The sequence below is a fragment of the Aliidiomarina sp. B3213 genome (assembly GCF_003290085.1).
In the GTDB taxonomy this organism is placed as follows: Bacteria; Pseudomonadota; Gammaproteobacteria; order Enterobacterales; family Alteromonadaceae; genus Aliidiomarina.
The window spans coordinates 688,162-803,504 of the sequence record NZ_QMKJ01000002.1 but is presented as its reverse complement, the minus strand read 5'-3'; the positions used below and the strand labels follow the sequence as shown (position 1 = coordinate 803,504).

Genomic DNA, 115,343 nt, shown 5'->3' with positions numbered 1-115,343 from the left:
AAGAACCGCTGAAAGAAGCCAATGGCGGTAACTTGCCACAAGTTATGACTTTCCAAAACTATGCTAACTTGCTGCTCGAGCAAGAGCGCTTTGATGAGTCTGTTAAGGTATGTGAGCAAGCACTTGAATTTGGTTTAGACGATAAAACGCAAACTGGCTTTGAAGGTCGTATTAAGCGTATTCGTTCTAAACAGAAGAAGGCTGGTTAATCATGTGATGCGCTAGTGCCGTGAAGCGCTGGCGCAATTCATGTTTTAAGTCTTTATCTTCTACTTGCTCGTCTAGCACTTGATACATGCAATGCAGCCATTGGTCGCGCATTTTCGTGTCGATGGCAAAAGGCATATGCCTAGCGCGTAGCCTAGGATGCCCATACTTTTCTTCGTAGTAACGCGGCCCGCCTAACCAACCACATAAAAATTCGAAAAACTTCTGTCGAATAGCGTCCATAGGTTGTGGATGTATCGCTAGTAGTTCACCTGCGGCCGGATCTGTGCTCATAATGTCGTAAAATCGTTCTGCCATATTGCGAACGGCGTTTTCACCACCCAGCTGTTCGAAAGGTGACGCAGGTAATTTTTGTTCACGTTTAAAGAATCGAGACCACATTATGAAATTTGCCGTTTTTGGAGAACCTATTCAACACAGTTTGTCGCCGCAAATTCATCAGCAGTTTGGGCTACAAGCAGGGTTGAAGCTAGAGTATTTGCGTATTCTAACACCTCCAAAAGACCTGAAGAAACGATTCTATGAGTTTGTAGAGCAGGGAGGTTCAGGCGCGAACTTTACGTTACCGCTGAAAGAGTTAGCCACCGACTTAGCCGACCAGGTTGAAGATGTTTCCTTGCAAACGGGGGCTACTAACACGCTGGTTCAGCGCGGAACACAATGGGTTGCTACCAATACCGACGGTTTAGGGCTGGTTTCTGACTTATTACGAAAGTTTGGCAGCCTACAAGATAAAAAAATTCTTATGCTAGGCGCTGGAGGTGCTGCTCGAGGTGTTTTGCCTGCACTTTTAGCGCAAAACCCGCGAACGTTACACATTGCCAACCGAACGCCTGAACGTGCGGAAAGGCTTGTGAACGACGCTTTTCGATTCCATCAAGAAGCACCCTTGTCTGCGGGAGCACTTACGCTTATGCCCGACCCTGACTTTGACCTTATTATTAACGCTACGTCGAGCGGCCTAGACCAAGAAAAGCCAAAAATTAAAGAGTCTTTGCTGAAATCAAAACCGTTTTGTTACGACATGGTCTATGGTGATAAACAAACTCCGTTTTTGGAGTGGGCAAGTGGCAGAAACTGCGAGGTTGCAGACGGTTTGGGTATGTTAGTTGGGCAAGCTGCAGAAAGCTTTCGACGTTGGACCGGTGTAATGCCCGATGTGGGTACAGTTATCCTACGTGTCCGTAAGCAATTAAGCCAAGTGTAGTGCAGGAAGGGCCGATAATATGAATGCGGATCAAGTCTCGATACTGGTAGTTCTTGCGCTAACAGTAGTGATGTTTATTTGGGGCAAATGGCGTCACGACGTAGTTGCTGTGCTGTCTCTTTCGGCGTGTACCTTGCTTGGTTTAATTCCAGACACTCAAGTTTTTATAGGATTTAGTCATCCAGCTGTTGTTACGGTGGCTTGTGTTCTTGTTATGAGCTACAGCTTGCAAAGTACTGGGGCTATAGACGTAGTGGCGAATAAACTAAGCCCGAAAACCGGTTCACCGACACGAACTATTGCGTCACTAACATTGCTAGCTGCAATTATGTCTGCGTTTATGAACAATGTAGGCGCAATGGCCTTGCTTATGCCCGTTGCTATTCAATTGGCAACTCGGCTAGGCATGGCTCCGGGACAAGTGCTTATGCCCGTGTCCTTTGGTGCAATTCTTGGCGGAATGACCACGTTAATTGGTACACCACCTAATCTTATTGTTGCTGGTTTCCGTGCCGAAGTTGCCGACAAAGGTTTTGGCATGTTTTCGTTCACTCCGGTTGGGGCTTCTATTGCTGTTGTGGGCGTTATTTTCCTTGCCGCTATTGGGTGGCGGTTTGTGCCTGTGCGCCAACGAAGTGACGCCGACAGTTTCGACACGGGTAAGTATTTAACAGAAGTAAGGGTTGTTTCCGGCGGTAAAGCAGAAGGCATGACCGTGTGGGAATTAGATAAAGCATTAGACAGTAGCGATGGGCAGCTGCTAGGTATGGTGCGTGACGGGGAAAAGGTGTTCACCCCACATTGGAATAAGAAACTGAAAGCTGGCGACCTTATGATTATAGAGGCCGAGCCAGAAAAATTAAGCCAGATGCTTTCCGCGTTAGGCCTACGGTTACTTGAAAATGTGAAACCGGACAGAAAAGGCAATGAAGCAACAGATTTAGGGGAAGTGCAAAGCTTAAAAGCAGAGCAAGAAGCACCAGAAGGGCTTGATGAAAGCGAACAGGAAGTGACTTCGGAGGTGGCGAAGCTGGATGTAAGCCCGGTTCATGCGATACATAAGACAGGCTTTGAAGATCATCAAGAACCAGAGCCAATAAAAAAAGCGGCATCCAAATGGTTTGATCGTAGGGTTACGGTTACCAGTGAGCGCACGCTGCGTGGGTTAAAAGTGGGCATGCGAGACCAAAACGCACCCCAACTGAATACCGAGCCACGAGGCTCAGACAGCTCCGAAATTGTGTTGGTGGAAATGGTGGTGTTGCCGAACGCTAGAATAATCCATAACACCGCTCAAGAACTGCAATTAAGAAGCCGCTATAACCTCAACTTACTCGCAATTTCTAGGCAAGGTAAGCAAACCGTAGAGCGCCTACGTAGAACGCGTATTGCTGCGGGTGACGTTATTTTATTGCAGGGCGACCCTGAACGGTTAGCTACATTTGCTTCCAGTTTTGGCTGTGTACCACTAGCCGAGCGAACTATTCGGGTTCCGAGTCGGAAACGAGCGGTGCTTGCCAGTGTCATAATGCTATTGGCGATCATGGGAGCTGCATTAGGCATTATGCCTGCTGCTCTGTCTTTCGGTGGCGGTGTCGCGGCAATTATGGCGTTTCGCTTATTACCGTTACGCCAGGTGTATGAAAGTATCGACTGGTCGGTGGTTATATTACTAGCGGCACTTATTCCGGTTGCCGGCGCTATGCAAAGTACAGGGGCCGCGGACTGGCTCGCGAACAATATGCTGACCTACATTGCGCAGGGGCATGCGCTAATTGCCTTGGGACTATTGTTAATTCTTGCTATGACGCTGTCGGACTTTATGAATAACGCAGCCACCGCGGCCGTAATGTGCCCAGTTGCATTAAGTGCTGCAGGACAACTTGGGGTTAACCCAGACGCATTCTTAATGGCTGTTGCGGTGGGTGCAAGCTGTGCCTTTTTAACGCCTATTGGGCATCAAAATAACACTTTAATTTTAGGGCCTGGTGGTTTCCGCTTCGGAGATTATTGGCGTTTAGGGTTACCACTAGAATTGTTAGTGGTTTTGTTATCGCTTATATTATTGCCTATTGTTTGGCCACTAACATAATAATAAGGACGCTACTGTGGAAAACCAAAGCGAACCGTCTGGCATACTCAATGGCAAAAAGAGAGCGCGAACGGCGAAAGAGAAAGACTTACGCCGAGAAAGCTTGCTTGACGCTGCGCTGGAATTGCTGCTTGAGTCTAACGGGCAATTGCCCACAATTAATGCCATAGCTAGCCGAGCAGGTGTCGCCAAGGGAACCGCGTACTTATACTTCAAAACCAAAGAAGCTATTTATATGGCGTTGCTTGAATATCAATTGCACGACTGGCTCAACGAGATTCGCCATCAACTGCGCTTTGTGCGAAACGACATTGTAGACGGAGTTGTTGAGGCCATTATGAGTTTCAAAACAAAGCAGCCAAACCTTTGGACACTCGCCGCTTTAGGTCATCAACAACTTGAGCCAAATATTGATAAAAAAGCGCTGCTCAACCACAAAACAAAGCTTGCGCAAGATTATCGTGCGACCGCTAGAAATATAGTGCAAACCGCTCAATTGACTGAAAGTGCAGTGGACGAAGCGCAGCGCACATTAATTCAAACTTATGCTTATTTGTTAGGTTGCTGGCAGATAAGCCACCCGCCAGTATCTATAAAGTCGCTTCTCAAAGGCCCTGGGTTAAGTGCGTTGCAACCTGACTTTTCGGTGATGGCGCAGCAGGGTGTTCAACAAATTTGGAGTGGCTTTTTCGAGAGCTTTAGCGAACAGCCTGAAAAAAGCAGCGTACTTGGGCGTTGGTTTAAGAAATAACTTTCACATCGGAAATATGTAAAACAAAAAGGACGAATCATGAAGAAGATTATTTTGGCTGTTGTCATAGTTGCCGCCGTTTGGTTTTTCGGAATCTGGCAGGCAGGGCGCACCGCTATGGGCGTGTTAGAGGAGCAAACAGCACTCGTAAGTGAAGCTACCTCAGGTTTATATGGTGCAGAAATTGAATGGATTCACAAAGGATGGAACTCCGCGCAAGGGGTCATCATTTTTAATATCCCTGATGAAGCTATTCATATTTCACAACCCTTCACCATGGAACATGGCTTTTTTCACTCAACTTATCGTGGGGTGTTGGACGTTCAAACCGAGGATTACAACCTTGCTGACTTCTATGGTGAGGACGGCATTGTAACCACAGGTAGTTTCAGCCTAGGAGGCTTTGCTCTTTCGGTGGATGTCGCGGAGCTGAACTTCACAGAAAACGATGTCACTATCGCTCATGCTCCATTTTCTATCAACGTTTTCGGTGAGGAATCAATCCAACATGTTGATAGCGACATTGAAGGTCTGTCTATCACCTCGTCTTCTATGGGGGAAGTCATGTTTTTTGACGGGATGGAGATGCTTGTAGCGATGGATTACGACAGGAATAATCGTATCACCCATCAAGATGCTTCATTTACGTTGGCGCGAGCAGGTTTGAATTTCGGTGGTCAAAGCGCTTCGATTGAGGGTGTCGAAATTCGTAGCGATTTTAAGCAACAGGGCAGTGGATTTACAGCAGGCCTTACACAAAGTATCGCCTCACTTAATTTCCAAGGATATGACGTTACGGCTCTAATTGAGGCTGAATATGAAGGCGGTGATTTTGAGGCTTATTGGGAATCTTATGAACGGTTCAAAGAGAAAATGAATACTGCGGATTTCCAACAAATGGAAAAAGATAAAAATATGGACGCCATGATGGACGAAATGATGTCGATTTATATGGACGTGGCTTCATCGATGATGACTCCAGAGGCAAAGCTGAATGTTAGTGTGGAAGTTTCAGACAACCCTTGGATAGGTATGGTGGATGTCGCTTTAAATTACACAGGCCCGAACAGAAGCATCGCGTCTATGGAGCTAGAAGAATTGCTTAAATGGGCATTTGACGGAAATCTTGAAGGATCAATTTCGGGGTTACCTCATCAGGCTCAACGCATGATGAATCAACAGTTTGGATTGCGTGCTGATGCTTATCCATGGTCTGTCCTTTACACGCGTATCGACGGATTAAAGATCGATAACCAATTAATCGTGCCGCCTGAAGCAATTCCTACACCACAATAGGTTAGTAATTATCTATATAACCTGATCTGTAAGGGGTTTTTCTGGGCTCAGAAAAACCCATTCTTAAAACCCCAAAAAAAAGATCAAAAAATTGTTAAAAAAGATCAGATTAGGACTAGACGAGAACTCGAATTGTGATAATCTGTACGACCGGTTGACGTCCTGCCCAGGACAAAACAGAGAGCTCTGCAAGTAGAGTTTCCACAGCCGAAGAAAAATAAAAAATAGAATAGAAAGTTGTCAGGGTATTTCAGTAATTTCCCCGTTTCTCAATCACTTAGAAGTATGATGCTGTCGCTAGCGGAGATCTAGCACACGGCAGGTGAGATCGTTCGTACACAGACTTATCCACAGGTTTTCCCTCGTTACTTTATTCAGAAATCAGCCTTTGCCATGAAACATATAGAGCAGTACAGATAGTGAATTGGCTCGGTCTATGGCATTCTATATCTCACACTAAACGGCTATGCAAAACACGAGCATTATGAGCGAAATTCCAGCAAAACCCTTTATTCTTGTCGACGGTTCTTCGTACCTTTTCCGCGCGTACCATGCGCCACCTCATCTTACGAATAAAGAAGGCGAACCTACTGGGGCTATCTACGGTGTGGTGAACATGCTGCGTAGTCTTATTAAGCAGTATCAGCCTAGCCACATGGCCGTTGTTTTTGATGCGAAGGGTAAGACTTTCCGCAACGACATGTATGAGGAATATAAAGCGCACCGTCCGCCGATGCCCGACGATCTGCGTGTTCAAATTGAGCCGCTTCATCAAATTGTCGCCGCAATGGGTTTACCATTAGTGGTGATCGAAGGCGTAGAAGCTGACGATGTGATTGGCACTTTAGCCGTGCAGGCTGAGCAAGAAGGTCGCCACACGCTGATTAGTACTGGCGACAAAGATATGGCGCAGTTAGTTACGGACAAAGTAACCTTAATTAACACCATGAATAACTCGATTTTAACGCCAGAGAAAGTACCGGAAAAATTTGGAGTGAATGCCGACCAAATTATCGACTTTTTGGCGTTAATGGGCGACAGCGTAGACAACATTCCAGGCTTGCCAGGAGTTGGCGAAAAGACAGCTCAGAAGCTTCTGCAAGGCGTTGGTAGCATCGACAACCTATTAGCCGACCCTGATCAAGTAACTAGTTTAAGTTTCCGAGGCGCGAAAACATTACCGCAAAAAATTCGCGACAATGTAGACCAACTTAAACTTTCAAAAGACCTTGCCACTATTAAGCTCGACGTTGAAATGGAGCTGGCGCCCGAACAACTTACTGTGAGTGAACCTGACAAAGAACAACTTGTTGCTCTATATAACCGCTGTTCATTTCGTAGATGGCTCGGTGAATTGTTGGAAGACGGTGAGCAAGCGCCGGAATTACAAGCCGATGCAAAAGAGGGCGAAAATAGCGAGTCTACTGCCGTAAAAATAGATCGTGAAGCGTATGAAGTGGTGACAGAGCAGTCGGAATTAGACAAATGGATTGAAAAGCTAAAGCAGGCTGATTACTACTCATTTGATACCGAAACAACGAGCCTGAATTATATGGAGGCTGAGTTAGTTGGATTGTCGTTTGCTGTCGCGCCGGGTGAGGCATGCTACATTCCAGTTGCACACCAAGACTTGAGCGGTCCGCAGCAATTACCACGCGATAAAGTGTTAGAAGCGCTGAAGCCCATTTTTGAGGACACCGCGGTAAAGAAAATTGCCCAGAATTTAAAATACGATTTACACGTACTGCGAAATTACGACATTCGCGTTCGGGGTATTTTAAACGACACAATGCTCGCTTCTTATGTGTTGAATAGCGTGAGTTCACGCCATGACATGGACACGCTGAGCCTTCAATATTTAGGTCATAAGCCGATTAGTTACGAGCAGGTTGCAGGAAAAGGTGCGAAACAAAAACGTTTCGACGAAGTGCCCATTGAAACTGCAGCACCGTATGCAGCAGAAGATGCAGACGTAACCCTTCGTTTGCACGAAGTGTTGTGGCCTCGCGTAGCTGAGCATGAAGGGCTTAAGCGAGTGCTTTCGGAATTGGAACTGCAGATATTACCAATTCTTGCCATGATGGAACGCAGAGGTGTTTTAGTTAATTCCGAACGTTTAGGAAAACAAAGTAAAGAAATAGAAGAAAAGCTGAAGAATATTGAAAAGGAAGCGTTCGAAATTGCGGGCGAACCTTTCAATTTGAACTCGACAAAACAATTACAAGCAATTTTGTTTGACCAACTCGGTTTGCCGGTGAAAAAGAAAACGCCAAAGGGCGCGCCTTCAACCGCCGAAGAGGTTTTACAAGAGCTTGCGTTGGACTACCCGTTACCGGATCTCATTCTACAACACCGTGGCATGAGTAAGTTGAAGTCGACTTACACCGACAAATTACCACGCATGGTGAATGGTAAAACGGGTCGCATTCATACGTCATATCATCAAGCGGTAACCGCGACGGGGCGCTTATCGTCTACAGATCCGAATCTGCAGAATATTCCAATTCGCAACGCAGAAGGCCGTAGGGTTCGCCAAGCCTTTGTAGCGCCAGAAGGTTACAAAATAGTGGCTATCGACTACAGCCAGATAGAGCTGCGGATTATGGCGCACTTATCTCAGTCTGAAGGATTGTTAGAAGCTTTTGCCAAAGGACGCGACATTCATGCCGCTACTGCCGCTGAAGTATTTGGCGTACCGCTAGAGAATGTAGATAGCGAACAGCGCCGCAGAGCAAAAGCCGTAAATTTTGGCTTAATTTACGGTATGTCTGCATTTGGTTTAGCCAGACAATTAGGTATTGGTCAAAAAGATGCACAAAGCTACATGGACATATACTTTGAACGTTTCCCTGGCGTGTTGGACTATATGGAGCGCACACGCAAGCAGGCAGCTGAACAAGGATATGTAGAAACACTTTTCGGCCGCCGCTTGTACTTGCCAGACATTAAAGCTCAAAATGTGCCACGTAGAAAAGCCGCAGAACGCGCGGCGATTAACGCGCCGATGCAGGGCTCTGCCGCAGATATCATGAAAAAAGCAATGATCGACGTAAGTGAGTGGTTACTTAATGAACCAGCCCCTGGTGAAGTTTATATGACCATGCAGGTTCACGATGAATTGGTCTTTGAAATTCGCGAAGACTGCCTAGACACGCATATTGCTTCGCTTAGCAAACTTATGGAGAACGCCGTAAAACTCGACGTTCCGTTAATTGCTGAAGCTGGTGTTGGAGAAAACTGGGACGAAGCTCACTAGCGCGTTTATTGCGGAGGCGGTGTTCTTGGCTTCTTATTGGCAAGCCAGACGCCGCCAAGTATTAACGCCATGCCGCTTACCTGCCATATACCAATAACTTCACCGTCGAGTAGCCCCAAAAATACCGCAACCACAGGTATAAGATAGGTAACTGAACTTGCGAATACCGTGCTTGCGATTTGTACCAAGTGATTAAACAAAATCAGCGCCAGTGCAGTACCTACCACGCCTAGTACAATAAGTGAGACTAAAGACCACCACGCAGTCGCTGAGTCAAGGCGGCTCACGACTTCTGCAGGCCCCAACAAATATAACGTGGCGATGGGTAATACCATGAGTAAACTTACGCCGGTAATAGTGAGAGGGCTCTGGTCGGGTAAATACTCTTTAATGAGGTTGGTGTTAATGCCATAGCAAATGGTTGCGATAACCACGAAAAGCGCATGAGCATTTAAATTGAAGGAGCCTGTGGCGTTCATAAGAATCAGTATGAGTGTGCCTACAAAGCCGATAGCGAGGCCTATCCCAGTTGTTGCGGTAATTTTCTGATGAAAAATTACAGCGCCAATAATCAGCACGAATAATGGTGTAAGTGCATTGAGCGAGCCGGTAACGCCGCTGTCTACGTTCGTTTGCGCTAATGCAAATAAGAACGCGGGGATCATAGAGCCTGTTAAACCGACCGACAGAATAACGGGCCACTGTTTTTTCTTAACACGTTTTAACCGCACTATGGCAAAAGGCGCAAGCGCTAGTGCCGCGCTGGCTAGGCGAATAGCGGCAACCTCTAGTGGAGGAAAAGTAACGAGCCCTTTTTTTATCAGAAAGAAACTACTTCCCCACACTAATGCGAGGAAAAATAGTTTTAGCCAAGTGGTAAGCGGGTAGTGCTCATGCATCAGTATTGCCTGAGAACCAGCCCATTAAAATGTCTTCGAGCTCTTGTAGCCCGGTTTTTTTCAGGGTAGACAAACACATCACCGAAACGTCACCACCGAACGCGGGTAGAGCTTCCTGTACTTTCATTAAGGTTTGCTTTTTTGCCCCACTTTTTAGCTTGTCGGCTTTTGTGAGTACTGCAAGAACTGGAATATTGCTTTCTACGGCCCAGAAAATCAGGTTTTGGTCGACTTCTTTAAGCGGATGGCGAATGTCCATGAGTACAACTAGGCCTTTTAGACATTTACGGGCTTGTAGATATTCTGACAACGACTTTTGCCAAGCTTCCTTCATGGCAATAGGCACTTTGGCGAAGCCATAACCTGGTAAATCAATTAGACGGTTAGTTTCGTCGAGCGAAAAAACGTTAATCTGTTGAGTTCGACCCGGAGTTTTACTGGTTCTAGCCAAGTTCTTTTGCTTGGTTAGCGCATTGATTGCACTAGACTTGCCAGCATTAGAGCGACCGGCGAACGCTATTTCCATACCTTCGTCGTCTGGAAGGAACTTTATATTTGGGGCACTGGTAAGAAAACGTGCGTTTTGAAAATTTATTTCTGACATACAGTAGCCCTTTTGAGCATTAAAAAATGCGAAATGAGGCTCTATTATGACGGATATCTTATGCCCATCCAACACCTTGTGTTGAATCAGGCGTTTCATATAGCGTAGATTCGTGTAAAATAACGCCGATAGATGGAAAAGCAATTTGATGTGTCGGGGATTCCCGTTCAAATGCAGAGAAGAGAGATCATGAAAAAACTCGCAATTTTATGTGGAATGTTTCTTTTCGCGGGCAGTGCAGTAGCAGCTGGAGACGCGAAACCTGAAGAAGGAATGGTTGGAAATCCAGAAGCTGGACAAGAGAAAGCACAAGTTTGTGCGGCTTGTCATGGCCCTGACGGAAATAGCCCGACAGGCGGCTTCCCAATTATTGCTGGTCAACATGAGCGTTATATTGTTAAACAGCTTATGGACTACAAACTTGGTGCGGAAACCAATGGTGAGCAAGGTCGTTTGAACATGATTATGGCTGGTCAAGTTGCAAACTTGAGCGAGCAAGACATGTATGACCTAGCAGCGTATTTTGCTTCGCAAGAAAACGAAGTAGGTGCGGCTCCTGAAGAAGTGGTTGAGCCGGGTATGGCGTTGTTTATGGGTGGTGATGCAGAGCGCGGAATCACAGCATGTGCAGCGTGCCACGGTCCAAGCGGTTTAGGTGTAGGGCAAGCAGGTTTTCCATTGTTAAGTGGTCAACATCCAGAATACACTCAGTTGCAACTAGAGCAATTCCGTAGCGGTGAACGTGCAAACGACCCGAACGGCATGATGCGTAGCGTAGCTGGCAAGCTTACAGACGAAGACATCGAATTACTTTCTCAATACATTCGTGGTCTTTATTAAGCTCTGTTTGGTTGCATAGCAGCAAAGAGTTTAAAAAGCTTCATAAAAAAGGTTCGCACTTGCGAACCTTTTTTGTGCCTGATTGCTAGCTCACCCAGCTTAGCTATTCAGCGTGCGCTCAATGTATTCACGAATTTGAGCTTCCAGTGTTTCTAGTGGAATACTTCCGTTTTTTAACACTTCGTAGTGAAAGTCGCGAATATCGAACTTGTCACCTAACGCTTCTTCAGCTTCGGCTCTTAAACGCTTAATGGTTAGCTCTCCGAGTTTGTAAGACAGCGCTTGAGCAGGCCAGCTAATGTAACGGTCGATCTCTGTATTTACGTTATGCATGGAAAGCGCAGAGTTGCTTGCGAGGAACTGTACCGCGCGGTCGCGTGACCAACCCATGGCATGCATTCCAGTGTCTACGACCAAGCGTACTGCTCGCCACATCTCATAGCTTAAGCGGCCGAAATCTTCATAAGGTGTGAGGTAATAACCGCCTTCTACACCTAAGTACTCTGCGTACAAACCCCAACCTTCACCAAAAGCTGAAATATAAGTTGAGCGTCTGTAGTCGGGCACATTCTCTAGCTCTTGCGCGAGCGCAATTTGTAAATGGTGACCAGGAACAGCTTCGTGCAATGTTAACGAAGGCAACACATAAAGCGGTCTGCGATCCAAGGCATACGTGTTAACCCAATAATAGCCGGGTGCCGCGTCTGTTGATGAACCTGAATATCGTCCTGTTGTATAGGTTGGCGCGATTTCAGCGGGAACAGCTTCTACACCGTAAGGCTTTCTGGGTAAGAAGCGGAAGAAACGCGGTAGCATAGCGTCTGCTCGCTTTGACATATAGGCCGCTTCTTTCAGCAGGTCTAGCTCCGTTTCGGCGTAAAACTGCGGATCGCTGCGTAAGTAGTCGATAAAGTCTTGGAATGAGCCTTCAAATTCTAATTCGGCAATAATGTCTTCCATTTCCGCACGAATTCTAGCGACTTCCTGCAAACCAATCTCGTGGATTTCTTCTGCCGTTAGGTCAGTAGTGGTGTAGTGCTTAATACGGTTGGCGTAAAACTCTCCACCGTTTGGTAAATTCGTTGCTGCGATGTCTTCGCGCGCATTTGGAATGTACTCGTTCACCATAAAGTCGTGATAACCCAAATAAGCTGGGTTAACTTCCATGCTAATCACCGACTGAGCTTCTAACGAAAGATTGCGAAAGTCAGCTGCCGATAATTGTGATTCAGCACGCTCAATGGGCCGGTAGAAAGTGCTTTCTGTAGGGTCGTTTTTCACATAGGCACGGATACTGTCTGGCATGCCATAAAGTACTACTGCGGGTTGAGTAATACCGGCAGCCATACCCGCTCGCATGTCGGCAATGTATTGGTCGAATGCAGTAGGTATTTGTCGTAATCGCGACAAATAATTTTCTGCGTCTTCCATATTGCGAATATTCACGCCGCTCGCAACATAGCTTAAACGATTATGAGGGCCAGACTCGTTGGTCAGAGGGGTGTAGTGCATGTTGTATTCGTACTCAGAAATCTGATTTTTGAGTGCGTACATAATCATGTCACGGTTAATTTGGTTTTCCGCACTAAGCTGATTCTCGTCAATAGCTTCAAGCTGTTGGTAGAACGCTATACGTGCTTGGTAGCGAGCCTCTAATGCTTCAGGTGACATATCCATTAGCTGTCCGGCTTGCTCTGGGCTGCCGTTGCGCGCTGCATAACCAGGATACTGCATACGATTATATTCCCAAGCTTCATTCGCTAGCTCAGTAAACGCGGTGTTTGCGTTTTCCGGCTGCGCAGCTTGCTGTGTAGTTGTACATGCGCTTAACAGGAGTGTACCTGCTAACGCGAGCGCATAGGTGGAGGCTCTCATAGTGGGTTCCTTTTATTATTGTCGTAACTTCATTGTAAAGTGAATTGCTGAGATTGACTAATGTAGAGGGTTTAGGCAGGATTTATAATAAATGTTATAGCCAATAGACTCTAAATATTCATGTAGTTGTCATAAAAAATCGATTTTTTGTTAAAAAACGCTTGCACTCTTCGATCAGATTGGTAATCTAAGTCCCGAAGTTGCTCGGTACAGAGCCTTATGGACAGGGTTGAAGTGTGTTTTCTAAGTGGGCAACGAATCGTCAACAACGTTAAAAAAAATGAAAATAATAAATGACGTTGAAGACGCGCTGTAATAAACCAACTTGGTGTTGTGCGGTAAGCCCCCTAAAATTTAGGTTAAACAACAACCAACATGGTGAGAGCAAAAAATACGGGAAGAATAATAATGCCAGGAGGCATTTAAATAATAACAATAAGAAAGACGACTCCAAATCTCCGCCGAGAATAAGGAGCTGCTAGACAGCTGAGAAAAAGAGGCGAGAGATTATAAAGCGCTAAGCGTGGGAGCCAAGAATAATAATTATAAAAAGCTATAAGCGACAACCTGTTCAATCGTTTTGATTGCACAAATTCCAGGGGCGATGATTTCATCGCCTTTTTTATATCTGCAATTCCTCTACAGCTCGCCCGAAATAAGATATGATCTAAATAGACATACGCGGACTACTCTCGTATGGAATCCTAGTTTGATGATTCAGGTTTAGATACATGACACGTAGAAAAAAGACACGTAAAACAGGTCCACTCGCCGCTCGTTCGCAACCCAAAATGGAACGCCAACGAGAAGAAGGCAAGCGCGGTAAAGAGCCAGCGCGCACAAAAGGCAAACCTGCAGGCCAACGTCACACTTTGGATGTAAAAGAAAACAGCAAGGCGGGCAAAGGCCACGGCACGAACTCTAAAGCTCAGGAGGATCCTCGAAAAGGTAGTAAGCGGCCTGTCGAGCTTGTGAAACCTGTGCGTAAAACTGCGGAACAGGTTGAAGATGTAACACCTGCAAATCCGCAGGAAGCATTAGAATTCGAATTTGAAGCGCTTGAGAATGACCCTGTATTACAAGAGTTGCTTGACCAAATAGACGAAGGTGAGCAGCTAAGTGCTGAAGACCAGCAGTTTGTAGACGAGCAAATGACAAGGTATCAAGAGCTAGTAGAGCTGCTTGGCATTGAAGACAACGAATTAGACGAGGACGATGCATGATTTGGTGGATTCTCGGTGCGCTAGGCGTAGCTATCATTTTAGCGTTAAGTGTATATGCGGGTATGTTGCTGTCGCAGTTAAGTAAGCAGCGCAAGGAAAACCAAGCCGGCGAGAACAAGCGTGTTGCGTATATTCATGAAAGTATTCTGACGATCGCAAAAGCCATGCAACAAGGACAATGTGATTTGTCGGAAGGAAGTATTCGTATTTCGGTATTGCTTGATAACTTACCAGAAGCCGGTTCAACGAATTTCGACACTCGTTTTCCTGCAATTCATGAGATGTATGAAAAAATTAAGCACATGCCTACGCACGGTGCTAGAAAGGAATACCCTAAGAAAGAAATTCGTAAACTAGACCGGGAACGTGAAGCCCTAGAAGTGGAAATGGAAACCACTATTCAAGCTGACGTTACTGAAGTGATTGCCTTTATTCAGTCGAAACAATAAGTATTCTTCGCTAGATAAACTAGCTTTAGAAAACAAAAACGCCGCATAACCTGAGAGTCATGCGGCGTTTTTTATGCTTTCAACGGATTATTGGCGATAAACTTCGCCATTTTTCATAATGAACGAAATATTTTGCAGCAACTCAATGTTGCTCAATGGGTTGCCTTCTACCGCAACGATATCTGCGAATTTTCCTTCCTCGATGGTTCCTAAATTCTCTGACTGACCTAGGAGTTGAGAGGCAGAGCTTGTTGCAGCACGAATGGCTTCAATTGCGGGCATACCGGCTTCAACCATATATTGGAATTCACGTGCGTTTTCGCCGTGGTCAAACACACCTGCGTCGGTGCCATAAGCAATACGAACGCCAGCTTCATAAGCGCGACCAAACGTACTTTGAATTAAAGGACCAATAGCTCTCGCCTTGGGGCGTACTTGTTCAGGGAAAAAGCCCTCTATTTCAGCCCTTTCAGCAACCGACTTACCGGCAGTAATGGTGGGTACATACCAAGTGCCGTGTTCACGCATCGCTGCAAAAACTTCTTCGTCCATGTAAGTGCCATGCTCTATTGAGTCCACACCGGCTCGAATGGCACGTAACATACCCTCTTTACCATGGGCATGAACGGCTACACGCATGCCGTAGTCACGAGCCGTTTCTACAATAGCTTCCAGCTCGTCCATCATAAACTGTGGATTGTCGCCACTTGCCGCTAAGCTTAATACGCCGCCAGTCGCGGTGATTTTAATTAAGTCTGAGCCTTCTTGGTAACGGGCTCGAACCGCTTGGCGTGCTTCTAACGGACCATTGGCAACACCCTCTGCTGGCGTTGGAGTGTCGACTAAGCCGTCACGAAAGCCATTCGAAGGGTCTGCATGGCCACCTGTGGTTGCAATGGACTTACCGGCGGTGAAAATGCGAGGTCCCTCAATGATGCCACGGTTAATGGCGTCGCGAAGCGCGATACTTGCAGCAAAACTGTCCCCTAAATCGCGGACAGTAGTGAAGCCAGCGTTTAAGGTCCGCTCTGCATATTGCACAGACTGCAAGGCAACGTCGGTGGCATTTTGGGTAAAACGGTTCATGTAAGAGCCGGGACCTAACTGACTAGTTAGATGAGTGTGCATGTCGATAAAGCCTGGCATGACAGTCGAATTTTTTAGGTCAATTACAGTTTCATTGCCTCTCGCCCGTTGAAATCCAGACTCAACGCCCACAATTCTATTACCTTGAATACGAATAGTGACGTCTTCTTGCGGCCTGCTCTCTGTGCCGTCAATAAGCACGCCAGCGTGAATAAGCGTGACTGCTTCACTTTGCGCAAATGCAACTTGCGGTAAAACAAGTGCGGCTAGCGCACCTAAGATTAAGATGAAATTTCGGACCACGGTAACCTCCTCAGGTTAAACTAAGCTTCACCGAGAAATACGTTCATCGTTATACTAGGCTTATAGCCCGTTGCACTGCAACGACAATTAACTGGAAAAAGGAACACTTCGTCATGCTTTTTCGGGGCATTAGAGAAGATATAGCAAGTGTTTACAAACGAGACCCTGCGGCACGTCACTTTTTTGAAGTGTTGACGAACTACCCAGGGCTGCATGCAATTTGGGTTCATAGATTCAGCCACGTGCTTTGGAAGTGGAAGCTGAAATGGCTCGCTCGTTTTGTGTCTACCTTGGCTCGCTGGTTTACCGGAGTAGAGATACATCCTGGGGCTAAGCTAGGGCGTAGATTTTTTATCGACCATGGTATGGGCGTAGTGATTGGCGAAACCGCAGAAATAGGTGACGATTGTACGATTTACCACGGTGTAACACTGGGCGGAACAAGTTGGAAAGCAGGAAAACGACATCCAACGTTACAAGACGGTGTAGTCATCGGAGCAGGCGCAAAGGTGCTGGGTCCTATTATTGTGCATAAAAATGGACGTATTGGTTCTAACGCTGTTGTTGTGAAAGACGTGCCAGAAGGGGCTACCGTTGTGGGTATTCCTGGGCGTGTGGTGAGCTCACCTGCCGATAAAGACGCAAGAGAAAAGCGCAAGGAAATTGCGGAAAAATATGGGTTCGACGCGTACGCTGTGTCGGCGGATAACCCTGACCCTGTAGCAACAGCCATTGGCCGCATGCTTGACCATGTTCACCTTATGGACGAGCGCGTCAGCGAAATATGTTGTGCGGTAAACAAGCTTGGTGGTGACGTTTGCTCTGAAATTCCGCCCATAGAAGTTGAAGACGAAGACTTTGTAAAAGCCGAAAAGCAAGCGGCGAAGTCTAGAGAAAAAGCAATGGACAAGTTTGACCCACAAATTTAGGAATGTAGGCATGTCGGTATATCAAGACAACTCGGAAAGTATTGGCAACACACCGCTGGTTAAATTAAACCGTGTGGTAGAAGGTAATGTATATCTCAAAATGGAAAGCCGTAACCCTTCTGGAAGCGTGAAGTGTCGGTTGGGTGCAAACTTGATATGGGATGCTGAGAAGAAAGGCATTTTAACGGCAGGTAAAGAACTCGTAGAAGCAACCTCTGGAAATACCGGTATTGCTTTGGCTTACGTAGCAGCTGCACGGGGCTACGGTATTACCCTTACCATGCCGCGCTCAATGAGCTTAGAGCGCAGAAAGCTTCTTAAAGCATTGGGTGCAAAGCTGGAACTTACGCCAGCAGAACTGGGTATGAAAGGCGCTATTCAGCGGGCTGAAGAGCTTGCAGAAAATGAACCTGAAAAATATGTTTTATTACGCCAGTTCGACAACCCAGCGAACCCAGAGATCCATGTAAAAACCACGGGTCCTGAAATCGAAAAATCGCTAGGAAAGTTGCCCGACGTTTTCGTTGCGGGTGTAGGAACAGGTGGAACCATCACCGGTGTTGCTACGTATTTTAATACCGAGAAGGGCGGAAATGTTGAGATTATTGCTGTGGAGCCGGAGTCGTCACCTGTGATCACTCAAACTATGGCAGGCGTTGAGCTTACACCTGCACCGCACAAAATTCAGGGCATTGGCGCTGGCTTCGTGCCGAAAAACCTCGATATCTCGTTGGTGAACCAGGCGCTTACGGTGAGCAATGAAGATGCTATGGCAATGGCGCATAGGCTCATGCGAGAAGAAGGTATATTGGCAGGGATTTCAACCGGCGCGGCAGTTTCTGCAATTGCAGACTTGTTGCAAAATAATCCAGAATATAAAGACAAAACCATTGTGGCGATATTACCAAGCTCGGCAGAGCGCTATTTAAGCACTCCGTTGTTTGAGAATGTGTTTAGCGAGCAAGAATTGAACCCATAAATACCGGTAATCGCAGATTTTTCGTCATTGATATGCTAATTTAATTTTTTATAAACACAGGTAGAGGACTATCGACAGCATGGCCCTTTTAGTGATTGTTTTTTTACCCATTTTATTGGCATGGGTGCCTCGATTGACGGAGCGATTCGGTCGCAATTTTAATTTAATTGTGACCCTTATTCCGCCGTTGATCGCTGTCGGCTTGGCTTTCTCGTTTCTACCGTCCGTACTCCAAGGGCAAACTCAAGAAGTTATTCTCCCTTGGCTCCCCAGCATGGGGCTCAACCTCGAGTTCCGAATTGATGCGCTTAGCCTTATGTTTGCGCTTCTTATTTTGTGTATCGGACTGTTCGTGGTTTGGTACGCCAGGTTTTATCTCAGCGAAAAAGACAGCCTAGGTAAGCTTTACACCTTATTGCTGATGTTTATGACCGCAATGCTGGGTATTGTGCTGTCTAACAATGTGCTTTTACTTTTCGTATTCTGGGAACTGACCAGTATTACCTCGTTTTTATTGATTGGTTATTGGCAAGACAATTCAGACGCACGAAAAGGCGCAAGAATGGCGCTTGCTGTAACTGGCGGTGGTGGTTTAGCACTGCTAGCAGGGGTTATCCTATTAGGTGAAATCGCTGGCAGCTACACGCTGACAGACATTTTTGCCATGCATGAGGTGATTATCGCTCACGAGCTGTATCCAGTGATGCTTGTGCTTATCCTGCTCGGAGCCTTTACTAAATCAGCGCAGTTCCCATTTCATTTTTGGTTGCCGCACGCTATGGCAGCGCCTACGCCTGTTTCCGCATACCTGCACAGCGCAACCATGGTAAAAGCGGGTATTTTCTTGCTTGCAAGACTACACCCGGCAATAGCAGGCACAGACTTATGGGTGTTGATTGTGACCTCCACAGGTTTGATAACCATGGTGTTTGCAGCCGCAATGGCGATGTTTAAGCACGACTTAAAGGGGTTGCTTGCATACTCCACCGTCAGCCATTTGGGTTTAATTACGTTGTTATTTGGTATCAGCACCGAAGTCGCAGTGCTTGCCGGTATTTTCCATATTCTTAACCATGCTGCATTTAAGGCAACATTGTTCATGTCTGCGGGCATTGTGGACCACGAAACGGGCACGCGCGATTTACGCGTCTTACAAGGCATGTATAAGTTTATGCCTATCACCGGTATTTTATCGATATTGGCCGGTGCCGCGATGGCCGGGGTTCCGCTGTTTAATGGTTTCTTAAGTAAGGAAATGATGCTGAAGTCGGTACTTCATGTACCTCAGTTTGGCAGTTTTGGCTGGTTGCTACCCGTAATCGCTACGTTTGCTGCCTTATTCTCGGTTTACTATTCAACGCGTTTTGTATTGAATGTGTTTTTCACCGGTGAAGCAAAGAAAACGCCTAAACCGCCTCACGAGCCACCAAAACTCATGTTGCTGCCTATGTTCATTATGGTCGCCATTTGTGTGGTTGTGGGTATCGCCCCACACCTTGCAGATGCGTTCGTGAATACGGTAGGCAGCGCGGTTTTAGGTTACGCCCAAGAGCCTTACCATATCGCAATTTGGCATGGCTTTAATGCGCCATTACTGATGAGCGTGATTGCTTTAGTCGGTGGTTTATTGCTGTATACCCAGAAAGGAAAATTACTAGCTTGGTATAAAAAGCGTAAGCCTTTTAATGAGCTTCATATATTTGAAGGCACTGTAACGCGCATTATGTCGGAGTTTACCCAGCTGGTTACCCGTGTGGAAAATGGCTCGTTACAGCGTTACTTTGCCATAGCCATTGTCATGTTAGTGGCCATGATCGTCTATGCGCTGCTGCCGATAAGCTCACTTTCCGGTTCCGTCGCAATTACAGAGCTCGACATTGTTGCTGCGGTTGCGTCGGTGGTGCTTATTATTGCGGCTTTCGGAACAGTGCTTATTCACCATAACCGATTTGGTGGTTTACTTATTTTAAGTGTAGCCGGACTTATGGTGTCTATACTGTTCGCTCGCTTCTCGGCCCCAGACCTTGCAATGACACAGCTTTCAGTAGAGGTTGTTACTATTATTCTGCTGATGCTGGCGCTCTATTTCTTGCCGCAGCAAACCCCTAACGAGTCTTCTCAAAAACGGGTTTGGCGCGACGCCAGCATTTCTGGTTTGGCGGGTATTGGTATTGGCGTGTTAGCGTACGGTATTCTTACGCGCCCGATAGACTCTATCTCTAACTTCTACCTAGAAAACGCAAAACCAGAAGGCGGCGGTTACAACGTTGTAAACGTGATTCTGGTCGACTTCCGTGGTTTCGACACATTTGGCGAAATTATTGTGTTGGCCATCGCTGGCTTAGGCATCGCGACCTTGCTCAGAAACCTATATTTGCCATTGCCGCTTACTGATAAAGAAGGTAGACCTTGGGACCCAGTGCGACATCCTCCTCTACTGTCAATGATGGCGCGCATGATTTTGCCACTGGCACTGATGGTTTCCGTGTTTATCTTCTTGCGTGGACACAACGCGCCAGGCGGTGGCTTTATTGCCGGTCTAATTACCAGTATTGCCCTCATTTTGCAGTACGTGGCCAGTGGTGTCGGGTTTATACGGGAACGCATTCAGTTTAATTATCCGAATTGGATAGCTGCAGGTGTGCTCATAGCGGCAATTACCGGAGTTGGAAGTTGGTTCTTAGGATACCCATTCCTAACTTCTACCTATACCTACATTGAGTGGCCTATTGTTGGGAAGTTTGAAATATCTTCTGCGTTACCGTTCGACTTAGGCGTGTATTTAACCGTGGTTGCAACAACATTGCTGATTTTGGCGTATATCGGCAAGCTCACCACCACAGCTCGCGTTGACGATTAAGGAGTAAGTATGGAAATTTTGATCGCCATTGTTATTGCTGTGCTTACCGGAACAGGGCTGTATTTAATTCTACGGTCGCGTACGTTCCCGGTAGTAATGGGCCTCACTTTGCTGACATACGCCGTAAACTTGTTTCTATTCACAATGGGGCGCATTCAATATAATTCGCCGCCAGTTGTGAATGCTTCGGATACCTATACCGATCCATTGCCTCAGGCGTTAGTACTCACCGCAATTGTTATTGGTTTTGCGATGACTGCGTTTGTCGTAGTACTGGCGCTTCGAGCTCGCGCAGACTTAGGCAACGACCATGTAGATGGTAAAGACTCGGTAGACGACGTAAAGGAGGCTAATCGGTGAGTCATTTAGTGATAACACCTATATTGCTTCCTGCATTAACCGCCATTTTATTGGTGTTTTTAGCGCGTAGCAGTTTGAAAATAACGCGTGGCATTAGCCTGATTTCAGCATTGGCTCTGTTGTACTTTAGCTTCAGCTTAGTACAGCAGTCTGCAGGCGGAGTAATAGAAGTTTACTCGCTGAGTAACTGGGAAATTCCGTTCGGCATTATTCTAGTCGCCGATAGGCTAAGCAGCCTAATGGTCTTGCTCAATGCCATGTTAGTGGTTGCAGCCGTTATTTATTGCTTCCGTGGAAATGACGAGCGTGCCGACAACTTACAAGCGTTGATTCAGTTCTTGGTCATGGGGGTCAACGGCGCCTTCCTCACTGGAGATTTATTTAACCTATTCGTATTTTTCGAAGTGATGCTTATAGCGTCCTATGCTCTATTGCTGCACGGTGGCGGCAAAGACCGTGCGAAAGCTGGACTGCATTATGTTTTACTTAACCTCGTCGGCTCCAGTTTATTCATCTTGGGTGTGGGTATTGTGTATGGCTTGGTCGGTACGCTGAATATGGCTCATTTAGCCGAGCGTATGACAAGCTTACCGCCTGAGAATACGGCAATTTTGTCTGCTGCTGCGCTTATACTGCTCATGGTATTCGGCCTTAAGTCTGCAATGCTACCGCTGTATTTCTGGCTTCCAAAAGCCTACTCGAGTGTAAGTGCTCCGGTAGCTGTGCTGTTTGCCATTATGACCAAGGTCGGCATTTATTCTATTGTTCGTGTTCACGGAATGATCTTTTTGCCATCGGCCGTGGGTGAAACGGTGCTACAGTGGCTATGGCCAATTGCGATTGCGACTATGGCTGCCGGTGCGATAGGTGTACTGGGCGCACGAAAATTCAGAATTCAAATTGCCTATACCATTATTGTGTCGGTGGGCACGATGTTGGGTGCAATAGCTATTCACAACGAAGCCTCTATGCAGGCGTTGTTCTATTACATGCTGCACTCAACGTGGATAACTGCATTACTGTTTTTACTCGCCGACGTAATTGCTACTCAGCGCGGTAGTATGCAAGACAGTATTGTCCGCGGCCCACAAATGAAGCGTTACCGTAGCGTAGGTATTGTATTTGTTATTGCGCTCATCGCGCTTATTGGTATGCCTCCCCTGAGCGGTTTCTTTGGTAAAGTGTTGCTATTAAGTTCGGTAGACGGTGGCGCAGCCCAAGTTTGGTATTGGTCTGCCATTTTGCTGGCAAGTTTAGCTACGCTAATCGCGACAGTTCGTACGGGTAGTACTTTTTTCTGGCGCGTAAATGAGCCGAAAAATAGCGCACCAGCTATTCCGAAAAGTGCGTGGTTAAGCTTAGTTATGCTAATTGGTTTAATGCTTTCACTAGTCGTTTTGGCCGAACCTATCTTGCAATATATGAAAGGTTTGGGTGAGCAGCTTATGGATACGCAGCTCTATTACAACGCGGTATTTGGGTTTGAGGTGGTACCGTCATGAGCCATAAAAAACGTATTATTCCGCATCCGGTATTAAGCTTACTCATGCTGATCACCTGGATGGTGCTGAACAGCTTTTCTCCGGGGCACTTTTTACTAGGTACCTTTCTGGCGCTTCTTATTCCTTACTTAGTGCAAGACTTCTGGCCCAATGCTGTAAAGGTGCATAAACCGCTACACCTTATTTGGTATATCATCAAAGTAACAGGCGACATTATGGTGGCGAACTTTGTGGTAGCGAAGCAAATTTTAGGGCCAAGCGACAAGCTTAATGCAGCGTTTTTCGATATTCCGTTAGAAATAGAAAACGATTTCACTATTTCAGTGTTAGCGGGAACCATTTCACTTACACCTGGCACCGTTTCCGCAGACTTAAGTCCAGATCGTAAACGGCTAATTGTGCATGCGTTAAACGTGAACGATATAGAAGCGGAAATTAATTTGATTAAACAACGCTACGAGCAGCCACTGAAGGAGATTTTCGAATGTTACCCACAGTGATAACTATATGTATCGTTGCGCTTAGTATCGCCTTGTTGTTGAACCTTTATCGGTTGGCGAAAGGGCCTACATTGCCAGACCGCATCCTCGCCCTAGACACTATGTACATCAACACAATTGCTTTAATTGTATTGCTCGGCATTATGCAGTCGTCGCTTATATTTTTTGAATCCGCCATGCTTATTGCCATGATGGGCTTTGTCGGTACAGTGGCGGTGTCGAAGTATATTCTTCGTGGCGACATCATTGAATAATTCAGGACAAAGGAAAGCTTATGCCACTATGGGTTGAAGTTACAGTTTCGGTTTTTCTTCTGTTCGGCGCTTTTTTCGCGTTAGTCGGCTCTATTGGCCTGGCAAAATTGCCAGACTTTTTCCGCCGTTTACATGGTCCAACGAAGGCTACAACTCTTGGTGTTGGCGGTATGATCTTAGGGTCTATGCTGTATTTCACGCAAATGGAGCACCAATTTCAGTTTCAAGAGTTGCTCATCACTTTGTTTTTGTTCATTACCGCACCCGCTAGTGCTCACATTGTTGCCAAAGCAGCCTTGCACTTGAAAGTTCAGCATAAGGCCAAACATACAGAACAACAGCCTGAAGAAGAGCAAGACAAAGAGGCTGACTCCTAATTCGTTGTAAGAGAAATCATTCATGAATGAAAGAACAGAGCGAGCCGCTGCCGGTTGGCAAGCGCGGTTGTTAGAGCTGCGTGCCAATAAAATATTTGAAACAGTCGTTATTTCTATCATTGTTCTGTCGGCCCTTATGGTCGGCGCTAAAACTTACGATGAAGTAAGTCGTTTCGACAGTGCTCTGAATATTCTCGATTGGGCAGTCACGCTGTTCTTCTTGTTCGAGATTACCATTCGTATTATGGCTGAGCGTCGATTTATCGACTTCTTCAAGTCGGGCTGGAATATTTTCGACTTCGTAATTGTGGTCGCCAGCCTTATGCCGGTCGACCAAAGCCAAACGGTATTGCTAGCGCGCTTGCTGCGTGTATTTAGGGTACTTCGTTTAGTAAGTATGGTGCCGGAACTGCGCCTACTCATGAACGCCTTTCTCAAAGCTTTGCCGCGCATGACTTATGTTGCGCTGTTCATGTTTATTATTTTCTATATCTACGGCGCAATTGGCAGCTTTATCTTCCAAGACATAAACCCGTTCTATTGGGAAAACATCTCTATTGCTATGCTCACGCTGTTCCGCGTAGCTACATTTGAGAGTTGGACAGCAATTATGTACGAAACCATGGCTGTTTACCCCATGTCGTGGTTGTATTACGTGAGCTTTATCTTCATTAGTGCATTTATTTTCTTGAACATGATGATAGGTATCGTTTTAGAAGTGATGCAAAAGGAAAGCGCAGCATTCGATGCCGAGCACGACCAAGGCGAAGCAGGCGACATTAAGCACATTCGCGATCAAGTCGACAGTGTTGAAAAGCAGTTAGGCGAACTTAAAAGTCTGTTGCGTGAACGTAAGCAGTAAATCGTCTATCTAGGGCTCGTTGCTTTTGAGCGCATGAACTAGCGAAGGTAAGCACCTTGTCACGAGGATAAGGTGCTTTTCTTAAATCACACCGACTCTTCTTCCCAAGCCGCATTGGTTTCTTTTGCGCGTTTTCCGCCTAAAAATAGAAGTACAGAAAATACAATTCCGGCCAGAAAAACGATAACGTTGAGAGAGTGAAGGAAAATTTCCCGTGCTTCATCTACTCCTACAAAGTCAGCGATATCTTTTAGATAACCGAATACTGCAAGTGTATTAATTAATAACAAAGCCGCAGATACATACGCTAATAGCGTTATAAGTTTTTGATTGAAGCCTATACCCGCCAGCACAGTAAAACCTAATAGACTCAGTACCAATGCTGTTCCCAATAATCCATCGTTTAATGGAACCTTAGCGATACTAAAGTAGTTAACAGATATCTCAAGAATGGTCTGGTAAGACAACACTAGCGCGATGAGGGCAAACACTACATATTTTGTATTGTGTATTCCACCTGCTTTAATTTTTCCCCAAATTTGATGCGCTTGTTCCATAGCGTTATTCCTTCTTTATTGTTGTATTTCTTAATTCAAACTAAGTGAGAATTTACACTAGCATGTTGTTGAAATTATGTTAAGCCTATCGAGGAGAGGGTCGGTTGGGTAATTGGCAGAATTGGAATTTAGATATTGCTTTGTTGTGAAAGCTACGCCTATGTTCATTTGAACAATTTATATAAATAATGCACTATTCCGTGGATAATTTTATTAATGATAGTTCTGCTATGGACTGTGCAATTCTCTACAAGGAAGCATAATATGTCATTCACAGCTTTGGCTTTAGCAGCGTCACTTACAACTGACCCATTTGTTGAAGCATACAACCATGCTAAAGAGCATAATCATGATGTGAGCTGTTTAACTGTTCATGCTGATGAGTTGGGGCTTGAGCCTCGTATGTTTTCCTCTTTTGATGCAGAGCAAGCCACTATCGATGAAAACGGCTTATATGTTTTAGATTTAGCTGTTTGGTATCGTCCTGGTTGGGCTGATGCAATTGGTGAGCAAGAAATCGACAAGCGCGTTGCTCAGTGGATTGAAACAACCAATCGTGTGTTCCGCAATTCTGACGTTAATGTTCGTGTGAATGTACTATTTGCCCGGGAAATGGCGTATGCGTTTGAAGATTACCCAGACGCTACAACTTTCGCTAACTCTACTTTGAATAATAGTGCTGGCAGAGGTTGGATGCATGTTTCTCCCTTTGGATCAGGTACAGAAGATTATCTTCCTGACGATTACCCTATGTTTCACCTGACGTCTGCAGAATATGGAGCAGACTTACACCTGTGGATTCAAGAGGGTCAAGACGAAGATGTTATCGAGGGCCCTATGGGTCTTGCATCAACTCATGGCATTACTGCAGCTGTTGTTGACCAATCTACTGCGCCATTCAATGCAGAACGGAACTTAGTTGCAGAGGCTGTTTTAAGCACAGGCCAGACGGTTGCACATGAAATTGGACACAATTTAGGCTTGATGCACGAATGGTCAACCTATGAAGAAGTTCCAAATGGTTTTGAGTCAGATGGTTTTGCCTCTCGCTGTGGTCAAGGGCGAGTGCCAGGCACTGCGACTACTATTATGTGGTCAGTAGGTCATCCTGATTACCTTAAACGCGAAATTGTATCTAGCCCTGAAATTTTTATGGATGATGAAGCGTGTGGGTCATACGAGCGTGAGAATCAAACACGGGTTGCAAACGCTCGTGCGGAAATTGCTTCTGCGCATGCTGTTCGCCCTGAAGCGCTTGGCAATGTTCGCTTTACGCAATCTGTTTACGAATCACCTTACGGTCGTGACAACTTGGTTGTGACCTTAGAGCGTGATGGTGATTTAAGCCAAACAGCAGAAGTTGAAGTTACCGCTATTGATGGTGGCGCGGAAGCAGGTACGCACTATAACGGCTTAAAGCAAGTTGTGACCTTTCAAGCAGGCTCAGCAACATCACTTGCTCAATTTGAGTTGCTAAGCACTCCTGACGACGGTCAGACACGAACTTTTGATATTAAAATGCAGTACCCACTGCGTTTAGATATCGAGTTTGAGTACGCACTTGCTGTTCTTGAGGGGGCAAATGACGCACCAGCTCAAGGTGACTTCTCAATTACCTCGTCAATTACGCTAGCAGAGCGTGGAGAGGGTGAGCTTGTTGTTAGCCGAGTTGGTGGCTCGTCGGGTGAAGCTGTACTTAATGTTTCAACTGTAGATGGTACAGCTGAAGCTTATACGCACTATCAACCCATCAATATGCAAGTTCGCTTTTTAGATGGCGAAACAGAAAAAACGATTCCTGTTCAAGTGTTCACAACGGATACAACCCGTGAGTTTAATGTTGTATTGAGTTCAGTAACTGAAGCTGAAGTGCTTCAAGAAACCGCGCAAGTGCGCATGCTTTCCGGTCAAAGTGGTGAGGTTTACTTCACTTATACAGAGCGTGAGGGTGAATACTTAAATCGCTGTGATCGGATTAGCGAAATTGCTCGCCCTTACCGTTGCTCTGTTCGTACCACTGTAGATAAGCCTTTATCAACAGAAATTAGGCTACCGATGAGTCGTTTATTTGGGGACGTTGGCCCGAAACAAGTAGTAGTTCATGCTTCAACTTTTGAAGTGTCACCGCAAACGAACTCATACCCTGTTCAGCTTGATGAGGTTGTGGAGCCAATCCAAACGGTTTTCTTCGCTGACGGGCAAAGCGAGGGTGAGGTTGTTTTTGTATTGAGTAACCTACCTACTCCAGAAGAGCTTGTTGAGGAATATGGATTTCAAACCACCAACTTAAATTACAATTTTCGAGCTGTCATAGTGGATGAGAGTCGAGATCTAGACTTCCTTCGCAATCCTGTAGAAATAAATATTCAAATCACCCCTGTATTTGAGGATGATGGAAGCGATGGTGATGACGGTAACGATGGCGGCGATGATGGGAGCGACGGTGATAACGACGGCGGAGACGGTGACAATGACGGCGGCGATAGTGGAGACGGAGGTCAACAGCCAGCACAGCCTAAATCATCTGGAGGCTCAGTCAATCCATTATTCTTAATGCTTCTAGTGGGGCTGTTTATTAGACAGCGTTACAAGTCATAAACTATGAAGTGAATTTAAAAGCCCGCGTATAGCGGGCTTTTTTATTACGTCATTCTGAATGGTTCGTGGCTTTTTTGGCTTCAAATATCCGATTAAATTCTCCTATCTAAAACACTAACGCAAATAAGTTTTACTAATATGCTTAAATTTGGGGTTAGCGCTGTCGTGTAACCACTCGAAGGTAACCATTTCGGCGTTCACTATGTGTACCCCTTCGCGCTCAAGTCTTGCTAAAGCGGTTTGTTTGCTTTCTGGAGTGCGCGATGAAACGGCGTCGTTCACAACGAAGACTTCAAAGCCAAAGTGTTTTAAGTCTAGTGCGGTTTGCAGCACGCATACATGTGTTTCCATGCCCACCAACACAATTTGCTGGCGCTCGGTAATGCGCAGCATCTTTTGAAACTCTGACGACTGCCAAGCACTAAAATGGCTTTTTTCTACGGTGTTTGCCTTTGAGATATGTTTACTCAATGCGGGGACCGTATGGCCTAATCCTTGTGGGTATTGTTCGGTAAACCAAACGGGCACACCTAAGTCGGTGGCTACATTTAACAACCATTCGGTACGTTCTACCAGCTGTTCCGCGTTGTGAATGGCGGGAAGCAGCTTTTCTTGAATGTCGATAACTGCAACAAGAGCGTTATGGGCATCAATAAGCTGTGGTGATTTCATGGTTGTTTCCTGCGCTATGTACTTGTTTCAGCGATAAAAAACCGGCTTTCTTGTGACTATTCAAGAAAAGCCGGTTTCTATACTAACACTATTTTTTAGTCGTTAGCGGGTGCGCTGACTTCTAAAGTGCTAATGGTGTTTGCGGCAATGTCTTCTTCTGTCCATCTGATGGGTGACAAACGAGGTTCTTGTGAATAGAACTGAGTTTGATCCAAGTAGTGTGGCGAGAATACGTCAGAAGACTGAGAGTAGGTAAGCAACCCACGACCTTCTGGGCCATTCTCGGTGAAGCGCATTACGAACATCCAGCTTGAACCACTGGTAATGTGGTAACCCTCTGGCGCCAGTTGCGAACCTGGAAGGGTGTCGTAACGATGGCGCGGTAGCAGTGTACCGTCTTCTGCACCTTGCGAACGGAATACGTTGAAGCCGCCTTCAATATTGTTTGCGCCACCCCATGGTAGGCGGTTACCGCTTGCCGTTCCGTCTGGATTGCTGCGCTCAACAAACTGAACGTCGCCTAATGGTGCGTCTAATGCAAAGCCAGCCGCCTGTACTGTTTCGATAGCCTGAGCAAGTTGAACGAGTACCGTTTCATTGGTGTCTAGCGTGTTTGGCGTAGTGGTTGGGTTGTTACGATCGAAAGGTACTACCCACTGTGGATCGGTCGCGAAACGCTGTGCGAATTCACGGAACAATACCGCGCCTACACTTTCTTTATTCATGCGTCCGTCCCACAAGCCAAGAGCTGTACAGCCTGCTGAAACATCCACGTTGCCGTTTGACGTAGTCACTGGCGTGGTGCCGCGTGCTGTACAGTGAGCGATAAGGTCATCTAATACCGCTTCACCTAGGTAAGCACGGTTACTCAGTAACGTTTCTTCCAATACGTCTAGCGTAACGTCGCTTAGCTCACTCAATTTCTTCTGACCCATACGAGAGCGCAAAGTTTGCTCGTTGTTAAAGCGACCGTATAGCAAGTAGTCTGGCGCTTCGTCGCCTTGTACATTGCCTACTGAATCAGCGAACTGAGAAGTTGCCAGTGGCTCGTCTGGGTTAGTTAACCAATAACTGTTATTCGAGTTTTGCACGAAGTCTGTGCGTTGTAGCATTGGTGCACGTGTTGCTGGCACCGTGCCACGCGGCATGAAGGCTTCACTGTTACCCGGAACTAGTGTAAACGGAGCTTGAATACGAACCGCAGTTGAAACTGGGTCGTTACGCAAGAAGTCTAATGCTTCAGGGCTTAGGTCTGGAACCGTCGATCCGTCCATGTAGAACGTATTACCGTCTTTATCTGTCGCCATAATGTTGTTGAAGATAATGCCGGTATATTCATTCATAATTGAATAAATCTCGTCGGTACTTTCCGCCAGGTTAAGTGCTAGCCAGTGATCAAGTACATCAAAGTTAGGCAAGTTAGCGTCGTATAATGCAAACGCAGACGTGGTGCCTTGGAAGTTCATACCCCACTGGAACTGACCTGGGATACTTAGCAATGGCCCGAAGTCACTCATATAGAATGTTCTTTCAAGCTGAATGCTCGTTCCCGGACCTGTCGCAACAGTAATCTGTACGTTTTTCTCTTCCATTTGACGAGGTTCGCCGTCAACCAAGTAGGTTTTACCTGTTTCGTCTGATGGGTCGAGTTCTAGTTGGTAAACAAGAAAGCGTTCTGCAGTTGAGAAGGTGTGTGTCCACGCTACGTTGGCGTTAAAACCAATGTTTACTGGACCAGGCATACCTGAAAGCGAGCCACCTACAACCTTCATTTCGCCAGGAATTTCAACACCGAAGCGCCAGAAGCGTTGATTACCTACGTGTGGGAAGTGAGGGTTAGCAAGTAGCATACCTTGACCGTTTTCGGTCATGTCGCTACCTAGCGCCCAACCATTTGAACCCAGTTCTGAAGGGTTCGGATCCGGCGGTGTAATAGACGCTAAGTCTAGGTTCATGTCGTATGAAGTAGCTTCAGCCATCACAGGCGTTGGGTTGTAGTCTTCGCCTGGCGGCACTGCAATAAACATTGGGTCAAGGAAGTTAGCTGCGCCTGGGAGTAATGCGACGCCTAAAGCGTAGGTCATCATGTCTACTTCTGTGATAGGTCGAACATGAGGTCTACCCTGACACGGAAGCGCAATGTTATTTACGCCGGTTTCAGCTAAGTATGCGTTATATCCTGCTGCGTAACCTTGAAGTAAAGCTTTTGAGTTGTCGCTTAAGCCGTCGATGTTTGCTTCTGCAAGGCCGCGTAAATCTAAGGCTTTATATATGAAGTCGTTGATCACGTTTTTGCTGTCACCAGACCCTAATACAGCATCTGGTCCGAAGAACATGGCGCGTTGACCATTAAATCGAACAATTTGATCCGCAAGCACACAGATATTGTCTTCGGCGAACGCATACGCAGTACCAAAGCCAACACCTTCTAAGCTGTCTGCTGTAATGAAGGGCACGCCAAAATCTGTACGGCGAATTGTTGCGCTTACGTCACCCGGCGCAAACGAAGTAATTGACGGAGCTGTGTATGGCGCTGGAGGAGTACTTCCAGTTGGAGGAGGTGTACCACCATCTCCGTCGTCGATTGCAGGGCCACTCGACGAGCCGTCGAAGCAGCCTGTCATTGCGAGAGCACAAGCTGCGCTAAGCAAGCTAATGTGCCACTTTCTGTTATTCTTCATATACAAAGGTCCTTGTTGTTACTTTTTGGTTATATTTTTTGTCGCTCCAAGTATTAGTAATAAAAAGCGTGTGGTCAAACCTGTTTTGGATAAACCGACATAAAAAAAAGGTCGAACGGTAAACCGCTCGACCTTTTTTAATTCAAAAATAACTGAATTTTATAGGCTTATTCTGCGTCTGGTTCCATCAAGCCGCGACGAATAAGCAAATGACGCGTGTCTGGCTCTTGACCACGGAAGTCGATATAAAGCTCAAGCGCTTCTTTCGTTCCGCCTTGTGACAAGATAGCGTCACGGTAACGCTGAGGCATTTCACCGTCGATACCGCCGTTGGCTTTCACATGAGCAAATGCGTCAGACGCAAGTACGTCAGACCACATGTACGCGTAGTATGAAGAAGCATAGCCGCCAGAGAATACGTGCGAGAAGTAACCAGAACGGTAACGAGGTGGAACGTATTCTAGGTCGATGCCATAACCAGCTAGAGCTGCAGCTTCAAAAGCTTCTACGTCTTCAATGGTAGTGCCCGGTGCAATCGAATGGTATTCCAAGTCGAGTAATGCCGCCGCCATGTACTCAAGTGTATTGAAACCTTGGTTGAAGCTCATTGCATCAAGAACCTTGTCTAATAGTTCTTGTGGAATAGGCTCGCCAGTTTCGTAGTGAGTCGCAAAGTTAGGTAACACTTTAGGGTCTAAAGCGAAGTCTTCGTGGAATGTCGAAGGTGATTCTACGAAGTCACGTGGTACAGCAGTACCCGAAAGTGACGGGTAAGTTACGTCTGAGAATAAGCCGTGAACACCGTGACCCATTTCGTGGAACATTGTGCTTACGAAGTCCCAAGAAATTAGCGTAGGCTCGCCTTCAGGTGCTTGTGGAATGTTCATTACGTTGTATACCACAGGGCTCGTACCTTCTAGGTGCGATTGACCTACGAAAGAGCTCATCCAAGCACCGCCGCGTTTACCTTCACGTGCGTAGTAGTCAGCGTAGAAAATGCCTAAGCTTGAACCGTCTTTGTCGAACACTTCATAAGCGTCTACGGTTTCGTGGTAGGTTGGAAGGTCTTCACGTGGCTCGAAACGAATACCGTAAAGTTCACCCATGGCGTGGAAAACACCATTTTGTAGTACGTTGTTGAATTCAAAGTATTCCGCAACTTCTGCTGGGTTAAGTTGGTAGTCTTGCTCGCGAACACGCTCTGCATAGAATTCCCAATCCCACGGCTTCAGTTCGTGGTCCATACCCATAGACTCGATTTGTTGACGTAAGCGGTTTGCTTCGCGCTCAACTTGCTCAAGTACAGCTGGAACCATGTCTACAAGCATTTGGCGTGCGCGCTCTGGCGTTTGAATCATTGCTGACTCTAAGCGGTATTGCGCAAACGTGTCATAACCTAGAATTTCAGCACGTTCAGCACGTAGCTCTGCTAAGCGGCGAATAATGTCAGTGTTGTCGATACCGCCATTCTCACCTAAACCACGGTTTGAAGAAGCTTCCCAAAGCTTACGACGCGATTCGCGGTTGGTCATTTGGGCAAGCGCAGCTTGGCGAGTAGTGTTGCTTAAGCTAAGAACATACTTGCCTTCAAGGCCACGCTCGGTTGCGCGTTGTGCCGCATTGTCGATAGTTGCTTGGTCTAAACCAGCAAGCTCTTCTGCTGAGTCAAATACTGGCGCGCGCTCACGGCTGTCGGCGAGTACGTTTTGTGAAAACTGAGTCGTTAACGTTGACTCTTCACCGTTAAGTTCACGGATTTGTGCCATTTGCTCGTCAGTTAGGTTTGCACCTGCGCGAACAAAACGCTCGTGATAAACCTCAACCAAACGCTTTTGTTCTGGGTTAAGGTCCATGTGCTCGCGATGCTCATAAATAGCATTAACACGGTTGAATAACGTTTTGTTCAAGTAAATGTCGTCGCTATGAGAAGACATTTTCGGTGCAAGCTCAGACTGTAACGCGCGAATGGTGTCGTTACTGGTCGATGAAGCCATAGCGTAGAAAACGCGAGAAACACGGTTTAACAAGTCGCCACTTTGCTCAAGTGCAAGAATGGTGTTGTCGAAAGTAGGTTCTTCTTCGTTGTTCGCAATTGCTTGCACTTCAGCAGCGTGTTGCGCCATACCAACTTCAAAAGCCGGGCCGTAGTGGCTGTCGTCAATTTTATCAAACTCAGGAGCTTGATACTGTAATGTGCTTTCTTGCGCGAAAGGGTTGTCCATGCTGAGTTGTGGAACATTTTGTTCCGCTTGTGCAGGTTCAGCAACCTGGCTGTCGTAGTCGCTACAAGCAGTTAGGCCTAAACCAAGACCAATCGCCGCAGCTAGTATTGTTTTTTTCATTAACTTCTCTCCTCAAATATACGCCTGGCAGCCGCTTAAAATAGCAAGGTAGGGGCTATTGCTCAATCTTTTGCGGCTGTTTGCGCTTTATAGGCGATGACGGAAGCCAATTTCTACAATAACTTCGCGATCCCAGCGCTGCTCTAATTGTGACTTTAGGGCTCTAATCTGCGCTGTTGTTAACGGTTCAGTACCAATGTGGTCGGCACTTAAATACAAGGTACCCTGAGAAATGGTGACACTAATATTTTTGAGCTGAACCTCTTGGTTATCGAGAAAGAATAGACGTTGTTGGGTGTCACGCTCTACATTCCAATTTTCATAAATGGAAGCGAATGCAACAGCGAGTGGAATGGCTATCGCACCAATAAGTGAAGCGGTAACAACTAAACCTCTGCGCGCTCGCATTACGGGTGCATAACCTAATGCAAGGAAGGTTAAAACCGCTGCTCCAGCTATACCGACTAAGTTAGTAAGCAATAACAAACCGGCGCCAGAGATCATGGCGATGTTGCCCCAGCCTAAACCAATGCCTGCTACGCAAAGTGGCGGTACTAGCGCAACAGCGATTGCAACTCCGGGTAAACTTCGCATAACGCTTGCACGAGCATACGCATATGCACCCGCCACGCCACAGGCAATGGCTACCCCTAAGTCGAGTAATGTGGGTTGCACGCGACTCGAAATTTCCAAGGTTACGTCTTTCATCGGCACAACAAGGGCAAGTAAGCTTGAGGTAAGTAGCCCGACCGCCACGCCAATGGCAATGGTTTTAGCGCTTTGAATCATAATGTTGCGGTCGCTACGCAGCAGGCCCATGGCAATGGCTATAATCGGCGCCATTAAGGGGGCTAGTACCATTGCACCAATAATAACTGCCGCACTGTTTAGAAATAGGCCAAGTGTTGCGACCACAGAACTGAGAACCATGAGAGCTAAGTAATGCGGATGTGTTTTTGCGCTGTCTCGTACTTGTAAGAACAGTTCTCGAAAGTCTTCTTCTAGTGCATGAGTGAAGAAAGGTAAGTGTCTGGCGATCATGGCGATACGTTCGGCACTTTGTGGCAGGTTTTCTACCTTCATCGTGTCTTTGTTGTCGTCCTTTGCTTCATGCCTTTGGTGGTAAGCCTCGCTCATATTTATGCGCACTGCGCGAGGAAACAGTTCGAGATGAATATGGTCAGACTTTCGCTTTTTACCGTCTAAGTAATATTTGAGCGGCTCACGAGCCTGAATGCTGAGTACTCGAGTTTTAATATAACTGATAGCACTCGGTAGCCGCTTTTGGCTGGCGCGCCGACGTAATGTTGTAAGTAAGAAGGCAATGTATTGAACAATCGACTTGGGTGACATCACCACGACTGAAACTCGATTGTCTTGCACCGATATGCTGGTATCCAATAGCCTAGCTGCTGCGCAGTCGACGTCGTTTTCAATAGCGACTAAACCGGTTATTGCTGTTTTAAATTCCTTTTTTTCGGTGGTTAAGGTTACTGCTGTGGCTTTAATGCGCACTAGATTTCGAATGCTATGCCAAAGCAGGCTGAGCCAATACAATATGAAGCGCCATAAGCTTTGCTCGCGACGTAAATAAGTAGAAGAGCGTTGGTTCAAAAAGGGAGTTTCTCCAAGCATTAACATGCCCATCACCACTTCGTCGTTGCATCGAAGCACGTCAATGGCTTCAGGGTCGTCCTCTAAAGCTAGTCTAATGGCTTGCTCAGGGTCTTTGGGAAGCTTGAACCAAGAAGCAAGGGGACCGCCAGAATGAATGGGTACAAAGCCAAGAGAAAACCCCATGGTTTTGGCAAGGTCGATATAACGAGACGCAGTTTGGTCTGTCACAAGCGCTACAATATGACCCGCTTGGTCTGCATAGTGGCCCGGGCGCTCCAGAAATTCGTCTTCTTCAATGTCGATAAGCTCGATGTCGTGCGTTAATGCGAAACTATGAATGCGCGACAGCAGTGGGTACTGTTCTTTCGGGTGAATAACCAATGCTTTGTTGAAAAAGCCCATTTTTGTTCCTTGCTCCATTTTTTGCTTAACCCAAGCATGATTTAAGCACGACAAAATATCCAGAAAACGCTACCCTATATTATCTTTATTTAACGCCTAATTTTTTATGCTTAGCTATCAACATGGGTATCATGCAGGCAATCCTGCAGACGTACACAAGCATTATGTAGTGCTTGCTGTTTCAGCCTACCTCAATAAAAAGCCAGCACCTGTGCATTACTTCGACACGCATGGGGGGAAAGGGCTATATCAGCTTGATGATCCTCAGAGCCAAAAAAAGCAGGAATATAAGGAAGGTATTGAGCAAGCTATGCGGCTACAAGGTCAACTTCAAGACGACATTTGGAAGCGCTACTTTGCTACCGTAGGAAGCGTAAACCCTTCGACTGACAAGTTGAACTATTACCCAGGGTCGCCTGTTTTTGTGGCACAACAGTGTAGAAAAGACGATAGGCACACGGTTTTTGAATTGCACCCCGCAGAGCATGAAGCGCTTGCGGCGCAGCAGAGTCAGCAAGTAGGGCGAGTGGTTTATGGGGACGGGCTAAAAGGCGTTGTTGCCGCATTACCACCGAAAACGCCGCGCTTGATGGTGCTTATCGACCCAGCATATGAAAGAGGGGAAGAGTACACAGACGTAGCAGAAACCGTGCAGCGTATTTTGCAGAAGTGTCGTCATGCGGTCATATTGGTTTGGTATCCTTTAATACCGAAAGACAAACATTTAGTTATGCTTGAAGCGCTCAAGAGCAATGTTTCCGTCCCGATTTGGCAAAGTGAATGGCATTATAAAGAAAGGCCGGAAAACTTCGGTATGTATGGTTCGGGCATGTTAATTGTAAATCCGCCCTGGCAAATCAATAGCCAAATTGAGCAGGGTTTTGAAACATGGACGGCTGCAGGTGTAGGTAAACATTTGGGTCAATGGTTAGTACAAGAGTAGTTAAAGGTAGAAGTACACACATGAAGGTTATGAATTTTAAATCAGCGGTTTTATTTGCAGTCGCTATATTATTTCTCGGCTCTTGTGGTTTAACGCCGAGAGAGCCAGCGCAAATTGAATTGCGCATTATGGAAACCACCGATATTCATGCGCACCTTTTGGGGTATAACTATTTCGCGGCTGAGGATACAGCAGAATACGGGTTTGCCCACACAGCGCATCTCATCAAGCAAGCGCGGGCAGAACAAGCTAACCATTTATTGTTCGACAATGGCGACCTTATTCAAGGTAGCCCATTAGGTGACTGGATCGCTAAATCTGGAAACATAGCTTTAGAAGAACAGGTTCATCCCGTTATCGATGCCTTAAATTACCTAAATTACGATGCGGCGAACATTGGAAACCATGAATTTAATTTCGGCTTAGAGTTTTTAGAGCAAACGCTTTCTGGCGCGAACTTTCCTTATGTAACTGCGAACGCTTTTTATATTGAAGGTGAGCCAAATGAAAACGACGGCTGGCGCACACAAGGCTGGGACAACCCCATTCGTCCACCCTATGTGATTTTAGAGCGCGAATTTAAAGATACCGCGGGGCGTAGCCATACGTTAAACATTGGTGTTATCGGATTTGTTCCTCCGCAAATTTTAACTTGGGACGCCATGAACTTAGCGGGGCGTGTTTACGTGCGTGACATGGTTGCTGCAGCTCAGCATTTTGTGCCGAAAATGCGTGCAGAAGGCGCAGACTTAGTGATAGCTATTCCCCATGCCGGCATTAATGATTCAGCACGCTACACCGAATTTACCGAGCAGGCGACCCGTGAAATTGCTCGTGTACCCGGTATAGACGCTATTTTATTCGGCCATCAGCATCAAATTTTCCCGGGCTCTCCAAGCTATGACAACATTCCGGGTGTCGACAATGTTGCCGGAACCATTCATGGCGTGCCTTCGGTGCAACCAGGATACTGGGGCAGCCATTTAGGTTTAATTGACATGGTGCTCGAGCAGTCTGGAGACTCTTGGGTTGTACAGCGTAGCCAAGTTGAATTGCGCGAGATAACCGACCAAGTCGACCTAGAATTTGCAGCACGAGTGCAAGCTGTTCATCAAAAAACTGTGGATATGCTGAATGAACCGCTCGCTCCTTTAACCACGCCGATAACCAGTTATTTGGCTCGCATGGCACCCGACACGGCTACTCAGTTTATAAATGAAGCACAGCAATGGTACGGACAGAAGTTGCAGAGGTTAGGAGAGCTTCCACAAGACTTGCCTGTACTTTCTACTGCCTCGCCTTTCAGGACCGGTCACCAAAACGCTGAAGACTACGTACACATCGAAGAAGGCCAAGTTACGCTTGGCGATCTTGCCGGGCTATATGTTTACCCTAATACCTTACAAGCTATGGTTGTGAACGGTGCGCAGTTAAAAGAGTGGCTCGAAATGTCGGCCATTGCTTTTGCAACTTTTGAAGCAGGCGTGCAAGACCAACCTTTACTTGCCCGAACTCCAAGCTTTAATTTTGACAGTATTTTGGGGCTTAAATGGACCTATGACTTGAGGCAGCCACCCCGTTATAACCGAGAAGGCGAAGTGATTGATGACGACGCGTATCGGGTGATGAACTTAACTTACAATGGTAATCCTGTTAGAGATAACCAAGAGTTTATTCTTATGGTGAATAACTATCGTGCTGGTGGTGGCGGTAACTTTCCTAATGTGGACGCAAGCATGCTGGTTTACCAAGGCGCCGACGAAATTCGTCAGATCATTGCGGATTACGCGAGAGATGTAGCTGAAAAAGACGGTCAGCTGTCCTTAACGCGGGACGCGAGTTGGTCGTTCATTTTGCCAGAAAATAGCTCTGTATTATTTACTTCAGGGCACAATGAAACTGTTCTTGAAGAAATAAACTGGGTTAGTGGGGCCACTTTTATTGGTTTAAATGAAGAAGGCTATGGTTTATATAGAATTACTTCTGAAGATTAAAACTGACTGTTTGTTGCGTACTTGCGCAATAGTTAAAGCGTATTTATGCTGACGCTATAAAATAAGAAAATATAAAAGGTATATCTATGAAAAACGTTGTTGAACAACTAGCAAACTATGCTTGCTACCATCGCGATGGTAAAAATATTGCCACGCATTTTGTGGGTATTCCTTTAATTGTTATTGCCATAGTGGCGTTATTGTCTCGCCCGGCTTTTGAATTTGCTGGAATCGATCTTACGCCGGCACTGATCGTTGTAGCACTTGCGGTGATCTATTATTTATTTTTGGATCTTGCGCTTGGCATCGTTATGGGTGCCTTACTGTATGGAACATTAATATTAGGTAGTTGGTTTGCATCTATGGAAACGGTGATGTGGCTAACTTATGGCATAGGACTATTTGTGGTCGGCTGGGTTTTCCAGTTTGTTGGACACTTTTTCGAAGGTCGAAAACCAGCTTTCGTAGACGACATCGTGGGTTTGGCGATTGGTCCACTATTTGTTGTTGCTGAAGCGCTGTTCATGTTGGGGCTGCGCAAGCGTCTGTACCAAGACGTAGAGCATTTGGTGGCAGTAAAGTTACCGCAAATGCCACCGATAAAAGCAAAGGCATGAGAGTATAGAATTCTAGTTGTAAAAATATTTTTGAGATCCTCTGTTGATCGCACAAAGATCTGTCTAGAATAGATAAGTAGAAAAAAGATTGCTAAATCTGTGTTAAGGCATTGGCATACGAACCATAAATTGTTATTTTATGGCGAATTAAGTTTGTTTTAGTGTTAGCAAAACACAGGGAAGCAAGCTAAACTGGTTCTTACCCCGGTGCGGGGTCCGCGGAATAATTGAACAAAAAGGAATATTAATATGATGAAATCTGCCCGTTTTACGCTGCCTGCGCTGCTGGCAGGTGTCATGGCAGTGAGCCCCCAGGCACTAGCCTCTGTAGATAACGAGGAATTGTCAGTTGGCTTGCGTTTAGGCATGTACAACTTCGATGACAGCCGTCAAGACGACGTAAACAACACACTTTTCAATGTGGACAGTGGGTTCAAAAACGTTGCTCCTGGTATCCAGTTGAACGTTCCTCTAACTGACACGTGGTCACTGCGTTCATACTTTGATTATGTAAAAGCGGACCTAGACGGCTCAAGCGCATCAGCAGACGGTTATTCAATCGGTGTTGACGCTTTATACCGCCTAACTAACGGTTTCTATTTTGGTGGTGGTTTGAACACTACCAAAACTGGTGAAGACAGCGGTCGTGGCTTACGCGGTACTGCAGGCTACCGTCGTGCAATCAACGACAACTTGTCTTGGTCACTAGAATACGCGATGCAGTTTGGTGACTTCACTGACTCTGCAATTATCGCTGGTCTTAACATGAGCTTTGGTGACGGTGGTTCTGCACTTACGCAAATCCGTTCTTCTGCTGAAGAAGAAGCGCGTCGTCAAGCTATCGCAGCTCGTCGTGACTCTGAAGTTGCTCCAACTACAGACGCTGGTGGTGTAGACACAACTCGTCGTGACTCAACTATGGCTTATCGTTCAGACGAAGAGCTAGCGCCACAAATTCGCGCAGCATTGGTTGACATCGACCGCACTGCTGACGAAGACGGTGACGGCGTTCCAGATTACCGCGACGTGTGTCAAAACACTTCTCGTGGTCACGCTGTTGACGCACGTGGTTGTAGCGTTTACGAAGAGCAATCACAGGTTCATCACTTGCGTGTTAACTTCGGTTTCGACTCTGCAATGGTTCCAGAAGAGTACTACGGCTACATCCGTGAGCTAGCAGTTCTTGTTGGTGTATACCCAGAGCTAGAAATTCTAATCGAAGGTCACACTGACTTAATCGGTCCTGAAGAGTACAACCAACGCTTGTCAGAGCGTCGTGCTCAAGCAGTTGCTGACATCCTTACTAACCAGTTTGGTATCGATGCTAGCCGTATCACTACAATCGGCCACGGCATGAGCCAGCCAGTAGTGAACCGCATCACTCTAGATGCGAACGCTCGCAACCGTCGTATCGAAGCGACAGTTACAGTGACTGAAAGCGTTCCTTCACGCGACTAAGCGAAGAACGTAACGAATTGAAAAGGGACCTTCGGGTCCCTTTTTTTGTGCCTACAATTTAAAAACGCGGATTGAACTCTATATGAGCAACTAGGTCTATTCTTTAAGCTAGCTTTAAAAGGAAGGAACCTATGAAATTTAAAACTCATCTTATCTATATCGTCTTAATTATTGCTGCGGTGTTCATTGGACGGCTGTGGCAGCCTGCAACAGAAAGCAGCCCCCGCGTTGTCACTCAACCTGCCTCTCACACTATACAAACGGTGCAACCCCAGAGCTCTAGACTCAATACAGCCTCGTCTAATCTCCTCGACGCGGAAAGCGTAGTAGAGTCTTTGCAGTTACAAAATGCCCAGCTCCGGGCTCAATTGAATGAACTTAACGACCAACTTATGGAGCTTGAAGATAACAACCTTAGCTTAGCGGCAGATTTGCAGGAATCTAAACAATCTTCTTCTGATTCGCCGTTTCCAGAACGTTATAGCACGCCCATTAATATCGACACCATTGACGAGAGGTTAGAAGCTGAAGAGGTCGACACAAGTTGGGCGTTTGATATGGAAACGCATGTGAACGACTTTTTAGTTCTGTCAGAAGACTTGGAGAATTTGTTTATCAATGACGTACAGTGTAGAGCAACTTTCTGTGTTGTGGATTTCGGAGTTTACGACTCAGAGGAAGGTTTCGATACAATGGAATTTCATCAAAGCCTGAGTCAGTATGAAGGGTTCAATTTTTCAGACTATGACTATGTGACCATGCTTGATACTAGCGATGGCACCGCCAGATGGATTCTGCAAAAAAGAGACGGACATTAATGTTCGTTTAAGATCCGACCAGCCGACTATTTGTACGAAAATTGTATAGCTTGACTAGGAATTAACCAAAGAATGTCGTTATAGTGAGTTGGCTATATAACTCGCTAAAAGCGACATAATTCTAATAAGAGGTTAAGACGTAATGAGCAGCTCACGCCCCAGCTTTAATTGGCAAGACCCGTTTTCTATAGACGCTATGCTATCTGACGAAGAGCGTATGATCAGAGATAGCGCCCATGCTTATTGCCAAGAAAACTTAATGCCAAGAGTGTTGACTGCAAACCGTGAGGAGCGTTTCGACCGAGAAATTATGAATGAAATGGGCGAGCTAGGTTTACTTGGTGCAACTATTCCAGAGGAGTTTGGTGGCGCGGGTGTAAACAATGTTTGTTATGGCTTGATAGCCCGTGAAGTAGAGCGGGTAGACAGCGGCTATCGCAGTGCCATGAGTGTTCAAAGCTCTCTTGTGATGTATCCAATCCATGCATTTGGTACACAAGCTCAGAAAGAAAAGTATTTACCGAAGCTGGCTAGTGGTGAGTGGGTAGGCTGTTTCGGTTTAACAGAACCGGATGCAGGCTCAGACCCCGCAAGCATGAAAACACGTGCTACAAAAGTAGACGGTGGCTATAAACTCACCGGTAGCAAAATGTGGATTACCAATAGTCCGATTGCTGATGTATTTGTGGTGTGGGCGAAACTCGATGGAGAAATTCGTGGTTTCGTATTAGAAAAAGGAATGAATGGCCTCAGTGCACCAAAAATAGAAGGTAAGTTCAGCTTACGCGCGTCAATTACCGGTGAAATTGTCATGGACAATGTATTTGTTCCGGAAGACAACATATTCCCAGAAGTTAGAGGGCTAAAAGGCCCGTTCAGCTGCTTGAACAAGGCACGTTATGGTATTTCTTGGGGCGCATTGGGTGCCGCTGAGTTTTGTTGGTACGCAGCACGACAGTACACTTTAGATCGTACTCAATTTGGTCGTCCTTTAGCCGCCAATCAGCTTATTCAAAAGAAGCTTGCCGACATGCAAACCGAAATTCATCTTGGTTTGTTGGGCTCATTACAAGCAGGACGCCTCGCGGATGAAGGCTTGTTAGCCCCGGAAACTATTAGTTTGATCAAACGTAACAGTTGCGGGAAAGCGTTAGACATTGCTCGCGTTGCCCGCGACATGCACGGCGGTAACGGTATTGCAGACGAGTACCATGTGATTCGTCACGTAATGAATCTTGAAGCAGTAAACACATACGAGGGCACCCACGACGTGCATGCCCTTATTCTTGGACGTGCGCAAACTGATATTGCTGCTTTCGGTAGTTAATTCTCATGAGTTTATTCGAGCGTTTGAATGGCGTGTTGTTCGACACGCCATTACCTGAGCCCGCATATACGCCAGATTTAGAGAGTTTAGGACTCACTAAGCAAGCGTTAGCAGACATGGTCGAAAGTCAGATTGTAAGCCGATTGCTCGACTTACATAGCCGTGAGTTGCAGGCCGCAGGCGAAAGCTTCTACACCATTGGTTCTGCAGGTCATGAGGGTAATGCTGCAGTGGCTTCGGCGCTTCGTATTAACGACATGGCTTTTTTACATTATCGGTCGGGCGCCTTTTTTGTAGAGCGGCAACGCAAGCAAAAAGGCAGTACGCCAATACATGACATGCTACTCAGTTTCACCGCAAGCTCAGAAGACCCGATCTCCTCTGGACGTCATAAGGTGCTTGGCTCTCATACGCTCTATGTACCTCCGCAAACGAGTACTATCGGCTCGCATTTACCTAAGTCTATGGGAATGGCTTACAGCATAGACTTAGCGCGTAGAATGAACCATCAAGGTAATGTGCCTAACGACAGTGTTGTGCTCTGTAGTTTTGGCGACGCTTCTGCCAATCACAGTACAACGCAAGGTGCAATTAACGCAGCATGCTGGGCGTCGTTCCAAAGTGTTCCTGTGCCAGCAATTATGTTGTGTGAAGACAATGGCATAGGCATTAGTACGGCAACTCCACCGCGCTGGATAGAAATGAATTTTAAGTCTCGGGCGGGGTTGCATTACGAGAGTTGCGACGGCAGAAACTTACTCGATGTGTATGCAGCGACGAAACGAGCCGAACGTATTGCACGTATTCACCGTAAACCGGTGTTTTTACATATGCATTGTGTGCGTTTGTATGGTCATGCTGGCTCAGATGCGGAAATGACTTACCTAAGCAAAGAGCAAATAGCGCATAACGAAACACAAGACCCGCTTCGCACCAGCCTAGCCCTTCTTGAGCACTATGAAATATCAAATCGTGAAGCGCTGAAAAGGTTTGTAGAAGGAACCTATCAACGTATCCAGCAGGTAGGTAAATACGTGGTTTCGCGTCCAAAACTAAAAGACGCTGCAGAGGTAATGAGAGACCTTGCACCCAGCCACCCACCGCTTGAAAGCCCGCCCGTAGCCGAGGGCCCAGCAAGAGAGCGGCTGTTTGGTCATGAAAAGCATAATCTGGGCAAGCCACAAAGCCTGAACAAGCTGATGAATTGGGCATTACACGACCTTATGTACCAGTACCCCAAAATCGTCATGATGGGTGAAGACATCGGTAAGAAGGGAGGTGTGTACGGAGTAACTAGTCGTTTGGTACAAAGCTTTGGTAAGAACCGTGTCATCAATACGTTGCTCGACGAGCAAAGTATTCTAGGGCTAGCCATCGGTACGGCGCATAATGGCTTTCTAGCGATGCCCGAGATTCAATTTCTTGCCTATGTACACAACGCGGAAGACCAAATTCGTGGTGAAGCTGCAACGCTCCAATTCTTTAGTTCTGCCAAGTTCAATAACCCGATGGTTATTCGTATAGCGGGCCTAGCCTATCAGAAGGGTTTCGGCGGACATTTTCATAACGACAACAGCATTGCATTGTTTCGAGATTTGCCAGGTGTGGTACTTGCATGTCCTTCAAACGGCGCAAGTGCCGCTAAAATGGTGCGTGAGTGCGTAAGGTTAGCGGACGAGCAAAAGCGAGTGGTCATTTTCCTTGAGCCGATAGCCCTCTACAACACTAAAGATCTTCACGAAGCAGGGGACAACCTATGGCTCCGTGACTACCCAGAGCCAAATGAAGTTATTACGTATGGTGAAGTTTCGACCCAAGGCGATGGAGCTGACATCGCAATAGTCAGTTATGCAAATGGTTTCTATTTAAGTTGCCAGGCGCAGCGTAAGTTAGAAGATAGAGGGATAAAAGCAACGGTTATTGACCTCAATTGGTTACATCCGTTACCTCTCGAGTCATTGAAAAATGCTTTAGGTGATCACAGAAAGGTACTTATTGTAGATGAGTGTAGAAAGTCAGGCTCTCCGTCTGAGGGCCTAATGACTTTCTTCCAGGAACAAATGGCAAATGAAAGCCTTCATGTGCAACGTATTACTGCGGACGACAGCTTTATTCCACTTGCGAAGGCGGCATACCACGTATTGCCAAGTGTAGAGCAAATTATTCATGCGGCAGAAGAGGTGGTGAATGACTAAGCAAAGAGCAGTCGTTATTTGTCCTGGGCGGGGAACTTATAACCGTAAAGAACTCGGTTACTTAGCTCGCTATCATGCAGACAAGAAAAACCTGTTAGATGAGTTTGATGCATTACGCCAGCAACAAGGTAAAGCAACGCTCGCCTCGCTAGACTCGGCAAATGTCTTTAAAAGCAAAGAACATTTGCAGGCGCAAAATGCTGCTCCTCTCATAATGTCTTGTGCTTACGCCGATTTTCTAAGCATCGACCGTGATAAGTATGACATTGTTGCGGTTACGGGCAATAGCATGGGCTGGTATATAGCTTTAACATGCGCCCAAGCAGTAGAAGCGCAACAAGGCTTCGATCTGGTCTCGACAATGTCAGACTTCACTCAGGGTGCAGACTTAGGTGGTCAGCTTATTTATCCCTTAGTGAATGAGCAGTGGGAGTTAGATGACACTCGTGTGCAAGATGTGAAAAACATCATTGCTGCAAGCCAAAGTAGTTCTGAAAACCAGCTTTATATGTCTATCGAGTTTGGCGGTTATGCGGTATTAGCTGGCAGTCATGCAGCTATTCGCGAAGCTAAACAAAAACTACCTGTGATCGACGACCAGTTTCCCATGGAATTGCCAGGTCATAGTGCATTCCACACGCCGCTTATGCAGCGAGCAAGTGAGAAAGCCTTCGATTACTTTGGCGATGATTTTTTTGCCTCTCCCCACGTGCCTTTAGTCGACGGCGACGGCCGAGTTTGGCAACCGCAACTGACCCAACCCAGTGCCTTGCGTGAGTACACACTGAATAATCAAGTAACGCAAACCTACGGGTTCTCTAAAGCGGTAAGTGTGGCGTTAAGAGAGTTCGCTCCCGACACTGTGATTCTAACAGGGCCGGGTAGCACTATGGGTGGAGCTGTGGCGCAGGTTATGATCAACGAGAAGTGGCAAAACCTGGCAAATAAAGACGACTTTATTGCCCGCCAAGACAAAAGCCCAATACTGCTGGCCATGGGGCTTGAGGAACAAAGAAAACTTGTGGTTAGTTAACGTTTCTTCTTGTTTCCTTTAGCCATCATGCGCGCATACCAAGCTCTAGGTAACCATTTTTTCATGCGCCAGAACTTGCGAGAGCTTTTGTGCGGAAGTATATAAAACTTATTATGCTGTATACCTTCTGCAATGATTTTTGCCACATCTTCAGCATTTATCTCGCTTTTGCTCATGAGTCGGTCTAGCTTTTGTTGCATGCCTGGCACGGTCGAGCGCATACCTTGGCCAAGGTTGGTTTGGAAAAATGAAGGGCAAACTACGCTTACACTGATGTTTGCTGGGGCAAGTTCATGCTGTAGAGTTTCTGAAAGAGAAACCACAGAAGCTTTTGTGGCGTTATATGCAGACATAGAGGGCACATCAAGCAAGCCAGCAAGTGACGCCACATTCACAAAGTAGCCGTGCCCCTGCTTCTTAAACATAGGGGTAAATGTGCGGCAACCGCGCACTACACCCATAAGGTTAATGTCAATAATCCAACGCCAATCTTCATCAGACACGTCCTCGATATTTCCGACCTGAGCTACCCCGGCGTTATTAAAAACAATGTCGACGCCGCCCCACGTATCCATAAGTTCCTGGGCTACACGCTGAAGGTCTTCGCTCTGGGTTACGTCACACGGTGTAAAGAGTGCTGAAGGCGAGATAGCTTGAAGTTGCTCTAAGGCTTTAGCTCCTGCCTCTTCGTCGAGGTCGGCGATACACACTGTAGCGCCTTCAGATGCGTAATGTTTCGCCAACGCCAAACCTAAGCCGTTAGCTCCTCCGGTAATAAAAACCCTCTGCGAACTTTTCTGAACCACGTTGAAACCTGCCTGCTGTTTGTTGTCGATTTAATTATCGTTATTTAGTAATCTAGCGCTCTTATGATTCATATTACCCACATTTTATTTATTTTCACGGCCTTATTGGCGCTTTTCTCGGTGATTAGTGCTCAAATTGCGTTGTTGGCGGGAATCGTGTTTGCTTTACTCGGCTGGGTACCTACGCACTTGCCCTTGAGTAAATGGGCGAAGCAGCTGCTAGCAACCTCTATTGTATTATTGGGGTTCAGCGTACACATCCAAGAAGCGGGAAATCTGCTTTATAACAATATCTTTATTGTCACCAGTAGCATTGGCGTTGCGTTTCTAAGCTGTTTTATTCTTGCTCGCTTAATGGGTATAGACCGAGACCTCGGCTCATTAATCGGTACAGGAACAGCAATTTGTGGGGGTAGCGCAATTGCCGCGGTAAGCCCAGTTATTCGCGCGAAAAGCGCTACTATCGCCATAGCGCTGGGCTGTGTTTTTTTCCTGAATGCCGCCGCTCTTTGGCTCTTTCCAAGTATTGGTAAAGCATTGAACCTTTCACAAACGCAGTTTGGTGTATGGGCCGCACTTGCTATACACGACACCGCCTCTGTAGTTGCAGCTGCTGGTGTTTATGGCGAGAGCGCACAAACAACAGCGACTACATTAAAGTTAGCGCGCGCATTAGCCATCATTCCAGTTGTGATTGTTTTCGCATGGATAATGAAGCGAAAAGGAGCGAGTGCTGGAGAATCTCAGGGCGTATACTTCCCATGGTTTATAAGTGGTTTTGTTATCGCGGCCATTATCTCTAGCCTGTTACCTTCGTTTGCAGCAACATACGACTGGCTTGCTTGGGGCGGAAAGAAAATAATGGCCTTGTGTATTTTCCTGATTGGTGCCGGGTTAACCCCCGCTCTGTTAAAGCAAACCGGGTGGCGTGCCTTGGTAGTAGCGGTTGGCGCTTGGGTCTCTGTTTCGGTTTTCGCTTTATGGTGGGTTGTTACACAAGTTCCAGGGTAACGGTTAAAATGGTCGTCCAATAGCCAGGTATGCACTATTTCTGCTGTCACTATTCTGGCTAAGCCCAAGGTAAAGAGCACCTACGGGTGTTGTAACCACGCCAAGCACTGAGGTGCTATAAGTAAGATCACTTAGCTTAACGTCTTCATTGGTTTGCCAAACATTACCCGCCTCTAAAGCTATACCTAAGTAAACAGGTAAGGTTCCAAACTGCCTGCTGGCCTCTAGTCGATGTAAATATACCGCTTGCCCAAATACCGAATGCTGCCCGGACAAAGCGTTGCGTTCATAGCCGGAAAGGCGCATGAAGCCCCCAAGCTGATGTCGCTGATAAATAGGAGCTTCGCCGTTAAGCGTGGTAGCGAACTCGCCGCCTAGCACTAGCGTATGATTTCCTGATGTCGCAGCTCCTAAACCTTGTATAGAAAGCTGCTGAAAGTTCTCGTCGGAACCTAAAGTTTCATGAAACCACTTGTGCTGCAACGAAACCAACGTTCCTTGCGTCGGCAGGAATACGCTGTCGAGCGAGTCGAAATTAACGCGAATGCCTAATGAACCGGTTTGAAAGCTTTGTTCCGGAACAGTGCTAAAGTTTTCTTGGTAGGTTCCTGTCGAAAAGTCTAGGCTTAGTCGCACGTCGGCGGTATGGCGCCAATGGGTTCCTATATCAAACCCTAGAGTTTGGCGGTCTATCTCGGTAAGAAAGCGAGTTTGCCCCTGGGCTGTATTGTTTATTCGCACTCGATTCAGTTTTAAGCGGGTATTGGTGTATGTGCTCGCGTCTTGGCGAAGGGGCTGCCAATACTGTGCGCGAATCACCGGTTCATTGCCAATTTGAAGGTCGAATTGCAGTTCAGCGCCGTAGTCGTTGACCTGTGTTTTGAGGTAGCTTACTGCAGCACGGTAGTTAGACTGACGGTCAAAGTTTTCTTCAAAGGTTAACCCAAAGCCTAGGTAATCAGGTCCCCAGCTTCTGGGCGTTGCTCGAAGCTCAATGCCGGGCACATCATCTTCCCACATGATCTGGTAGTCAACTTGGTCGAAATAACCTAATCCGTAAATTCGCTCTACGTCGTCATTCAGCGTTTCTGGGTCGAGCAGTCGGCCCGATTCTGTTGCAATGTTCGCCCACAGCATTTGGTCTGGAACGTCAGCACTATTTTCGATACGAAACCAACGCGGAATAAGAGGTTGTGCGTTAACCGAAAGGCTACGTCTGTAGTTGGCCCATTGTTCAGGCGAAACCTGCAATGGCAAAAGCTGTTCTGACGCTTGTTCAGCGGCTTCATAACCGGCACGAATAGCCAGTTCAGCTTTCCCGAAGTCAGCAGCACCAATGTCGAGGCTGAGTAATTGTGGAACAATATGCACGTCGTTTTCATTCAGCAGGGCAACTTGTTGCTGACTGTTATTTCGAATCATTAAGTTTATGGCTTGCTCCATAACCTCGAGCGGTCCTTGTAACTCCTCGAAAGAAGGAAAGTCCTCACCCACGTCCACGGCAATAATTCGAGTCGCGTTCATTTCCTGAGCTAAGTCGACAGGAAGGTTGTTTACCATGCCGCCGTCGACTAAATATCTATTATGCCAGTGCACAGGGGAGAAAATTCCGGGAATCGCCATACTTGCCCGCATAGCCAGTGCTAAGTCGCCATCTTCAATTACCAACAATTCACCTGTTTCTATGTCTACTGCGGTGGCGCGAAACGGTAATGGGAGGTTGTCGAAGTGTGTCAGCTCGCGACCACGAATCGAAAATTCGCGGAGCAACGGCATCAGGCGCTGGCCCTGAATTAAACCGGAAGGGAACTTAAACTCGCCGTCAGAAAAGCCCACTAATGCTTGCGTAGGATATAAGCGGTCTTCTTCTTTGCGGCGAATACTGCGATATGCACGCGGAGCCTGGTCGGTAAATACATTTTGCCAATTCACTGTAAGTACTAGTTCTTCAAGCGAAGCTGCACTGTGTCCTTGCGCATAAAGGCCACCCGCAATAGCGCCCATACTCGTGCCCACCACGAAGTCGACTGGAATACGATGTTCTTCTAAATAAAGTAACACGCCAATGTGGGCTAAGCCTTTTGCACCTCCGCCACCGAGCACTAACCCTACGCGCTCTTCCGGTTCGCTAGCGAATGTCGGAAAAGCTAGCAAAAACAGACTTAAACAAAGTGCCTTTTTGGTAAAATTAGGCATAAGTTGCATGGCAATAGACTTTCCTTGTTGTTTATTGGCTCGGGTACGACTACTCTTTCACACTTAATATTTAGCATGATTATAAAGCAATTATATGAAAATTAATGGATTTAAAGCCTTTATTTGCCCGCTCGACGGAACTGCGCTTAGTGAAAATGAAGCGGGTTGGTCGTGTGCGCAAGGGCACCATTTTGACCGTGCTAAAGAAGGCTATATCAACTTACTTCCGGCTCATTTTAAACGCTCGAAAGATCCGGGGGATAGTAAAACCATGGTGGTCGCGCGTAGGGCGTTCCTTGAAGCGGGTTACTATGAGCCTCTGGCGTCGTTTTTAGCGAAGCTACTCAGCGCTTATCAAGACTCGTTTAGTGGTATTGAGAATAAGTTCAGCATACTCGATGCCGGCTGTGGAGAGGGCTTCTACCTGCGTGAAGTGCTGGAGCACTTACGTTGGGAAAACGACGATTTTGAGTGGGATGCCGTAGGTATCGACATTTCCAAGTGGGCGGTCCAGTCGGCTGCGAAAAAAGCAAAAGATCTAAGCTGGGTGGTTGCTTCTAACGCACAATTACCGCTGCCGTCAGACTCCATGAGTATTGTGTTAAACGTATTTGGATTTGCAGTTTACGAAGAGTTCTTTCGAATTATGAAAGGCGACGGTATGCTGATTCAGGTTGACCCCGGTAGCGACCATTTAAAAGAACTACGGGAAATTATTTACCCTGAAGTTAAGAAAGACAGCGACAATGAGCGAGAGGCTGGAACAGGTTTTAAAACTTTTGAGCGCAGATCGATTCGCTATAAAGTGTTGCTGGAAACACAAGCTGATATTCAAAACTTGCTTACCATGACGCCGCATAGGTATCGTATTTCCCAAGAAAGTTTGATTAAGCTTGAGCAGTTAGAGTCACTAGAAGTCACTGTGCACTTTCAAGTGCATATGATGTCGAAAGGTAAGCTTCCAGAAATTACGGTTCACTAAACGTTATGGCACATGACACGCAAACTTTAAATAAAAACCGTATGCCCTTACACCCAGAACACCCCGTGTGGGTTTTTGGTTATGGTTCGTTAATTCATAAAGTAGACTTTCCTTATCTGCAGCGTCGGCCCGCCTACATAGAAGATTGGCAGCGCCGGTTCTGGCAGGGTTCACATGATCATCGCGGAACCCCTGAAGCACCGGGGCGTGTGCTTACATTAATCCCTGCCCAAGGCCAGCAATGTGTAGGTATGGCCTATCAAGTTAAACCTGAAGTGTTTGAACACCTTGATCACCGCGAAAAGAATGGCTATTTGCGCATAGAAACGGCATTGCATTTCGTGGACGGTAACCAGCCAGAGTCGGAAAGAGGTTTGGTTTATATTGCTGGCCCAGACAATGCAGCTTACTTGGGGCCTGCGTCAGACCTAGAAATTGCGCAGCAAATAGCTTGCTCGGAAGGACCAAGTGGCCCTAACGACGAGTATGTACTTAAACTTGCAGAGGCTTTACGGCAACTCGACACCGAAGACGATCACGTGTTCAGCATCGAGTCTTTATTAGTAAAGCCTAAATAAAACTAAGCTTCGCCGCCAAGACATAAGTATTTCATTTCGGTATATTCTTCAATGCCGTGGCGGCCACCTTCACGGCCTAAGCCTGAAGACTTTACACCACCAAATGGTGCAGCTGCATTTGAAATTAAGCCCGTATTTACTCCAATAATGCCGGCTTCTAATGCTTCACTCACTCTGCGAATGCGATGAATATTTTGCGCATAAAAGTAAGCTGCCAACCCAAACTCTGTGTCATTCGCATGCTCTATAGCTTCACTTTCGTCGTCGAATATAAAAAGCGGCGCTAAAGGGCCGAAGGTTTCTTCGTGGGCGCATTTCATGGATTGAGTCGCATTGCCAACAATGGTTGGCTGAAACCATAACCCACCTAATTCATGAGGCTTGCCGCCTAATTCTAGCGAACCACCTTGGCTCAATGCGTCTTCGATGTGTTCTTCTACCTTTTTCACTGCGTCATTGTTGATCAGAGGTCCAATAACTACATCGCTCTCCAGCCCGTCTCCTACCTTTAACGCAGCTACCTTTTCTCGGAAAGCGGCTAGAAATTCAGGATAAACACTACGCTGAACATAGATTCGGTTGGTGCATACACAGGTTTGCCCAGCATTTCTAAATTTACAGGCCACAGCACCTTCGGCTGCTGCTTCAATGTCTGCGTCATCGAATACAATGAAAGGTGCATTCCCCCCAAGCTCCAACGAAATATTTTTGATTGTGCTAGAGGCCTGAGCCATTAATGTAGAGCCTACTGCGGTAGAGCCAGTGAAACTTATTTTGCGTACCAGAGGGTGCGTGGATAGTTGTTCGCCAATCTCTTTCGCGGATCCGGTAATAACATTCAAGACACCGTCGGGAACGCCCGCTTGAATCGCTAGTTCAGCAATAGCTAGCGCGGTAAACGGCGTTTGAGAGGCGGGCTTCACCACCATAGTGCAGCCAGCAGCGAGTGCCGGCCCAACCTTGCGGGTAATCATTGCAGCAGGAAAGTTCCAAGGCGTAATCGCAGCACATACACCAACCGGCTCTCTTGTGACCACTATTCGTGCGTCTTCACTTGCTCCGGGAATCGTTTCGCCGTATACGCGTTTACCTTCTTCGGCGTACCACTCTATAAAGCTAGCGGCATAAGCAATTTCACCGGAAGCTTCGGCTAAGGGTTTGCCTTGTTCGCGAGTCATAATTTCAGCGAGGGCATCTTGGTGATCCATGATTAAGTTGAACCAGTTGCGCAAAATACTCGAACGTTCGTTCGCGGTTTTCTTTCGCCAAGCGGGAAATGCTTGGTGTGCCGCATGAATCGCTTTTTCTGACTCTGCAGATGACAAGCTTGGAACTGTGCCCAGCGTTTCGTTAGACGCAGGATTATTTACCGAAATGGTTTCACTTGAGCTGCTCGAAATCCATTGCCCATTGACTAAACACTGTTGCTTAAAAAGCTGCTTTGCTTCGTTACTCCAAGTCATAGCGTACTCCTTACCCTGGAATCTGCACTAGCAAACTCGGTTGCGCCCACTTTCTTTCGCTTCATATAGGGCTTTGTCCGCTCGCTCAAGTACAGTCTGAATTGCATGTTCCGGTGCTGTTATATTTTCAGGCTGCATTACTGCCACACCGACCGAAATAGTAATTTGACTCACTGTAGACTCTACATGCTGTCGCATTGCTTCTGCGACATCAAGTGCATGCTCTTGAGACGCTCCTGGCATAACTACAGTAAACTCTTCTCCACCAAACCTTGCGACTAAATCTTCTTGTCTTCTTAACGTTGTTTGTAGGGCATGAGCTACTTCTTTCAAAACATTATCACCGGCTAAATGACCATTGGTGTCGTTATAAGACTTAAAGTGGTCAACATCGATTTGTAAAAGCGATAATGGTTTTCCACTGCTCATACAGTGATGTACGGCTTCACCAAGAAATTGATCAAGTCGTCTACGATTAGCGATGCCGGTTAGACCGTCCACATTCGCCATAGACTCAAGTTTCTTATTAGCATTCGCAAGGTCTTGGGTTCGTTCCTCCACCATGTCTTTTAAACGCCGTTTTTCGAGCGCTAACAAACGCGTCCGGCGACGAATGAAGTATTTAACGACGAGGAATAACATTGCGATGATAAGCAATACAGCGAGAGCGCGTATCCACGTATTGTCATACCACGGAGGCTGAATGGTAAAGTTAAGCGGTACCGTTTTCGTAATCTCGCCGTTGGGCGAAAGTGCTTTTACCATAAAGGAATAGCTACCTGGGGATAAGTTAGAATAGGTAATTCTCGTGCTTCTATTCCACTCACTAAAATGATCTTCGTATCCTTCCAAACGCGCACTATAAAGTGTTTCACCAACGGCCGAAGAATTAGGCATGGCGAAGTTAAATTGCAATGCAAACCTGCCTGACTCGAAGTTGTAATTCTGATTGAGCTCCAGTCGTTCAGCCGAATCGCCTTTAATTTTCACAATACTATTCATGCGAACCGGTTCAGTATTAAAGCTTTGCTGAGTCGCTTGCGGTTGCAATGTAACTAATGCTGAATGGCTACCTAACACCACATATTGTGCGTAAGCGTCGTTTACAAATAGTGTGGTAATGGCCCCGGGTAGCAAGCCATTAAATTGAACGTTTTGCCATTTTTGTAGATCTGGATCGCCACCATTGAAGTGATATAGATAATTGAAGCTATAAGCCCAATAGTCGTTGTTTACACCGCCTTCTATTCTTACCGCTTGCTCAGCTTCTAGCGCTTCCCAAAGTCCAGAACCTTCGGGTGTGGCAGTACCGTTTTCCCAATTATAAAGACCTTTGGCAGTACTTATGACGAGTTGGCTGTCAAACTGAGAGAGAATAGCCTCTCGCGCCAAGCCATAACTTATCCCGCTCTCTTCTCCCACATAGTGCACACGTGTCACCATCGAGTATGACTCGTCCAGTGTGACCTCGATAACTCCTCGATGTGATGTGCCAAGTAATAGCGTTTGTGCATCAAGCTGCGCAATAGAATTCACTAACGTACCCGGTTCGGTCCACTCCAATGTTAAACCGTGAACCGGGTGCCAAATCGCTAAGCCCAACTCTGTGCCGACAAAAGTATAATTTTCTCGAAACTTCGATTCTTGAAATAGGCGCGGATATAACGTGGCGTGGGTTAACGGAGTTAAGCCATCGTCGCTGACTTGTTGTATTTGATAACTATCAGCAAGAAGAGCGTAGTCGCCATTGAGCTCCATGAGGTCCCATGCTTCGTGATTGGTCCAACTGACCTTTTCGAAATGAGGCACCGGCTCGCTAATAAGTTCAAACACGCCTGCGCTGGTGAGCGTAAACCAGCGGTCGTGCCAATTGCGAATATTATGAACCCGACCTCTAATACCGGTTTGCGGACCAATAATACGCCACTGGGACGGCCATTCAATGCGAACAACATCTTGTTCTGCTAGCGCATAAATAGCATTGTTGAAGCCGCCCGCAAGTTGCAAAATGGTGTTGTAGCTTACGGGAAAGCGCTCTACATTTTGGGTGTCCCAATGGAAAATGAATACCGAACCTTCCTTGTGTGCCAAAGCCACTTGTCCGGGCCCTACCTCTGCGACATCATAAAATTCGTCGCCGCTTGGAAGTTGATCTAGGTTAAATAATTGAGGAACTAGGTAGTTATCCTGTTCAGGTTGATAAGGGTTATCTACATGAAGCCATTGGCCGCTACGCGTATTGGCAAGCCAACCGTCTTCCCCTAAACCGACCAAATCATAGATATGCTCGTGCCAAAGTGAGTGTTCACTTACTAATTCAAAATTTCCTTGGCGATAATGTGCTAGGCCTAACCCACGGTATTGCACATAAACTTGATTGTCGAAAGCGTTAATGGCGCCGAAGCGTCCTTCAAACTGCCACACAGACGTAGCGCCTGTGTTTATGTCATAGCGAAATAAGTCCCGAACAGCTTTAAAATAAACAGCGTCTTCGGTCACCAGCAAATCCCAAATATCGGCATACCCAGCCGTGCGTAATGACGTAAATTCTTGCGAAAGGTCATGAAAGACCAGTTGCCCCGTGGTGTCTGGCTCAATATAGCCAAAGCTGTCGTAACCGCCCACGTACATACGCCGATCCTTACCCGCGGTTAACGAACGCACAAGTTTGCGATTGGGAGTGGCAATGAAGGTCCAGTTCTCACCGTCGTAAACCTTAATGCCGGTATTTGTTCCTACATATATGAAGCCTTCGTTACCCACGGCAATCGCGTGTGATTCGGGGTGACTATTCATATTCGACTCGAAGTTGCCGATGGGGGGAATACCAATGGATAGAATAGGATTAGTGTGATGGCTAGCAAAGCTTGCAGCGGGAAGCGCGGAAAGTAGGAGCAAACATAGAAGCCATATACGACGCACAGATACACTCTCTTTTGTATGAAAATTATTCAATATCAAAAGTTAGCACGAGTTTTGCGGTGTGGGAAGTTACCTAAACGTTTTCTAGTGGCGCTTATTCCGGCTTCTCAATCGGTAGTAATGCGGCATCAAACTGCAAAATATACTGTTTGAGTTTCGCTTTGTCGTTTTCATTAAAGTTTTGCAGAATGGTAGCTGCAAGTTGAAAGCGCTCTGTGGTGACTTTGTCGATAAGCTCAACGCCTTTGTCTGTTAACTTAATCCAACGCTTACGCCTGTCATGCTTATCTTGAGCTCGAATAAGCAACCCTCGTTTGATAAGCCTGTCCACACAAGTGGTGAGTGCGCCACTCGTTAATAGAATTTCTGACAAAATGTCGTTGGCTATAGCCGCATAGGGTTGGCCTTTGCGCCTTAAGCAAGCTAATAGGTCGTGTTCATTATTTAGTAATTGGTACTTCTTTAATGCTGTTTGTCCTGTGCGCTCAATACGTCTGACTACGCCAATTAGAACACCCAGTAACGCTGCATCTTCAACCGGTAAATCAGGTTTCTCACGGCGCCATTCAGACGCCATAAAGTCTGCTAGTTCAGGGTTTTCGTTGGCTTTAGTCATTACAGCTCCTAGCTTGTTCTCGCTGCATAGGGAAACGTGCGCCACCCATAGCTACTGCGAAAAGTTGAGGCTGATTATTGTGCCACTCTATTGCAAAGCTATCGAGCACTTTAGGGTCGTGAAATAGTGTGGTTTCGTTTTCAAATAAAAGCTCTTGCGGAGCTTGCTCTGACGCCGGATCATTCAAATAAATGCCGTTCGCGTCGCACGTTAGAATAAGGGTTTGGCCATTAACCAACAACGTGTAATCGCCAGCAATTTGCTCCGCTATATACGGTTGGTATGCGATAGCTTGACGGTTAATTTCTTTTGGAATAGGTACGGCTTCTCCTGTAAAAATCCGCTTCATGTCAGAAATCACATCGGTTATGGGAACAGCTGTTGTATTGGCAAGCATCACGAAAGTAAGTTGTTGGTTGCTGTCGTGATAAAGGTAACTACGATAGCCTCTTTTGGCTCCGGCATGCTCAACAATGCCGTTGGAGCGAATATCTGGCGATTCGATTTGGCGTACAAACTGGGCAAGGTCTTGAGCCGTCGAATAAAGATCTCCGCTTTCGAATTGCAGAAACTTATAGCGTTCAGCCGCAACCGCGGTGTCGCTTTCTGGATAATAGTAACCTTGCGCATAGTTATCTTGCTGGAAGGCTGCATTCGCATTCATAGTTCGAGTCAGTGATAACGGTTCGAAAACCTCAGCCCTAAAAACTTCATTTGGGTGTTGTTCAAACCATTCTCCAATCGCTATATCGATAAGCAGGTAACCAAAGTTAGAATAATAAAACTCTTCTCCGGGCGCAGTGCGTAATGGCTGAGAAAGAATCAATGCTTTCGTTTCTTCTAGCGTGTATGGGGTGTCGCCGAACTCATGCGCTTCTCCTCGGGGTAAGCCACTTTCGTGATTGAGCAACATGCGTAGGGTCCACGCTGGATGTATATTGGCGCCATCTATCCACTCAACCAAGGGAATGTCTGCGAAACCTTCTACGGGAGGGTTTTGAAAGACAAGATATTGGTTCATGAGTTTACGCACAGAGGCAATATGGAACATTGACTCTGGGGTTACGGCGCCTCGAGTTGGAAAGTCTTGTGCTTGAAATGCTTTGTTAACTAATACTTCGGAGTTTCTAGATAAGTAAACTACGCCATTAAACTTTGATAGGTTAGCCAGTGCTTCAAAGTACTCAACAACATCTGTAGTTGTCTCTTGTTCGGAGTTCTCGCTTAGCTCAGGTTGTGGATTGTTGCACCCTGAAAGTAACGCGCATAAACCAAACATGATAAATATTAATTTCAAATCACGGACGAACATAAACACCTCAATATCTTTGTGTAGAGATAATTTATCTTTACATAAAGATATTGTCAATGCTGACGTTTACTTTAAATAAAAGCGTGAACCGCGTTCCATTCAGTTTGGCTAAAGGGAATAACCGACAGCCTATTGCCTTTCTGTACCAGTGGGTTCTTTGCGAGGGCAGGAATAGACTTTAGTTCATTTAGCGTAATAACTCGTTTGAACTTAGCTTTGAAGATTAAGTCGACGGCACTCCAGCGGTTGCTCTCAATATTTTCTTGCGTGGGGTCTGGGTAAGCCTCTTTCACAACCTCCACTGTTCCGGCGATGCCGATTGCTTTGCAGCTGGAATGGTAAATAAAGACGCTATCACCAACCTTCATTTCTCTCATAAAGTTTCGAGCCTGGTAATTTCGTACTCCGTCCCAGCAAATCGGCGACTCTGCTTGTCGGGCAAAGTCGTCGATGCTGCACTCATCTGGCTCGGTTTTCATAAGCCAATACGCCATGTGTTGCTCCTTGAATAATTAGCGCGCTAAATCGGGGAGCCTGGCGGTAACTCCGCAGGAGCAAACGCTTCAGGCCACTCTTGGTCTATAAGTGCTTGATTCACCAATCTTGCCAAATAAGCACTAAATGCACTGCTCTCATAACGCCAGCTATCGGCATCGTCGGCAAGCTTATCTGCGGAGTGACGAAGTACCTGTTGCAAGGCCGCGCGCACTTCTGGTGCCGTGTTTGAGTTCATCGATGTTTGGAAAATTTGATACGCAGTCACATAAGCGGTGCGCTGTGAAATCGGGTCTTTTACGTCTTCTAATGTATCCCAAGTTGCTTGCAACGCCTGCCTAGCCACCTGTGCAGGTGATGGAATGCTTGCGTCATTTGCGTGTTGCCACTGTAATCGGTTCAGACGCAATGGATGGAACAAAAGCTGTAACGTATGGTTCGCACTCGCTTCTGCAATCGTAACTGGGTCGTTAAATAGCCCCATTCGTCCTGGGAAGTCTTCTCTAGAGTCATACGAGCCATATGCATTGGGCACAAGTAATTGTTGAACCGACTGAGGAATAGTCAAGAAGTCGGTACCTAAAGTGTTCAATAGCGCGTCAATCGCTGCTTGTTGTTGCTCGCTGCTCACCATGGTGTGATCGACTGGCTGCTCACCCGTAACGTAATAGCGGTAATGCACACCCGCTACTAGTTTAGCTGCTGCCTCCACCTGATAACGGTGTAAATAGAACATCGGCACTAACACATGCTCTAAGTCACTAAGCGGTTGACCTTCGGCTATATTGCTAAGGCCGAATTGATTAAGTACTTGGCTACGAATGTTCACCAAACGGTTTAATTCGTCGGTGGCATTTGCGCCGTTATTCCATAGGTGCGCGGTAGGGTGCCCACCATGAGCTGCCCGTGCGTCACGGTCAGAAATGAAGTGCAGGTCTTGCTCACGCGCTTGTTCAAGCAACGAAGTAAGTCCACGACGTTCTGTTTCTTGGTCTGCAAACTCACTATACGCATAAGCCACTGTGAATTTGTCCCATATACCCATACCTGTTGCGTAAGCATTTTGCAGCGTAACTTCGCCTTGCTCATTAAGCTCGATGAGAGGGTGTGGGTAGTCCATAACAGACGCACGGTTTTGCGAGTTCGAAGCAAAGTTATGAGCAATACCCAGGGTATGCCCAATTTCATGTGCTGAAAGTTGACGAATACGATGCAGCGCAACTCGTTCAATTTCAGCTAGTAGGGCCTCGGTGTCTTTTTCTTCTGAAAATGGCGCTAATAATCCCTGGGCGATGCGCATGTCTTGACGAACGCGCAATGAACCTAAAGTTACATGACCTTTCAGTATTTCACCGGTACGTGGGTCAACTACAGAATAACCGTAAGACCAGCCTCGAGTTGCGCGGTGAACCCATTGAATAACGTTATAACGAACATCCATTGGGTCTGCGTCAGCAGGAAGATCGCGAATTTGGAATGCGTTAATAAAACCAAGGTCCTCAAAGGCTTCGTTCCACCATTCGCCACCTTCGATAAGTGCTGTGCGAACTGGCTCAGGAACACCTGGGTCAAGGTAATAAATAATCGGTTCAATTGCTTCACTTCGTTCAGCACTTGGGTTTGCTTTTTCCAAGCGATGACGGCGCACATACTGAGTGGTCATGTCTTGCTGTAGCGGTACTGCATAGTCTTGAAAACTGTTTGGGAACAAGCCGCTGTTTGGGTGGAAAGCACGTGGTTCATAATCTTCTGGCGGTAAGGCAATAAACGAGTGGTGTAAATGAACCGTAAGCGCAGAACTGTCAGGGGTTACCGAGCGCAAGTAATAGCCTGCTTGGCTTCCAGAAAATGTGACTTTAGCTTCTAATTCCGTATTGCGTGGGAACGACTTGGTACGCTCTAGCCACAACACTGAGCGTGAAGGGTCAACACGAAATTGTCCTTCATTCAGGCTTTGTAAGCGTGTGCTAATGCCATGAATGTCGGTGTATAAGAATGGTGTGTAGTCAAGCAATACCCGGCCATCTGTTTTAGCGACAATGTCGAAGCCAAATAATGTCGACTCGGCGAAGGCTTCTTGCACGCTAAGACGCTCTGCTTGGTTTTCGGTAATTGCCCTATATTGTGTATTTTTCTCAATGAGTAATGCTCTTTCCCCATGAAAGCTGAAGTGAGCAAGACGCGTTGCGCCCAGTTGCCCTCGGTCCAGGCCTAAATCGTTTGAACCTACACCTCGGGGAAGGCTACTTTGAAAAATAAATGCACCGGCATTTTCAGGTACTTCGAGGTATACCCGGTCTTTTGCTTGGTCAACATAAAGATTAAAAAAGCCTTCTCGTCTTTCTAAGCTTTCCGTAAATTCTTCTATGCTCTGCTCTTGCGCCTCAGCTAACGGCATATTAATGAGCAGAAGGCAGCTTAAAATGAGTGTAACCAGCGGTAATTTAAATAAAATGCGCATCACGAAGTACCTTTTTGAATTGTTATCAAGGCAGTATCGCTAAATTTTGTAGGGAATAAAACCGAATAGGTTAAAAACAGCAAGGGCGCTTTTAAAGCGCCCTTGGATATTCACGAAATTCGAAATTTCGTTTAGTCGAGTAAGTCAAAGCGGTCAGCATTCATAACCTTGGTCCATGCTGCCACGAAGTCTTTAACAAACTTCTCTTTCGCGTCACTTTGAGCGTAAACTTCTGCAAGTGCACGAAGCTGCGAATTTGAACCGAACACAAGGTCTACGCGTGTTCCTGTCCACTTCACTTTACCTGTAGCGCGGTCGAATGCTTCAAACTCTTCAGCATGTTCATTGGTTGGTTTCCACTCAATTCCCATGTCCGTTAAGTTCACAAAGAAGTCATTGCTTAACACGCCAGGTTTGTCAGTGAATACGCCATGTTTGCTACCTTCATAGTTTGCGTCTAGAACGCGAAGGCCGCCTACAAGAACCGTCATTTCTGGTGCTGTTAGGGTTAACAATTGTGCTTTGTCTAACAGCATCTCTTCTGCACGAACCGTAAACGCTTTTTTCATGAAGTTCCGGAAACCGTCTGCTTCTGGCTCTAGAACATCGAATGAGTCCGCGTCAGTTTGTTCGTCTGTGGCATCGGTACGACCTGGTGTAAACGGTACTTCAATATTGAATCCGCCTTCTTTTGCTGCAGCTTCAACTGCTGCTGAGCCACCGAGTACAATTAAGTCTGCAACAGACACCTGTTTGTTACCTGATTGACTCGAATTAAAGTCTTTCTGGATACCTTCAAGTGTGCTGATCACTTTCTTCAATTGCTCTGGTTGGTTTGCTTCCCAGCTGTTCATTGGCGCTAAGCGAATACGAGCACCGTTTGCACCGCCTCGGCAGTCAGAGCCGCGGAACGTGGAAGCAGAAGACCAAGCTGTGTAAATCAACTCGCGGTTGCTCAAACCTGAATCTAAAATGGTTTTCTTCAGGTTAGAAATGTCGCTACTGTCGATTAAGTCGTGGTCTACCGCAGGAACCGGATCTTGCCAGATTAGGTCTTCTTCAGGAACTTCTGGACCTAAATAACGAGCTTTTGGCCCCATGTCCCGGTGCGTAAGCTTAAACCAAGCACGCGCAAATGCGTCTGCAAATTCTTCAGGATTCTGCTGGAACTTCTCTGAGATCTTGCGATATTCAGAGTCTTCTCGCATAGCCATATCTGCAGTTGTCATCATGATCTTGGTTTTAATCGAAGAATCTTCGACGTCCGGCGCGTGATCTTCGTCTTTCAAGTTCTTAGGAACCCACTGATGTGCTCCGGCTGGGCTTTTTGTCAGCTCCCAGTCGTAACCAAATAGCACGTCGAAGTATTTTCCGTCCCACTGCGTTGGCGTTGGTGTCCATGCACCCTCTAATCCACTGGTAATGGTGTCTCTGCCTTTACCTTTACCGTGGGCGTTTCTCCAACCAAAGCCTTGTTCTTCAAGTGGAGCAGCTTCTGGTTCCGGACCTAAGTTAGAATCAGGTGCGGCGCCGTGAGTTTTACCAAAGGTGTGACCACCAGCAGTAAGCGCAACTGTTTCGTAGTCGTTCATTGCCATGCGATCGAAGGTGTCGCGAATATCGCGGCCAGAAGCTACAGGGTCGGGGTTACCGTCAGGCCCCTCTGGGTTTACATAAATAAGACCCATTTGAACGGCAGCTAGAGGCGCTTCTAGGTTACGGTCGCCAGAGTAACGAACATTACCTAACCACTCGTCTTCAGCACCCCAATAGATGTCTTCTTCTGGTTCCCAAATGTCTTCACGGCCGCCACCGAATCCAAAGGTTTTAAAGCCCATAGATTCAAGTGCAACGTTACCTGCAAGTACGAAAAGGTCAGCCCAAGAAAGGCTATTGCCATACTTTTGTTTCACCGGCCATAGCAAGCGGCGAGCTTTGTCTAGGTTTCCGTTGTCTGGCCAACTGTTTAGCGGTGCAAACCGTTGGTTACCCGTAGACGCACCACCACGACCGTCGCCAGTACGATAAGTACCTGCAGCGTGCCATGCCATACGAATCATGAAAGGACCGTAATGACCATGGTCTGCAGGCCACCAGTCTTTTGAGTCGGTCATCACCTCTTCAAGGTCTTTTTTAACAGCCGCTAAGTCGAGTTTCTTGAAAGCTTCGCGGTAGTTGAAGTCTTCACCTAGTGGGTTCGACTTTTTGTCATTTTGGTGAAGAATTTTTAAATTCAGTTGATTTGGCCACCAGTCTAAATTTTTTGTGCCGGTAGAGCCCATGCGAGTATTCGAGCCATGCATTACAGGGCATTTACCTAATGCGTCTTTCTTGTTGTCCATAGTTTTCTCCAGTTTGTGTTTACTCTTGAATAAGAGATTTACGACACGGATTAACTTCGCAAGAAAACTATAGACCCTGATCGGACTTTTTTGCACAAGCTATTTTCGAATAGCCTAATAGATTTTGTCTATACAGAAGTGCAGTTTGTAATCGGTTATTGCGTTCCTACTGCGCTAACTCCCAGGACAGTGGTGCCGCAGCCTTCAGCGGCTCAATGCTTTGCGTTTGAATGGCTTGCTCCAACATCCGTGGTATTTCGTTTCTAAAAGGGCTTAACTCGTTCCAAGCGGCTAAAAATTCGTCGCGATCTTGGCGATCGGACTCGATATATTGGCGCAATAGTGGCCCTACAATCTGAAACCCGTGCATGACACGCTCGGCCTGCTCTGCTTCAAACGCCAAAATGCGTTGTAATGTTTCTGGGTTAATGTTGCTAGGCTGATACACCGGAAAATTCTTCTCTATAAAATAAGACTCGTAATCTTCATCAGCCTTTGCAGCCGCGCTGGTCCATTGCTGAAAGTCAATTTTGTTCAAAATGGTGCTGGTATTTGGATCAACAATAAGCACCGTAGGCGTTCCGTAAAACGTTGGTAACCCAAAAGTTTGAGTAATGCCATAGCCGGCCTCTAAGTATCCTACATCTACACTAAGCACTTGGTAATTTTGATTCAGTTGTTGATGAAAATCGGGCCTTGAAAAGGCTTGAGCTAATGCCTGGCTATCGTGGCACCACTCTGCACCAAGTACCAATAGCATTGGCTTACTCGAGTTTATTGCCGCCTCTCTTGCTTCATGTAGCTGCTGCATAGAGGCTGGGTGTTGGCTGAATTGAAAGTCTGCATGAATATCTGCCTCATTCGCGGCAGATACTGTTGGAGAAATACCGGCGACTGTGACGAAAAGCAGGGCTTGTAGCCCTGCGATAATGGTTTTAAAAGCTTTGCTCATAGCGCTCTTGTTCTTGGTTATCTAGACTTTCTTCGACGTTTCCAACTTTTGCGTTTTAGCCACATGTACGTTCCAGAAACAGCTAAAAGAAGTGGTATAACGCCAACAAAGCTCCAGAGTATTTTTATCGGCATGCCTGCAAATGTACCAAAGTGAAGGCGCCTAAAGCTATCTAAAGTTTTCATACCGACACCCTGTTCATTTAAATTGTAGGTGCTCTGGTATTCGCCGGTCCATGGGTCGTAATTGGACACACTGCCATAGTTGCTCAGCAATGGATTTGCGGTTGGTGCGCGACCAAATACAGTAAACGGTAATTCTGGCTCAAACGGAAACAATAAATATGTAGGCTTAAAGCCTTCTATTTGTTGCTCACTGTCTGCTACTAAAGCATCGATATTCAGTTCCGAATTATAAAGCCGATCCGTCATAATATGGTGTTGCTCACCGCTACCGTGCTCTTTCCATTCTTCATAATAAATAATCGCGCTGTAATAGCCGCCGGTAATACCCAATACGAGTAATACTGGAGACGCAAAAGTACCGAACATTTTGTGTAAATCACTAAACACCACAAGCAAGCGTTGGTTCCAGCGGAGTGTGAAGAAACGAAGCCAGAATTTCCGGTAGATGATTAGACCGCTGATTCCCATAAAGACTAAGAAAACAGCCAATATAAACGAAACAATAAGACCTAAATGCTCGTCTACGTACGGTAAATCATTCAATAACAGTGTGTAGTGGAGCTCAACTAGCCAATCTGTTAGGTAATGGCCAGACTCGGTTGGACCCGCCTGAAGCTCTCCAGTGTAAGGGTTTAAATAAGCTTTATGCCACTCATCTGTACCTTTCTTTATGACGAATACACGATCGGCTTCGTCGTGACCTTCAGGAAATATCTCCCAGCTGCCAATTTCATAGTTCGGTAGCTGCTCATTCACTTCAGCGGTAAGTTCAGTGAGTGGAAGCCTTGCTTGCTCTGTAGGCTCTAGAGTGGCTATTTCAGGCATAAGCCACGCGTCTAGCTCCTTTTTAAATACAATAATACTTCCGGTTAGGCAAATAACGAGAAAGGGGACCACTAAAATGATCCCCGCCCATCCGTGCCATTGATGTAACTTTTTTCTAGCACTCATACTCGATTAAAAACTCCAAGCAATCGACGCTGAATAGTTGCGTGGCGCACCGTAGTATCCTTGCGCCCAAACCAAGCTATTGATGTACTTTTTGTCGAGTACGTTGTTGGCATTAAATGACAAACGTAAATTGTCGTTCAATTGGTAACTAGCCATTAGGTTTAAGCGTCCATAAGCACCTTGTGTAGTTACAATCGTTTCTCCTTCGTTAGCGTAAAAGTCGCCAACCACGCCTTGCACTCGGCTAATGGTGTCTTGCCACTGGAAGCTAGCACCTAACTTCAACGCTTCAATGCTTGCAGGGGTATAGGTCATGCTGGCGCGGAACAAATTTTCAGGCGTGTAATCTGCAACCATGTCGTCACCGTCGATATTAAATGACGTCAATGACACGCTCGCTTGTAAACCACGCGTTAATTCACCCGCAATTTCCATTTCTACACCGCGGCTACGCACACCGTCTGCTGCACGGTAGATAGTTTCAGGAGCATTGGTTTCTGGGTTTACAACCGTACCATTCGCAACAGCTAGGTTTTCTTGTTCAACATTGAAAATAGCTCCCGAAAATAGAGCTTTTCCGTCAAATAGCTCTGTTTTAACGCCTAGTTCGGTATTTTTACCCGTTAAAGCAGGCAGACGCTCAAAATTCTCGTCTTTCTGGTTCTGCGCCATAAATGTTTCGGTGTAAGAGGCATATACGGTGGTTTCCGGGCTAAACATGTGGGTAAAACCGATATAAGGGATAAACTCAGCGTCATCGCGGGTTTCGTCTACGCCATAACCTACACCTTCGGTTTCAAACTCGTTGTAGCGACCACCGATGAGTAAGTGAGTATCTAATGAGAGCGCTAAACGAGCCTGCGCATATATTGCCCGTTGGGTGTTGTCGATAACACTGCCAGCCAAGCCGTCAGTAAATTCTGGAAACGGAGTATTACCATTCCAGTCTTCAAGCGCAGGCATAGCAGGGAAGCCGTTGCCTGTATGGAAGTCGTATAAAGACGTGTCTACATAATCTAAGCGAGAGTAGTTTGCGCCGACTACAAATTGATGTGACTCACCGAAAGCGTCGAACATAGTGGTTAGATACGCATCAAAAGTGTCTTGTTCGTCGTCTAAGTCGTACTCACTACCATAACCAATTAATCCTAAACCGGTGTCTGGGTTTAATCCTTGGTTTGTGTCTGCAAGGTAGGTGTAGAACAACATGCTGTCTTCGTCGGTACGAACACGGTTGTATGCCACGCGAAGCGTGGTGTTTTCGCTAAGTACTGACTCTACATCAATAAAGCTACGTTGCTCTTTAACGTTCCATTCAGACCAGTCGGCAGCAATGTTAGTTGAGCGATCAAAGTTCGTTGGTGTGCCGTCGCCATAGTGAAGGGTTAGCGCACCCCACATATTTCCGTCAGTTTCACTGCGGTGCTCGCTATGACCAATCGTAATGAGCGTATTCGTACCTGGCGCGAAGTCGATCACACCATAAATTACTTGCGTTGAGTTCTCGTAACGGTCGAGATAAGACTCAGAGTCGTCGTTCACTAAAACAACCCGACCACGCAAGTAGCGATTAAGTACACGGGAAAAGTCTGCTTCTGCGCGCTGCCCGCTCCAAGAGCTTGTAGTAAAACTCACTGAGCCAGAGTTTTCAGCCTGTGGGCGCTTACGAACCATGTTTACGGTTGCGGCAGGGCTTCCCACACCAGTCATAATACCGTTTGCGCCATGCACAATTTCAACACGCTCATATAGCGCGGTGTCCATGCGGCCATGAGAGTTACTATTAATAAGCGGAAGACCTAAACCGTCGATTTGAAAGTTATTGAGTTCAAAGCCACGAGAAGAGTAGTAAGTGCGGTCAGTTTCAACTTGCTCAACGTTAATCGTAGCCGAGTTCTCTAGCAAACTGTTGATGTCGTTAAGTTGAAAGTCTGCGATACGTTCGCCATTGATCACTGAAACCATTTGTGGCGTGTCTTTCATATCTAAATCGAGTCGTGAACTAGACTGCTGGTCTTGCACACGGTAGCCAGACTGTTGCTGACCACGAACCTCGATATGTTCAATAGTGTCCTCAGTACCTTGGTCGGCTGCAAGCACAGCAGTTACCGGTAAACCAGCCACAAATAATGCAAGTGTCAGGGTTGAAAACTTACCCACGATAAACTCCTCAACAGATTAGTTAGCGAATATTTTGCGAATGATAATCTAAATGCAAATTATTCTCAACACCGTTAAGGTCTGTTTTTTGAATGCTGGTTTTAGTTGTTTTAATCCTCTACGAAGCGTTGAAATGCCTCGCTTAATGCGCCGATGGAGTCAAATTCAAGAAATGAAGCAAGGTTTTCAATATCCGAGTCGGGCTGTGCGTAGCGAATAAGTTGCTGACGTTGTTCTGGGGTTGTGCGGCTAAAAATGAAGTCGCCAAAATGTGCAGACTGCAGATAAAAGTGGATCAATTCATTGTCGTCGGTGGTAAGGCGAATGGTTTGCTGGCTGCTTCCGTTGCCTTGGCGTGCGGCCAATATCGCTGCAACTCGAGCTTCTATTTGTGCATAAACGGGGTGTTTGTTTGTAAGGTATTGCTCTAACGGTGTAATGGGAAAGTCCTGGTCTCGACGGCTTTGTGCTACATCACCTTGTTCACATGCGACTGCAATTGTTTCGTCTAGCCAGTCGTTAATTTGGCCGTGCCCGTATGCAGGAATTTGTCCGCCGCTAGTTTGTGGAATGCCCTGACTGGTCACATAGTCGATAAACCATAGATGACAGGTTTCGTGTGCAATGATTGCGGCGAAGGTGCGGTCTGGCCCCTTTTTTGCGGCTAACGTTTCACGAGAAAGCGCTAAATGACGAGAGCTTTGAAGCTCCGGCAGTGAGCCTAAAGTAGACTGACTATCGCTAATAAAAATATCTATTTTTTCAGGGGCTACAAACCAGTCTGTAAAGGTGCGCTCTGCCTCTAGTAGGTTGGCACGGATTTCTGAAGCATCTTCAATGTCGTGGCTGAGCAAACGAATAGAGTCGTTTTCGAAAACGGTAATCCAGTCGCTTTCTTGCTGGGGAACACTTAAAGCAGCGGTTGAAAAGGAAAAAATAGCCAACGTGATGATCGATTTAACAGTATGCATGGAATAGCGTCCTTGAATATTGATTGAATATTAGTCGCTTTTTGAAACATTTTGGTTCAATTGAAAAATGTCAGAATTCGTCAAGCAGTGCTAATCTGTTGGCGTTACTCAAATGGAGAACGCATTTATGTTAGACACGTTGAAATTACATGAAAAGCTCGTGTTATTAGCTCTGCACGGCGCAAAAGGCCGACTTCAGGTAGGCTTCCTACAGTATGGAATTGCAGCGTCTATGCTTGCAGAGCTTCTTTTGGAGCAGCAAATTGAGTTGACTGAAGGTAAAAAGAATATCGTTGTGTTGAAAGAAGGCGCAACCGCAGACGAGCCATTGCTAAGGGAAGTTATAGAGAAGCTTAGAGCGTCTAAAAAAAATAGAAAGTTAAAGCACTGGGTAACTAAGCTGGCAGCTATGAAAGGCTTGAATCACCGCGTGGCTGAAAGTTTGGCCGAAAAGCATATTGTTGAGAAAGAAATTCATAAAGTTCTTTGGGTTTTCAAAGCGCGCCGCTACACATCACAGCAACCTCGAATAGAAGCCCAGCTTATTCAAGACATACGCGACACTATTATGAAGCCGTCAGAGAATACAGACCCGCGTATGGTTTTGCTTATTTCTATCGCTAAAGCGCTTAAGATCCTTGGGAAAGCGTTGAGCAAGAAAGAGTTAAAAGAACACAAAGCAGCAATCGAGAATATCGCGAAAGGCAATCAGTTCGGTGAGCTGACTAAAGAAATCATTGCTGCCATTGAGGTTACCGTGATTATAGCGGCAACCGTGCCGGCAATTTCTGCTGCGACTGGCTGATTTGCGTTAAGCCAGAAACGTTCAGCTGTTCACTGAGCGGAATTCTGGCTGGTAATGAAGGCAAAAAGTTTTCTGGCAGTAAGAGGCTTACTGAAATAATAACCCTGTATTTCATCACAGGTGAGTTCAGTAAGTTTCTCTAGCTCTTCTTTTGTTTCCACTCCTTCAGCAATAGTTTTAACGCCGAGGCCGTGAGCCAGATCGATAATACTGCGAGCAATCGAAATACCTTTGTGAGATTTATGTACATTGGTCACAAACGAGCGGTCTATTTTTAATTTGTCTATACCGAAACGCTGCAAGTAGCTAATTGACGAGTGCCCTGTTCCGAAGTCGTCTAACGCTATTTTGAATCCTTCGGCGCGCAAAGCTTGAATAGTCTTTAAAGCTTGCTCTGGATGATGCATTGCCAAAGTTTCGGTTAATTCCAGCTCAATTTCATGAGGCTCTACATTTAGCGGCTCTAAGTTTGCCAATAACTTATCGATAAGCTCGGGGTCTTCAAAACGCACGGATGACAAATTAATAGACAGTTGGAAGTCTTTTAAACCTTGCTCTTTCCAATCATGTAGCTGCTGTACGGCATTTAAAAATACCCAGCGGTCTATATCGCCTATGAGGCCGCCCATTTCTGCAAGCGGAATAAATTCTCCAGGCGGCACAACGCCAAGCGTTGAAGACTCCCATCGCACTAAAACTTCCGCGCCAAAAGGAACGGTTTCGTGAGTTCGTACTTGCGGCTGGAATACTAAATGAAATTCGTTCTTTTCAATGGCGAAATTTAACGCATTAAGAATTTGAAGCTGTCGGTTTGCTTCTTGTTGTAACCGTGGTTCAAAAAACTGGAAGTTATTTCGTCCGCTTTGTTTTGCGTGGTACATGGCTGCTTCTGCCGAACGCAACGTGTCTTCCACCGAGTGAATGACCTTTTTGTATAAATGAATACCGATAGACGCGGTGACCACAATGACTTCTGCGCTTACCTTTATGGGCTTGCGAATGGCGGCAAGCAATTCATCGGCAATTTGCGCTGCCTCATTTGCTGGAGTTTCTGGAGCAATGCCTGCGAAAACATCTCCGGAGAGTCGGAAAGCTTTACCATGATTAGCCATAACTCTTGCTACTGCTTCCCCAAGCGTGAATAAAACATGGTTACCCACCTCTATGCCTAATCCGTCGTTTACGAGTTTGAAGTTATCTAAATCAATATAGAAAACCGCTCCTTGAGGCTCTTTTAAGTTGCCATAGGTCGACTCAAACGCGTTGCCATTGGGTAGCTTGGTGATTTCGTCGTAATAAAAAAGTTGGTCTACACGGGCTTGGCTTTCTAGTAGTTCGGTAACGTCGGGTTGGAAAGAAATGTATTTATAGGTTTCGCCTTCTTCATTGTGAATGGGGTAAATCGTAGCTCGTTGAACTATCTCATTACCTTGCGCATCGACATTAATGATGTCGCCTTGCCACATGGTTTTGTTTACTAATTTTTCCCACATATCTTCGTATATTGCAGGTCTGTTTTTTGCCGAGGCTACTATATTGGGGTTTTTCCCTAAAAGCTCAGGCAGGGAGTAGCCAGAAAAGCGAGAATAAGCTTGGTTTGCATATTCAATTTCGGCTTTGGTATTGGTAATTAAAATAGGAATAGGACTTTGGTCAACCACCATAGACAGCGTTCTTATTTCTTCCAACTGTTGAACTCTGTCTGAGATATTTCGTGCGACAACGAGGTATGTAGTTTGTTCTCCAGGGGCGCTTTTATTTAGTGCTACGGAAGCTTCCACAAAGTACTCGTGGCACAGCTCAAATACACTGCGTTTACTTTTACCTGAACGAAATGCTTGAACCATTGCTACTTTCAGTTGCTTTCCTGCTTTGTCGGGAAGTATTTGAAAAATATTTTGACCAAGCGGGTCCTGGGGTATTAAATCAGCCGTTTCATGGTTCGAATAAATGTGAATAATTTCTCCGTCTTTTGTAATTTCAAAAACAGAGTCTGGCAGGGTGCTGATAGTGGCTGAAAGTTGATGTTTAGCTTCGGCAAGAGACACGTAGGGCAGCGTAACAGCCTCCACAAACACAGCTCGATATAAAAACAGATAAGCAAATAATTTAAAAACATGTCCGAAAAGATTGAAAATATCAGTTACGTCGGCGTATAGCGTGAAGAAATATTCACTAATAATGACAATCAAGGCTACGTTAAGTAGTGCGCTGTTATTTGTGCCCGTTTTTCGGTTTTTTAATGAAATAAAAAATAGGGTCGCGGCGCATGCGTTGATAGCAATAAGCACATACTCGAAGCTTTTTTTGAAGAAAGTAAGCCCGGTGGTCGAATCGAACGTGTCAGGGATAAGTTGTGGTTGAAATAACACCAGGTAAATAACGACCAAGCTCAGAACCAGCATGCTACTGAGTAACTTATAACTATTAAACTTGGGTATTTTTACCCATGGCGCAACCGCCAAAATAAGTAGAGCAATCGAGCCTGCTAATCGAGCGGCCAACCAAAAATTGATTGCTTTCTCGGGCCCTGCAGGAGTTACAAAGTTAGGCATTCCCGAGTAGGAAAGGGTGTGGCAGAAGTCTAAAATCGCCACCACTAGCATTAAACACCCCATCACAACCAAATTGTATGACTGGGTGAACCTACGGGTATTCCAAACCACAGAAAATAAAAGTACGGAAACCACCACGGAGCTAATTTCAAAGATGGTATGTAATTCAAGAAATGCTGGCTGAATGGAAAATACACCGCTAATTTGAGCCACAAAGCCAAAAGCTGCCACAACTAACATAATTAAAAAGAGCGCGCGGCTTTGTTTAAAATCTTTCCTATGAGAAGCGTGTATGTTCAAGGGTTAGGTTCCCGTGCTCAATTTCATTACTAGTTGTTAATGCTACCAACAAAAAAGCACTAAAGAGTTGATATAAATCAATCCAACAATACTCAAAGTAAATTATATTATAACTGATATTATTGAAAGCTAATATAAATACTTGGTCGTATGCCATGACTAACCGAGATTTCGAACAACTCGCGCAAGATAACCATCTCATATTGGAAGGCGGTAACGTCGGAACTTGGGTGTGGAATGTACAAACTGGGGAAACGCGTTTTAATGAAGCATGGGCCAATATTATTGGTTATACACTTAGTGAAATTTCTCCTGTTTCCATTGAAACTTGGATGAGTTTTGCCCACGAAGAAGATCTCGAATTGTCCAACCAAAAGTTGCAAGAACACTTCACTGGAAAAACCGAGCAATATGTTTGTGAAGCACGTATGAGGCACAAACAAGGCCACTTAGTTAAAGTGCTCGATAAGGGTAAAGTTTTCACATGGGACAAAGACGGTAACCCCGAATGGATGTACGGCATTCATGTAGACATTACCGAGCAGTGGGAAAAAGAAAAAGAAATAGAGCGGCTAAAGCAAAAATTAGAGCTATTTACCGACAATCTTCCTGGTTTCGTATACCAATACAAAATCGATAGCCAAGGCAATGCATCCTTTCCATTTGCATCTGCGAAAGTTGAAGAAATATATGGCTGTAAGCCAGAACAGATTATAGAAGACGCCTCTATTGTAATGGATGTGCTGTCGCCGAAAGACCGACACAGAGTAGAAAATAGCATTTCTAAATCGATGCAGTATTCTCAAGATTGGAATGCAAGCTATCGTGTGAACCATCCGCAAAAAGGTGAGATTTGGGTAGAAGGGAAATCGACACCACAGAAAATGGAGGACGGCTCTGTTATTTGGCATGGTTATTTACACGATGTAACCGAGGAAATGCGCCAAAGAGAGCAGCTGAAATTAATGTCCGCCGTATTTTCTGCAACAAACCAATCGGTCATGATAGCGGACAGTTCAGCGCGAATTACTGACGTAAATAAGGCCTTTGAACACCTCACAGGGTATAGCAAAGAAGAGGTTGTGGGTAACAACCCTTCCATGCTTTCTTCGGGTCGCCAACCTAAATCATTCTACCAAGCAATGTGGGCAGAAATTACCCAAACGGGCCATTGGAAAGGGGAGCTGTGGAATCGGAAGAAGTCAGGTGAAGCCTTTCCGCAATTGTTGACTATCGACGCTTTGATGGGTGAAGACGGCGAAATTACGCACTACATTGGCGTGTCCAATGACATTTCGGAGTTGATTGCAAAGCAAGACAAACTTGAGGGCTTGGTGCACGAAGATCCACTTACGGGCTTGTTGAATCGTAGGGCGCTAGATAGAGAACTAGAAGAGCTTATTAGTAGCGAAGCTTACCGCGAGGATAAAGAACATTTGTCGGCGGTTTTATACTTTGACTTAGATAACTTCAAGTCGCTGAATGATCATGTGGGACATGCTGCTGGTGATGATTTCTTAGTGGAGTTAGCAGTTTTATTGAAGTCAGAGTTACGTGAAAGTGATGTGTTGTCTCGTGTGGGTGGTGACGAGTTTGTCGCTGTAATCAATGGTGTTAAATCTAAAACCTTCATCGACGAAATTGTGAAACGTTTTGAAGACGCCACCCAAAAACTGGCTAAGCAATATAAAAGCCCTAAGCCAGTGGGTGTTAGTATTGGAGTAGCTTATTACCCGGTAGACGCAAAAACTTCCAAGGCACTTTTAGAACTTGCAGACCAACGCATGTACGCCATTAAAAAGGCTCACAAAACAGAGCTCACTGAGTAGCTACACTAAAGCCATTTTTCCAAACCTCATGCGGTGTTAAAAACACACTTAGGTCGGTTAAAGGTGAACTGTCCAGTACTACGAAGTCTGCCCGTACACCGGGTTGAATAACTCCTCTGTGTTCTAACGAAAACGCCTGCGCTGTATTTGCAGTTGCAGCTCGGATAACCTCTGCCGCAGGCATGCCAGCTTTTTGTAGCATGAGCATTTCAGTAATAAGTGACCAACCATGAGCAGTATTTGGGTTGGGGGCGTCGCTTCCCGCTAGAATAGGAATACCCGCTTCATGCATTTTGCCTGTTGTCTCAAGCAGGTTGTTATAAAAATGCGCAGGGAATTGGTTATCCGCTCCAAAGCTCCGTTGCAATGTGCTTCGTGCTGATCTTTCTATAGTTAATGAGTCATTAGAATACAAAACCTCTTGGTTCAACTCATCGCGAAGCATGCCCTCGTATACAATCATGGTAGGAATAACAAAGGTACCGTTTGCTTGCATGAGGCTAATTAGTTCGTCTGAAACTACTTGGTCAAAAAAACTATGCACTAAACCGTCTGCTCCGGCTCTCACTGCGTCTAATGCTGAATCATGGTCTGCAATGTGAACAATTGCCAGCATGTCGTTAGCATGTGCTGCCTCGATTACTGCGGTTAGCTCTTCCAATGAAATAGAAGGTGCATGTTGGTATGTCGAGGTTTCGCGGGTGTAAACAATTTTAATAAAGTCGGAACCACTCTCTATACGTTGCTCGACAAGTTGCTCTGCTTGGTCTGGCGAACTCATGGTTGGTACCGAAATTCCATATTGGGTGCCGTGTCCATCTGGCGCGGTAACTAAAAGCCCTGCACCAAAAATATCAGCATTGTGGGTGTACTCGGAGACTTCGCGTTGGGCTCGGTGTTGCATCAAAAAGTTGGGGTCGCCAAACATATCAACAACAGTGGTTACACCGCGAGAAAGGGTTTGAACTAAAGCGTTGCCCCACGCATGAACGTGAGCGTCTATTAACCCTGGAGTTACCCAGCGGCTTTGGCCATCGATGTGAACTAAATCGCTATCCGGCATCGACTCGTGCAATGCGTAAATATGCCCGTCTCTCACTTCCATGAACTTTTCCTGGATAGCATCACGACCATCGAAAATGTGAACAGGTCCAAGAATAAAATTATTTGATTTCGCATCCGGAGTTGGGTCTGGTGTTGGCAGTAATGCGAAAGCCGAAATGAACACTGCGAGTACTGCAATAATGAGAAAAATCTTTTTCATAGTTCATCCCTCCTTATTTAGACATGCGCTGAAAGCGCCACGCCACAACAGCAAGCATTGCCGCTGAGAAAGCCACTAAGTAAGTAACATGCAGCAACAAGGATTGCCCTTGGTCAGTACCAATCACTGCGTGTGCGAGCTGCGAATAATGGTAAGCAGGAAGCCACTGAGCAATAGTGCCAACGAAGTCTGGAAGAATAGAAATAGGCATCCAAAGGCCTGAAAGGAAAGCCATCGGTAGGTAAATCAGGTTAACGAGCGCTGGCGCAGCTTTATCGGAAAGGCACAGGCCTAGTAATAAGCCAATGAGTGCAAATGGAAGCGTGCCCAAAAGTAGAATGATGAATAAACTAACCCATTGCCACGGCCACAGTTGCACGTTCGCAAAGACTGCCGAAACCACAAACAGAATAAGAGCGATACAGGCTGCAAAAACCAAACTACTGAAAAACTTAGCCACAATATATGCAGATAGCGGCATCGGAGACGTGCGCTTTAAAGTAAGCCATCCGTGTGCTCGGTCGCTAGCCACCGCCGTCGCATAATTGAACATGGAAGGCCCCATCATGCCAAAGCATGCGTAAGACACCAGCATGTATTCGGCGTGCCCCGAACTCATATTAAAAACAATGCCAAAGAACACGTAGAAAACCACTGGAAAAAGAATGGCGGGCAAGAAAAATGCTGGGGTGCGCCATAAGCTTAACAAGTCATAATAACTTTCTTTGAGGTAGATATTTTGGTTATGCATGAGTGGACTCCGAAGTGCTGGTTTCACGATTTTGGGTGATAAATTCAAGGTATGCGGACTCTAGAGAATCATGTTCGCCAATCACTTCTTGTAAGGTTCCCTGCTTTAATATGGAACCATCACTTAAAATGGCTACGCGGTCTGCTAAGCGTTCAGCCTCCTCTATATAGTGAGTGGTAAGTACAATGCTGGCGCCTACTGCTTTTGCTTGTTCAACTTGCTGCCAAAGTTGGAACCTAGCTTCAATGTCCATTCCCACCGTCGGTTCGTCTAAAAACAAAAGATCAGGGTTGCCGGTAACAGCAATCGCAAATAGCACTTGCTGGCGCTGTCCGCCGGAAATTTTGCCGAATTTTTGCTGAGCGATATTTTCGAGTTTAAATTTTTCGATTAATTTCTCCGCGCTTAATCCAGTCGGGTAATAGCTAGAAAACAAATCGAGTTGTTCATAAACCTTTAGGCTTGCGTTCAATGACCCAACTTGCATCATCACGCCTATGCGGCTTTTAAGGTGTTGCGAGCGGGTATGGTTGGCCTGTTTTTCACCTAATATTTCCAAACAGTCTGCTTGATAGGTATGAAGTCCAAGAACGCTTTGAATGAGGCTAGTTTTACCCGCACCATTTTTCCCAAGCACGGCTAGTACCTCGCCGGAATTAGCTTGCAGGTTTACTTGGGTAAGTGCGTGTTTGTTTCCATAAGACTTATTCAGGTTTTTAATATTCAAGCTCAGTGTCATCTTTCAGGTCCCATGATGTGTGATGGGAGAACTTTAACGATCAGGGTTTAACTTCGGCAGTGTCGTTTGTCAGCAATGGTTCATGACATTTGTCACTAGAGATAGGGGCAATAAATCTTCATAATGAAATTCGATTTATTGTCAGGTGCAGCTATGACTGAAGAGCAAACTGATCCTAACCAAAAGCACGGTTGGATTTACTTATTTAACCTGGGTTTTTACATCTTGCCTATGGTGTTGTTTCCATATTCCTGGGAACAAATAGCGGTTCTTTCGGTTGCGTTAGTTGCATTTGTTGCCCTTTATTTATACTGCTTTCAACTGCCTCCACAACGCATGTGGCTTCCTATTATTGGCATGTTTGTTATTGCTTGTTTGGTTACACCACTTAATTCAGGTTCTATAGCTTTATTTAGTTATGTTGGCTTTTTTGTCGGTTTTGCTTATCGCTGGCGTATCGCTTTATTTGCTGTTATTGGCGTTATTGCAACTATGGCCATGTTTCATTTCTGGTGGGGCGTTGGCTGGGACCTATTTATTCATTACGGCTCTGTAATCGTCATAACGGTAGCTATTTTTGGACGCGTAGAGCGGTTACGGCAGCGTTATGCGCGTGAGAAGCAGCGCAGCGAAGACGAAATAGAAAGGTTGGCTAAAAATGTAGAACGGGAACGCATAGCCCGAGATCTACATGACATCTTGGGGCATACACTCTCGAGTATTATTCTGAAATCGGACTTAGCGAAAGCGCAGTTAAGTAAGCAGCAATACGCTGAAGCGGAGCAACAGCTTGCGGAACTCAGTGATATAGCGCGGCAAAGCCTGTCTCAGGTGCGGCAAAGTGTGTCGGGATACCAGCACGGTGGTTTAGTACTTGAACTGAAAAGACTTGAGCACAGATTACATGACGCAGGATTTCAAACCGCGATCAGTGGTTTGCCGCCGCAAATTGAAAAGACTCGAGAAACCGCGCTCGTTTTGGCACTTACCGAGCTTGTTACCAATATTATTCGACACAGCAAAGGGCAAAACTGCGAGATACATTTCGACGAAACTTCAGATACTTATATGGTTCGCGTTGTTGACAATGGTGAATGCGAAGGCGTTAAAGAAGGTAATGGCCTGTCGGGCGTTTCAAAGCGACTAAAAGAGCTGGGTGGTTCGGTAGACATTGCCAATAATCGCGGTTGTGCTGTTACGCTTATGCTCCCTAAACAAGCCAGGGAGGCCGTATGAAAATACTACTCGCGGAAGACCAAACGATGGTGCGAACTGCGCTAGCAAGTTTATTGAGACTAGAGAGCGATTATGAGGTTGAAGAAGCTGAAGATGGCTTAATTGCTCAGCAAAAATTACTGCAAAGCGAATACGACATCGTACTCACAGATATAGAAATGCCAAACATGACGGGCTTGGAACTCGCGAGCTGGTTGGTGAAGAACAAGCCTGAAGTCAAAACAGCCATAATTACAACGTTTAATCGTGCGGGATATATCAAAAGAGCTTTAGACGCTTCAGTGCAAGGGTTCTTATTGAAAGACGCTCCGATTGACGTGTTGGTAAGTTCACTGAAGCGTATTGCCAATGGCGAGCAAGTTATTAGCAACGAGCTGTTGCTCCAAGCGTTGGGCCAGGAGGATCCCTTAACGGACAAGGAAAGAAAAGCCCTTAAGCTTGCGGGTGAGGGTATGTCGACCCAAACCATTGCAAAAGAATTGTTCATTGCTGAGGGTACGGCTAGAAACTATTTGTCTGAAGCGATGAGTAAAATGCACGCGTCTAACCGAGTAGAAGCCGCCAGAATTGCACACCAAAAAGGCTGGCTCTAATTTAACGGAGTTTATACTGGGTTGGACAATACCCGCGTATGACACCTTCCGGCCTTTTGCTTTTATGCTTCGTTACTCTGCCACTCACCCGAGCACGCCAGTTTTTGAAGGCTTTGGGCTTGAGTTCACGCCGCATGAGTTTAATGACCTCGGGTTCGCTAAGGCCGTAAAGTGCCTCAATGGCCTCGAAAGGTGTTCTGTCTTCCCAAGCCATTTCTATAATTCTAGATTGGTCTTCCTCTGAAAAACCTGACATTCGTATTCCCGGCTCTTTGAAATGTTTCAGTGTGCTTCCTATTACGCAAATTTTCTCAATTTGGTGCAGCAGAGGCTTTTGGAAATGTTTTGATCTTTATTGAAAAAATAAATGTAAAGCTAGAGTGAATTCAAAAAAGGAGATGAAAATGGAAGTTATTCAATTTGGTAGTGATGATGTGGAAAACAAGCTTTCAAGCATGAGCAAAGATCAATTTGATGATGTTGCTTTTGGAGCGATTCAGCTTGATGCGCAGGGCAACATTTTAAAATATAACGCCGCAGAGGGCGATATTACAGGAAGAAACCCTGAAGAGGTTGTTGGAAAAAACTTTTTCACGCAAGTTGCGCCGTGTACAAATAGCCCTGAGTTTAAAGGGAAGTTTGATGAGGGTGTAAAAAACGACGATTTAAACACAATGTTTGAGTATACGTTTGACTATGAAATGAAACCAACACAGGTGAAAGTTCACATGAAAAAAGCGATGGTCGGTGATTCTTACTGGGTGTTTGTGAAGCGCCTGTAATGTCCAACCGGAGCTTAAAATGGGCTCCAGTCATCGGCAGTTTAATTGCCGATGAACTGGTTCATCTGAGGAAATCAGATCCGAATTCAGACGCAGAGCTTTTAAAAAGTCGAGTTTGGAGTGCGCAGACAAAAATTTCGTTGTCGGAACCATCAATTTCCGAAAAAGACGTGATTTTTCTCGATTCAATGGAGTGGATGGCTTGCGCTACGCGCGTGGTGAAATTCTTTCATATCCATGAGAGTGGTGTGGAGGACTATTTACTCAGAGTGAAAACAGTAGGACAGTGGGCCGAGGTTGTTGAGGAGAGCCGTAAGCTCGGTGCAACGTCTATCACTTTTAATACTTCAGGTTCGACAGGTACACCGAAGTCTATTCAACACGACTGGAAGGCGCTACTTTCGGAAGTTAACTTTTTCAGTTCATTCCTGCGCGAGGGGAGTGCAGCTCCTAATCGCATAATTGCGGCAGTTCCTTCCCACCATATTTATGGTTTTCTTTTTACAGTATTAATTCCAGAGCAACTCGGTATTGAGGTTCTACGTGGTATGAGGGCTCACTCCACGGTTTTTGCAGGGAAACTAGAGGCTGGCGACATTATTGTCGCGTTTCCTGGTTTTCTAAATCAGCTTGTGAAAAAGGAGATGTCTTTTCAGCCTGATGTAACTATCGTCAACTCAACGGGTCCTTGTGCTGTTCATGTGATGTCTGCGTTGAAGTCACAGGGCGTTGACACTTTAGTTGATGTTTACGGAAGCTCTGAAACAGCGGGTATTGGCTATCGCACTGAACCCGGGGAGCCGTACACTCTCCTTCCAAGATGGTTAAAACGCAAGGAAGATTGCTTAAGCGAGCGAGATACTGAGCGCGAGTTCGAAATTCAAGACCGAGTGATTTGGTTGAGCGAACAGAAGTTTCAGTTGGGTGAAAGAAAGGACCAAGCTGTTTCTATCAAGGGAATGAATGTATTCCCAAGCTATGTGTGCGAGAAACTTAAACTACATCGAGATGTTGCCGACGCTCGCGTTCGCGCGATGAACCTAGATGGCAATCACTCTTTAAAGGCCTTGATAGAAGTTGCAAGACCTCTTTGCAAACACGAGCAAGGCGTATTGATATCAGATCTTAAAGAATGGCTAAGTAAGCACTTACTTAAGCATGAAAGGCCAGTGCATTATACATTAGTGGATAAAATACCAACTACAGAAATGGGGAAAGACATGGATTGGTCGATTGAGGTGAAGTCTTAATGAGTGAGCAAGAGGTTGTTTTCGGTGAAAGGGCATTAACGCTTGAAGATATTCATGCGATAGCGATAAAGGGAGTGCCCGTAAAGCTCTCAAAAAATCGTCACTTCAAAGAAACCATTGATGCAGGCGCTAAAGTTGTTGAGAGTGTTCTGAGTCAGGAAGGGAAAGTATATGGAGTGACCACAGGATTTGGTGAAGATTGCACGCATTCGATACCTGAAGAAACCACCTCAGACCTCTCAATCAATCTCACACGCTTTCATGGCTGTGGATTGGGTGACGCTTTTAGTACTCAACAAGTCCGCGCTATTTTAGCCGTTCGTTTGTGTTCGTTAACACAAGGATATTCGGGAGTAAGCTGGGAGCTACTTGAATATCTGTGCCTGTTTTTGAACAAAAATATCTTACCCGTGATTCCGCAAGAAGGAAGTGTTGGAGCAAGCGGCGATTTAACTCCTCTATCCTACGTGGCTGGTGCCTTAATCGGCGAGAGAGATGTCTATTTTGAGGGAGAAACAAGAAGTAGTGCTGAGGTCTTTAGTCAACTTCGTATAAAGCCTTACGTGCTAAAACCTAAAGAAGCTCTGGCACTTATGAATGGTACGGCAGTGATGACCGGAATTGCTTGTTTAGCTTGGCAAAGAGCTGAATACCTCACGCGTCTTTCGACCAAAATTACCGGCCTATGTATTGCGGGCGTTGCCGGCAACACATTTCATTACGACGAATCTCTCTTTGATGTGAAGCCGCACAAAGGACAGCAAGAAGTCGCGAGTTGGTTAAGACATGATTTGAAAAACACGCAAGCGGAAGAGAACTCTAGTCGATTACAAGACAGGTACTCACTTCGTTGCGCGCCACATATTGTTGGTGCGGTGAGAGATGCCTTACCCTTCTTACGTCACACTATTGAGAATGAGCTGAACAGTGCAAACGATAACCCAATTGTTGACCCTGTAAGCAAACGAGTATTACACGGTGGTCACTTTTATGGTGGCCACATTGCAATGGCTATGGATTTGCTGAAAACACAAGTGGCTAACCTTGCAGACTTGCATGACCGGCAGATGGCCTTGTTGTTTGACCCCAAAGTGAACAATGGATTACCGAAAAATTTATCGGCTGCACCTAAAAATAAAATCGCGAGCCACCACGGTTTTAAAGCCGTTCATATCGGTTGCTCTGCATGGACAGCAGAGGCATTGAAGCTTACTATGCCGGCATCAGTTTTCTCACGTTCTACGGAGTCTCACAACCAAGATAAGGTAAGCATGGGAACTATTGCTTCGCGTGATGCAATTAGAGTACTTGAGTTGACTGAGCAGGTTGCTGTAGCGACGATGCTTGCGGCGCATCAAGCGTGCTGGCTACGACAACATAAACTCAAAGAGCAACTAGTCAGTACCGATTCGCTTAAATCTTTCAACTCATATATAAGCGAGAACTTTGAAATAGTTGTAGAAGACAGAAGGCTCGACAACGACTTAAATAGTTGGCTCAAAAGAGCTCACGCACAAACTATCCCTGTTTAGTCTATCGTAAGCTCTAATCACCAATCGGTTGAAAACTCCCAGCAAGAATCCCACCATCGATGGTAAGTTCAGAAGCGTTCATGTAATTAGCTTCGTCGGAAGCCAGAAGCACACATACTGCGGCGACTTCAGATACTTCACCAAAACGTTTCATGGGACAGTCGGCTACGATATTCTGAATATTCTTTTCACGTTGTTCGCCTTCACCCAGCATAGGCTCCCAAATTGGCGTCATGATTGCGGCCGGATGTATTGAATTGCATCGAATCGGTAAGTTTTCTTGTGCGCAATATAGCGCGACGGACTTGGTATGATTGCGAATGGCCGCCTTCGAAGAGGCGTAGGCTGCGGCACGTGGAATGCCAACCAGCCCGGAACGAGACGACATATTAATAATGCTTCCCGAACTTTGCGTTTTGCGCATAAGTTGAATGGCATACTTACAACCCAAAAATGTACCGTCCAAATTCACGGCATGTACTTTGTGCCACTCCTCCAGTGTTGCGTGCTCTGGATCGTGTGGACCAACACCGTCTTCAAAGCCGGTAATGCCCGCATTGTTGAATAGTCCGTTCAGCTTACCAAATTGCTTTTCAATCCAACGGGTGAATTTTTGCCATTCTGTTTCGTTTCGCACATCCAGTCGATAAGCGTAAGCTTGCTTACCAAGTTCATTGGCTAACGCTTGGCACTCATCTTCTAAGATATCCGTTAAAATGACCGTTGCGCCTTCATCGTGAAAAGCCTTAGCGACTCCTGCTCCAATTCCTCGTGCCGCGCCTGTAATAGCAATAACTTTATTGGCTAACCGTCCCATGTTTTTGTCTCTTATTGTTTAACCGCTATTAAAAATAGCACAACCTAAGTCTTTGTTAGCATGCAATTATGCATAACGGGTGAACATGCTTGCGCTGTGAAAAGCACCGTTGTAAGTTAAATCGGTAATTTTTAAAAGGGATAAAAAGTGCTCACCATAGACGCCTTTTTCAGGTTCTCGGCGCTTAGCTTGGCTATTCTTCTGTCGGTGATTGTTGCTCGCGACTTATTTCATAGTCGGCAAGCTAAGCTGTTGGTGGCGACAAATGTCCTCATCGCCTGCTTCTTGTTGGGCGCAATGCCAGACCCTTTTCAGCTTCCGTACGCTATTCGTGTACCTCTTCGATGGTTAGACACCTTATTACTTCCTATAACTTGGCTGTTTGTGCTTACGTTATTTAAGCGCGATTTTTTTATTCGTACCTGGCATTTACTGGGCCTTACCGTGTTGGTGGGTAGTATGTTAGCGGAGCGCCTTGCATGGATGGAAGTGATTGATCGTCTGCCTGATTGGTGGGCGTTATTGGTTCTCGGAAGCTCGTTGCTATTGGTGGGTCATATGCTGGCGATAACCTTGCTCGGGCGCAAAGACGATTTAATAGAGGTTCGTCGCAAATATAGATTGTACCTCATTGCCTTAATTGCACTTTCGATGTTTCTTGCCATTCTTGCTGGATCTTTGTGGTTTAAAGAACAACAGACAACGGTAAATGCAATAAGCGTTTGGATTCCTGCGGTAGCTATGAGTCTTTGGGTGCTATCAGGTCACTCTACTGCCTTAACTTTTTATCATGATGTCAAATCGAAGAAAGTGCCCAACCAGGCAGAGAAAAAGTTATTGTCGAAACTAGAAAGTTTAATGCTCGAGGACAAAATTTACCTAAAGGATCAGCTGACCATTGGTCGTTTATCTGGTTTGATGGGTGTTGCCGAGCACCGATTAAGAAAACTAATCAATAACTATACAGGCTATGAAAACTTCAGTAGTTACGTGAATAACTATAGATTACAAGACGTTATTAGGGTTATGTCTGATAGTGAGAATGACCATTTGCCTATATTAACCATTGCATTAAATCATGGTTTCAATTCGTTACCGCCGTTCAACAGAGCCTTTAAAAAAGAGGTGGGCATGACACCCTCAGAGTTTAGGAAGAATAGGCGTAGTTTTCAGAATTGACGTTATTTTCTTCATTTTCGATAAGATTAAGGTCTACCCTCCTCTTAATCTGAACCTACATTTTCAAACACAGTAGGTTTAGCGCAATGAAAGCATCAATATATAAAAAAGTTCTTCTAATCACCTTTGCCAGTTTGCTGGTTTTGACCTTGTTGTCTTTTGCCGTGATGTACTATCAGGTGAATAAAGCATGGGGAGAGTTCGTTCCTACCGTCAATTCTGAGCAGTTTAGAAGTGAACAGGGCGCGTATGCAATTTTGAATGCCTCTGTACTCTCCCAAGATGGCGAACGGATGCTCGCGAATCAAACTATTATCGTCCGAAACGGAATAATTGAAGCCCTAGATGAGGGTTTGTCAGTTCCAGAGCATGTTGAAGTAATCGATGCTAGCGGGAAGTTTATAATTCCTGGATTAATAGATGCACATGTTCATCTATGGCAATCGCCAAACGATTTACTACTTTACCTCGCAAATGGTGTAACTCATGTACGTGAGCTCAATGGTAGTGAGGAACATTTGTCATGGAGAGAAGATATCGCCGCAGGCCGACCTGGTCCGGATTTATTCGTAGCCACTAGAAGACACAATACTTCAACAGGTTTTTCTGCTTTATTTGACCGCTGGGCAGCAAAAATAAACCCTGTTGCTAGCACAGACAACATGTCGCAGCACGTAGCGAGTATACAAAGTGCAGGTTACGACGCAATTAAGGTTTATACCTTGTTAGACAACGACCATTTTGTTGCCTTACAAGATGCGGCGCGGGAAGCGAATATCCAAATTCTTGGACACATTCCTTTCGATCTCCCGTTAGACCAAGTTTGGGCGTCTGATCTTAAAGATTTAGGCCATGTTGAAGAATTGGTAAAAGCTTTAGATCGAGAATTTGGTGGCTACACTAGAGACGACACAGAAGAGTTTCTTCAGTTTGTAAGAGACCGAAGCGAAGCAGTAGCCGCGGAACTTAACAACAATGACATCGCTGTAGTGACAACTCTAGCGCTCATTGAAAGCTTTTCAGCACAAAAGCTGAGTGTCGAGGACGCGTTATCACACGTTCACGCAGAATATGTAAACACGGGTATCGCTGAATCTTTAGGTGACAGCTTTAAGGTTATGGGTTGGTTGCCAGAATCTAATATCTATCGTTTACCAGAAGATTATCCTGAAGACCTTATTCCAGGGAACCAAAGATATTGGAATGCATATGCAGAAGCGAACCAAATACTTCTTCAGGCCATGGTTCAGCAGAATGTACTCATTCTAGCGGGAACAGATGCGAACGTACCTATTATGGTGCCAGGTTATTCACTTCATGAGGAGTTAGAGTCGCTAGTCGCTATTGGCTTTACGCCTGCGCAAGCTTTACGAAGTGCTACTACCACCACAGCGCAGCAAATGAATATTGAATCAGGCGTTATTCGTGAAGGGTATCAAGCAGATTTATTGATATTGAATGCCAACCCTTTGAATAACATAAGCCATACCAAAACTATCGTTGAAGTGATAAGTAATGGGCGTAGGTATACAGGTGAAGACATCGAGAATATGCGCGAAGCTGTAAGAGTCGCTAACCAAGGTTAGCGACTCAGCGACGCTTAATCTTTGGTTTTGCCAAGCATGCTCTGTAGTACTGAATCTTTGCGAATCAGACCGTGATGGAGTGCTGCCGCTATATGCAAAACAACCAGTGCGACAAGACCCCATGCAATCCAACTATGCGTTTCACGGAAGAAGCCATACGCGGAAAGATTGACAGGAATTATTGCTGGGAGCGTAAACAAACCAAAGAATTCGATAGGCCGGCCCGCTGCATTTTGCATTAAGTAGCCGCTTATAGGCATGGCAAACATAGCGACATAGAGTAAAACGTGTGACAAGTGCGCAATACGTTTCTGTGAGGGCGCGAGGTCTTTAGGTAACTCGGGCTGCTCGTGAGTGAGGCGAATAATGAGTCGCCAAATGACGAGCAGTAATGCCACCACACCAAACGATTTATGAATGGCGAGCAGTTCAACCTGCCAGGTTTGCAGGCTTTGCACCATTGAAAGCCCCGCAAAAATAAGAGACCAAATGAGCAATGCCATGGCCCAATGAATAATGCGTGCTGGAGTGCTATGTACCGTTGGCTTACTCATGGCTTGCATCCTCACCTTGTCCTAAAAACGTTTCTCTTGCTCTTCTTCGATAAGACTCAGCATAAGCCGCTGAACGCGCTCTTAAAATGGGGTCTGCTGTTGCTGCCATGCCTTCGGGTAATACCAACGGGTCAAAGTTAATTTCATTACAAAGTGCCCCTGCTTGAGGTGACACCCCAGTAATAACGATTTGCCCTGCATTTATAGTTTCGCGATCTTCTGGCCAAGGAATTGTCGGATTGTTTTCGTCATCTTGTTCGGATGCCAACGTGACCATAAAGTCAAAAACAACAGCGTTTTGTTGAATACGTGCTGCAAACTCTTCTTGCAGTGCGTCTGGGTTCTCTGCGTTTATAGCAATAGCGGGCGAACTGCTTGTTTCGCTCGAAGGGGCGACTGCCCAACGGATCGCTTGCTGGTTACCGTTCTCGTCTATGAGGTAAAACGCGTTAATACTGTTGTAAGTTTCCGTAGCAAAGCTTTGTGATGGCGAATAGGAAGCCTGCCAATTCCGCAAGGCTTGCGTTTCTGGGTGGCTGGCAAAGAAAGCCTGAATTCTTTCAGGATTACGCTCACCCGTTTCAGGGTCTGGAGACAAGGCTTGAATCATGGCGAAGAAATCTTCGGGTGTTCCCACAGGCATAACCGGTGGTGTATTCATAGCGGTACGCCAAGTTTGGTTACCCTCACCAAAGCTGAGCGCTAAGCTTCGAACGCCAGCCGCCATATCCGGTGCGGTTGGGTTGTTACCAGAAATAGAAATGCGTCCTGTAAATGGGTGACTTCCTGATTGAAAAGCATCTGCTGTGGTATACGAGGAAAGTGCCCCATTCGCGTTAAAGTTACCTTCTATACAAAAGCCTTTGGCATGTGCGCGCCGGAAACCCGCGTGTGGATTTTGTCCGCCTTGCATGTCGACGAAGCGTTCCGCGGTTACCTCTGATTGACCTACGCCAGAGGCAACAGCCCAAACTAAGGCTACTAGGCCAACGATAACAACACCGATCACACCATATCTTGCGAGCATAAGAGACATCCTTTGAATTCAATTAATTATTGAACGAAGTTTTTCTTTGTATGGATCTGTCCGTAGCCAAGTTACGCGGGAAGTGAAAGAATAAAACTACTTGAGCAGCTTCACAAACTCCTCCGGTGGTAATGGCTTATTGAAGTAATACCCTTGGAAGTAGTCGCAACCAAATGTCACTAACGTATCCACTTGTTCTTGGGTTTCTGTGCCTTCGGCGATTAGCGATAAGTCCATGGCATGGGCAATGGCGATAATCGACTTCACAAGTTCCACGTTTTCTTTCGATTGAATTTGGTCGACAAAGACTTTGTCGATTTTAATCGCATCAATCGGCAGCTTGCTGAGATAGGACAAAGATGAATAGCCAGTGCCAAAGTCGTCGAGTGCTACTTTTATTCCATGACTCTGCAGGTCAGAAAGTGCTGCTGAGGCGGTGTCTTTTTCAGACAATAAGTTCGATTCGGTAAGCTCTACCTCAATGTCGGCATTCTCTAATGAGAAATTGGTTAGCTCCTTTAGCAACTGCTCTACAAAATCTCGGTCTTCGATTTGTGACGCAGTAATATTTATGGAAATTGGAACAACGCTTAAATTTTGGTTTTTCCATGTCATTTGCTGTTTGCAAACTTGCTGAATTACCCACTTACCCAGTTTGTGAATAATGCCGCTACTTTCCGCAATGGGTATAAATTGGGCTGGTGAAATAAAGCCTTGCTGAGGGTGTTTCCAACGTATAAGGGCTTCAGCGCCTACAACTTTTCCACTTTTATGGTGTTTCGGTTGATACACCATAAATAATTCATTTGAAGAGTCCATGGCGTGAAGTAAGTCAATTTCCATTTGTCGCCGATTATTGAGTTCATGCAGAAGCACAGGATCAAACAATGATGCTTGGTCTCTTCCCTGCTCCTTTGCTTGTATAACCGCGCGTTCTGCCGCATTAACGATGTCTAGGTTTTCCCCAACTTGAGAAGGGAAAACAACTGCGCCCATGCTGCATGTGATATTTATTTTTCGGCTACCGATTTCAAATGTTTTCATGACAACTGCACGAATGGCGGTCCAATGCATTTGAATAGAAGCATTAAAGTCGCCTGTGAATTTATTGATAAGAATCGCGAATTCGTCGCCTCCATTTCGAGCCACTAGGATACGGTCGGATTTAAAATGAGAAAGGCGTGCGCCGAGCTCTCTAATCACTTGGTCGCCGGCCTCATATCCGTACTTTTGATTCACTTCTCCAAAGTGGTCGATATCAAGCATGAGCAGTAGACAGTTGGTATTCGACTTTTGAGCCTGAAAAAATGACTCGCTAATTTGGTTTAGTAGCCGCGCTCGGTTCGGGAGACGCGTAAGGTAGTCGGTATAAGCGGTCATTTTCAATTCCGACTCTAATTTGTCACGTTTAATTTCAGCGCAAATTCGACTTGAGAATGCTTCGAGCACTACCCGCAGCTTTCTGTTGGTGTCGATCTCATGCTTATAAAGAATAACAAGTAAGCCAATTAGCCTATTTTGTTCGTCAAACAACGGACAGCCGATATAAGACTCAATACCTTCTTGGAGAAGCATCTCGTCGTTTGGAAACAGCTCTGCTACTGAACTTGGATAAAAACATATACCTTTGTCGATAACATTCTCACACGGTGAACCGCGCCGTGCATATCTAAAGTTCGGTACGCGTGTTTGGCCTTTGTAAACTACTTTGGTTTGTATGTAGTCGGGAGCGCTTTCATCGTAGTCGGCGAGAATGAGAAAGTCTGACTTCGCGTAGTCCGCAAGTATTTCCAGTAGCTCTTCATAAAATTGAGAGAGGTCGCCGCTGTTCGATACTTCCGCTATACGGCTTAGTACTGTATCCATCTGCTCGCTTTCAGATATTTCGTGGTCGAGCGCCATGGTTTTGTATCGCAAGTAGTCACTAATATAGAGTGTGACATACAACGATAGAAGGGTTAGAGGTACGCCGCCAACATAAAAGATATTCCATTCTAGATTATCGAGTTTATACCCTGCGAAGGTGGCTAAGGGCATAAGAGTTACAGTTATAAAGAGAGCGGTACTCAAAGTGGTTACATGGTGTTTATAAAACTTAAATGCACAATAAAAAAGATAAACGCTAATAAAACCAAAAAGGCTATGAAGTAGAAAGAAGGAGTTACCCTCTTGCCCTCGTAGCAAATAAGCTTGATCACCAAAAATTGTGGTGTACGGCACTAAATGATGTTCTGTGCCATAGCGAGCGTTTGAGCCTATCAAAGCGTTAACGATAAGTATGGCTAACAGTACAGCGGCGACGCCCATGGTTACCTTGCCGGTATGTTTGACCCTCGACCATTTCCCAAAGGTATAAATAATCAAAGGGTATCCTAAGAGGATGAGCGATGAATGGTAAAAAGCGAGTTGTTGTGCTTGTTCTAAGTTGGAGGTAGATAACAGCGCCATACTGGTCAGGTGAAAGAAGAACAGTACAACGTTAAGAACAGCTAGAGTAAGAAAGTAGACACGCTTTTCAGCTAAGCCCGAGCGCGCAATTAACGCTGCGCACAACAGGTTGAAACCCATGAGAATGCTATAAAAAATATCCATTCACACCACTTAGCTAAGAGCTGCTCAAATTAGGTACGCATACCACCGACATCGCAATTCTCTCAAATACAAACATATATTAGAAAGCAATTGCTTTAAAAATAACCATTTTTATTGATGCGGGTCAATAAAAGATAGCCAGTACACTTTATGCCCGTGGTTTTGAGCAGTTAAACGATGGCAAGTACTCCAAAGATAAGCATCGCTACAATGACAAGCCATGAGGCAAGAAACAGGTTGAAGCGCAGCAACACAACATTGGTTGTGGTTTGTACCCAAGAGTGAAGAACGCGCAACGTAACATAAGCCCATGCTAGCGATAGCGTGGTGATATGTACTGCATCAAGAATAGCCAAGCTAAAACACGCCACATAAAAAATAACGGGTTGTTCGAACAAGTGATTGTAATTGTCAGCAATCCAACCAGTTTTCTCGCTCAGTAAACTTTTTAAATGTTTGGTGTCTTGCCCTTTTTGAGGGTGTACCTTCAGCGCTTTCATATCTTTTACTCTTGCGAGCATAAGGCGAATAGCCACAAGGAAAGTAAACAAGCCCATGGCAAGAGCAGGAAGGAGTATGAGTTGAGAGTTCATCATGGTTAATAAAATCCTTAGTTATAGGTTGTTATTTCGGACAATCAGCTTGAAGCATTCACTTTAATATAGCCTGATGCTCTCCATCTTGTCTTGATTGACTTGCCATAATTAGATTACAAATGTAGTCTTGAGGTTCGGATTACGATTGTAATCATAACTGTGCGAGGACTCTGATGACCAAAGCAAACGATATATCTAATGCTGAGTTAACGATTCTAAAGGTGCTATGGAAAAGCTCGCCAATACGTTCTGCAGAAGTGGTTGCGCAAGTTCAGGAAGTGGAAGCGTGGCATGAAAAAACGGTGAAAACACTTTTGAATAGGCTTGTGAAAAAAGGCGCTGTTAGCTTTGAGAAGGAGGGGAGGTCGTATAGTTATTTCCCATTAATTGCGGAGCAAGATTATCAGAAGCAAATGAGTACTTCGCTGGTAGATCGAGTTTTTTCAGGGAAGATTTCAGGGTTGGTTTCAGGCTTTGCTGAACAGCGTAATTTAGACGCTGAAGATATTGAAAGTTTGAAGCAACTTATTGACGCTTGGGAGGAGAAGCAAGATGGAAAGCCTGATTAATTTTGGCGTGGCGAGCACGCTTTTTGTTTCAGCTGTGTCTTTACTACTTCTTATTACTAACTCTTGGTCATTGAAGCATTTGGGTGCTAGAGCAACCTACCAATTATGGGTATTAATTCCGCTTTCGCTCGTAGTACTCGGTTTAGCGCCTTCCGTAGCTGAACTTGCAGCGCATATCTCTGGCGCTGAAATGGAACCCATAAAAGTAATAGCAGAGCTACAAACAGCAATTCAGGCGAGCAGACCAGTGGGAGCTGAAAACTTAAATTACACTGCAATGCTAATTGTATGGGGCGTTGGAGTGTTAATGATTGCAGCGCTTGGAGTGTACGATTTAATAAAGCTGCATTACTTTATGAAACGGAATGCTAAGTGTTCAGGGCGCTTTCAGTACCAATATAAAGGTGTTGCGCCGTCTACATTTGGGCTCTTTAAACCAAATCTTCTTCTTCCCGATAATTTCGCAAGCATTTACAACAGCCAAGAACGCAGGTTCATTCTTACTCATGAAATTATGCACTGGCGCCGTGGCGATACTCGAGCCAACTTAGTTGCTTGGCTATTATTCAGCGTGCAATGGTTTAACCCGTTAATGTGGGCTGCCTATAGACGATTTCGGGTAGACCAAGAGCTAGCATGCGATGCGGACGTGCTCGCAAAATACAATGCTGAACCTAGTTCAGTAACAACTAAAAAATATGCGCAGACCCTTTTAAAGGCGACCGCGGAACATTCATCCAGTAAATCTAATGCGTGGTCTAAGAATTCAGTGTTTTCGGTAAGCCCATGTAGTACGCATTATGGCAACCCAAAAGGAAATAAAACGATGTTAAAACAACGCTTTAACCAGTTACAAAACCGCTCGAAAGGAAACCAAGTTGTTGTTGTAGTGAGCGCGGCAATGATTGCTGCGTGCGCATTGGCCTGGAATATTCCGACGGCCTCGGCAGAGTCTGAAGAAGCGCCTACTCCTCTTGTTCGTGTTAGCCCTATGTATCCAGCAGCGGCAGCTCGAAATGGTGTTGAGGGTCATGTAAGAGTTCGCTTTACGATTAATCAAAACGGGCAAACTGAAAACCTTACGGTAATAGAGTCGGTGCCTGAAGGTGTTTTTGAACGTGAAGCTATGCGTGCTTTGTCGAAATGGCGCTATATGCCACAAGACAATGTTGAAGCGACTGTGAAATTGGAATTTAATATGGGTTCTAATAACTAATTCACGGAGATAACCGGTTCCTGTTTATGAATCGATAAGGAAAGCATTATGACAAGAAAGTTTATTTTAATTATGGCTGCCGCGGGTTTACTTGCGGGGTGTGCTGCATCAGATAATTCGGTGAGTAACAGCGAGTCAGTGGATACCCATAGAACCTTGGCAACAACACCTGAGCAAACTCAGCCACTGGTGCGAGTGGCTCCACGCTTTCCAGTTGAGGCGGCTCGACGGCGTCTTGAGGGTTACGTGTCTTTGCAATTAACTGTGGATAATGAGGGTCGTCCACAAAATATCACAGTCGTTGATTCTGAGCCTGAAGGTGTCTTTGAGCGAGAAGTTATTAAAGCTGTTGAGCAATGGCGATATGTTCCGGCCGACAATGTGGAAATCATGATTCGACTCGATATGAGGCTGGTCCAAGAGTAGGTCCTTGGAGCAAACAACAAATACCGCATCTCTTATGGGATGCGGTATTTTATTTAGGGTGTCTTATTGCTCTAAAGATTTGGCTTATTATTTTTCTTGCTGGCGCAAATAGTCGTCGTAACTGCCTGCAAAATCGCGAAATCCTTGGTCGGTAATTTCAATAATACGGTTGGCAAGTGACGAAACGAATTCACGGTCGTGACTCACAAAGAGCAACGTTCCTTTGTAGTTTTCTAAAGCTAAGTTAAGCGCTTCAATCGACTCCATGTCTAAATGGTTGGTTGGCTCATCCATAACCAAAATATTCGGACTTTGTAGCATGAGCTTGCCGAAAATCATGCGACCTTTTTCACCACCCGAAAGAATTTTCACAGGCTTTTTGATGTCGTCTTGTGAAAATAGCATACGACCCAAAACCCCACGGACATTCTGCTCGTCGTGGTGAGGCTGCATCCACTGGCTCATCCACTCAAATACGTTTTGGTTTTGTGCAAACATGTCTGCGTGATCTTGTGGGCAGTAGCCTATATTAGCGTTTTCCGACCACTTATAACTTCCATCTGTTGGTGTGTAATCGCCAACTAAGGTCTTTATCAGTGTAGTTTTACCGATACCATTGCTACCAAGAATCGCGACTTTCTCACCCACTTCGATATGGGTAGAAAGTTGCTTGAGGACTTGGTTGTCCTCGAAAGATTTACTTAAGTTCTCAACTTCAAGCGCTAAGCGGTACAGTTTTTTCTCATTCTCAAAGCGAATATATGGACTCATACGGCTAGAAGCTTTCACTTCTGCCAATTGAATTTTTTCAATTTGGCGTGCCCGAGAAGTTGCCTGTTTGGCTTTTGAAGCATTCGCAGAAAAACGACTCACAAAGCTCTGAAGTTCTGCAATTTTGTCCTTCTTCTTCGCGTTGTCTTGTAATAATTGCTCCCGCGCTTGTGTTGCGGCAAACATGTAGTCGTCGTAGTTGCCTGGGTATAAACGAAGCTCGCCATAATCAATGTCAGCCATGTGAGTACAGACACTATTAAGGAAATGACGGTCGTGCGAAATGATAATCATGGTGCTTTGACGCTCCGCAAGAATATTCTCTAACCAACGAATGGTGTTGATGTCGAGGTTATTGGTCGGCTCATCAAGAAGCATAATGTCAGGATCGGAGAACAACACTTGTGCAAGCAGTACTCGAATCTTCAAGCCGGGCGCAAGAGAGGACATGGGCTCAAAATGCTGCTCAAGAGGAATGCCCAAACCTGAAAGAAGTTCCTGGGCTCTTGGTTCTGCCGTGTAACCATCGAGTTCTCCGAACTCGATTTCAAGGTCGCCAACACGCATGCCGTCTTCCTCGGTCATTTCCCTAGCGTAAATTTGATCTCTCTCTTCCTTAACCGCCCACAGGGTTTCGTGACCCATAATAACGGTATCCACTACAGAAAAAGCTTCATATGCGAAGTGGTCTTGGCGTAACTTACCGACACGTAAGTCAGGCGGTATGGAAACGTTGCCGCTTGAAGGCTCTTGCTCACCACTTAAAATTCGCATGAAGGTAGATTTGCCGCACCCATTTGCGCCGATTAAGCCGTAGCGATTTCCTTGGCCAAACTTAACGGATATATTTTCGAATAGTGGTTTTGCACCAAATTGCATGGTGATATTTGCAGCTGAAATCACGAATGGGTACTCAATTAAAAAGGGGAAATAAAAGGCATGTCGCCAAACGGGCGCAAGTTTAACAGAAATAATCGTGAATTTGATGGTTTATCCTACGAATTAACGCCGCTCTCAAGTAGAATGTAACTTCATACCTTTATCGAGTTGCATATCTATACATGACATTTTCCGATCTTAAGCTTTGCCCTGAAATTCTTACCGCTCTAGACCAACAAGGCTATACCGAGCCTACGCCAATCCAAGCACAAGCAATCCCCTCAGTACTTGCAGGCAGTGACGTTATGGCCGCTGCTCAAACTGGAACCGGTAAAACAGCAGGGTTTACGTTACCTATATTAGAAAAGCTGAAGGACGGAGAGCGCGCTAAACCGAATACCGCTCGTGTACTTATTTTAACGCCGACACGGGAGCTAGCTGCGCAAGTAGGCGAGAGTGTTGCAACTTATGGTGCTGGCTTGCCATTAAAATCTGCTGTGGTTTTCGGTGGCGTGAAAATTAACCCACAGATGATGAAGCTCCGCAAAGGCGTCGACATTCTTGTCGCCACACCTGGACGCTTGCTCGACCTTTACCAGCAAAACGCCGTTCGTTTTCCTAAATTAGAAATATTGGTGTTGGACGAAGCTGACCGCATGCTCGACATGGGCTTTATTCACGACATCAAGAAAATTATTAAACTGTTACCTGCAAAGCGACAAACATTAATGTTTTCGGCGACTTTCTCGAATGATATTCGCAAACTTGCGAAAAGTTTGGTGAATAATCCTGTGGAAATATCGGTGGCGCCCGCAAATGCTACTGCTGAACGTATTGAGCAGGTTCTTTATGCTGCTGAAAAAAGCAAAAAGTCGCGGATGTTAATGCAAATACTTCGTAACCTGAAGTTGCCTCAAGTGATTGTATTTTCTCGCACCAAACACGGCGCCAATAGGTTAGTGAAACAGCTTCACGCAGACGGCTTTTTAGCAGCGGCTATTCATGGCAACAAAAGCCAAGGTGCAAGAACAAAAGCGTTAGCCGAATTTAAGTCTGGAAAGGTACAGGTGCTGGTTGCGACCGATATTGCTGCACGCGGTATAGATATCGATAAACTCCCATACGTCATTAACTATGACTTACCGCAAGTGGCGGAAGACTATGTTCACCGTATTGGGCGCACAGGTAGAGCCGGGCAAGTAGGGCATGCTATTTCATTGGTGATGGACGAAGAATTCAAAACGTTAAAAGCGATTGAAAAACTGACAGGTGAACCTATTGAACGCCGCCAGCTTGAGGGTTTTGCGCCAGTTGAACTAACCGGTAAAACACCACCGCCTAAAAAAGCTCCGAGGCCTCCTAGGAAACCATCGAACTCTAATAATCGAAACCATCGTAAGAAATAAATACAAGTTACATTTAAAGCTTGGAAGCTCAATCAACGCGCACTTTTGTGCGCGCACCTCATAATTCTGTGCCCTTGTTAATTCACTCATAGTGAACTTAAATCTAAAGAAATGCGTAAGCCTAATTGCTAAAGAATATTCATTCAGCAGTGTAGAAATAATTCTAAAAAAATGGATATCCAAACGAAGCTCCCTGAATAAAATGAAAGGACAGTCTTTATGGCTACGCCAAACTTCTCTAAAGAACTTCACCTGATTGCTCTTGGCGATAGGGTGGCTTTCAAAAGATTCTACGCTCAAACCTCATCCAAGCTTTTTAGTGTTTGTCTAGCAATACTGCGCGACCGCGAGCTTGCAGAAGATGTACTTCAAGACACTTATGTGAAGGTTTGGCATTCGGCATCTCAATATCGAGAGGACCAAGGCTCTGTAATGTCTTGGGTAACAAGTATGGCTAGGTATCGTGCAATAGATGTCTTGCGTGTTACTGATAACCAAGCGATATCAGTGGCTGATATCGAACAATTAATGAGTCAGAGTACAGTCGACGTAATCAATGATGTAGAGCCTGACACTCCGCGACTCGACACCTGCCTTGGAGAATTGAAAGATTCTCAACGACAATCTATTCACCTCGCATATTTGTTTGGTTTAACTCACCAAGAAATAAGTCAACACTTAGGAGAGGCTCTTGGTTCGATTAAAACTTGGATTCGACGTGGGCTAGATAGTCTGAAGAGGTGTCTGCAGCCATGAATTACCATAATCTAGAACTTACAGATCAACTCGCTCGTCGTTATGTTATCGGCCTCATGAGGGGGCAAGCGCGTGTAAAATTTGTTTCTTTAATGCAAAGAGACTCGAAAATTAGCCAACAGGTGGTTTATTGGGAAGGTCAATTGCATGATTTGACCGAACGACTTCAACCTGTTTCTCCGCCGAAAAAGAGTTGGAACAACATTCACGGAAGGCTGTTTAGTAACGTTAAAAAGAAATTTGACCTGTGGCATTGGTTAGGAGCGTTTGGAAGTGTAGCTGCAATCGTTTTGACAGTTTTGTTGATAGGGCAGACCAACCACATCGTAGATGAACCTAATCAAAAGTTTGCAGTCATTCAAAATGATGACAAACAAACTTTATGGGTACTTAATGTTTCGAATAATTCTATAGAAGTGAGTCCACAACCTTCGATTGAAGGTTATAGCGACAAGGACTACGAATTGTGGATGTTACCTAAGGATGGCTCAAACCCGATCTCGCTGGGATTGCTACCTGAAAGTGAAGATCGAATAGTGCTTACGGCACCTCCAGGGTTTAGCTTGGCTGAAATCGGAGGATTAGCAGTAAGCCTAGAGCCTGCTGGAGGTTCAACAACCGGTTTACCTTCTGGGCCAGTACTTTATCTTACTGATATTGTTCAAATATAAAAAAATTAAACTTTTTTGAATCCAAAATACCCTCTCGTTCGGATAGTGAGTGAGAAACGTAACAACGAGAGGGTATTATGACTAAATCTTATTCAAAAACACCAATAGCAATAGCACTTTTCGCTGCAGGTATCGTATCTGCAACAGCCGTAGCTTCTAGCCATAGAGAAGCTCCGAACATTACTCGATTTCCGACACTAGACTCGACTGACTTCTATTTATTCAACAGCTATGAGTCAGGGCGGGGCGACTATGTTACGGCGATAGCAAATTATATTCCTTTGCAAGACGCCTATGGTGGTCCCAACTATTTCGCGATGGATCCGGCTGCTGTTTACGCTATTCATTTTGATAGTGATGGTGATGCGCAGGAAGATCTAACTTTTGAGTTTCGTTTCAATAACTCGTTGCCAAATGGCGGGGTGATGTTACCCGTAGGGCCTGAGGGTATGCAGAGAAATGTGAGTGTTCCGCTTAAATTTGTGGGCGGTATTTCAGCAAGTGACCAAAGCGCTCTCAATTTTAATGAGATGTACTCTATTGAGCTAGTTGAAGGACCACAAAGAACGGGCATGTCTACTCAAGTGACAGGAGCTTCCGGGGAACAAGAATTCACAAAGCCTATCGCATTTGTGGGAGAGAAAACTTTTGGCAGCGCTCAGTCTTATGAAGATTACGCCAATCAATATGTTTATGAAATCCAGGTCCCTAATTGCTCGATGCCGGGAAGAGTTTTTGTTGGGCAGCGAAAAGACCCGTTTGTGGTTAATTTAGGTGAAACTTTTGACTTAGTGAATTACGTACCTATCGAGTCTAGCGCTTTTCCAGGCGGCATTGAGCAAAGTGATGCAAACGACGATTTAAGAAATAAGAATGTCAACACTATCGCTTTAGAGCTTCCAAAAGACTGTGTGACAGGTGATGGTAATGGTGTTGTGGGTAGTTGGACTACCGCACAAGTACCTCAGGCGAGATTACAAAACCCTAATGCAACTATCGACACGCCAGAAGTAAATGGTGGAGCTTTGGTGCAAGTGTCTAGATTAGGTTCGCCACTTGTGAACGAGCTAGTGATAGGCATTGATGACAAAGATACTTTTTCTTCAGCTTCGCCGAGTGAAGATGGTCAGTTCGCAGACTATGTTACCCACCCTACTCTTCCTGTAATCCTTGATTTGCTCTTCAAAGACCCTGTAAACGCGACCTTGGGTACCGATTTCGCTAGCTTGGCACCATCCAATTATCCCCGTACAGATCTTGTTGCCGCGTTCCTGACCGGTTTTGCTGGTGTTAATCAGCAGGCTATGGTTACGCCTTCAGAAATGCTGCGCTTGAATACAGCTATCCCTGCAACGCCTGCCGCCGAGCAGTCAGCATTTGGTGTGGCAGGAGATGACTTAGCTGGTTTTCCAAACGGGAGACGTCCAGGTGATGATGTAGTTGATATTGCTTTGCGCGTAGTGATGGGAGCTTTATGCCATGACATTCCTGTGAATGGTGAACCAACAAACTTAGGGTTCTGTAGCCCGAGTGATGCGCCGGTGGGAAATGTTCCGTTCACGGATGGTGCGCCAATTAACGCTAGCTACGTGGATGACGGATTTCCATACCTACAAACTCCAGTTCCGGGTTCTTCAAGCGAATAACGTAACGACGAGGAGGCAATATCATGAAACATATATATACAGTTCTGATTCTTGCAACAGCCTTGGCTTTAACGGGCTGTTACGAAGACAGTGAGAAGAATTTCCCACCCGCGGCGCGAGATAGTTTGTATACGTTAACCGTGGATAGAGCGCTAAATGACAAACTTATTGGCTACGACGTTAACGGCGACACATTGAGCTTTCAAGTTGAGCAAGAAAGTGACGTGGGAGACTTAAATGTAAATTCGGATGGTACATTTAGCTTTATGCCACCAGCAGAATTCGTCGGCATTGTTGAGTTTACTTATTCGGTTTCAGACGGCGTTTTCTCTGACGAGGGAATCGTGTCTATTGTCGTTGAAGCAGAGCATGTTGCTGCGAGTTTTTACATTCGTGAGGTGTTTTCGCAAGGGGAAGATGCTGACCCTTTGCCTTTAAACGGTCGCATCTTTAATGATGATGTGACCGACACTACTGCTTTTGATGATCTCATTGCAGAGGGTGAGGGCGGATGAACTGGAGAGGCGTATTGGTGCTTGCCGGGTTGTTGGTAAGCACTCAAGCATTTTCCGAAGAAGAAATACTGTGGCAGCCGGAGGTTGCCACAGTACCTTCGGAGATAGCTGAGCTGGAGCTGCAGTACCAGCAGCAGACTGACAGCTTGGTCTTAGCGTCACCATTGGTAGAGGTCTATTTAAACTTTATTCGACGCTCTGATAGCCACGATTTATTGCAGCGGGCGAAAGAAGTGCAATCTACTGCGTCTGAACACCCTGATGCATCCGAAAATATCCCTTGGCTATTAGCCAGTGCTGATCTGTACCAATACCAGCATAATTTCAACGATGCTCGTGTGCTTTTACTCCAAGTCTTGGAACTTGACTCAAGTCATTTGCGCGCTTCTTTAATGCTTGCTCGTATTGCCCTTGCGCAAGGTTTAGAAGAGGAAGCACGAACAACTTGCTCTGAGTTATTCGGTGATCATGCATTAGGTGTGGTTTTAACTTGTTTGCTTGAGGTAGAGGGAAGAGGAGATTATCCACAACAAGCGTATAACCAGTTAAAACAATTGCAACAGCGAAGTAATTCATCCGCCGACAGTCATATTCGTCATTGGAGATTACAAATTTTAGCTGAGCAAGCTTTGTTACTTGAGCTGTATTCAGAAACACGACAGTGGCTAGCGCAATTACCTCAACCCTTAAGCATTGTTGAGCGAAAACTTCTACTCGATAGCTATTTATTCGATGAATCATCATCTGTACCGCAGGAATTAATACCTAGTTGTGAAGCGCAAGAAGTTGATGCAATCGCGATTCGTCTTGCCCGAGCGCAGCAGGGTAGCAACGAAACGTGCTGGAGTGATTATGCACAGGAGCGAATTCAAATCAGGGAAATTCGAGGCGATCGTCTCCATAGTGCAGATATTGCTTATTACTACACTTACGTTAAACCACAACCAGAAATGGCTTTTAGGTGGGCAAATATCAACTATTCAGTAGCCAAAGAGCCGCTCGATGAAATACTACTCATGGACGCTAGGAATTTGGGCTCACAATCGTCCGACTTTGGAGGTTAACTATGAAAAAATTCATGCTACTTACTATTATGAGTGTCTTCCTCGCTTTCATTTCGAGAGGCTACGGGCATTCATTTAGCACTTCGTTTTTGACTGTTCAGGAGCAAGGTGTAGTTAAATACCAAGTTTCTTTTCATGATTTAGCGGCTCTGAATCCATCATGGTTAGAAGGAAAACCAATTGATGCAACTTTATTGAATAACCACCTTGAGGACATCGAGAGTTTTATTCAGCGCGTTGTTGTCGTGAACAATAGCAACTGCGATCTCAAACTTGCGGAATCTTCACCATGGTCGGCGACTACTCATGCCAACCAAAGCTATATAGTGATTGAGGCTCAAGCTCAGTGTAATGCGACTGATATTGATGATATCGAAGTGCACGAAGTTTGGAATGAATTTCCAGACCATAGGGTGATTACTCAAATCACGTTGCCCGGTTATGAAACTTCGCAAAGGGTGCTTAGTGAGCGTGGTGAATCTATTTCATTTTGATTTTTTAAAATTAAATTTTCTGTATTTTTAGTGGCTTATTGAGATAACTGTTCCATACTTTAACTTTGATAAAGGTTTTAATTTATGAGTTGGAGTTTTAGTTGATGGGCAAGCAGATATACGGTTGGATCGTTCTGGCATTATTGCTTGTTGCGTTTCTTATTGGCTTAGCAATAGTGCAGCCTTATCGACTGTGGCTATATACAAAGCAAGAGAGAGACATGCAGCAAACTGCAACGAATGTAAATAGCTTTATTCTTGAGCAGTTAAGAGAACCAATTTTTATATCTGTTGGTGTTACAACCTATATACAATCTTTAGAAGGCGATATCGAAGCCTCGAGACTCAACCGGTGGTTAGAGAACTTATTTGATTACACAGAGCATACAAAAAATATAGGTATAGCGCCCAACAATGTTATAGAACATATATATCCACTAGCAGGAAATGAAGCCGCATTAGGCTTGAGGTTTGCGGATTTGCCAGCGCAGTGGCCTGCAATTCAAAGGTTAATGGAGGGCGGACCAGGCCAATTAACGGGGCCGATTTCCTTGGTACAGGGTGGTCGCGCTTTTGCTTATCGTGAAGCGATAAATGTGAATGGTGATTATTGGGGTTTAGTAAGCACTATTATTGATGCGGACTCGATTTATAATGCATTAAATGTTTATCTTGCTGAGAATTCTATTTTTGACGTTTACCTGACCAATTCAGCCGGAACCGTATTTTTTGAAACATCGGGTATAGAAAACAACAAATCGATTATTCATGTTTCTCAAACATTACGCCTGCCAGGCACTGAGTGGCAAATTAGTGTGGTAGAGCCAGCACCCACCCAAACTATATTGGTCTTTTTGGTTGCTTCAACAGCACTGCTATTTTCTATTCTTCTACTGGTGATGTGGTTACTTTACAGTTACAAAAAACGGGCAGAAGAGAAAGATGAACTGAATAGACTGCAAGCTGCGTTTTTAGCATCTGTAAGTCATGAACTAAAAACGCCTATTACTGTACTGCAAGGCTCGCTCGCTCTTATGGCTCAGCCTCAAATTACTGAAAGCAAACGTAGTGAGTTGTTAGAAAGCGCTTTAACCCATCAAAAACGACTGTCTCGACTAGTTGTTGACCTTATCGACTTGAATTTAGCACTTAATGGCCAGCTTCGCTGTCATCTTGAGCCAACGTTAATTATGCCTCTACTTGAGGAGCTGACCTCCTTGTATGTAAAGAAATTTGAAAGGTTAAATATCCGTTTTCGAACCGAATTAGGCTCAGCAAAAGATGTGTCGATAAAGCTAGACAAAGATCATGTGTATCGAGTTATTGAGCATCTATTGGATAATGCCATTAAGTTCTGCTCAAGTGGTGATGAAGTGACTATAGGCATTGATGAGAGTGAAAGTTTTAAAATATGGATAACTGATACGGGACCGGGAATTCCTGACGCTCTAATTGAGTCTAAAGGCTTTCATTTTTTCCAAGAAGATAATACCGACACGAAAGAGCAAAGCGGAACTGGTATGGGTTTGGCGCTCTGCTACGAGTTTACAAAATTGTCGGGCGGAACGATGAAGCTAGCGCATCGTAGTGGTGGCGGAACCTATATTTCACTTACATGGCCCAGACTGTTAATGACTCAGTCCAATTGTGATAAGGATAAAAACAATGACGAATCGTGATGCGTCGGGAGAAAATGGTATTCCTAGCACAAAAAATGCTGACCAAACGTCCTTAAACATAAAATTTGCTCACAGCGCTCTTGTGGAAGCTGCTTCAAATGTTTCGATGATTGCAACGGATACGAATGGCTATATTCAAGTGTTTAATTCTGGTGCAGAAGAGATGCTTGGCTACAGCAGAGAAGAAGTGTGCCGGAAAGAAACACCGTTGTTATTTCACGACGCCGACGAAATTACTGCTGTTGCACAGGAGTTCGGACTCTCTCTAGAGGACAAGTCACTTTTCGACGTGTTTAAGTTTGCGGCGAAGTCACCTAATTTTGGATATCGACATTGGCGTTATATTAGAAAAGATAAGCAAGAAATTAGAGTTGTTTTAAAACTTTCTGAAGTTCGCAATGACCACAACGAAATTATCGGCTACTTAGGTGTAGCTGTTGATGTAACGGATGACTTGAATACTCAAAAAAAGCTTGAACTACAAGAGTCACGTTTACGAGCTCTGTTTGAGTTTTCTCCTGTCGGAATTGCTCTGAATGACTTTGAGACAGGGCAATTTTTAGACGGGAACGAAAAGCTTATTGAACCTAGTGGATACACTGCAGAGGAGTTTAAGAAGCTAAGTTACTATGATCTAACGCCAGAAGAGTACTTTGAGTCTGAAAAACAAATGCTGGAGGCATTACGACAAACAGGGCGATACGGCCCTTTTGAAAAGGAATACATCCGTAAAGACGGAACTCGATATCCAGTCCTGTTAAATGGAATATTAGTTACAGACTCTAGCGGTAATCAACTGATATGGTCCATTGTCGAAGACATTAGTGAGCGTAAACATGTCGAGGAAATGAAAACCCAATTTATTTCCACAGTGAGCCATGAATTAAGAACGCCACTAACCTCTATAGCGGGAGCTTTGTCACTTATAAAATCCGGCAAGTTTGGGGAGTTAGGAGAGAAAAACTCCAAGATGATTGAAATTGCCGCAAGTAATAGCAAGCGCCTAACAGCCTTAATCAATGACTTACTGGACTTTGAGAAATTAGCTTCTGGAAACACTCATTTTAATCTCAAAGAGCACAACCTCTCTGAGCTGCTTAAAAGCTCGATAAAAAACAACAGCACTTATGCATCAGAGAAGAATATAAGAATTTCCCTATGCCTCGAGAGTGTTCAAGAAAGCTGTGCTGTAAATGTAGATGAAGAAAGATTTCAGCAAGTGATGAATAATCTATTGTCTAATGCACTGAAGTTTTCACCCGAAGAGCAGGTCGTTGAAGTAGAAGCTGTAGAGCATCCGTCACACGTGAGAGTCTTGGTTAAAGATCACGGTGTGGGTATAGACGAAGAATTTAAAGGAAGAATATTTCAACGGTTTCAACAAGCCGCCACAAAAGATAAAAATGCGACGACTGGAACTGGGTTAGGACTAGCAATTACTAAAGAACTGCTGGAGGCAATGCATGGAAAAATTAGCTTCGTTTCCGTAAAGGGACAAGGAAGTTGTTTCTATTTTGACTTGCCACTAAAAAGTGGTTCAGACCTGATTATAAATCATGAGCTACAGAAAGTAGGCACCGACTTTGCCCTTGTTATCGAAGATGACTTAGAGGCTTGCGAAGTTATTTCTGAAATATATATTCGACACGGCTTTGACGTAATTACCGCCCACTCTATTGCTGAAGCGCGAACAAAAATCGATGAGTTGAGTTTTAGTGTAATTAGTTTAGATTTAATTTTGCCTGATGGTGAAGGGCTTAATTTCTTGCATGAAATTAGGGCGAGCCGCAGGAACTCACAAGCAAAAGTTATTATTCTTTCAGGTAAGTCTGTCGACACAGAGCAAATTAATCAGTTGAAAAGTACTCAGTTAGATTGGCTAATAAAGCCTATCGAACCTGAACAATTAAGTGGGGCTATACGGCAATTGATTGATTTGACAGAAAAAAAGCGAATATTACATGTAGAAGATGACACAGACTTGAGTGTGGTTGTTGAAACTATCCTCGAAGGCTCCTTTGAATATAGAAATGCGATTACTCTCAAAGACGCACGTATATTGTTGCGGAATCATCGGTTCGACTTGATTCTATTAGATTTGGCTCTGCCAGATGGTTGCGGTGCTGATTTAATTCCTTACATTGAGTCAACTCAAGGAGGAATACCTATAGTTGTTTTGTCAGGTCAAAATGTTAATGAAACGATTCGCAAAAGGTTAGCGGATGTACTGATAAAAACAGACTTGTTAAGTATCGAGCTTGACGAAAAGTTGCGGCGTGTTTTGGGTTTTCAAGGAGTAAAATAAATGAGCGAGACTCTATCAATAGTATATGCAGAAGATGATCCTGATATTCAAATGATCGCTACGATTGCTCTAAAAGATATTGGCGGATTTGAAGTCCATATTTGTAACGACGGCAATGAAGCTATTGAAAAGTTAAATACGATAAAGCCCGATTTAATTCTTTTGGATGTGATGATGCCGAAGAAAGACGGACCTACTGCCCTGCATGAGTTGAAGCAAATTCATGGTAGCAATTTACCTCCAGTGGTTTTTATTACCGCAAAAGCTTCATCAAAAGAAGTTGATAAGCTTATTGAGCTTGGAGCTGTAGGAGTTATTACTAAGCCCTTTGACCCAATGTCGTTAGCGCAAGAAGTTACAGCTTTAATACAGGAGTCGCGTAATGGCAAATGAGACTTCGGAGAAGTTGCAGCTTTTAAAGAAGTATTACATTGAGAAACTCACAGAGGATTTTTCTTATTGGTATCAAGGTACCACTAATGAGTCTACCGAAGAGCATTTGCATGCACTTAAAGATTATTTTCATAAAGTTTCCGGCTCGGGCGGAAGCTTTGGTTTTAACAGTATTTCGGTTTACGCAAAGGCTGGGGAAAACTTAGTTAAGAGTGTTTTAGCGGAAGCTTACAAGAACCCGTCAGAATTAGTATTATCCGAAGAGTCTTTCGCTAAATTAAGTAAGATTTTTGAATCTTTAAAATTGGAAATAGCTCTCACCTCTCAAAACAAAGACTCGTTTTTAGACCAGCAGCAAGAGCTTGAAGAGACAAGTGAGACGTTAACACAAGTATGGATATTGGACGATGACCAAGAGTTTTCAGCCTTTTTAGGAGAGCAATTAGGAAGTTTTGGTTTTGAAGTTTCAACGTTCTCAAACTTGGAAGACTTTAAAAATGCTTGGCTTGTTCAGTCACCGGGTTTTTTAATTGCGGATGTTCATATAGGTAACAACAGGACGTTCTATGAGTTGTTTGCAGAATATGGATTAACTTTAGGAACGACGGAGCTGGTGATATGCTCGTCGTCCGATACGTTAGACAACAGGCTTCATGCTGTTCGCTTCGGCGCATTGACTTTTCTTCCTAAACCTTTTGATGTCGCGAAATTAGCGAATTTATTTAGAGACTGCATCACAGATATTAATGCTTCCCCTGGTAAAGTGCTTGTTATAGATGACGACGAGGAGTTATCTCAACTTTATCAATTGGCTTTACAAGAAGCGGGTATAAATGCATTTGTAGTGAATCAGCCGGAAAATACCTTAAAGAGTATTCAAGAGCATAATCCAGACTTGGTGCTAATTGACTTATATATGCCCGAGATCAACGGGACTGAGCTGGCTTCTGTAATTCGACAACACGACGCAATGGCTTCCTTGCCTATAGTGTACCTTTCCTCGGAAATTGATTCGCAGCGTCAGTCGGCGGCGTTGTCGAGGGGAGCTGATGACTTCTTAACAAAGCCAATTGATTCAAATACCTTAGCTTTAGCTGTGCGGTCGCGTATTCGCCGTGCAAGACAATTACAAAAACTTATTAATCGTGACAGTTTAACGGGACTACTAAAGCATAGTTCAATAAAAGATGCTTTAGTCCGAGATCTCAAAAGAGCAAAACGCAAAGAGGACGAAATCACTGTTTGTATGCTCGATATTGATCACTTCAAAAGAGTAAACGACACCCATGGGCATGCAACTGGTGACATGGTGATTGCCTCACTAGCAACCTTGTTAGTTCAGACATTAAGGCAAACTGACGCCATCGGGCGTTATGGGGGTGAAGAGTTCTTATTGGTTATGCCTGACTGTGGCGAAAAAAATGCGGAACAAATACTTAATAAAATCCGGAAACGATTCGAAGCGATTAAGTTTACGTCAGGCACAGAAGTGTTCAGCTGCTCTTTATCTGCAGGATACATAAGTACACTTTGTAGTGCGCAGCTTGAAACGACCTATGAGGATTTAATAGAAGTCGCGGATCAGGCTTTATACCAAGCTAAACACAACGGTAGAAATCAAGTTGTAAAATCACAAACGAGTATATATTAAGGGTTATGGAATGAAATCACCTTCATTGCCTGCCAATGAGCAGTCCCGGTTAGATGCTCTGAGAAGCGCTAATTTATTGGATTCACAGCCCGAGCCGCAGTTTGACCGAATAACTAAGCTTGCTCAACGCTATTTTGACGTTGACATTGTATTGATATCCCTAGTTGACGAGCACCGTCAGTGGTTTAAGTCAAAACAAGGCTTAGATGCTTGTGAAACCGGGAGGGACATTTCCTTTTGTGGGCATGCCATTTTGCAACACGAAACTTTAGAGGTTTCTGATGCAACCAAAGATCCACGATTTTCAGACAACCCGTTGGTTACAGGTCCTCCTAATATTCGTTTTTATGCAGGAGCACAATTAACACATAATGATTTTCCAATAGGGACATTGTGTCTTATACACAGTGCTGTGAAAACATTAAATCAAGAAGAGAAAGATACGTTAAGAGAGTTTGCAGACCTTGTTGAGCAAGTTATTGACGACCGTTTGCTTCAAGCTGTTTACCAAGACTTAAAAGAGAGTGAATTGAGGTACCGTTCGGTTCTTGAAGGCACCAGAATAGGTACTTGGGAGTGGAATGTTCAAACTGGCGAAACAGTTTTTAATCAGCGTTGGGCTGAAATCGTGGGTTATACACTTAAGGAATTAGACCCAGTAGACATAAACACTTGGTTGAATTTAGCTCACCCTGAGGATTTAAAAGTTTCAGGGGAAAAGCTACAAAGTCACTTTAATGGTGAAACGCCTTTTTATGACTATAAATGCAGAATGAAGCACAGAAAAGGGCATTGGGTTTGGGTTCACGACCGTGGCAAAGTCGTTACTTGGACGAATGATGGCCAACCCTTAATGATGTACGGCACGCATGCAGACATTACAGAGCAAGTGAACTCTGAGAGGGCGCTGGAGGATAGCAAAGAGCAATTTGAAACTCTGGTCAATAATATTCCCGGTGTTACATATAGATATTCAGTGCTTGAAAACCGAAAGTTAAAGTACTTGAGTGGCAGCGTGTATGAATTAACGGGTTATTCACCAGAAGAATTTATGGTTAGTGAAACGTTGTCTCCCGCTTCTCTGGTGCACCCGGACGACTTTAAGCGTGTAAGAAAAACTATAGAGGATGCACTGGAAGCGAGAACAAATTGGGTTGTTGATTATCGCTCGCTCCACAGAAATGGAACGATTCGCCATGTGGAAGAACGCGGTATAGGTGAATATGACGAAACTGGTAACTTAGAATTTATTGATGGATTTGTTTTAGACGTAACTAAAGAAAAAGAATTGGAGCGCCGGTTAGTTAAGTTAACGGATCAAGTCCCTGGAGTTGTTTACCAGTTTCAAATGTGGCCGGATGGTCGGAGTTGCTTTCCTTATGCGAGTAAGAATATTAAGCATATTTACGGTGTCTCACCAGAACAAGTGCGGCAAGACGCTAGCGCAGTTTTCGATACTATCCTGGACGAGGACCTGCCAAAAATTCAAGCAAGCATAGCTACTTCTCAGCAAAACTTATCGATATGGGAGATTGAATACCGAGTTAAACTCGAAGGCGGAGATATAAAATGGTTATCTGGACGCGCCATGCCAGAAAAAATGATAGACGGGAGTGTATTGTGGCACGGTTATATTCACGATGTTAGTGACCAGAAGCGCCATTACCTTAAGTTAGAACAAGTAAATCAGGACTTAGAGGTTGCTCAAACCAGGCTAGACCTTGCAAGTAAAACAGCGAAAATAGGGTATTGGGAGGCTAACTTAAAAACGGGAGAGTTAAAATGGTCTCCCATGATTTTCGATATCTTTGGGTTCAAAGAGAGTGACACCAAACCTAGTGTTGCATTGTTTCAGAGTACTGTTCATCCTGACGACAAACACCTTGTCGCAGCCATTGAGGAGCGAGCTAAGGAGTCTGGTATTCATGACGTCGTTCATCGCATAGTGCGTAAGGACGGAGAAATTCGTTGGGTCCATGAGCTTGCAGAACTTTTACCAGAGGCTGAAAACCCCGACTTAGTTATGGTTGGCTCAGTACAAGATGTAACAGAAAGAATGCAGTTGTTAAAAGTAAAGGATGAGTTTATCGCAACTGTAAGTCACGAACTAAGAACACCATTAACTTCAATCTATGGAGCGCTTCAACTTTTGAATGCTTCTGAATCCTCACAATTGGGGGAGAAAGCACGAACGTTGTTGAACGTAGCACATAGTAATACCACTAAGCTTCTAACGCTGATCAATGACTTACTAGATATTGAAAAGCTAGTTGCAGGTAAAATGCAATTCGAGATGAGAAAACACTCGGCGCGGGCGTTACTAGAAAAGTCTGTATTAGACCACTCCACATACGCAGAAAAACACAGTGTCACGCTTAACCTCGAAGAATGCAATACAGTCGAGAACTTATGTATTTCGGTAGATGAGAGTAGATTTCAGCAACTTATGGCGAACTTGTTATCGAATGCTATTAAGTTTTCGCCCGAAAATGGATTAGTCCGAGTGATAATAGCAACAGAAGACTCGAAACTAGAGGTCGCAGTGTTAGACGAGGGTCCAGGAATATTGGAAGACTATAAGGACAAAATCTTTGATAGGTTTTCGCAAGCAGATGCAAGTGACAGTAAAGCAAAAGGTGGCACAGGTTTAGGCTTGGCGCTCTGTAAGGAACTGGCAGAAGGAATGAATGGCGAGGTTGGTCTCGATGACAGCTATACGAAAGGCGCAAGGTTTTATGTGAAATTCCCGTTGGTATGAATTCTTAAAAGCGAACTAAACTATAGTTTCGATAAAACCTAAATATGGAGGTTTTGTAAAACATGGAGAAATCTACTTTTGTAAAGCTAGAAGAGTTGCGCTCTGACTATTTGCGCTCACTAGTCGGTTATGTGAACGAGCTAGAAGTGCTTAAAGAGGATTTCACAAAAACGAAAGTTTCGTTAGACCACCTGATCTGGATTTGTCACCGCCTTTCTGGTTCTGGGCAAGCTTATGGGTTTTCAAAACTCTCCATTTTAGCGAAAGAGACTGAAACTAAGGCACGTAACCTTGAAATCGGCCCTGCATTCACAGAGCAAAACAGTATATTAATATCGTTAGAGTCTTTAATATCTGAGTGCAACACTATTCTGAGTAATGATGAAGTCCATGCGCCTTATTTGCCGACACCCCCCCATAAATATCATCAGCAAGGTAGAAAAGTTAATTTGTTACTCATAGATGATGATCCAGAGTTTTCAGTTTATCTGTCAGAACAATTACAAGATCAAGGCTATGAAGTACATTATTTAGCAAATATTCATAAGCTAAGCGATACTGTAGATACTTTAGCGCCTTTGGCTGTATTGGTTGATATGGACTTTTATGGCGATCAATTTGCTGGGTCAAAAGCGGTTTCTTCTTGGCGCGAGAAAAATGGCCATCCTTTACCAGTGATTTTCATTTCTGCTTATGACACCTACAAGACAAGGCTTTCTGCTGTCCAAGCAGGAGGTAATTATTTTCTACGAAAGCCTATAGATCTTCCGAAATTGTTATCAATTTTGAGTAGAGAAATAGAAATTGCGCCGCTAGCAGCTTACAGAATTTTAATTGTGGATGATGACACTGATTTGTTGCAGCTGTATCGAGAAACCTTGTTAGAAGCAGGTTATCAGGTCTATGTTGCAGCTAGTGCCCTCGAAGCTCTGGAAACTATTGAAACCGTTCTGCCCGATCTAATTCTTCTCGATGTACATATGCCTGACTGCAGTGGTATTGAGCTGGGTAAATTGATTCACCAGCATGAAGACTTTTCTACTGTACCCTTACTATTTATGTCCTCTTATGGAAACACGGATGTTGAGCTAGCGTGCGCGAGGCTTTCTAGCGATGAGTTTATAAATAAACCTATCGAGCCTTGGCGGTTACTAATGACGATTAAGCCGAGAGTGGAGCGCGGAAGAAAAGTATTGCGGAGTGATGTACATGCCAATAAAAAGGAGTATGAAATTGATCACCTAACGGCATTACCCAAATTAGATTCTTTGATGGCTCTTATTCCTAGCCTATCTTCGGGATCTAATGACGGTGGTATTGTCGTTTTAGCGAAATTAGATATTCGTGATTTCCATACAATCAACAATATTTACGGGCCTTATATTGGCGACGAATTATTGCAGCGGTTAACGCAAGACATTTCAGAGAAGGTAAGCGACGGCGATAGCTTATTTAGAGATTCAGGTGACGAATTATACGTATTATTAGCTCATTATACGTCTGTGGAGCTAGCGCAGGAACAATTGAAGAATATAGCGCACACTGTGACAAAGGAGAGGGTGATTCAATCTCACACAGTTATGCCATTGTCGGCAGATATTGGAGCCGTAGTTCTAGATGATTCCCTAAACGCCGATGAAATTATTTCAAGAGCTGAAGTTGCTTTGTCTAGCGCGAAAAAAGAGTTAGCGCCGAGTATTATTTTGTTTGAGGATTCAATGAAAGCCGAAGAACAAATAAGGTTCACACTTGCGCAAGAAATACAAAAAGGTTTGGAAAACCAGGAGTTCACTGCTGTTTATCAGCCTATCGTCGATGTAGATGAAAACAGTTTGGTCGGGGCTGAAGTGTTGTCTAGATGGAACCACCCAACAAAAGGTATGTTACCGCCAAGCAAGTTTATTTCGTTTATGGAAGAAAAAAACTTAGTGCCCTTACTTACCGATCAAATGTTAGAGCGCTCGTTAACTCAACTTAAAATTTGGCAAAAACGTATTCCCGATTTCGTCATGTCAATAAACTTGTCTACGCGAGATATAGAGACGCCTCGGTTTATTGAAAGGCTGAGAAAATTAATAGAGAGGCATGAGTTACAACCTAACTCCATTCTTTTGGAGGTAACAGAAACAAGCTTGCTCGCAGATTGGGAGCAGGCTCAGATAGTGATTGCTGCTATTAAAAAAATGGGCGTACAAGTGGCGCTAGACGACTTTGGTACTGGGTATAGTTCACTTAATTATTTAAACCGCATTCCTGCAGATAAACTGAAAATAGATCGAAGCTTTATTCAGGCATGGTCCAAAACGAGAGATGCCCGTTTAGTTACAGCGATGGTGAGCTTAGGAAAATCCTTAGGTATGTCGGTTGTCGCTGAGGGCATAGAGAGTAAAGAAGAGCTTGCCTTTATGCAAGAAATTGGATGCGACCAATATCAAGGTTTTGTGTTTGCAAAGCCTATGACCCCTGAGGTATTTTCAGAGCATTATTTGAAATAAAAGCTATAGTCAGTTTTAGGTTTACCAAAAAGATAACCCTGAAAGTTCTCACAACCCATATTTTGCAAGTGTTTAAACTGCTCTGCGGTTTCAACACCCTCTGCTATAACCTCCAGGTTCATGCTGCGGCCAAGGTTAATAATAGTTTTGGTTAGCAGTTCACCCTGCTTGTTATTGCCTAAATCACGAACGAAGGTTCTATCGATCTTCAGTTCATCGAGTGGAAGCTGAGTTAAATAGGCTAGAGACGCATAGCCTGTGCCGAAGTCATCTAAGGAAATTGAAACCCCAAGCTCTCTTAGACTGTTCATTTGCTCCACGGTAAACCCAACATCGTCGGTAAAAATGTTCTCTGTTAGTTCTAGCCGTAGGTTTTTCGGATCTGCTCCTGTTTGTTTCAGAATTTTTTGAACATCGTCTGCGAAATACCCCATGCGGAATTGTACGGGACTTACGTTCACTGAAACTTTTAGATGTGCCCGCGATTTTTGTGTTTTCCATGTAGCCAAGATTTCACAGGCTTGCTCGATAACCCATGTGCCAATGTCAATAATACTTCCTGTTGCTTCGGCGATAGGAATGAAGCTGTTGGGGGGCACTGTACCGAATTTAGGGTGTTGCCACCTTAGCAATGCTTCGAACCCTATAATTTTTTGGCCTTTATCAACCTGGGGTTGCAACGCGATACTCATCTCTTTATAGGCAAGAGCGTAGTTTAGTGCTCGTGCGAGTTCCATGCGTTCTATAATTTCAGATTCCATGTCTTGGTCATAGAAGCTGATCGTGCTTGTATTCGAGCGCTTTGCCGCTTTTAACGCGATGTCTGCCTGGCGTAATAGTTCATCTCCCGGGGTTTGAGCCGGATGAGCGAAAATGGTGATACCCACACATGCGTTTAATTGGTGATCTCTATTGTCGAGTGTTAATGACGACTCTAGTTCTTTTAATATTTGTGCGGCAAGCAACTCTGCTTCGGCTGCCACTGTTTTATGGGAGCTGGTGTTACAGGGCAGCAACATTACGAATTCGTCTTTGCCAAGACGAGCAAGGTTGTCAGGACCCAAACAGAAACGCTTAAGTGTTTTTGCACAGTGCATCAACACACGATCGCCACTGCTGTAACCCAAGCTTTCATTTATGCTGTGGAAGTCGTCGAGGTCAATAATCAACAATGCCGCGACAGAGCCGTCGACGTTGGTATTCCGCATCATACTGGCTAACCGCTCGAGTAACAGGCGGCGATTGGGTAATTCCGTAAGAGAGTCGTAATAGGAAAGTTTTTGTACTTCTGCCTCAGCTAAGTCTAGTGCACGCATATCTGCGTCCATACAGAACATAATCGGTTCATCACCCTCGAGCGCAACCACAGTGTGACTTGAATATACCGGAACGGTACTTCCGTCTTTATGTTGAAGGTTTAGTCGAGCAGGAGGAATACCCTCTTGATGCTCAAACATCCAAGCGACTGCCTGTTTCACTTCAGCGCACATTTCGCTTGGAATGATTAAATTATAAAGGCTGTCGCCGAGTGCTTCTTCGGCAGTGTAGCCATATATTTTTTCCGATGCATTATTCCAATAAACAACCGTTCCGTCGGCGCGATAACCCTGAATGGACATAGCTTCTGTGTCATCAAACAGCCGACGGAACCGTGCTTCGCTAGGTTGCTTCTCGCGGTTTGTAGTCATCTTTTTTGGCCGTTTGTTGAAAGTGAATGTTCAACTTAGTGAAATGTAAGTGTAGAAGATAATTGAGAAATTTGTAGGCAGCTATGCTGCTGTAGTATTTTTATTTTCTGGAATATGGAAGTATCGGTGCTACGTTAGATAAGTAATTCTTAATTACTTTATGAACATCATGTTTATTTGTTGAAGTGGAAGATCTGCGACCACTAACGGATTCTTAAATGAGAAAATTACTTTTTACCTTATTAATGTTGAGTGTCTCAGGTTTTATTACTGAGGCAAGTGCGGAAATAACTCGCTACGAAAAAATCAAGTTAGGGAATATGCTTGCTTCACTAGGAGTTGAACACAGTCGTGATGCGTTGAATATAAATGATTCCCAGGCTCATATTAATTATGCATGTCGAGACCTCGATATATCGGACTGCTCAAACATTCCAACCATTAGTGCAGCCATTTGCAGTGCTTATGGTGATGAGTCCTGCAATGCCTCCCAGATTGGAGCAGCCGTATGCAGTGTCGCAGCCAATGATTTGTACGTTTTTGACTGCAGTAGAACGGGACTTGAATCTGCTTTTTGTATGGCCGCCGTAGAGGAAGGTACTGCCCCCGATGATGTGGTGTGTCATCATAGAATTTACTTTGGCCGCTCTCTTTGTAAATTAAAAGGAGGAACTAATTGCGGTCGCCGTATGGCATCTTCTGACGCCCTACAAGTTTTACCAATGGACGTTGAATGGAAATGGGATCAATATAACCATAGAAGCCGCGGAAGAATTTGGGAATGTCGGGGTACGGTAACAAACAGATTAGCGCCCAGTAGCAACTGTGAAGGTCAAGCTTTGGTAGACAATTATTGGCGTGATAATTAGGACCTCGTTAGAGATTTTTATACATAATTGCGGCGACCGATAAAAGTAATGATGGTCTTCACAACGTAAACCGAGCATAAATGGGATTGTGATCAGACACGGTTGTGGTGTCAATTGCGGCGGTTTCTTGTAATGAAAGTCCGCGGTAGAAAATAAAGTCTAATGGGTGCTCGCGATAGGTTTTGATGTGGTGGGGGTCGACCATAATGGCTTGCCTCAAGCCGACACTGCGACAAAACCGTAGTAAGTGCAAGCGCCGCTTACGGCTCCATACATTAAAGTCGCCAGCCACAATTAATGGCCCTTCGTGGTGTAACAGGTCGTCTTTAATGAGGTCGATTTCTCGGAAAAACAAATTCGCACGTACGAAGTTAATCGCATGAACATTAACGACCAACAACGACTCGTCATTCGCTAAAGGGTGATAAGAAAGCATGTAGCTTTTGTGCGTAGCAAACATGCCCTCGCGTTTACTACTTAGCTTGGGTAGTGCGTCTGTAAATGCACACTGGCTTGCTGTGAGTACACCAAAAGTAGAGCGACGGGTTTGCATGTTTGGTGCAACGGCATAAGACCAATGCGGTAACTGTAACTCAGTGTTCGAACTAAGCTTAGCTTCTTGAAGTAATAAAAATAGGCTGGGAAACTTTTCTAACACGTGCGCCAAAGCAAGCTTAAACCTTAGCGTTTGGGTAAGCTTTTGGGTGTTCCAGCAC

92 protein-coding genes (2 of these 92 only partly in view) are annotated in these 115,343 nt (G+C 45.2%); 56 read left to right on the top strand and 36 right to left on the bottom strand.

The window, feature by feature from the left end:
- A protein-coding gene (locus tag DQX04_RS08945; RefSeq protein ID WP_111915539.1) for a hypothetical protein crosses the window boundary here: on the top strand, positions 1–209 show its 3' portion. The gene continues 370 nt to the left of window position 1, outside the view; the window shows 209 of its 579 coding nt (coding positions 371–579); its start codon lies off the left edge, out of view; the stop codon is at positions 207–209.
- On the opposite strand, the gene DQX04_RS08940 is transcribed toward DQX04_RS08945, so the two are convergent.
- Positions 187–609: a group II truncated hemoglobin gene (locus DQX04_RS08940; RefSeq protein WP_111915689.1), complete on the bottom strand. Its 423-nt coding sequence runs from the start codon at positions 607–609 to the stop codon at positions 187–189. The genes DQX04_RS08945 and DQX04_RS08940 overlap by 23 nt on opposite strands.
- 1 nt (position 610) lies before the next feature.
- Here DQX04_RS08940 and aroE point away from each other — a divergent pair, with 1 nt between their 5' ends.
- The 5 genes from aroE to polA all read left to right on the top strand — a co-directional run bounded on the left by aroE (position 611) and on the right by polA (position 8,830).
- Positions 611–1,435 carry a shikimate dehydrogenase gene (gene aroE / locus DQX04_RS08935; RefSeq protein ID WP_207801096.1) on the top strand — a complete coding sequence of 275 codons (825 nt, stop codon included), beginning with the start codon at positions 611–613 and terminating at the stop codon, positions 1,433–1,435.
- Positions 1,436–1,454: 19 nt separating this feature from the next.
- The gene (locus DQX04_RS08930) at positions 1,455–3,527 is read left to right on the top strand and encodes an SLC13 family permease (RefSeq protein WP_111915538.1); all 2,073 of its coding nucleotides are present in this window, start codon (positions 1,455–1,457) and stop codon (positions 3,525–3,527) included.
- A gap of 16 nt (positions 3,528–3,543) precedes the next feature.
- Positions 3,544–4,278: a TetR family transcriptional regulator gene (locus DQX04_RS08925; protein ID WP_111915537.1), complete on the top strand. Its 735-nt coding sequence runs from the start codon at positions 3,544–3,546 to the stop codon at positions 4,276–4,278.
- 39 nt (positions 4,279–4,317) lie between these two features.
- Complete coding sequence (locus DQX04_RS08920) at positions 4,318–5,574, top strand: DUF945 family protein (protein ID WP_111915536.1); 1,257 nt, start codon at positions 4,318–4,320, stop codon at positions 5,572–5,574.
- Between the two features lie 484 nt (positions 5,575–6,058).
- Positions 6,059–8,830 carry a DNA polymerase I gene (gene polA, locus DQX04_RS08915; RefSeq protein WP_111915687.1) on the top strand — a complete coding sequence of 924 codons (2,772 nt, stop codon included), beginning with the start codon at positions 6,059–6,061 and terminating at the stop codon, positions 8,828–8,830.
- A 5-nt stretch (positions 8,831–8,835) separates the two neighbouring features.
- Here the strand turns inward: polA and DQX04_RS08910 are convergent, their stop codons facing one another.
- A complete protein-coding gene (locus tag DQX04_RS08910; protein ID WP_111915535.1) occupies positions 8,836–9,729 on the bottom strand; it encodes a DMT family transporter in 894 nt (297 codons plus the stop codon).
- Positions 9,722–10,333, bottom strand: a complete 612-nt coding sequence (gene yihA / locus DQX04_RS08905) for a ribosome biogenesis GTP-binding protein YihA/YsxC (protein ID WP_111915534.1) — start codon at positions 10,331–10,333, stop codon at positions 9,722–9,724. The genes DQX04_RS08910 and yihA overlap by 8 nt, the downstream gene beginning before the upstream one ends.
- 189 nt (positions 10,334–10,522) lie before the next feature.
- Here yihA and DQX04_RS08900 point away from each other — a divergent pair, with 189 nt between their 5' ends.
- Complete coding sequence (locus tag DQX04_RS08900; protein WP_111915533.1) at positions 10,523–11,173, top strand: cytochrome c; 651 nt, start codon at positions 10,523–10,525, stop codon at positions 11,171–11,173.
- Positions 11,174–11,272: 99 nt separating this feature from the next.
- Here DQX04_RS08900 and DQX04_RS08895 read toward each other — a convergent pair whose 3' ends face one another.
- The gene (locus DQX04_RS08895) at positions 11,273–13,048 is read right to left on the bottom strand and encodes a DUF885 family protein (protein WP_111915532.1); all 1,776 of its coding nucleotides are present in this window, start codon (positions 13,046–13,048) and stop codon (positions 11,273–11,275) included.
- Between the two features lie 731 nt (positions 13,049–13,779).
- On the opposite strand from DQX04_RS08895, the gene yihI reads away from it, so the two are divergent.
- Complete coding sequence (yihI, locus tag DQX04_RS08890; RefSeq protein ID WP_111915531.1) at positions 13,780–14,271, top strand: Der GTPase-activating protein YihI; 492 nt, start codon at positions 13,780–13,782, stop codon at positions 14,269–14,271.
- Complete coding sequence (locus tag DQX04_RS08885) at positions 14,268–14,720, top strand: DUF2489 domain-containing protein (RefSeq protein WP_111915530.1); 453 nt, start codon at positions 14,268–14,270, stop codon at positions 14,718–14,720. Before yihI ends, DQX04_RS08885 begins: the two co-directional genes overlap by 4 nt.
- A gap of 87 nt (positions 14,721–14,807) precedes the next feature.
- Here the strand turns inward: DQX04_RS08885 and DQX04_RS08880 are convergent, their stop codons facing one another.
- Positions 14,808–16,088: an amidohydrolase family protein gene (locus DQX04_RS08880; RefSeq protein WP_111915686.1), complete on the bottom strand. Its 1,281-nt coding sequence runs from the start codon at positions 16,086–16,088 to the stop codon at positions 14,808–14,810.
- Positions 16,089–16,222: 134 nt separating this feature from the next.
- On the opposite strand from DQX04_RS08880, the gene cysE reads away from it, so the two are divergent.
- From cysE to DQX04_RS08835, 9 genes are all read left to right on the top strand, one after another.
- Complete coding sequence (gene cysE, locus DQX04_RS08875; protein ID WP_111915529.1) at positions 16,223–17,038, top strand: serine O-acetyltransferase; 816 nt, start codon at positions 16,223–16,225, stop codon at positions 17,036–17,038.
- Between the two features lie 10 nt (positions 17,039–17,048).
- Positions 17,049–18,017, top strand: coding sequence for a cysteine synthase A (cysK, locus tag DQX04_RS08870; protein WP_111915528.1), 969 nt, complete (start codon positions 17,049–17,051; stop codon positions 18,015–18,017).
- Positions 18,018–18,096: 79 nt separating this feature from the next.
- Entirely contained in the window at positions 18,097–20,877 is a 2,781-nt protein-coding gene (locus DQX04_RS08865; RefSeq protein WP_111915527.1) for a monovalent cation/H+ antiporter subunit A, read from the top strand.
- 9 nt (positions 20,878–20,886) lie between these two features.
- A complete protein-coding gene (locus DQX04_RS08860; protein WP_111915526.1) occupies positions 20,887–21,237 on the top strand; it encodes a Na+/H+ antiporter subunit C in 351 nt (116 codons plus the stop codon).
- Positions 21,234–22,739 carry a monovalent cation/H+ antiporter subunit D gene (locus tag DQX04_RS08855; RefSeq protein WP_111915525.1) on the top strand — a complete coding sequence of 502 codons (1,506 nt, stop codon included), beginning with the start codon at positions 21,234–21,236 and terminating at the stop codon, positions 22,737–22,739. The genes DQX04_RS08860 and DQX04_RS08855 overlap by 4 nt, the downstream gene beginning before the upstream one ends.
- Entirely contained in the window at positions 22,736–23,239 is a 504-nt protein-coding gene (locus DQX04_RS08850; RefSeq protein ID WP_111915524.1) for a Na+/H+ antiporter subunit E, read from the top strand. Before DQX04_RS08855 ends, DQX04_RS08850 begins: the two co-directional genes overlap by 4 nt.
- Positions 23,224–23,493 carry a K+/H+ antiporter subunit F gene (locus DQX04_RS08845; RefSeq protein ID WP_111915523.1) on the top strand — a complete coding sequence of 90 codons (270 nt, stop codon included), beginning with the start codon at positions 23,224–23,226 and terminating at the stop codon, positions 23,491–23,493. Before DQX04_RS08850 ends, DQX04_RS08845 begins: the two co-directional genes overlap by 16 nt.
- A gap of 20 nt (positions 23,494–23,513) precedes the next feature.
- The gene (locus DQX04_RS08840) at positions 23,514–23,870 is read left to right on the top strand and encodes a Na+/H+ antiporter subunit G (protein ID WP_111915522.1); all 357 of its coding nucleotides are present in this window, start codon (positions 23,514–23,516) and stop codon (positions 23,868–23,870) included.
- 22 nt (positions 23,871–23,892) lie between these two features.
- Positions 23,893–24,732 carry an ion transporter gene (locus tag DQX04_RS08835; RefSeq protein WP_111915521.1) on the top strand — a complete coding sequence of 280 codons (840 nt, stop codon included), beginning with the start codon at positions 23,893–23,895 and terminating at the stop codon, positions 24,730–24,732.
- A gap of 86 nt (positions 24,733–24,818) precedes the next feature.
- On the opposite strand, the gene DQX04_RS08830 is transcribed toward DQX04_RS08835, so the two are convergent.
- Positions 24,819–25,289: a hypothetical protein gene (locus tag DQX04_RS08830; protein ID WP_111915520.1), complete on the bottom strand. Its 471-nt coding sequence runs from the start codon at positions 25,287–25,289 to the stop codon at positions 24,819–24,821.
- A 264-nt stretch (positions 25,290–25,553) separates the two neighbouring features.
- On the opposite strand from DQX04_RS08830, the gene DQX04_RS08825 reads away from it, so the two are divergent.
- Positions 25,554–27,887, top strand: a complete 2,334-nt coding sequence (locus DQX04_RS08825; RefSeq protein ID WP_165831974.1) for a Calx-beta domain-containing protein — start codon at positions 25,554–25,556, stop codon at positions 27,885–27,887.
- Between the two features lie 114 nt (positions 27,888–28,001).
- Here the strand turns inward: DQX04_RS08825 and DQX04_RS08820 are convergent, their stop codons facing one another.
- From DQX04_RS08820 to DQX04_RS08805, 4 genes are all read right to left on the bottom strand, one after another.
- Entirely contained in the window at positions 28,002–28,559 is a 558-nt protein-coding gene (locus DQX04_RS08820) for a hydrolase (RefSeq protein WP_111915518.1), read from the bottom strand.
- A gap of 95 nt (positions 28,560–28,654) precedes the next feature.
- Entirely contained in the window at positions 28,655–31,240 is a 2,586-nt protein-coding gene (locus tag DQX04_RS08815; RefSeq protein ID WP_111915517.1) for a penicillin acylase family protein, read from the bottom strand.
- 167 nt (positions 31,241–31,407) lie between these two features.
- Positions 31,408–33,582 carry a M3 family metallopeptidase gene (locus DQX04_RS08810; RefSeq protein WP_111915516.1) on the bottom strand — a complete coding sequence of 725 codons (2,175 nt, stop codon included), beginning with the start codon at positions 33,580–33,582 and terminating at the stop codon, positions 31,408–31,410.
- A gap of 87 nt (positions 33,583–33,669) precedes the next feature.
- Positions 33,670–35,601: a DUF389 domain-containing protein gene (locus DQX04_RS08805; protein ID WP_165831973.1), complete on the bottom strand. Its 1,932-nt coding sequence runs from the start codon at positions 35,599–35,601 to the stop codon at positions 33,670–33,672.
- 106 nt (positions 35,602–35,707) lie between these two features.
- Here DQX04_RS08805 and rlmJ point away from each other — a divergent pair, with 106 nt between their 5' ends.
- The 8 genes from rlmJ (at position 35,708) to DQX04_RS08765 (ending at position 45,986) form a co-directional block, all read left to right on the top strand.
- Complete coding sequence (rlmJ, locus tag DQX04_RS08800) at positions 35,708–36,544, top strand: 23S rRNA (adenine(2030)-N(6))-methyltransferase RlmJ (protein ID WP_111915514.1); 837 nt, start codon at positions 35,708–35,710, stop codon at positions 36,542–36,544.
- 20 nt (positions 36,545–36,564) lie between these two features.
- Entirely contained in the window at positions 36,565–38,538 is a 1,974-nt protein-coding gene (locus DQX04_RS08795; protein WP_165831972.1) for a bifunctional 2',3'-cyclic-nucleotide 2'-phosphodiesterase/3'-nucleotidase, read from the top strand.
- An 86-nt stretch (positions 38,539–38,624) separates the two neighbouring features.
- On the top strand, positions 38,625–39,155 hold the full coding sequence (locus tag DQX04_RS08790; protein WP_111915512.1) for a DUF962 domain-containing protein: 531 nt from the start codon (positions 38,625–38,627) through the stop codon (positions 39,153–39,155).
- A gap of 249 nt (positions 39,156–39,404) precedes the next feature.
- A complete protein-coding gene (locus DQX04_RS08785; RefSeq protein ID WP_111915511.1) occupies positions 39,405–40,613 on the top strand; it encodes an OmpA family protein in 1,209 nt (402 codons plus the stop codon).
- A gap of 131 nt (positions 40,614–40,744) precedes the next feature.
- A complete protein-coding gene (locus DQX04_RS08780; protein ID WP_111915510.1) occupies positions 40,745–41,431 on the top strand; it encodes a hypothetical protein in 687 nt (228 codons plus the stop codon).
- A 142-nt stretch (positions 41,432–41,573) separates the two neighbouring features.
- Positions 41,574–42,758 carry an acyl-CoA dehydrogenase gene (locus DQX04_RS08775; RefSeq protein ID WP_111915509.1) on the top strand — a complete coding sequence of 395 codons (1,185 nt, stop codon included), beginning with the start codon at positions 41,574–41,576 and terminating at the stop codon, positions 42,756–42,758.
- Positions 42,759–42,763: 5 nt separating this feature from the next.
- The gene (locus DQX04_RS08770; RefSeq protein ID WP_111915508.1) at positions 42,764–44,953 is read left to right on the top strand and encodes a thiamine pyrophosphate-dependent enzyme; all 2,190 of its coding nucleotides are present in this window, start codon (positions 42,764–42,766) and stop codon (positions 44,951–44,953) included.
- Complete coding sequence (locus tag DQX04_RS08765; RefSeq protein ID WP_111915507.1) at positions 44,946–45,986, top strand: hypothetical protein; 1,041 nt, start codon at positions 44,946–44,948, stop codon at positions 45,984–45,986. Before DQX04_RS08770 ends, DQX04_RS08765 begins: the two co-directional genes overlap by 8 nt.
- Here DQX04_RS08765 and DQX04_RS08760 read toward each other — a convergent pair.
- Positions 45,983–46,792: an SDR family oxidoreductase gene (locus DQX04_RS08760; protein ID WP_111915506.1), complete on the bottom strand. Its 810-nt coding sequence runs from the start codon at positions 46,790–46,792 to the stop codon at positions 45,983–45,985. The genes DQX04_RS08765 and DQX04_RS08760 overlap by 4 nt on opposite strands.
- A 63-nt stretch (positions 46,793–46,855) precedes the next feature.
- Here DQX04_RS08760 and DQX04_RS08755 point away from each other — a divergent pair, with 63 nt between their 5' ends.
- Positions 46,856–47,803, top strand: coding sequence for a YeiH family protein (locus DQX04_RS08755; RefSeq protein WP_111915505.1), 948 nt, complete (start codon positions 46,856–46,858; stop codon positions 47,801–47,803).
- A gap of 3 nt (positions 47,804–47,806) precedes the next feature.
- On the opposite strand, the gene DQX04_RS08750 is transcribed toward DQX04_RS08755, so the two are convergent.
- A complete protein-coding gene (locus tag DQX04_RS08750) occupies positions 47,807–50,008 on the bottom strand; it encodes a patatin-like phospholipase family protein (protein WP_111915504.1) in 2,202 nt (733 codons plus the stop codon).
- Positions 50,009–50,093: 85 nt separating this feature from the next.
- Here DQX04_RS08750 and DQX04_RS08745 point away from each other — a divergent pair, with 85 nt between their 5' ends.
- Positions 50,094–50,981: a putative RNA methyltransferase gene (locus DQX04_RS08745; protein ID WP_111915503.1), complete on the top strand. Its 888-nt coding sequence runs from the start codon at positions 50,094–50,096 to the stop codon at positions 50,979–50,981.
- A gap of 5 nt (positions 50,982–50,986) precedes the next feature.
- Positions 50,987–51,559 (top strand): gamma-glutamylcyclotransferase, encoded by a 573-nt coding sequence (locus DQX04_RS08740; protein ID WP_111915502.1) that lies wholly within the window; start codon positions 50,987–50,989, stop codon positions 51,557–51,559.
- Between the two features lie 2 nt (positions 51,560–51,561).
- Here the strand turns inward: DQX04_RS08740 and DQX04_RS08735 are convergent, their stop codons facing one another.
- The 11 genes from DQX04_RS08735 to DQX04_RS08685 all read right to left on the bottom strand — a co-directional run bounded on the left by DQX04_RS08735 (position 51,562) and on the right by DQX04_RS08685 (position 68,389).
- A complete protein-coding gene (locus DQX04_RS08735) occupies positions 51,562–53,022 on the bottom strand; it encodes an NAD-dependent succinate-semialdehyde dehydrogenase (protein ID WP_111915501.1) in 1,461 nt (486 codons plus the stop codon).
- A 27-nt stretch (positions 53,023–53,049) separates the two neighbouring features.
- Positions 53,050–55,944, bottom strand: coding sequence for a GGDEF domain-containing protein (locus tag DQX04_RS08730; RefSeq protein ID WP_111915500.1), 2,895 nt, complete (start codon positions 55,942–55,944; stop codon positions 53,050–53,052).
- A 94-nt stretch (positions 55,945–56,038) separates the two neighbouring features.
- A complete protein-coding gene (locus DQX04_RS08725; protein WP_111915499.1) occupies positions 56,039–56,560 on the bottom strand; it encodes a MarR family winged helix-turn-helix transcriptional regulator in 522 nt (173 codons plus the stop codon).
- Complete coding sequence (locus tag DQX04_RS08720; RefSeq protein WP_111915498.1) at positions 56,553–57,872, bottom strand: serine hydrolase; 1,320 nt, start codon at positions 57,870–57,872, stop codon at positions 56,553–56,555. The genes DQX04_RS08725 and DQX04_RS08720 overlap by 8 nt, the downstream gene beginning before the upstream one ends.
- Positions 57,873–57,943: 71 nt before the next feature.
- Positions 57,944–58,366, bottom strand: a complete 423-nt coding sequence (locus tag DQX04_RS08715; protein WP_111915497.1) for an EVE domain-containing protein — start codon at positions 58,364–58,366, stop codon at positions 57,944–57,946.
- A gap of 26 nt (positions 58,367–58,392) precedes the next feature.
- The gene (locus DQX04_RS08710; protein WP_111915496.1) at positions 58,393–60,828 is read right to left on the bottom strand and encodes a zinc-dependent metalloprotease; all 2,436 of its coding nucleotides are present in this window, start codon (positions 60,826–60,828) and stop codon (positions 58,393–58,395) included.
- A 131-nt stretch (positions 60,829–60,959) separates the two neighbouring features.
- A complete protein-coding gene (katG, locus tag DQX04_RS08705) occupies positions 60,960–63,170 on the bottom strand; it encodes a catalase/peroxidase HPI (protein ID WP_111915495.1) in 2,211 nt (736 codons plus the stop codon).
- Positions 63,171–63,336: 166 nt separating this feature from the next.
- Positions 63,337–64,122 (bottom strand): thioredoxin family protein, encoded by a 786-nt coding sequence (locus DQX04_RS08700; protein ID WP_111915494.1) that lies wholly within the window; start codon positions 64,120–64,122, stop codon positions 63,337–63,339.
- A 17-nt stretch (positions 64,123–64,139) separates the two neighbouring features.
- Complete coding sequence (locus tag DQX04_RS08695; protein WP_111915493.1) at positions 64,140–65,258, bottom strand: PepSY domain-containing protein; 1,119 nt, start codon at positions 65,256–65,258, stop codon at positions 64,140–64,142.
- Positions 65,259–65,264: 6 nt separating this feature from the next.
- Entirely contained in the window at positions 65,265–67,418 is a 2,154-nt protein-coding gene (locus tag DQX04_RS08690) for a TonB-dependent siderophore receptor (protein ID WP_207916293.1), read from the bottom strand.
- Between the two features lie 110 nt (positions 67,419–67,528).
- Positions 67,529–68,389: a hypothetical protein gene (locus DQX04_RS08685; protein WP_111915492.1), complete on the bottom strand. Its 861-nt coding sequence runs from the start codon at positions 68,387–68,389 to the stop codon at positions 67,529–67,531.
- Between the two features lie 112 nt (positions 68,390–68,501).
- Between DQX04_RS08685 and DQX04_RS08680 the strand changes: the two genes are divergently transcribed.
- Positions 68,502–69,194 carry a GPP34 family phosphoprotein gene (locus tag DQX04_RS08680; RefSeq protein ID WP_111915491.1) on the top strand — a complete coding sequence of 231 codons (693 nt, stop codon included), beginning with the start codon at positions 68,502–68,504 and terminating at the stop codon, positions 69,192–69,194.
- Positions 69,195–69,223: 29 nt separating this feature from the next.
- Here the strand turns inward: DQX04_RS08680 and DQX04_RS08675 are convergent, their stop codons facing one another.
- The gene (locus DQX04_RS08675) at positions 69,224–71,989 is read right to left on the bottom strand and encodes an EAL domain-containing protein (protein WP_111915490.1); all 2,766 of its coding nucleotides are present in this window, start codon (positions 71,987–71,989) and stop codon (positions 69,224–69,226) included.
- A 215-nt stretch (positions 71,990–72,204) separates the two neighbouring features.
- On the opposite strand from DQX04_RS08675, the gene DQX04_RS08670 reads away from it, so the two are divergent.
- On the top strand, positions 72,205–73,878 hold the full coding sequence (locus DQX04_RS08670; RefSeq protein WP_111915489.1) for a sensor domain-containing diguanylate cyclase: 1,674 nt from the start codon (positions 72,205–72,207) through the stop codon (positions 73,876–73,878).
- Here the strand turns inward: DQX04_RS08670 and DQX04_RS08665 are convergent.
- From DQX04_RS08665 to DQX04_RS08655, 3 genes are read right to left on the bottom strand one after another with little or no spacing between them, the layout of a single operon-like run.
- A complete protein-coding gene (locus DQX04_RS08665; RefSeq protein WP_111915488.1) occupies positions 73,868–75,142 on the bottom strand; it encodes an amidohydrolase family protein in 1,275 nt (424 codons plus the stop codon). The genes DQX04_RS08670 and DQX04_RS08665 overlap by 11 nt on opposite strands.
- 13 nt (positions 75,143–75,155) lie before the next feature.
- Complete coding sequence (locus tag DQX04_RS08660) at positions 75,156–75,893, bottom strand: ABC transporter permease (RefSeq protein ID WP_111915487.1); 738 nt, start codon at positions 75,891–75,893, stop codon at positions 75,156–75,158.
- Complete coding sequence (locus tag DQX04_RS08655) at positions 75,886–76,632, bottom strand: ABC transporter ATP-binding protein (RefSeq protein WP_111915486.1); 747 nt, start codon at positions 76,630–76,632, stop codon at positions 75,886–75,888. Before DQX04_RS08655 ends, DQX04_RS08660 begins: the two co-directional genes overlap by 8 nt.
- Positions 76,633–76,755: 123 nt before the next feature.
- Here DQX04_RS08655 and DQX04_RS08650 point away from each other — a divergent pair, with 123 nt between their 5' ends.
- Together DQX04_RS08650 and DQX04_RS08645 are read left to right on the top strand one after the other, a co-directional pair.
- Positions 76,756–77,868: a sensor histidine kinase gene (locus DQX04_RS08650; RefSeq protein ID WP_207916294.1), complete on the top strand. Its 1,113-nt coding sequence runs from the start codon at positions 76,756–76,758 to the stop codon at positions 77,866–77,868.
- Positions 77,865–78,461, top strand: coding sequence for a DNA-binding response regulator (locus tag DQX04_RS08645; protein WP_111915485.1), 597 nt, complete (start codon positions 77,865–77,867; stop codon positions 78,459–78,461). The genes DQX04_RS08650 and DQX04_RS08645 overlap by 4 nt, the downstream gene beginning before the upstream one ends.
- A 1-nt stretch (position 78,462) precedes the next feature.
- Here the strand turns inward: DQX04_RS08645 and DQX04_RS08640 are convergent, their stop codons facing one another.
- Positions 78,463–78,717 carry a TIGR03643 family protein gene (locus DQX04_RS08640; protein ID WP_111915484.1) on the bottom strand — a complete coding sequence of 85 codons (255 nt, stop codon included), beginning with the start codon at positions 78,715–78,717 and terminating at the stop codon, positions 78,463–78,465.
- 148 nt (positions 78,718–78,865) lie between these two features.
- Between DQX04_RS08640 and pyp the strand changes: the two genes are divergently transcribed.
- Genes pyp through hutH form a run of 3 tightly spaced genes read left to right on the top strand, consistent with a single transcriptional unit; the run spans position 78,866 to position 82,025 of the window.
- Positions 78,866–79,243, top strand: a complete 378-nt coding sequence (gene pyp / locus DQX04_RS08635) for a photoactive yellow protein (protein ID WP_111915483.1) — start codon at positions 78,866–78,868, stop codon at positions 79,241–79,243.
- Complete coding sequence (locus DQX04_RS08630; RefSeq protein ID WP_111915482.1) at positions 79,243–80,493, top strand: AMP-binding protein; 1,251 nt, start codon at positions 79,243–79,245, stop codon at positions 80,491–80,493. Before pyp ends, DQX04_RS08630 begins: the two co-directional genes overlap by 1 nt.
- Positions 80,493–82,025 carry a histidine ammonia-lyase gene (hutH, locus tag DQX04_RS08625; protein WP_111915481.1) on the top strand — a complete coding sequence of 511 codons (1,533 nt, stop codon included), beginning with the start codon at positions 80,493–80,495 and terminating at the stop codon, positions 82,023–82,025. The genes DQX04_RS08630 and hutH overlap by 1 nt, the downstream gene beginning before the upstream one ends.
- Positions 82,026–82,038: 13 nt before the next feature.
- Here the strand turns inward: hutH and DQX04_RS08620 are convergent, their stop codons facing one another.
- Positions 82,039–82,842 (bottom strand): SDR family oxidoreductase, encoded by an 804-nt coding sequence (locus DQX04_RS08620; protein ID WP_111915480.1) that lies wholly within the window; start codon positions 82,840–82,842, stop codon positions 82,039–82,041.
- 147 nt (positions 82,843–82,989) lie between these two features.
- Between DQX04_RS08620 and DQX04_RS08615 the strand changes: the two genes are divergently transcribed.
- Together DQX04_RS08615 and DQX04_RS08610 are read left to right on the top strand one after the other, a co-directional pair.
- A complete protein-coding gene (locus tag DQX04_RS08615; protein ID WP_111915479.1) occupies positions 82,990–84,021 on the top strand; it encodes a helix-turn-helix transcriptional regulator in 1,032 nt (343 codons plus the stop codon).
- Between the two features lie 86 nt (positions 84,022–84,107).
- The gene (locus tag DQX04_RS08610) at positions 84,108–85,607 is read left to right on the top strand and encodes an amidohydrolase family protein (RefSeq protein WP_111915478.1); all 1,500 of its coding nucleotides are present in this window, start codon (positions 84,108–84,110) and stop codon (positions 85,605–85,607) included.
- 14 nt (positions 85,608–85,621) lie between these two features.
- Here the strand turns inward: DQX04_RS08610 and DQX04_RS08605 are convergent, their stop codons facing one another.
- The 4 genes from DQX04_RS08605 to DQX04_RS08590 form a co-directional block, all read right to left on the bottom strand.
- A complete protein-coding gene (locus DQX04_RS08605) occupies positions 85,622–86,161 on the bottom strand; it encodes a cytochrome b (protein WP_111915683.1) in 540 nt (179 codons plus the stop codon).
- A complete protein-coding gene (locus DQX04_RS08600; RefSeq protein ID WP_111915477.1) occupies positions 86,154–87,188 on the bottom strand; it encodes a catalase family peroxidase in 1,035 nt (344 codons plus the stop codon). Before DQX04_RS08600 ends, DQX04_RS08605 begins: the two co-directional genes overlap by 8 nt.
- A gap of 96 nt (positions 87,189–87,284) precedes the next feature.
- Positions 87,285–89,780: a bifunctional diguanylate cyclase/phosphodiesterase gene (locus DQX04_RS08595; RefSeq protein ID WP_111915476.1), complete on the bottom strand. Its 2,496-nt coding sequence runs from the start codon at positions 89,778–89,780 to the stop codon at positions 87,285–87,287.
- A 170-nt stretch (positions 89,781–89,950) separates the two neighbouring features.
- Positions 89,951–90,376 (bottom strand): MAPEG family protein, encoded by a 426-nt coding sequence (locus tag DQX04_RS08590; protein ID WP_111915475.1) that lies wholly within the window; start codon positions 90,374–90,376, stop codon positions 89,951–89,953.
- A gap of 173 nt (positions 90,377–90,549) precedes the next feature.
- Here DQX04_RS08590 and DQX04_RS08585 point away from each other — a divergent pair, with 173 nt between their 5' ends.
- Genes DQX04_RS08585 through DQX04_RS08575 form a run of 3 tightly spaced genes read left to right on the top strand, consistent with a single transcriptional unit; the run spans position 90,550 to position 92,587 of the window.
- On the top strand, positions 90,550–90,945 hold the full coding sequence (locus DQX04_RS08585) for a BlaI/MecI/CopY family transcriptional regulator (protein WP_111915474.1): 396 nt from the start codon (positions 90,550–90,552) through the stop codon (positions 90,943–90,945).
- Positions 90,929–92,161 (top strand): TonB family protein, encoded by a 1,233-nt coding sequence (locus DQX04_RS08580; RefSeq protein ID WP_111915473.1) that lies wholly within the window; start codon positions 90,929–90,931, stop codon positions 92,159–92,161. The genes DQX04_RS08585 and DQX04_RS08580 overlap by 17 nt, the downstream gene beginning before the upstream one ends.
- A 48-nt stretch (positions 92,162–92,209) precedes the next feature.
- Positions 92,210–92,587, top strand: a complete 378-nt coding sequence (locus tag DQX04_RS08575; RefSeq protein WP_111915472.1) for an energy transducer TonB — start codon at positions 92,210–92,212, stop codon at positions 92,585–92,587.
- 87 nt (positions 92,588–92,674) lie between these two features.
- Here DQX04_RS08575 and DQX04_RS08570 read toward each other — a convergent pair whose 3' ends face one another.
- Positions 92,675–94,261, bottom strand: coding sequence for an ABC-F family ATPase (locus tag DQX04_RS08570; RefSeq protein WP_111915471.1), 1,587 nt, complete (start codon positions 94,259–94,261; stop codon positions 92,675–92,677).
- A 158-nt stretch (positions 94,262–94,419) separates the two neighbouring features.
- On the opposite strand from DQX04_RS08570, the gene DQX04_RS08565 reads away from it, so the two are divergent.
- From DQX04_RS08565 to DQX04_RS08505, 13 genes are all read left to right on the top strand, one after another.
- Positions 94,420–95,643: a DEAD/DEAH box helicase gene (locus DQX04_RS08565; RefSeq protein ID WP_111915470.1), complete on the top strand. Its 1,224-nt coding sequence runs from the start codon at positions 94,420–94,422 to the stop codon at positions 95,641–95,643.
- 219 nt (positions 95,644–95,862) lie between these two features.
- Entirely contained in the window at positions 95,863–96,399 is a 537-nt protein-coding gene (locus DQX04_RS08560) for a sigma-70 family RNA polymerase sigma factor (protein WP_111915469.1), read from the top strand.
- Entirely contained in the window at positions 96,396–97,070 is a 675-nt protein-coding gene (locus DQX04_RS08555) for an anti-sigma factor domain-containing protein (protein WP_111915468.1), read from the top strand. The genes DQX04_RS08560 and DQX04_RS08555 overlap by 4 nt, the downstream gene beginning before the upstream one ends.
- 77 nt (positions 97,071–97,147) lie before the next feature.
- On the top strand, positions 97,148–98,716 hold the full coding sequence (locus tag DQX04_RS08550) for a DUF4331 domain-containing protein (RefSeq protein WP_111915467.1): 1,569 nt from the start codon (positions 97,148–97,150) through the stop codon (positions 98,714–98,716).
- A 23-nt stretch (positions 98,717–98,739) separates the two neighbouring features.
- Positions 98,740–99,231, top strand: coding sequence for an Ig-like domain-containing protein (locus tag DQX04_RS08545; RefSeq protein WP_111915466.1), 492 nt, complete (start codon positions 98,740–98,742; stop codon positions 99,229–99,231).
- Positions 99,228–100,295: a tetratricopeptide repeat protein gene (locus tag DQX04_RS08540; RefSeq protein ID WP_111915465.1), complete on the top strand. Its 1,068-nt coding sequence runs from the start codon at positions 99,228–99,230 to the stop codon at positions 100,293–100,295. Before DQX04_RS08545 ends, DQX04_RS08540 begins: the two co-directional genes overlap by 4 nt.
- A 2-nt stretch (positions 100,296–100,297) precedes the next feature.
- Positions 100,298–100,789, top strand: coding sequence for a hypothetical protein (locus tag DQX04_RS08535; RefSeq protein WP_111915464.1), 492 nt, complete (start codon positions 100,298–100,300; stop codon positions 100,787–100,789).
- 104 nt (positions 100,790–100,893) lie between these two features.
- Entirely contained in the window at positions 100,894–102,468 is a 1,575-nt protein-coding gene (locus tag DQX04_RS08530; protein WP_111915463.1) for an ATP-binding protein, read from the top strand.
- The gene (locus DQX04_RS08525; RefSeq protein WP_111915462.1) at positions 102,455–104,773 is read left to right on the top strand and encodes a PAS domain S-box protein; all 2,319 of its coding nucleotides are present in this window, start codon (positions 102,455–102,457) and stop codon (positions 104,771–104,773) included. Before DQX04_RS08530 ends, DQX04_RS08525 begins: the two co-directional genes overlap by 14 nt.
- Positions 104,774–105,166, top strand: coding sequence for a response regulator (locus tag DQX04_RS08520; RefSeq protein WP_111915461.1), 393 nt, complete (start codon positions 104,774–104,776; stop codon positions 105,164–105,166).
- The gene (locus DQX04_RS08515; protein ID WP_111915460.1) at positions 105,156–106,817 is read left to right on the top strand and encodes a diguanylate cyclase; all 1,662 of its coding nucleotides are present in this window, start codon (positions 105,156–105,158) and stop codon (positions 106,815–106,817) included. The genes DQX04_RS08520 and DQX04_RS08515 overlap by 11 nt, the downstream gene beginning before the upstream one ends.
- 10 nt (positions 106,818–106,827) lie before the next feature.
- Positions 106,828–109,575: a PAS domain-containing protein gene (locus tag DQX04_RS08510; RefSeq protein ID WP_111915459.1), complete on the top strand. Its 2,748-nt coding sequence runs from the start codon at positions 106,828–106,830 to the stop codon at positions 109,573–109,575.
- Between the two features lie 62 nt (positions 109,576–109,637).
- A complete protein-coding gene (locus tag DQX04_RS08505; protein WP_111915458.1) occupies positions 109,638–112,070 on the top strand; it encodes an EAL domain-containing protein in 2,433 nt (810 codons plus the stop codon).
- Here the strand turns inward: DQX04_RS08505 and DQX04_RS08500 are convergent.
- On the bottom strand, positions 112,058–113,758 hold the full coding sequence (locus DQX04_RS08500; protein ID WP_111915457.1) for a bifunctional diguanylate cyclase/phosphodiesterase: 1,701 nt from the start codon (positions 113,756–113,758) through the stop codon (positions 112,058–112,060). The genes DQX04_RS08505 and DQX04_RS08500 overlap by 13 nt on opposite strands.
- A 218-nt stretch (positions 113,759–113,976) precedes the next feature.
- Here DQX04_RS08500 and DQX04_RS08495 point away from each other — a divergent pair, with 218 nt between their 5' ends.
- A complete protein-coding gene (locus tag DQX04_RS08495; RefSeq protein ID WP_111915456.1) occupies positions 113,977–114,627 on the top strand; it encodes a hypothetical protein in 651 nt (216 codons plus the stop codon).
- A 58-nt stretch (positions 114,628–114,685) separates the two neighbouring features.
- On the opposite strand, the gene DQX04_RS08490 is transcribed toward DQX04_RS08495, so the two are convergent.
- Positions 114,686–115,343, bottom strand: partial view of an endonuclease/exonuclease/phosphatase family protein gene (locus tag DQX04_RS08490; RefSeq protein WP_111915455.1) — the 3' portion only. The gene runs 80 nt beyond the window's last position; only the last 658 of its 738 coding nucleotides appear in the window; its start codon lies off the right edge, out of view; its stop codon occupies positions 114,686–114,688.

What these genes read in the sequence shown, in the direction of transcription:
- DQX04_RS08940 (WP_111915689.1), bottom strand. Translation starts at nt 609, where the DNA reads ATGTGGTCTCGATTCTTTAAACGTGAACAAAAATTACCTGCGTCACCT.
- aroE (WP_207801096.1), top strand. Translation starts at nt 611, where the DNA reads ATGAAATTTGCCGTTTTTGGAGAACCTATTCAACACAGTTTGTCGCCG.
- DQX04_RS08930 (WP_111915538.1), top strand. Translation starts at nt 1,455, where the DNA reads ATGAATGCGGATCAAGTCTCGATACTGGTAGTTCTTGCGCTAACAGTA.
- DQX04_RS08920 (WP_111915536.1), top strand. Translation starts at nt 4,318, where the DNA reads ATGAAGAAGATTATTTTGGCTGTTGTCATAGTTGCCGCCGTTTGGTTT.
- polA (WP_111915687.1), top strand. Translation starts at nt 6,059, where the DNA reads ATGAGCGAAATTCCAGCAAAACCCTTTATTCTTGTCGACGGTTCTTCG.
- DQX04_RS08910 (WP_111915535.1), bottom strand. Translation starts at nt 9,729, where the DNA reads ATGCATGAGCACTACCCGCTTACCACTTGGCTAAAACTATTTTTCCTC.
- yihA (WP_111915534.1), bottom strand. Translation starts at nt 10,333, where the DNA reads ATGTCAGAAATAAATTTTCAAAACGCACGTTTTCTTACCAGTGCCCCA.
- DQX04_RS08900 (WP_111915533.1), top strand. Translation starts at nt 10,523, where the DNA reads ATGAAAAAACTCGCAATTTTATGTGGAATGTTTCTTTTCGCGGGCAGT.
- DQX04_RS08895 (WP_111915532.1), bottom strand. Translation starts at nt 13,048, where the DNA reads ATGAGAGCCTCCACCTATGCGCTCGCGTTAGCAGGTACACTCCTGTTA.
- yihI (WP_111915531.1), top strand. Translation starts at nt 13,780, where the DNA reads ATGACACGTAGAAAAAAGACACGTAAAACAGGTCCACTCGCCGCTCGT.
- DQX04_RS08885 (WP_111915530.1), top strand. Translation starts at nt 14,268, where the DNA reads ATGATTTGGTGGATTCTCGGTGCGCTAGGCGTAGCTATCATTTTAGCG.
- cysE (WP_111915529.1), top strand. Translation starts at nt 16,223, where the DNA reads ATGCTTTTTCGGGGCATTAGAGAAGATATAGCAAGTGTTTACAAACGA.
- cysK (WP_111915528.1), top strand. Translation starts at nt 17,049, where the DNA reads ATGTCGGTATATCAAGACAACTCGGAAAGTATTGGCAACACACCGCTG.
- DQX04_RS08865 (WP_111915527.1), top strand. Translation starts at nt 18,097, where the DNA reads ATGGCCCTTTTAGTGATTGTTTTTTTACCCATTTTATTGGCATGGGTG.
- DQX04_RS08860 (WP_111915526.1), top strand. Translation starts at nt 20,887, where the DNA reads ATGGAAATTTTGATCGCCATTGTTATTGCTGTGCTTACCGGAACAGGG.
- DQX04_RS08850 (WP_111915524.1), top strand. Translation starts at nt 22,736, where the DNA reads ATGAGCCATAAAAAACGTATTATTCCGCATCCGGTATTAAGCTTACTC.
- DQX04_RS08845 (WP_111915523.1), top strand. Translation starts at nt 23,224, where the DNA reads ATGTTACCCACAGTGATAACTATATGTATCGTTGCGCTTAGTATCGCC.
- DQX04_RS08840 (WP_111915522.1), top strand. Translation starts at nt 23,514, where the DNA reads ATGCCACTATGGGTTGAAGTTACAGTTTCGGTTTTTCTTCTGTTCGGC.
- DQX04_RS08835 (WP_111915521.1), top strand. Translation starts at nt 23,893, where the DNA reads ATGAATGAAAGAACAGAGCGAGCCGCTGCCGGTTGGCAAGCGCGGTTG.
- DQX04_RS08830 (WP_111915520.1), bottom strand. Translation starts at nt 25,289, where the DNA reads ATGGAACAAGCGCATCAAATTTGGGGAAAAATTAAAGCAGGTGGAATA.
- DQX04_RS08825 (WP_165831974.1), top strand. Translation starts at nt 25,554, where the DNA reads ATGTCATTCACAGCTTTGGCTTTAGCAGCGTCACTTACAACTGACCCA.
- DQX04_RS08820 (WP_111915518.1), bottom strand. Translation starts at nt 28,559, where the DNA reads ATGAAATCACCACAGCTTATTGATGCCCATAACGCTCTTGTTGCAGTT.
- DQX04_RS08815 (WP_111915517.1), bottom strand. Translation starts at nt 31,240, where the DNA reads ATGAAGAATAACAGAAAGTGGCACATTAGCTTGCTTAGCGCAGCTTGT.
- DQX04_RS08810 (WP_111915516.1), bottom strand. Translation starts at nt 33,582, where the DNA reads ATGAAAAAAACAATACTAGCTGCGGCGATTGGTCTTGGTTTAGGCCTA.
- DQX04_RS08805 (WP_165831973.1), bottom strand. Translation starts at nt 35,601, where the DNA reads ATGGGCTTTTTCAACAAAGCATTGGTTATTCACCCGAAAGAACAGTAC.
- rlmJ (WP_111915514.1), top strand. Translation starts at nt 35,708, where the DNA reads ATGCTTAGCTATCAACATGGGTATCATGCAGGCAATCCTGCAGACGTA.
- DQX04_RS08795 (WP_165831972.1), top strand. Translation starts at nt 36,565, where the DNA reads ATGAAGGTTATGAATTTTAAATCAGCGGTTTTATTTGCAGTCGCTATA.
- DQX04_RS08790 (WP_111915512.1), top strand. Translation starts at nt 38,625, where the DNA reads ATGAAAAACGTTGTTGAACAACTAGCAAACTATGCTTGCTACCATCGC.
- DQX04_RS08785 (WP_111915511.1), top strand. Translation starts at nt 39,405, where the DNA reads ATGATGAAATCTGCCCGTTTTACGCTGCCTGCGCTGCTGGCAGGTGTC.
- DQX04_RS08780 (WP_111915510.1), top strand. Translation starts at nt 40,745, where the DNA reads ATGAAATTTAAAACTCATCTTATCTATATCGTCTTAATTATTGCTGCG.
- DQX04_RS08775 (WP_111915509.1), top strand. Translation starts at nt 41,574, where the DNA reads ATGAGCAGCTCACGCCCCAGCTTTAATTGGCAAGACCCGTTTTCTATA.
- DQX04_RS08770 (WP_111915508.1), top strand. Translation starts at nt 42,764, where the DNA reads ATGAGTTTATTCGAGCGTTTGAATGGCGTGTTGTTCGACACGCCATTA.
- DQX04_RS08765 (WP_111915507.1), top strand. Translation starts at nt 44,946, where the DNA reads ATGACTAAGCAAAGAGCAGTCGTTATTTGTCCTGGGCGGGGAACTTAT.
- DQX04_RS08755 (WP_111915505.1), top strand. Translation starts at nt 46,856, where the DNA reads ATGATTCATATTACCCACATTTTATTTATTTTCACGGCCTTATTGGCG.
- DQX04_RS08750 (WP_111915504.1), bottom strand. Translation starts at nt 50,008, where the DNA reads ATGCAACTTATGCCTAATTTTACCAAAAAGGCACTTTGTTTAAGTCTG.
- DQX04_RS08745 (WP_111915503.1), top strand. Translation starts at nt 50,094, where the DNA reads ATGAAAATTAATGGATTTAAAGCCTTTATTTGCCCGCTCGACGGAACT.
- DQX04_RS08740 (WP_111915502.1), top strand. Translation starts at nt 50,987, where the DNA reads ATGGCACATGACACGCAAACTTTAAATAAAAACCGTATGCCCTTACAC.
- DQX04_RS08735 (WP_111915501.1), bottom strand. Translation starts at nt 53,022, where the DNA reads ATGACTTGGAGTAACGAAGCAAAGCAGCTTTTTAAGCAACAGTGTTTA.
- DQX04_RS08725 (WP_111915499.1), bottom strand. Translation starts at nt 56,560, where the DNA reads ATGACTAAAGCCAACGAAAACCCTGAACTAGCAGACTTTATGGCGTCT.
- DQX04_RS08720 (WP_111915498.1), bottom strand. Translation starts at nt 57,872, where the DNA reads ATGTTCGTCCGTGATTTGAAATTAATATTTATCATGTTTGGTTTATGC.
- DQX04_RS08715 (WP_111915497.1), bottom strand. Translation starts at nt 58,366, where the DNA reads ATGGCGTATTGGCTTATGAAAACCGAGCCAGATGAGTGCAGCATCGAC.
- DQX04_RS08710 (WP_111915496.1), bottom strand. Translation starts at nt 60,828, where the DNA reads ATGCGCATTTTATTTAAATTACCGCTGGTTACACTCATTTTAAGCTGC.
- katG (WP_111915495.1), bottom strand. Translation starts at nt 63,170, where the DNA reads ATGGACAACAAGAAAGACGCATTAGGTAAATGCCCTGTAATGCATGGC.
- DQX04_RS08700 (WP_111915494.1), bottom strand. Translation starts at nt 64,122, where the DNA reads ATGAGCAAAGCTTTTAAAACCATTATCGCAGGGCTACAAGCCCTGCTT.
- DQX04_RS08695 (WP_111915493.1), bottom strand. Translation starts at nt 65,258, where the DNA reads ATGAGTGCTAGAAAAAAGTTACATCAATGGCACGGATGGGCGGGGATC.
- DQX04_RS08685 (WP_111915492.1), bottom strand. Translation starts at nt 68,389, where the DNA reads ATGCATACTGTTAAATCGATCATCACGTTGGCTATTTTTTCCTTTTCA.
- DQX04_RS08680 (WP_111915491.1), top strand. Translation starts at nt 68,502, where the DNA reads ATGGAGAACGCATTTATGTTAGACACGTTGAAATTACATGAAAAGCTC.
- DQX04_RS08675 (WP_111915490.1), bottom strand. Translation starts at nt 71,989, where the DNA reads ATGTTAGTTGTGGCAGCTTTTGGCTTTGTGGCTCAAATTAGCGGTGTA.
- DQX04_RS08670 (WP_111915489.1), top strand. Translation starts at nt 72,205, where the DNA reads ATGACTAACCGAGATTTCGAACAACTCGCGCAAGATAACCATCTCATA.
- DQX04_RS08665 (WP_111915488.1), bottom strand. Translation starts at nt 75,142, where the DNA reads ATGAAAAAGATTTTTCTCATTATTGCAGTACTCGCAGTGTTCATTTCG.
- DQX04_RS08660 (WP_111915487.1), bottom strand. Translation starts at nt 75,893, where the DNA reads ATGCATAACCAAAATATCTACCTCAAAGAAAGTTATTATGACTTGTTA.
- DQX04_RS08655 (WP_111915486.1), bottom strand. Translation starts at nt 76,632, where the DNA reads ATGACACTGAGCTTGAATATTAAAAACCTGAATAAGTCTTATGGAAAC.
- DQX04_RS08650 (WP_207916294.1), top strand. Translation starts at nt 76,756, where the DNA reads ATGAAATTCGATTTATTGTCAGGTGCAGCTATGACTGAAGAGCAAACT.
- DQX04_RS08645 (WP_111915485.1), top strand. Translation starts at nt 77,865, where the DNA reads ATGAAAATACTACTCGCGGAAGACCAAACGATGGTGCGAACTGCGCTA.
- DQX04_RS08640 (WP_111915484.1), bottom strand. Translation starts at nt 78,717, where the DNA reads ATGTCAGGTTTTTCAGAGGAAGACCAATCTAGAATTATAGAAATGGCT.
- pyp (WP_111915483.1), top strand. Translation starts at nt 78,866, where the DNA reads ATGGAAGTTATTCAATTTGGTAGTGATGATGTGGAAAACAAGCTTTCA.
- DQX04_RS08630 (WP_111915482.1), top strand. Translation starts at nt 79,243, where the DNA reads ATGTCCAACCGGAGCTTAAAATGGGCTCCAGTCATCGGCAGTTTAATT.
- hutH (WP_111915481.1), top strand. Translation starts at nt 80,493, where the DNA reads ATGAGTGAGCAAGAGGTTGTTTTCGGTGAAAGGGCATTAACGCTTGAA.
- DQX04_RS08620 (WP_111915480.1), bottom strand. Translation starts at nt 82,842, where the DNA reads ATGGGACGGTTAGCCAATAAAGTTATTGCTATTACAGGCGCGGCACGA.
- DQX04_RS08610 (WP_111915478.1), top strand. Translation starts at nt 84,108, where the DNA reads ATGAAAGCATCAATATATAAAAAAGTTCTTCTAATCACCTTTGCCAGT.
- DQX04_RS08605 (WP_111915683.1), bottom strand. Translation starts at nt 86,161, where the DNA reads ATGAGTAAGCCAACGGTACATAGCACTCCAGCACGCATTATTCATTGG.
- DQX04_RS08600 (WP_111915477.1), bottom strand. Translation starts at nt 87,188, where the DNA reads ATGCTCGCAAGATATGGTGTGATCGGTGTTGTTATCGTTGGCCTAGTA.
- DQX04_RS08595 (WP_111915476.1), bottom strand. Translation starts at nt 89,780, where the DNA reads ATGGATATTTTTTATAGCATTCTCATGGGTTTCAACCTGTTGTGCGCA.
- DQX04_RS08590 (WP_111915475.1), bottom strand. Translation starts at nt 90,376, where the DNA reads ATGATGAACTCTCAACTCATACTCCTTCCTGCTCTTGCCATGGGCTTG.
- DQX04_RS08585 (WP_111915474.1), top strand. Translation starts at nt 90,550, where the DNA reads ATGACCAAAGCAAACGATATATCTAATGCTGAGTTAACGATTCTAAAG.
- DQX04_RS08580 (WP_111915473.1), top strand. Translation starts at nt 90,929, where the DNA reads ATGGAAAGCCTGATTAATTTTGGCGTGGCGAGCACGCTTTTTGTTTCA.
- DQX04_RS08575 (WP_111915472.1), top strand. Translation starts at nt 92,210, where the DNA reads ATGACAAGAAAGTTTATTTTAATTATGGCTGCCGCGGGTTTACTTGCG.
- DQX04_RS08565 (WP_111915470.1), top strand. Translation starts at nt 94,420, where the DNA reads ATGACATTTTCCGATCTTAAGCTTTGCCCTGAAATTCTTACCGCTCTA.
- DQX04_RS08560 (WP_111915469.1), top strand. Translation starts at nt 95,863, where the DNA reads ATGGCTACGCCAAACTTCTCTAAAGAACTTCACCTGATTGCTCTTGGC.
- DQX04_RS08555 (WP_111915468.1), top strand. Translation starts at nt 96,396, where the DNA reads ATGAATTACCATAATCTAGAACTTACAGATCAACTCGCTCGTCGTTAT.
- DQX04_RS08550 (WP_111915467.1), top strand. Translation starts at nt 97,148, where the DNA reads ATGACTAAATCTTATTCAAAAACACCAATAGCAATAGCACTTTTCGCT.
- DQX04_RS08545 (WP_111915466.1), top strand. Translation starts at nt 98,740, where the DNA reads ATGAAACATATATATACAGTTCTGATTCTTGCAACAGCCTTGGCTTTA.
- DQX04_RS08540 (WP_111915465.1), top strand. Translation starts at nt 99,228, where the DNA reads ATGAACTGGAGAGGCGTATTGGTGCTTGCCGGGTTGTTGGTAAGCACT.
- DQX04_RS08535 (WP_111915464.1), top strand. Translation starts at nt 100,298, where the DNA reads ATGAAAAAATTCATGCTACTTACTATTATGAGTGTCTTCCTCGCTTTC.
- DQX04_RS08530 (WP_111915463.1), top strand. Translation starts at nt 100,894, where the DNA reads ATGGGCAAGCAGATATACGGTTGGATCGTTCTGGCATTATTGCTTGTT.
- DQX04_RS08525 (WP_111915462.1), top strand. Translation starts at nt 102,455, where the DNA reads ATGACGAATCGTGATGCGTCGGGAGAAAATGGTATTCCTAGCACAAAA.
- DQX04_RS08520 (WP_111915461.1), top strand. Translation starts at nt 104,774, where the DNA reads ATGAGCGAGACTCTATCAATAGTATATGCAGAAGATGATCCTGATATT.
- DQX04_RS08515 (WP_111915460.1), top strand. Translation starts at nt 105,156, where the DNA reads ATGGCAAATGAGACTTCGGAGAAGTTGCAGCTTTTAAAGAAGTATTAC.
- DQX04_RS08510 (WP_111915459.1), top strand. Translation starts at nt 106,828, where the DNA reads ATGAAATCACCTTCATTGCCTGCCAATGAGCAGTCCCGGTTAGATGCT.
- DQX04_RS08505 (WP_111915458.1), top strand. Translation starts at nt 109,638, where the DNA reads ATGGAGAAATCTACTTTTGTAAAGCTAGAAGAGTTGCGCTCTGACTAT.
- DQX04_RS08500 (WP_111915457.1), bottom strand. Translation starts at nt 113,758, where the DNA reads ATGACTACAAACCGCGAGAAGCAACCTAGCGAAGCACGGTTCCGTCGG.
- DQX04_RS08495 (WP_111915456.1), top strand. Translation starts at nt 113,977, where the DNA reads ATGAGAAAATTACTTTTTACCTTATTAATGTTGAGTGTCTCAGGTTTT.